We start from the raw sequence: 84,002 nt of genomic DNA, 5'->3' as shown, positions 1-84,002 counted from the left end.
ACCGACGTTATTTAACGAAACGCTCAGGTCGCGCAAGGCTTCGGGGATTTCGCCGATACGCGCAAGGATTTGGCGGCGAATGTCCAAACTTTCCTCAAAGGCGGCGCGGGCATCTTCCTCGCGCCCCTGGCGCTGTGCCGTTTTACCGACGTTATCCAGGGACACGCTCAGGTCGCGCAAGGCTTCGGGATTTTGCCGTGCCAGTTCCAGGCAGGCTGTGGCAACATCAGCCGCTTCCTGCAAATAGCGCTTGTTATAGAGGGCGTTAAATGCGGAAAAACCAGCATAGAGCCTGTCTTTTGAGGGCGGGGGCGCGGTTTTACTTAATTTCTGCCACCAGGATATGCGCTGCTGGCGCGATAAGCGTTCCCATTCATTAAGCAGTTGTTGCTCATGTTCGGATAAGGGGAATTTTCCCTGCGGCGTGTTGTTTGGCGCTGCGGGTTCAACGAGGGTTTGCAACCAGTTTTCCGTATCCAGGCAAAAGCTGCGTATTGCCCATAAGTCTGGAGCCAGCATCTTAATTTCCGCACGCTCGCTGGCAGGTAGAATTAATATCAGCGGACGCTGCTGGCATTGGCGCAGGGGTTCGCGCTGCTCGTTCAAGTGCGCCAGAAACTTGTGCCGCGCTTCACGCCAGTCTGTTTCTTCAGCACTGTCCAAACGGGATAAATCCAGCCAGATGGGGCTGTCTTTCAGTGCTTGTTCTCGCTGTCCTGGATGCAGCAGACGCGGAATAAAATCAGCCATGCGTCCCGGTTCTGCAACCTGCCATTCCTGCAAACGGGTGATGCGGGCGCGGTAAATTTGTGATAAACGTTCACGGAAAATCTCCAGCACTTGCGGGTGGGCGCTGAAAATAAAGCCCAGTAAAAAGCCTTCGCTCCATGCCAGATGGGTTTTTAAGCGCTGCCATTCGGCTTCACCGTGTATGTCCAGTCCCTGCATCAAATGTTACCCGGCGGCAGCATCATTCACGCCATGCCGCCGCACTTCTTCCAGCAGCAGGGGATGCACGTCGTACCAGTCCTCGCCGTTGAGATAGTTCATAATCAGGTTGTTGTCAAAAAACCGTTCCAGCACCGCCAGTTTATCAACGGATTCCAGTTCCACACCTTTGCTGTCATGCACTTTAGCCAGCCAGCGGGCATCATCAATGGCTATCGGCAGGTGCTCACGGCGCAGACGGTTTTTCACCTGTTCGACAATGGCATCGGTAACACCGTCTTCGGTGACGCTGGCAGCAATCAGGGCTTCGCGCAGAACACGGAAAAAATCGCGTAAATCACCGCCGGTGGCGCGGCTCAGTCGTTGCAGTTGATCGCGGTTGAAAAACTGACGCCAGTTCATATAGCGCCGGGTGATGATGTCTTCCAGCAGTTTCAGCCCGTCCTTATCGTCTTCACCATTTTTTTTGCGTACATGCACGTTGGGCCATGACACCACCGGCGCGCCGAATGCCTTGCCGATACCCGGCATCAGTGGCGGCAGAAAGGGAGGAATGGTGTATACCACATGCAGCAGGGGGAAACGCAGGCTGCCTGCCTGCCCGTAAAACAGTTCACGCACGCTGTCGTGAATAGCCTGGGCTTCATCGCTGATGCCGATGCCGCGAATCTGCTCCACGGAATCAACCAGCAGCACAACTTTTAAGTCCGGGTCTTGTTGTTTTTCACGCAGTTTTGTCACCAGATCCGTCACATATTCTCTGGCTTGCTGGGTGATGTTGCCATAATGACCGCGCAGGGCTTTTTGCAGGCTCTTTTTGAAGCCGGGATCGTTTTTCAGCCCCATGCCCAGGCTGACATTGTTGAGTTTGGCGCTGAATTCAAACTGGACTTCACTGTCCAGAAAATGGCTGAGGCGTTCCCAATAGCTTTCCGTGACATTATCCAGTTGGTATTTTTCCTGAATTTGCACGCTCAGCCCCGCCATCAGCGATAAGGTGAAATCACTAATTTCCACGGGTTTGGTGAACAGCATATAATTTGCCATGTCTATCAGCACCACAACGCAGCCCTGCGCTTCCAGCTTCCATTTTAAGCGCCGTAATTCCGTGCTTTTACCATTGCCGCGAAAGCCGGTGAGCAGGTTCACGCTGCTGCTATCGGCAAATAAAATATTTTGCGCCAGTGCCAGAATCGGATCTTTTTCCGGGGTACGTTGCAGGATTTTGACATAACGGCTGTCTTCGCTGGATTCATCCAGTAAGCGCAGTTCAGTGTCCAGGGCGCGGTAAAACTCCCGTGCGGGGTTGTTATCAGCCATCAGTATTGACGCTCGGTTTATTCTGGGTAAAAATCCTTATCCATCATTTGCTCAATGGCGTAAGGACATTGCTTTGGAAAATGCTGCTCAGGTAGGCCGGTTTCACTAACGGCTTTATTGAGCGCGGAAATATAGGCTTTTTTCAGGCTGTCCGCTAATGGGTGTTTCAGACTCGTAATTTTTGTTACTGTTTATTTTTGCCATGTGCGTTAAAAAGCCTGAAAAAGTTATTAGTGGTGGCTTTTGCCAGCGTTTCAAAGTCCTCGCCGCGCAAATCTGCTAAAAATTTTGCAACATGCAACACATAAGCCGGTTGATTGGGTTTGCCGCGATAGGGCGTGGGGGCCAGCCAGGGGGCATCGGTTTCAACCAGGATGCGATCTTGTGGCACTTGTTTGGCAACGGCTTGCAGGGCTTTCGCATTTTTGAAAGTGACAATGCCGGAAAATGAAATATAAAACCCCAAATCCATCGCCGCCTGCGCTGTATCCATATCTTCAACAAAACAGTGCATCACACCGCCGCAGGTTTGTGCGTTTTCTTCTTGTAAAATCCGTATCACATCCGCTGGCGCTTCACGACAATGAATAATCAATGGTTTGTTGCAGGCTTTGGCAGCGCGGATATGCACCCGGAAGCGTTCATGCTGCCAGTCCATATCCCCCTGATTGTAATGATAATCCAAACCGGTTTCACCAATGGCAATCACCTTGTCGTGTTGCGCAGCCTCAATTAAGGCTGATTCAGTGACAGGATTGGCTTCTTCGGTATTCGGGTGTACGCCTACGGATGCAAAAACATTTTCATAAGTCGTTGCAGTGGCTAATATATCCGGGAAACTGTCCATATCCACGGACACGTTTAAGATGGCATCAATGCCTTGTTTTTCTGCAAAGCTGACCAGTTGTTCAATATTCTGATCGCTAAGATTTAAATGACAGTGGGAGTCTATTAACATGGTTTTATTTTGAGCTTAAATTTAATCGTAATTTCAGTTGCGTGGAGACAAGCATGACAGTAAGCGTAAACAGCAAACTGTCAACTGTAAACGGCTTTCCTACATGGTATAAGTGGATTTACTGGAACGGCTCATTTTCACTAACATGGTTTCAATTTTACTGCGGGTATTGCCCTTATCCATTTCACCAAAATGTACGCCGATGCCGCAAGGACGTCCACCCTGTACGCCTTTGGGGTTAATCCACACCACTTTACCGGCAACGGGCAGCTTTTCTGTTTCATCCGGCAGGGTTAATAACATAAATACCTCACTGCCTAAACGGTATTTTTTTTCAGTTTCAACAAATAAACCCCCATTTTTAAGGAAAGGCAAATAAGAGAAATATAGTTTTTCAATGCTGTCAATGTGCAGGGTGAGCATACCCCGGCCCATCATGCCGCCTTTTTTCAGTGCCATTTATTGCTCCATTTCCAAACCCAACCAATTCCGGGGCTTCAAAAAGTTTTTATATAAGGAGTGAGGATAAAATAAATACAGAAACTGGGCGCAGGATTTTTATTCATTTTCAAGGCGTGAAAACAGGCGCATAGCAAGCTATGTAACTGTTTTCGGAACGCAGAAAATGGAGAAAAAGACCAGCCAGGTTGCTGAAGTTATAAAATTCTCATTCCTAAGTCTGCTTTGCGACTGCCCGGTTGTCATTGATATTGCCAACACACCGGCAGTGACATCAAAATTTATTAATACCGTTCATTCGGGGCAGGCTCCTTCCATCACTTCCACTTCACCATCCAGTTGGCTTTCATTAAAGGCATAAATACGACATTCTACGGGATTATCACCTTCCATATCTTCAAAAAACCAGGTTTCTGCAATATAGGTGTCATCATTATCCGAATAATCCGGGCTGCGGCCTTCATCTTCCAGCACTTTCACCCTGTCACCTTCAACTTCGGCAATCATATTTTCAAAATCATCCGCTTCCGCATAATTTTCATCACCATCATCTTCCGTTTTGGCTACAGTTTCAGAGACTTCAGCATCGGTTTTTTCAACCACTTCCATTTCCACATCTTCAGCATCGTCTATATCTTCGGCAATGGTTTCTTCTGCTGCTTCGACTTCGCTGACGGCTGTGTCGGTTGTTTCTTCAGCCGAGATTTTTTCTGCGGCTGTTTCTTCTGTGAGCGTTTCTTCCATATCTGTTGTTTCAATTGCTGGAGTCTCAGTTGCTACTGTGGCAGCTTCAGCTTCGGTCTCTGTTGATACGTCTTCTACCACTTTCTCCGCTGCTGTTGGTGTTTCAGTTGACGCTTGTTCTAACATAGGCTTAGGCACTGGAATATTGGTTAAAGGGGCAAGTGCAGTTTCTGCTTCAGCCTGCCCGGATACCGCGTCTACATCAGTTTCAGTGCTGGTTTCTTCCACTGCAAGCGCCTCTTCCGTCTCTGCGACCAAGTCAGATTCACTGGCTTCAACTTCATCATCACCTGCTTCTGTAGCGGCTTCTTCCGTGCCAATCTCTTCCGTGCCAATCTCTTCTGTGCTTTCCACGCTTTCCACGCTTTCCACGCTTTCCACGCTTTCCACGCTTTCCACGCTTTCCACGCTTTCCACGCTTTCCACGCTTTCCACGCTTTCCACGCTTTCCACGCTTTCCACGCTTTCCACGTCTTCCACGTCTTCCACATCTTCCGCATCTTCCTCTGCGGCTACAGGCTCTGGCTCGGGTACAATCGCTTTCGCCTGATAGATGGCAAACGCACTTTCACATTGATCCAGCCAGTCCTGCACGGATTGTTGTTGCTTATGAAAAGCGTAAACATGGGTTTCTATCGCGGGATAAATCGATAAGGCATTACGGGTTAATAAGCGATAAGCCTGATAATCCATATGTAATTTTTCAATGCTTTCATCACTGAGTTGTTCTGCCGGTTGTTGCTCAAAATAAGGCAGGCAGCGATTTTCCAGCGCCTGATGCACCGCGTGTAAACTCTGCTTCAATAACTGCTGCTGATGTTTTTCCCGTTTCTGCTGAATTTCTAATTGCCGTTGTTGCTCTTTTTCAAGTCGCTGTCTGGCTTGGTTTAAATGCTTTTCCAGATGTTTTTCACAATAGCTCAGCATTTTACCCATACTGCTACCGGCAAAATTGCTTTCTCCGTCATAAGCTTGCTTTGAATGGCGAATACCGGCATCTAATCTCAAGGCGTAATCACGGTATAAACGGTATTTTTTATAAGCACGCTGCATGACCCGCAAAGCCACTTTATTTTCCGGCAGGGGTGAATTCATGATGTTTTCACATTGCAACAGGGCCTGCTGCAACCTGTTGTGCGCAACACTCAGGTTTTCAGCCTGGGTGTTCAAGGAACACAACAACAGCCCTGTGAAAAGAAAATAAAAATTGGTTTTCATCGCGTTATTCCTGATAGATAAAACTAAACAGCATTATGAGCAGAATCTGAATGTGCCTGACACAGTATAAAGAGGAACGCAAACAGGTAAAAGTAAAAATTACTTTTTAAGCTATTTCGGGAATACTGATTACAGAGCATTCCCGGAACAATGCCAACAATAATCAGCGTGAGATGAAAACGGCTTACAGTGGCATAAGTACTGAATGACGCTTTCATTGAACACGATCCAGATGGTTAATCTGGCTAATCCAGGCGCTTATGGTCTTATTGCCGGGTTCTGTATGATCAATGCGCACCGGGAGATAACGCAAATCCGGTGCGCACCACATGGCGCTGTGGCGTTCAGGATTATCCGGGTTTATCCGGCTGAACTTCAGAGTTTTTAAGTTTCCCAGTTTGGTTTTTAAGGTTTCTTCGCCTTCATATTTCAAAGTGAAATATTTCACTTCATTTTTTTCCGCCAGTAAAAAACGAAAGTCTGCAATTTTTCCCTGCTGTAAATTCCGAATCAGCATCAGATAGGATAATAAAGGATCTAAAGTCCCCGGTTGTAATGCTAACAACCATTGTTCCTGATTTTTCTGACTGTGTGCCTGTTGCTTGTCCCAGTCAAAATCGATGCGCTGGCTACGTTGTTTTTTTTTGCCCTGATGCGCGTAACGGTATTGTAAGGGACGCATGGCATGATTATCCTGCCATTCCCACAGGCTGCTGATATTGATCACATCACTACGAATCCAGGAAGCAACGCCTGTGAGTTCCATCTCTGTTTTTAACAAAAAACGTTTTGGCCCCACTTGTTTTAAGCTGCGTCTGGCATTTGAAATATGCAAACCCATTAAGAACACTTCATAATCTGCGGAAAACAGCGGCAGGTCAAAACCTTCCGGTAATTCATCTGTTGCCGCTACAGACAACGCATAAAAAATACCAATACAGCATAAAAAGGTATTACGTAAAAGCTTCTTTTTTATAGGTTTTGTGGGCTTGAAATACGAAAAAACCACTTTTTCTTCGCGCTGATTTTCATTTGTGCCTTGCCGCCCCCTATTTTGTACAAAATATAGTAACTGCTTAATATTAGATAAATGAAAAAATTTCATGCGCAAAACACTCGCTGGTTGTCTGGAGTTTTGTTGTCTGGAATTTTTATTCCATCAAAAATCATGCAAAAATATACCCCACATTCCCATATAAAATCATTTAAACTATTGCAATAAATCTTCCAGCTTAACAATCACCTGTTTCAAGAGATCATAAGGATAATAAAAAGATGAAATCACCGATGAGATTACCGGGTCATGCTTTCTGTTTGATTTTATTTCTATTTTCTCCACTATTACCCGCCTATAATGGTGGTAGTACCCCCGGACAAATGCCTGATCCCACACCAGGGCAAATTGGTTTTGCCAGCGGTAACATTCAGGTATCAGAAAATATTGGAGAAATCACTTTAGCAGTTAATCGCACGGCAGGTAGTTCTGGCGCGGTTGCTGCTGACTATAACACGCTTGATGTCAGCGCGCAGGCGGGTGAAGCTTATACCAGTACGCAAGGCACTTTAAGTTGGGCAGACACTGAGAGTGGCATTAAATTTATCACTGTGCCGATTATCGATAACAGCACAGTAGAAACCCAGGAACGCAGTTTTCAAGTGCTGCTGAGCAATCTCACAGGCGGTGCCAGCGGCGGTCAAAATAGCGTGACTGTGACAATTACTAATGATGATATGCGTAACCCTGATGACCTGCTTAAGGCAGCGCGCAATCCAACCCAGGTGGCGATTGCCGAGAATATTCTTGATGTTGTGTCTAACGGTGATGCCAGCCCGGAACTACTCAATACCTTTTATGACTTGATGGATAACGTCCACGACCATACCGATCAGGTATCCAATGCCCTGCAAAATATCGCCCCGGAAGAATATCTGGCGCAAGGACAACTTGCCATTGACGGCTTATCCGTGCAGCAACGCAATGTGGCTTCACGTTTAACGGCGCTGCGCCGTGGTGTCAGTTGCGTGGATATCAGCGGTTTAAGAGTGAAACAAAATAATGAAATTCTGCTGGCAAACGAATTATTCAGTCCCAAAAAATATTGTAATGACAGCACGGTAGACAACAAACGCTGGTCAATTTATGCCACCGGTGATGTGGTGGCAGGAGACAGTGATACCAGCGAACGTGAAACCGGTTTCAAATTTGATACCACAGGGCTGACCCTGGGTGGTGATTACCGGCTGTCTGATTATGCGGTTGTCGGTGCGGCACTGGGGTATCAACATATCAAAACCGATTTCCACGAACAGGCCGGACGTTTCAGCACCGATGGTTACAGCCTGTCTATTTATGGCAGCCTGTATGAAACTAACAAGTTTTTTATGGATGCCATCGCCGGTTTCGGGCGCAACAGCTTTGATAATGAACGTTATATCCGTTACCAATTAGACGGTAGCAATACCCTGGTCAACCAAATTGCCAGTTCAAGCAATGACAGCAATCAATACTGGGCCAGCATTGGCGTTGGTGGACATATTCCGCTGGCAAAAAACTTCTTGTTAACCCCCAGCATGTATCTGGATTACCTGAAAACCAGCATCAAGGACATCAGCGAATCGTTATCCGGCAGCGAGGATGGCGCAGCGCTGGGCATGAATATCGATGGTTATGACGTGGAGTCTACCCGTATGCGCCTGGGCTGGCGTTTAAGTTATCTTACCCAGATTGGACAAACCAGTTTCGTGCCTTTCTTCGGTATCCAGGGTGTTTATGATCTCAAAGGTGATCGCAGTGTATTACAGGGTTATTTCCAGCAGGATGCCGCGCAAAAACGTTTCAGCATCACCGGGGATAAACGCGATGTGATGTATGGCATCATTAATTTTGGCTTTAGCGGTGAATACAAACGCATGACGGTATTTGCCAGTTACGAGAAACTGTTTGAAAAAACCGGCTTGGAATATGATGCGATGAGCATTGGATTGCGCAGCGAGTTTTAAAAGGACAATATATGACAGACGCAACAGCACAGCTTTTAGACGGCAAGGCCATTGCCGCAGAACTACGCCAGCAAATTAAAACCCAGGTCGAGCAACGCCTGGCAGACGGCTTATCCGCGCCAGGGCTTGCCGTGATTTTAGTCGGTGAAAATGCCGCTTCTCAGGTTTATGTGCGCAATAAACGTAAATCCTGTGATGAAGTGGGTTTTGTATCCAAATCCATCGATTTACCCATAGACACCAGCCAGGACGCTTTGCTGGAACAAATTGATCGGCTCAATGCCGACCCGGAAATCCACGGTATATTGGTGCAATTGCCACTGCCGGATCATATAGATGCCGATATCGTGATCGAGCACATTCATCCAGATAAAGACGTGGATGGTTTCCATCCCTATAATATCGGCAAATTAACCCTGCGTATGCCACGCCTGCAACCCTGCACGCCCAAAGGGGTGATGACTATGCTGGCAAAAACCGGGCAGGAACTGGCGGGGCTGGATGCGGTGATTATTGGTCAATCCAATATTGTCGGGCGGCCTATGGCTTTGGAATTATTGATGGCGCGTTGCACCATCACCGTGTGCCACAGCAAAACCAAAGATCTGGAAGCCAAGGTGCGCAATGCCGATATTGTGGTGGCAGCCGTGGGCGTGCCGGAATTTGTACCGGGTGCATGGATTAAACCAGGCGCTATTGTGGTTGATGTTGGCATTAACCGTCTGGACAGCGGCAAATTAGTCGGTGATGTTGAGTTTGCCGGTGCGGCTAAAAATGCCGCCTGGATTACGCCAGTGCCGGGCGGTGTGGGGCCGATGACGGTTGCCACCTTGCTGGAAAATACCCTGCTGGCGGCGAAATTGGCGACAGATTCAGGGACATAACTGGCGCTGCGAGGGATAACACCCCTGCGCAGGGGTGTTATCCCTAAAAAACTTAGATTCAAAGGAAACAGGATGCTAAATCCACAGTATTTGACCAGCACTGATGCTGGTTTCTGGGCACAATTAAAAAAACTGCTGGCCTGGGATGCGCAAGCGGAAGATGAAATTTTAAATACCGTGCGGGATATGTTACGCGCAGTCTCAAAATCTGGCGATGCAGCGGTATTGGAATATACCAACCGCTTTGATCGGCGCGATGTGCAAGACATAGCAGAACTTGAGATTCCTCCGGCGCGTTTACAGCAGGCACTGGATAATTTGCCAGCAGAACAACGCCAGGCACTGGAATTGTCTGCTCAGCGGGTACGCGCTTATCACCAGCATCAAAAACAGGAATCCTGGCGTTATACAGAAGCTGATGGCACGGTATTGGGCCAACAAATCACGCCACTGGACAAGGTAGGTTTGTATGTACCCGGTGGTAAAGCAGCTTATCCGTCTTCAGTATTGATGAATGCGATTCCTGCCAAGGTGGCCGGGGTGGCAGAAATTATCATGGTGGTGCCAGCACCGGATAGCCATCTCAACGAACTGGTATTGGCAGCGGCAGCGATTGCCGAGGTAGACAAGGTATTTACTATTGGTGGTGCACAGGCCGTGGCAGCACTGGCCTATGGCACGGAAACAGTTCCCCAGGTGGATAAAATCGTGGGGCCGGGTAATATTTTTGTGGCAACCGCAAAAAGCATGGTGTTTGGCACAGTGGGTATCGACATGATTGCCGGCCCCTCTGAAATTCTGGTGATTTGCGATGGCAAAACCGATCCCGACTGGATTGCGATGGATTTATTTTCCCAGGCCGAACACGATGAACTGGCACAATCGATACTTATCAGCCCTGATGCTGCATTTTTGGAACAGGTTAAAACCAGCATGAACCGCTTGCTGGAGAACATGCCGCGCGCGGAGATTATCAAAACGGCGATTAATGATCGCGGCGCTTTGATTCATGTGAAAGACTGGGATGAAGCGGCTGAGGTTTGTAATCACATTGCCCCGGAACATCTGGAACTATCCATTGCCGACCCGGAAGCCTTGCTGCCAAAAATCCGTCATGCCGGTGCGATTTTCATGGGGCGTTATACGGCTGAAGCGTTGGGGGATTATTGCGCAGGCCCCAATCATGTTCTGCCCACCTCGCGCAGCGCGCGTTTTTCTTCGCCTTTAGGCGTGTATGATTTTCAAAAACGTAGCTCCTTGATTTATTGCTCGGCAGATGGCGCATCGGAACTCGGAAAAACTGCCTCGGTACTGGCGCATGGCGAAGGTCTCACGGCCCACGCGCGCAGTGCTGAATACCGCATCAAGGAATAACCATGTTAAAACCTGAACAGCTTTTCCGCGCTGAAATCCGTGATTTATCCGCCTACCATGTGCAGGATGCGGCGGATTACATTAAACTGGATGCTATGGAAAATCCTTATACCTGGGATGATGAACAAAAGCAGCTTTGGCTGGAAACTCTGGCTGAGGTCAGTGTTAATCGTTATCCTGACCCCGGCGCGGAACAGTTAAAAGCGGAATTGCGCCGCACCATGCAGGTGCCGGATAATAGTGCCATTATTTTGGGTAATGGCTCTGATGAATTAATTCAAATGCTGGCCCTGGCAATTGCCGGGGCAGGGCATAAATTGCTGACCCCGGAACCTGGTTTTGTCATGTACCGTCTGTTGGCACAAATTGCTGGCATGGAATATGTCAGTCTGCCACTGCAAAACAGCAATTTCGACTTAGATAAAGCGGCGATGCTGGCAGCCATTAAAAAACATCAACCTGCGCTGGTATTTTTGGCCTATCCCAATAATCCCACAGGCAATCTGTTTGAACGCAGCACAGTGGAAGCCATTATTCAGGCAACACCAGGGCTGGTGGTGGTTGATGAAGCCTATTGTGCTTTTGCGCAAGACAGCTTTATGGCGGATCTGGAAAAATACCCCAATCTGCTGGTGATGCGCACGGTATCCAAAATTGGGCTGGCAGGCTTGCGCGTGGGCATGTTGGCAGGTGATACACAATGGCTTAATGAGCTGGAAAAAGTGCGCCTGCCATATAATCTGAATGTGTTGTCACAAGCCAGCGCAATTTTTGCACTACAACATTATGAGCGATTGACGGAACAAACACAGAAAATCTGTAAAGATAGAGAGGCTTTGTTTCAGGCGCTGAAAGCCATGCCGCCCGTCCAGGTTTGGCCCAGTCAGGCAAATTTTATTTTATTTCGGGTACCCGATGCGCCTGCGCTATTTGCCAGTTTGAAACAGCAAGGCATTCTAATTAAAAACCTGCATGGCAGCCACTCATTGCTGGAAAACTGTCTGCGGGTGACAGTGGGTAAACCGGATGAAAATCGCCTGTTTCTGGATGCACTGCGTAAGGGTTTGGGGATTTAAGCCGGAATTTTTTTCAGCCACTGTAATGTCCAGTTATTTTCCCCCGCTGGTGACAATACTTTATCACTAATGCCTACACCGGGTACTGCTATCAGCTCATTCTGCCAATAAAGCAAGGGTAAAAAGCCACGTAACCAAGGGGGAATACCTGCCGCTTGCAGGCAGTTTTTCAGACTTTGATGTTGCTTGTGGCGCAACCAACATTCGCCGCCACGCCGAAAACGTACCTCTAGCTGGGTATTAAGCGGCAAACACAAGCCTTTATCAGTAGTGGGCGATGCACGTAACTGTCCCAACGGCAGCGCCAGAGGCATTGCATTTAACGACCATTCCAGCTTGTGCTTAGGGGGGTGTCGCGGCAGTGGCGTCAAGGCATAGAGATTATCCCGGTAGCGGCGTATCTCAGTGTTGCTCCAACATACCAGGGGCTGACGATCCGAGCCTGCCTGTAAAACATTATTTTCGATTTGCATCAGCTTGCGAGCGCTGGGCATTAGAAAGCCGCGTTGTTTTAACCACACCCGTAGCGCATTACTACGTTGCGGATGGCTTAACTTCAACAAGGCTTTAACAGACAGCGTTTGCGCCTGAGTGCCGCAGCAATGTCGTAAATCATGACTGCCTTGTTGTTGCAGTAACTCCCAACTTTCCGCCTGCTGACTTGCGGCGCGATTAAGCGTACCCACCAGACTCGGCCAGCGTTGCTGTAAACTGGGAAGTATCTCATGGCGCAGAAAATTACGATCAAAACGTCGATCCTGGTTACTGGGGTCGTCTATCCACTCCAGTTGCTGTTGCTTGGCCCAGTCTGCTAACTGTTGACGACGCACCTGTAATAAAGGGCGCAATAACCAGGCTTGCCCTAATTGCGCTTGTTGCGGCATTGCCGCAAGACCGGCAGCGCCTGCACCACGAAAAAGTTGTAATAACAGGGTTTCCGCCTGATCATCGGCATGTTGCGCCGTCACTAAAGCTTCAGCGGGTTGCAGCAATTTAGCAAAGGCCTGATAACGGGCTTCCCGTGCCAGCGCCTCCAGGCTTTCCCCGGTATCTTGAGGAATGACAACCGGCACAATCTGGCAGGGGATTTTCAGTGATAAACAGACTTGCTGGCAGTTATCCGCCCAGGCATCCGCCTGAGTTTGCAAACCGTGGTGAATATGCACGGCTGACAAAGGTGGCAAATTCTCTCGCAAAGCCGCTAACAGATGCAGCAGTACCTGAGAATCCAGACCGCCGCTGAAAGCCAGCCACAAACGGGAAACTTGTTTTTCTGCCAATAAAAATTCAAGTTGTTGCTGGACTGTTAAAAGTAGCGATTGAGACGCTTTCACGCTGCACCTTTGCGCCTCTGCGGGAGGAATAACAACTCAATCGTTCACTTGCCCAAGCTGCATAAAACGTTGATAACGTTTTTCCAAAAGCGTGTCTAATGGGGTGCTTTGCAGTGATTTTAGATGTTTTTCCAGTGCATCACCGAGGATTTGCGCCATTGCCTCCGAATTTCGGTGTGCGCCGCCCAGGGGTTCGGGAATCACTTCTTCAATCAGTCCCAGTTCTTGTAAACGGGGTGCTGTCATATTCAAAGCTTCCGCCGCTTCCGGGGCTTTATCGGCACTTTTCCATAAAATTGAAGCGCAGCCTTCGGGGGAAATCACGGAATAGGTACTGTATTGCAGCATATTGACCTGATCGCCTACGCCAATGGCTAAGGCCCCGCCAGAACCACCCTCGCCAATCACCGTGCATAATATCGGTGTCTTCAGCTTCATCATTTCAAACAGATTTTTCGCAATGGCTTCACTTTGCCCACGCTCTTCGGCATCAACGCCGGGATAAGCACCGGGAGTATCGATAAAGGCCAGTACCGGCAGGTTAAAATTCTCAGCCATGTGCATTAAACGCAGGGCTTTACGATAGCCTTCCGGGCGTGGCATACCAAAGTTACGCAGGATTTTTTCTTTGGTATCACGCCCTTTCTGATGCCCCATTACCATCACCGGGATACCGCGCAATCGTGCCAGACCACCCACTAAAGCCGCATCATCAGCAAAATGCCGATCACCGTGCAACTCTTCAAAGTCGGTAAAAATATGTTGAATATAATCCAGCGTATAAGGACGTTGCGGGTGGCGTGACAAGCGGGAAATCTGCCAGGCTGTCAGATCGGCAAAAATTGAAGCGGTAAGCTCTTCACTTTTACCTTGCAGGCGGGAAATTTCATCATTGATATTGATTTCATTGTCATCACTGACATAACGCAATTCATCAATCTTGGCTTCCAGTTCAGCGATTGGCTGTTCAAAGTCCAGAAAATTAATATCCATAAGCAAGTTCTTTAACAAATTCTTCAAAAGAGGTGAGTAAGAACGCACTAAATTCAAGTTGTTTCGTGCGCGTTCCCTAGCAATAGCGCTATAATACCACAGGCCTAAGGAACGAGAATGAAATAAAAGCTGCAACCGGGCACAGGATTTTTGTTCATTTTCAAGGCGCGTAAACAGGCACATAGCCGAGCTATGTAACTGCCTAAGTCCAAATAGGCACAACGCAGAAAATGGAGGAAAAGACCAGCCCAGTTTCTGAAGTTATAAAATTCTCATTCCTAAGTCTGTTGCTGCTTCAGAGAACATTCATTACTTATGCTGTAGCAGCTCAATCTCCGTCCATTGTTTATCATTGCGTCGATGGAAATATTGCGCACATTTTTCCAGATAAAAATAAATAGCCTGATCGTTTGGGCTTTGTTCCTGCAATTGCTGTAACTGTTGCTGCGCTTGTTTAAAATCACCATGAAAATAAGCTTCCAGTGCGGCTTCAAAATCTTCTATTTGTGCCACCTGGATATTTTTATCGACTTCTGGTAAACCATCAAGTATTTCATAAATATTGACTTTTTGTTCCTTACCTTTGACTTGTACCCGGCCCAGGAAACGGTGCATACAGAGATTATCCGGGGCCAGGGCATCCAATAATTGTTCACTGATGATAATCTGGCTGCCATATAATTTATTTAAATCCTCCAAACGCGCGGTGAGGTTGACGGCATCAGAGATCACCGTGCCATCCATACGTTGTGATTCACCGATGGTGCCTAACATCAGGCTGCCAATATGCAGGCTGATACCCACTTGAATCGGCTTGCGCTCCTGGGTTTGGCGTTTTTCATTAAAACGATTAAGCGCATTGAGTAATTCAATGGCAGCGCTTAAACCGTCATCAGGTTTTTCAGGAAATAATGCCATCATGGCATCACCGATATATTTGTCAATAAAACCATGATGATCACGAATCACCGGACTGAGATAACCCAAATATTCATTAATAAAATCAAAATTTTCCTTGGGTGTCATCTGTTCTGATAAATACGTGAAATTACGAATATCAATAAATAAGATGGTCATTTTTTTCTGGGCGTGATCCCCCAGGTACACATCGGTAATAGATTCCTTGCCTAATAGATGCAAAAATTCATGTGGTACAAAATGACTGTAGGCCTTGGTGGTTCGGGTCAGATTGATATGAGCCTGAATTCGGGCTAATAATACTTTGCGGGAAAAAGGCTTGCTTAAATAGTCATTTGCACCAGATTGAAAACCTTCAACTAAATCGTTAATCTGATTTTTAGCGGTCAGCATGATGACGGGTAAGTCGGTAGGTGGATAAGTTTGACGCAGAATACGACAAACCTCAAACCCTGACATTTTTGGCATCATAATATCGAGCAGCACAATGGAAAACAGGCCTTTATTTTTGTCAATAATGTTAAGCGCAGTCGGCCCGTCATAGGCACGGGTAATGCGGTAATTTTCCAGTGACAATTGATTTTCCAGTACCTGCAAATTGACCGGATCATCATCCACAATCAGTACCTGAATATCATTTTCATTATCTGGCGTTGTCGGCAAGTCAGGGTATAATGTGCCTGCCAGTTTCCGATCAGCGGCTTCGGTTTCTTGTTCTTGCAGTTCATTGGCAAATAGAATACTTTCCTGCCACTTTAAATGCTTGAGTGGTTCCCGCATGGTCTGCATCATTTTGGAACGCTCATACGCTTTAGGTAGCGTAAACAGAACAGTGGTACCCTGACCCACTTTAGACTGCACCTGAATGCAACCGTGGTGCAGTTCCACGAGTTTATGGGTGATCGATAAGCCTAAACCCGCGCCGCCATAGCTGCGTTGTGAGGAACTGTCAGCCTGTTCAAAAGAATTAAAAATATGCGCTAATTGTTCTTGTGGAATACCAATACCAGTATCTTCAATACTGATCTCAATCATTTCCCCCAGTTGTTTGGCGGTAATGGTGATATAACCTACCTCTGTAAATTTAATGGCATTGCCAATCAGGTTATAAAACACCTGCTGCAAACGGTTTTCATCGGCTTTAACCAATAAACCAGCGGGTAACTTATTGATCAATTGTAGCCTTTTAGCCTGTTTCAGAGTGCCTGATAAGGTCAGTACAATATCTGCCAGTACTTTGACTTCTAAAGGTTTGAGTTGCAATTCCAGATGTTCATATTTAAGTTGGGAAAAATCCAGAATATTATTAATCAAACTGGACAAGCGCCGTCCGCTCATACTGATCATTGCCAGATTTTGCCGGGTACGCTCAGGGAGATTGCCAGTTGCGCCAGCAATCATGGAGTCAGCAATACCTATAATGCCATTTAAGGGGGTGCGCAGTTCATGTGAGGTATTTGAGAGAAAATCATCTTTCAGATGATCCAGGGTTTTTAGTTCTTCATTTTGTTTTTTAATATGCACCATGGAATGATGCAGGTTTTCGTTCATGATCAATATGCTTTGTTTAAGCACAACCAGTTCATGGCGCACCGGAATTGCAGCAAGTGGATAGGATAAATTGCCCTGTGCAATAATATTCACCGCCCGGGTAATCCGTGCAATTGGCTGGGTAATCCAGGCTGATAACAACAATGCGCTGATAAAGGTGAGTGCAATCGCCAACATGGTAATCAAAATATGTATATCGGTTTTTCTTTGCAGGCTGTCATCAATCATATAGGTGTTATAGGTCAATTCCAGTACTTTGCTGTTATTCTCCTCATATCGCAGTGGGTTTTGGCGAAAATTGCGCGGTTGCACATAAAGATAACGGGTATGACGTTTATCTGCCTGATTTTTAAATTCATATAGGGTCTGAGTTTCATAAACCTGGCGCACAATCGCTTTCAGCGCGGCATTGGCTTTAAAGTCTGGTTGCCCCCAAACCTGACCATTACGACTGAAAATGCGTATATTTTCTAATGCAGGTGTAATAATGCGTAACTTATGGGTGATTTCTAATAAATCCAGGCTTCTGCTCAGTTTTTGAAAAACGTCTTGTTTAAGACTCAGTCTTAATAGATAACGTTTATCCTGGGTGGGTAATAAGGCATCATTACCTAACAGGCCATTGTGCAAGGCATTTTTAACCCCTTCATTGATATAACACCCTTCATGTAAAACCAACTGTAAATGTTGATAATAGTTAGGATGCTGCGTGAAATCCAAGCCCCATTCTTTTTTATTAGTGGTATATTCAACGCTCCCTTGTGGATTGATGATAGAGAGTTCAAATTCCTGATTTAACTGCATTTGTAATGCGGCTAAATCCAGCTTGGAAAGATTGCCGCCTGCATTTTCATAGGCCTGGTTAAATATGCTCAGTCCCTGACGGAATGTTTCATCCAGATTCTGTTCTAATACCTGATAACCCGTTTCTGCCATTTGTACCGCATTAAGGATATGGCTTTCTGTTTGTTGTTGTAATAAATGTTCTGTGCGTTCTAAATCTTCCTGGGTATCATAAAAATTAAACACGGAAATTGCGGCCAGTATTGGCAGAATCAGCAGCAGTATCGCCAGCATTACCGTATATTTCAGTGGAAAATAACGGGCCTGTTTATTTTTTTCCATGAGTTGTTAATGCCTGTTCACATTTATTTTTTTCGGCTCTTTTTATTGCTGGAGCAACGACTGAGCCAAATGACATAAGATTGTTGTCTCTGGTCATGTGCAAAGCGATGAACATCCAGCTCAAGCTCAAAAAAATGACCATCACGGTGCAGACAACGTTGCTTTTCATGATAAAAATTACCATGTGCGCCATTAATAAAGCTGAAATAATGGCGGTAAACAAAGCCATGGCTGTCTACTGGCATGATGGTTTTAAGCGCTGTATCCAATAATTCATCAGTGGAATAACCATGCAATTGTGCATAATGTTGATTGATATAGACGATATTCTGACGACTGTCAGTAATGCAAACGCCGCTTTCCACATTGCCTAAAGCCATAGATAATAAAGATAAATTTTCTTTTACTGCTAACTGTTTTTGCTTTTTATCGGTAATATCTTCACCGACTATCCATTTAGCCCACCCTGAAATCGTGATATGGCGTGAAGCATCTGACCATTTGATAGTACGGTGCTTGCCATCGCTGCACACCAGTTCCATTTCCCAGCTTTCACCAATATTGTAGTGTAGCGGATCTTCACGATAAAAGCGGTATTCAATCTGTGGATATAAATGTGCCAGGGCATTGGGGTTTTCTAAAATCTGCTCTGCGGCATAACCCGTAATATTTTCACATTGGCGATTCCACATCACAATGTCTTGTTTTTGATTAAATGCCATTAGCATAATGGGCATATTTTCAACCAATAAACGCAAGCGGGTTTCATTTTCCTGCAATTGATATATTGCCTGATCCCGCTGTGTGACATCTTCACCTATACCCCATACGGCATAACCTGGAAATTTGATTTCACTGTTTACCGCCCAGGCAATTAATTTGACACTGCCATCTTTACAATGGGTTTTCCACTCTCCCCGGCGGTAGCCTGGATCGGTATCCAGGACTTTTTTTACCGCAGTTTTCATATTTTCCCGGTAACTGGCATCCGGGTATAACCAGTGCAAGGCTTGTGGGTTATTGAGCATTTCAATGGCGGCATAACCGGTCACGCGCTCACATTCTTTATTCCACAATACAATATTGCCTTTTTCATCCAGTGCATCAACCATAATGGGGAGTTTATCCACCGCTTTGCTCAGGCGTTGTTCATTTTCTTTCAGTTGTCTTTGTGCCTGCTTTTGTTCGGTTAAATCTTCGCCTATACCCCATACAGCAAAACCAGGAATTCGAATCGCGCTATTAACGGCCCAGGAAATCGTTTTGTAACTGCCATCTTTACAATGGGTTAACCACTGCCCCTGATAATAACCCGGTTCACTTTCCATAACGCGATGCAGTGCGCCTTTCATTTTATCGCGCAAATCAGGGTTAGGATACAACAGCCTTAGTGCATCCGGGTTATCCAGGATTTCATCTGCCGTATACCCCGTTACCCGCTCACACTCAAGGTTCCACAATACAAAAACACCGTTTTCATCCAGCGCATCGACCATAATCGGTAAATTACTTAATACCAGTTGCATCCGACTTTCATTTTCCTGGGCCAGACGCAGTGTTTGTTTGTAAATCGTGACATCACGAAACAACATCAAAATGATATTAGCGCCTTGATGTTGCAGATAGGATACTTCAATCTCAGCTTCAAATAACCCCTGATAATGATGTTGCATGACCCAGTTTCTGGGGAAACTTTGCTGGTCTTTAACCAGTTCATACCAGGCTTGACGCACTTGCCCGTATAAATAATCAGGAAACAAGCTTAATAATTGTCGACCCAATAAATCGCTCTCTTTGGTATAACCAAATATATCCAGAAATACAGGATTTAAGCAGATAATTTTTCCCTGAGCATTTAATAAAATGATACCGGCACTGATCTGGTTAAACATCATTTCCATCAAATCCGGCATTTGCCAGAGTTGTTTACCAGGGGTAGTGCAGGGTTCAATGTCACAGGGTTTCACTGCTGTGCTTATTGCCAGATTGCTACAATCTTGTTCAACCGTTTCAGGGATGCCGGTCACATACACGCATTGCTCGGCTTCAAGCCAATGAAGCTGCCAGAAAACCGGGTGTATGTCTGTATTTTTATCCTGCAAACAGGCGCGCAGCGTTTGCAACTGCTGTTCTGGCAATTGTTGCCATATTTGCCTGAAAACCGGCTCATCTTCCGGGAGCAGAAGTGCTGACAGCGATGAACCAGAAAAATTCAAAGTCTCTGAATGTAATAAACTGGCCCAGGTCTCGTTATACTGCAAAAATCTTCCCTGCAAATCCAAAGTCGCAAACAAGGCAGCGCTATGTTGGAAGAAATCTGCATTCATTATTGATTGACCACCTTATTGTGTCCAGTTGCTTGCACCTGATACAAAGCACTATCAAGCCATTTCATAATATCATCCATTGATAAGGAGTGAGGATAAAATAAATACAGAAACTGGGTGCAGGATTTTTATTTATTTTCAAGGCGTGAAAACAGGCGTATAGCAAGCTATGTAACTGTTTTCGGAACGCAGAAAATGGAGAAAAAGACCAGCCAGGTTGCTGAAGTTATAAAATTCTCGCTCCTAAGGAGCGAGTAAGCCTGTGTTTGAATAATACGAGCTAAATACTTTGCTAGCAGTGAATCAGGCTTGATAATTTTTTCAATAGATTCTGCATTTTTTATGCATTCGCATCTCATGCAGTAAATAAAACAATACCGGATTTTGCAAGAATACGATACAATCCGTGCAGATTTTTTCATTATTTTTCATTCATTGCACAAACTAAGGAGAATGCGATGCTGATTTCCATGCGTCAATTACTTGATTATGCAGCTGAAAACGGGTTTGGTATGCCCGCATTTAATGTTAACAATATGGAGCAGGTTCACGCTATCATGCAGGCGGCTGATGCAACTGACAGCCCGGTTATCATGCAGGGTTCCGCTGGTGCGCGTTCCTATGCTGGCGAGCCTTTCCTGCGTCATTTGATTTCTGCTGCCATTGAAATGTATCCACACATTCCAGTGGTAATGCACCAGGATCATGGGAGTGAACCAGCGGTTTGTCTGCGTTCTATCCAAAGTGGTTTCAGTTCGGTAATGATGGACGGTTCTTTGATGGCCGACATGAAAACCCCGTCCAGCTTTGAATACAATGTTGAAGTTACCAAAAATGTTGTCGATATGGCACATGCTGGTGGCGTTTCCGTAGAAGGCGAACTGGGCTGCCTGGGTTCTCTGGAAACCGGTGAAATGGGCGAAGAAGATGGTCATGGCGCAGAGGGTAAACTCGATACTGATCAACTGCTGACCGACCCTGAAGAAGCTGCAAAATTTGTTGAACTGACTGGCGTAGATGCTTTAGCGATTGCGATTGGCACCAGCCACGGTGCTTACAAATTCACCCGTCCACCGACAGGTGATATCCTGGCGATCAACCGCATTAAAGAAATCCATGATCGGATTCCTAACACCCATCTGGTGATGCACGGTTCTTCTTCTGTACCACAGGAATGGTTAAAAATCATCAATGACTTTGGTGGTGACATGGCACAAACCTATGGCGTACCGGTTGAAGAAATTCAAGAAGGCATTAAACACGGCGTGGCTAAGGTCAATATCGATACTGACCTGCGTATGGCCTCTACCGGTTCCGTGCGTCGTCACTTGCAGGATAACCCTTCCAACTTTGACCCTCGTAAATTCCTCAAAGAATCTACCAAAGGCATGATGGAAATCTGTAAAGCCCGTTATGAAGCCTTTGGCTGTGCAGGTCACGCATCAAAAATCAAAGTTGTTTCATTAGAAAAAATGATTGATTTTTACAAATAATAAGGAGTAGAAACGTAGCACTGCTACGCCTTCTACAGAAATGAAAAGAAAACACTGCTTTTAGCAGTGTTTTCTTTTTTAAAAGGAAGCAAAATGAAACTGGCAATTTTTGACTTGGATAACACCCTGCTTGGCGGTGACAGCGATGAAAGCTGGGGTGATTTTATGGTGGAACTGGGCCTGCGTGACGCGGAAACTTATGGACAGAAAAACCAGGCTTTTTATCAGGATTACCTCAACGGCACGCTGGATATTTTTGCCTTTCAGCGTTTTATGCTGGAAGTGGTGACAGAACATCCGCTGGAACAGATGCTAGAATGGCGCAGCCAGTTTTTGGAACAAAAAATCAAACCGATTTTATTACCTAAAGCCTTTGATTTAATTAAATCACATCGTCAACAAGGCCATGAATTATTAATTATCACCGCAACTAATCGTTTTATTACCGGCCCCATTGCCGAGCTTCTTGGCATTGAAGACATGCTTGCCACCGAGCCAGAAATGCTTGATGGGCAATATACCGGCGATCTGACCGGCACCCCTTGTTTTGCTGAAGGTAAAATCACGCGCTTAAAAGCCTGGCTGGAGGAACGCGGCGCTTCGCTGGAACAGGAAAATCTGGAAACCTGGTTTTACAGCGACTCCCGCAATGACACCCCCTTGCTGGAACAAGTCACCCACCCATTTGCCGTAGACCCCGATCCGACCTTAAAACAAACCGCGCAGGCGCGTGGCTGGGAGATTATTAGCTTGCGCTAAGGCGGAGCAGCATCGCTTCACCCGCCATTAACAGCACTTTCCCAAGACGCAACCCCATCGGGGTTGTTTGGTATGAATGTTATTTTCCCTGGGAGCGCCGACTTCCAGTCGGCACGGGCGACTGAAAGCCACCCGCCCCAGGGCTGGCAGAATGCCAGCGTTCCCAGGGGACACACAAAAGACTCGGAATCAGTGATTATTCGCCTTCCTCAATCTGCACCAGTGTTTCATCCGGGCTGACAGCATCGCCTTTTTGCACATAAACCGCCTTGACCACACCCGCGATAGGAGACTGAATTTCAGTTTCCATTTTCATCGCTTCAGTGACCAAAATCGGTTGCCCCATCTCAATCTCATCGCCCTCTTTAACCAATACCTCAACGATATTTCCCGGCATACTGGTGGTGACATCGCCTTCCGCTACCGGTCTTGGTCGCCTGCCAGCAATCGCGTCTTTGACCGCGCCTTTGGCACCACCATCGAGCACTACCTCGTCCAGTGTTTGGATCAATACATCAGCAGGCACACCATCGACAGTGAAATAGAAATGGCGCTCACTCTCATGTTTGTGACCAGCCCCCGTCACCTTGACGTGATAGGATTCACCATGCAAGTTGATATTGAATTCGGTAGGTGCCCTGTTACTACTACTGGCATCGGTATTTGTTGCAGTCTTGGGTGGTTCCAGGGCTTCCGGTACCAAGGTACCAGCGGCACGTTCTTCCAGGAATTTCCGTCCAACTTCCGGGAACATGGCAAAGGAAAGCACGTCTTCTTCAGATTTTGCTAATGGGCCAATTTCATCATGCAGACGCACTAACTCAGGTTTAAGTAAGTCTGCGGGACGGCATTCAATCAATTCTTCGCTACCAATGGCTTGTTGTTGCAGATCGAAGTTCACTGCGGCTGGCGCTTGACCATAACCACCCTGTAAGTAACGCTTCACTTCGTTGGTAATGGTTTGATAACGCTTGTCAGTCAGCACATTAAGCACCGCCTGGGTACCCACAATCTGTGAGCTTGGCGTGACCAGTGGCGGATAACCCAGATCCTTGCGCACGGCAGGAATCTCGGCTAACACCTCGTTCATGCGATTCAGCGCGCTCTGTTCGCGCAACTGATTCGCCAGATTGGAAATCATGCCACCCGGTACCTGGTTAACCTGTACCCGGGTATCCACACCTGTGTAATCACTCTCGAACTGGTGGTATTTTTTGCGTACGGAAAAGAAATAGAGGCCGATTGCCTGGATAGCTTCAAGATCCAGATCCGTATCGTATTCCGTGTTGCGCAGGGCCGCGACCATACTTTCCGTAGGTGTATGAGAAGTGCCGCCTGCCCATGAGGAAATCGCGGTATCGATATGGTTACAGCCATTCTCTATCGCTTTAAGCTGGCACATTTCCGACTGCCCGGCTGTGGAATGACAATGCAGATGCAGCGGCAGATCCACGGCATCCTTGAGCGCCTTGACCAATTCACCAGTGGCATAAGGGGTCAACAACCCGGCCATATCCTTAATACAGATAGATGCGCAGCCCATGGCTTGCAGTTCCCGCCCCATAGCGACAAATCCGGCGATATCATGAACCGGACTCACGGTGTAGCAGATAGTACCCTGAGCGTGTTTCTCTGCATCCCCGGTTGCTTCAATAGCGGTGCGCAGATTGCGCAGATCGTTGAGCGCATCGAAAATACGGAATACGTCCATGCCATTGCCAGCAGCTTTATGTACAAAGGCACGTACCACATCATCTGAGTAGTGACGGTATCCCAGCAGGTTCTGACCGCGCAGTAACATTTGCAGGCGGGTCTTAGGCAGGGCTGCACGCAGTTTGCGCAGGCGCTCCCAGGGATCTTCCTTGAGAAAACGCAGACAGGCATCAAAAGTGGCCCCACCCCAACATTCCAGCGACCAATAGCCGATATCGTCGAGCTTGTCGCAAATGGGCAGCATGTCCTCAGTACGCATGCGGGTTGCAATCAGCGATTGATGCGCATCGCGCAGAATGACATCAGTAATATGTACTTTATTGTTCATTGATAAGCTCCAGGTTAAAGACCTGTATGTGCGACTGTTGCCGCTGCCAGTACCAGCGCCAGGTCTTCACGGCTGAGTTTTTGAGAGTATTCGATAAGTTCAGGGTGCGCTTCGACGAAACCGGTATTAAAGTTTCCAGCACGAAACTGGGGATGATGCAGAATTTGCAGATAGTAGGGAATCGTGGTTTTGATACCATGCAATCCCATATCACGCAAGGCGCGCTCACCACGATTGACGGCATCTTCCCAGTCCAGCGCCCAAACGATGACCTTAGCCAGCATTGAATCGTAATGCGGGGGAACCTTATAACCGGTATAGATGGCGGTATCAGTGCGCACACCGGGGCCACCCGGCGCATAGTAACGGGAAATGCGCCCGAAAGTGGGGAGAAAACCATTTTTTGGATCTTCAGCATTGACCCGGAACTGAATGGCAAAGCCACGACGCACAATTTCATGCTGTTGGAAGCGTAGCTTCAAGCCAGCCGCCACGCGAATCTGTTCTTCGACAATATCGACAAAGGTAATGGTTTCGGTAATCGTATGCTCAACCTGTACCCGCGTGTTCATTTCCATGAAATAAAAACGCCCGTCAGCATCCAGCAAAAACTCAACGGTACCCGCATTGGTATAACCCACGGCCTTGGAGGCCAGCACCGCCAAACCACCAATATATTGACGTTGCGCCTCATCCAGTTGTGGTGAGGGTGCGATCTCAATCAACTTCTGGTTACGCCGCTGAATCGAGCAATCACGTTCATACAAGTGTATGGCGTTGCCGTGGTGATCCGCCAATACCTGCACCTCAATATGGCGCGGGTTGACGATACACTTTTCCATGAAAATATCAGCGCGGCCAAAGGCCTTGGTGGCCTCGGAAATGACCCGATCAAAATTCCGGCGTAATTCCTCGACCGTATCACAGCGACGAATGCCGCGTCCACCACCGCCGGAAGTGGCTTTTAACATGATAGGATAGCCAAATGTATCAGCCAGTTTCACTGCCTGTTCTACGCTTTCCAGATTACCATCAGAACCCGGTATCACCGGCAAGCCTGCTGCTTTCATGGCATCACGCGCTTCGGTCTTATCACCCATGCGTTGAATTACTTCAGCCGTTGGGCCGATGAAAGTGATACCACGGCGCGCGCAGGCAGCAGCCAGTTCCGGATTTTCCGAGAGAAAGCCATAACCTGGGTGAAGTGCATCACAGCCTGTTGCAACGGCTAGATTGACAATGCGATGCACATTCAAATAGCCCGTCAGCGGATCACTACCGAGGTTATAGGCTTCATCGGCCTTTTTGACGTGCAGCGAAAAGCTATCGGCTTCCGCATAGATGGCTACCGAACGTATACCCATCTCAGCACAGGCGCGAATGATGCGAACCGCAATCTCACCCCGGTTGGCGATCAGTATCTTACGAATCATGATCAAATACCTTTAATGTTTTTTTAAGGAGACAGACATATTTTAACATTGTTGTTTCCCTCTTTTGTGAGCTTCTGTTGATATTTAGGATAAAATGAGTTTTTAGTGCGTAATGTACTGACAAGACGCAAAATCTAAGTACACATTACATCCTGCCAGGACTGCGCCACACCTTGCCGCAGCGTCTGAAAACTATCATCCGACACCTTCGCCTTTTGATTTTGCAGTGCCAGACGATGGGTTTCCGCGCGGTAACAACGATACGCCTCCGCCAGGGTTTGGCATTGTGCCTGTGACCAGATTTCCAGATTCTGGAAATATTCCAGCAGCGGCAACATACCGGTGGTTTCCAGCAATTGCGGATATTCCCAGGCATGTGCTAATACACCATATTGCAGCATAAATTCAATATCTACAATGCCGCCAACGCCTTGTTTGAGATCAAAGTTGTCGGTATCGCTGCTGTCGAGGTTATCGCGCATTTTCCGGCGCATGTCGCAAATGTCGGTTTTTAATTTTTCAACATCACGCTGCTGGCTTAAAATCTGTTTGCGAATTTTCTCAAAACCTGCAATGCAATCGGCATCGCCGCCAACGGCACGGGCGCGGATTAAAGCCTGATGCTCCCAGGTCCAGGCGTTGTTTTGCTGATAGTCGGAAAAAGCATTCAGGCTGCTGACCAGTAAACCGGAATTACCGCCGGGGCGCAGACGGGGGTCGATTTCATATAAAATACCGCCGCCGGTGCGGGTGCTGAGTACATGGGTCAAGCGCCCGACCAGGCGCGAAAAATATACGGCATTGTCAATGCTTTTAGTGCCATCGGTATATTGCCCCTTGCCCTGGCTGTCATGCAAAAACACCAAATCCAAATCCGAGCTATAACTCAATTCAATGCCGCCGGATTTGCCATAGGCGATAATACAAAAACCCGCCTGACGGCGCTGCTCCTGATTATCTGTGCAATAGGGCAGGCCGTGTTTTTCCTGGAGGATATAACTGACCAGTTCCAGACTATGGCGCAGGATGCTGTCGGCAATGGCAGACAAATAATCACTGGCGCGTTCCGTATTACACACGCCACTGAGTTCGGCTGCACCCACCCGTAATACCTGGGCGCGTTTGAATTCGCGCAGACTGTCCATTTGCAGTTCCAGGTCTTCTTCCGGGATATGCGCCAGACGCGCACGCAATGCCTGATCAACCAGTGCAGAATCACCCAAATCATAGAGTTTTTGCCCATCAAGCAATTCATCCAGCAATAGTGGGTAACGGATGATTTGCGCGGCTATCCATTCACTCTGGCTGCACAGTTGTATCAGATGGTGCAAAGCCTGGGGATGTTCCAATAGCAGCGCCAGATAAACGCTGCGGCGGGTGATGGCTTCCACCAGACGCAAACTGTGTTGCAGGGTGGTTTTTGAATTTGTAGTCTGGGAAACCTCGGTCAGTAACAAGGGCATGAGTTGCTGCAAACGCCGTTGCGCCTGCGCGCTTTGCTGGCGCATGACTTTGGTGGCGGCTAAATCACATAACTGGCGCAATGCCTCATGCGGATCGCTAAAACCACTTTGTTGCAGCAGTTGCAGCGCAAGGCCATCATCCCGCTCTTCCGCCTGCAATACCTGACTCCATAATACGTGCAGATTTTCCAGCCGGACTGCCGCTGCATTTTCAGCCTCCGTAGCGGTTGATGATACTTCTGCACTTTCTTCTTCCGGCGCGATTAAGGTCTTAAAATGCCCGGCAACATGCTGGCGGTGTTGATCCAGCACTACCATAAATGCATCCCAATCAGCAAAACCCAACATCCAGACCAGACGCTGTTGATCAGTTTCATTTTCTGGTAATTGCTGGGTTTGCGCATCTTCCATTAACTGGATGCGGTGCTCAACCCGGCGCAGGAAAATATAGGCGACTTGTAATTGTTCAACGGTGCTTGCTGGCAGGTAATCATAGGCTTGTAAATGCGCCAGCGTGGTCAATAAATGGCGGGTTTGCAGACCCGGTTCACGACCACCGCGTAATAACTGAAAAACCTGGACAATAAACTCAATTTCGCGGATGCCACCATGCCCCAGTTTGATATTTTGCTGCTTGCTTAAACGCCGCACTTCACGGTCAATCTGGGTTTTCAGATCACGCAATGACTCAAACGCGGTAAAATCCAGATAACGCCGATAAATAAAGGGTGTCAGCATTTTTTGTAACTGATTTTTATCCGTCTCACTACCGGTAACAAAACGGGCTTTAACCAGCGCGTAACGCTCCCATTCACGGGCATGAATCTGATAATAATCTTCCATTGCCGAAAAACTGACCGCCATCGGGCCACTGCCGCCAAACGGACGCAAACGCATATCAACGCGAAACACAAAGCCGTATGCAGTCTGGGTATTGAGCAATTGAATCAGCTTTTGCCCCAGCTTGATAAAATATTCCTGGTTACTCAGGCAGCGCTGTCCGTTTTCCTTGCTGCCGTCGGTTTCACCGTTTTCCGGGAACACATAAATCAGGTCAATATCGGATGAGAAATTTAATTCCCGACCACCGAGTTTGCCCATGCCAATCACCAGCAGTGATTGCAAATCACCTTGCTTGTTGCGTGGTTTGCCAAAACGTTTACTCAGCGTATGAGAAAGGCGTTCCACCGTGTCTTGAATCACCACGTCCGCCAGGTTGGAAATATCTTTCAGATTATCATGTATGTCAGCCAGGCCAACAATATCACGCCAGGCAATGCGCACCATTTCCCGTTGCCGAAACTGACGCAGATTTTCCATCCAGGCGCTTTCTTCCAAGGGTGTTTCGTAAGCCCCCAGCATATCTTGTAATTTTTTGCGCATGATGCCCGCACCATTGCTTAGCACATCGGCTGCATTTGACCCATCGTCATAGGCTGTCAATAAATCACCAGAGTCCATAAAATCTTGTAATAAACCGGGATATAAACGGCATTGTCTTACAATAAACGGGCTGCAAGTCCAGACTTTTTCTAACTCCGGCAGGTTTTCCGGTGCTTGCTCAAATAAATCTTCAGGCAGGTTTTGTTGTGTGATAATTTCCTGACATTGATGTTGCGCTTGCTGCCAAGCCATTGTCAGTGAGGCAGGGCAAAGTGTGTTATTAGAACTTGGCATACATGATAATCCATTATAGGTATTTTTATAAAACTGGCACGCTATCTGCATTGAGTGATGCAGCCACCGCAAAGCCAATTCCTACCTGGCTTTAAGTGGCAAGGTACTTCGGGTGGTTGGGCGCTCCCGAAGTACCGTTTTTCTTCCCTTCGCTGATGTCTCAGCTTTTTTCCAGTCTTGCAGAAAAAATAATTCACTTCATACAAATTGGCTTCACGCACAATAATATACACGATCTCAGTAAATCCAGTGAATGTTGAAAAATATGGCCTTGCTTTTGCGTAGATAGTGATATCTTTGTCATTAAACGTAAAGAGTATCCGCTCATGAAACAATATCCATTGCTATTATTGATTTTATTATTGTGGAATACCCCGATTTTTGCTGCCAATTTGATGGTCACCCCAACAAAAGTGGACATCAATCCCAAACATAAAAGTGTCGCCTTAAAGATTATGAATCGGCAGAATAAAGCCGTTAAACTACAGGTTTTTATCAAGGCATGGTCGCAGGATGAAAATGGGAAAACCTTATTGGGGAAAAGTTCAGGCTTGATTATTTATCCCAAACTACTGACGATTGAAGCGCAAGGTGAGCGCCCGGTGCGCGTGGCTTACCAAGGAACCTGGCCGAACACGGAACAAGCCTTTCGCCTGTTTATAGATGAACTGCCACCGAAAAACACCAAGCAGGGCATAGGCGTGGTCATGCCGGTGCATCTGAGTATTCCAGTGTTTTTAAAAAACAACAGCGCTTCTGGCAAACCCAGTTTAAATATTTTCAAGTTGGAAAAAACGCCCAGATATTTGAAAATAGGCATTCACAATACGGGAAAACAACACTTTCGCATCAATCAGCTACAGGCGCAATTATTTGATAAACGTGGTAAGGCCTTAGACACGCTTAGCAAAGCTGGTTGGTATGTATTACCGGATGGACACGTATTTTTCAGTCTGCCCTGGAAACAAAAAATCTGTAAAAAAGCCCGACGCGCCAAAGTAGCACTGACTATCCAGAATCAAACAACAACCCATGCATTGTCTTTATCGGGTAAAGATTGTCAATAGGCTGTTTTTATCAAAAAATATACTGTTTTATTTTCCATCCATATCATAACGGGGGAAATTCGTTTAAGCGATTGTGCCACAGCCCCCATACAAATCTCACTGGACGTGGGACAATATGCCGATAGGCATTTCAACACCCGCGCCATGTCAGCCAGCGTTTAACGGTGGGTATGGGAATGCATAAAATCTATGCGCGGATACCTGCCGAACAATTGCTACAAGCCGGCATTTATCAGGACAATGTGTGGGTTGTTATTGAGCAGTAAAAATCAGGAAAATGACATCAATAATCAATTTCGCTCACGGCCTTAATTGATTATTGATGTTATTGTTTATTTCCAGCTAACAATATCTTCGTTTTCACCTTCACCGCCTTCCTGGCCATCAGGCCCCATAGAATATAAATCATACGGGTTATTATGGCGTCCAGGTTTACGATATTGGTAGTCATTACCCCAGGGATCTTGAGGCAAGGATTGTTTTTTCAGATAAGGCCCGTTCCAGCGTTTATTGCTGCCTGGGTTTTTAATCAAAGCATCGAGGTTTGCAGGGTATTTCCCTACATCCAGCCGGTAACTGTCCAGTGCGGTTTCCAGCGCACTGATCTGGCCTTTTGCGCCATCACGTTGCGCGCCACCAAAACTATCAATAATATTAGGTACTGCCAGACCCGCCAGCATTGCTATAATGGCCATGACAATCAGTAACTCCATTAAGGTGAAGCCGCTTTGTCTGTGTTTGTGTTGCCTTTTATATTTTATTTGAATTTTTTGTAAAGAATAAGGATGCATTTTGTAACCTCTTGTTTTGTAAATTATGCGTTCATATATTCTGAAGACAGGGTTTAGTTTCAGCTATTTGTATAATAATCCCTAATCAAGAAAACCCAGTGATTTTATGACTGAACGGTCATGTTTTCATGCTGCTTTCAAGTCATAAAATAATTTTATATTAAAATAAAAAATACACAATTTTGTAATATGTGCTAAAATCTTGTTACATATTGTTACAATGTTTTGTTACAATATGTAATATATCTTTGTCAAAGTGCAATGCGCCAATATCCAGGCAAATATGCAAATATTTTAAAAATTAAGAGGGAATCTACTCATGTTATTTAATCGCTCCTCCAGTGCAAAAATAGGTGTTTACGTTGATGTTGCCAATATTAACCGCAATGGTGGTTATGGTATGCATTATGATGTATTACGTGAATTTGCCTGCCGTGATTCTGCTGAAGCTTTACGCTTGAATGCTTATGTTAGTTTTGATCCTGAACGCTCGCGGGAAGATTTAAATTATCGTAAAGGTATTAACGGTTATTTTTCTGTATTACGCGAATATGGCTTCAAAGTTATTCAAAAAAATGTCAAATGGTATGAAGATGAGAAAGGCAATCGCTATGGTAAAGCGAATGCCGATCTTGATATGGCAGTGGACGCATTATTACAGTCCCAAAATTTAGATCGCGTGGTTTTAGTTACCGGCGATGGTGATTTTGTACAAGTTGTTCGTGCGCTGCAAAATTATGGCTGTCGCGTGGAAGTCATTGCTTTTGACCATGTTTCCAGTGAACTCAAACGTGAAGCCGATATGTTTGTTTCCGGTTATCTGATTCCAAATCTATTGCCTGTGCGTAAAAGTGATAACAGCCCAACCTGGGGTGAAATTGGCTCAGTGGTGCGCGGTTATTGTTACCATTATGATGAAGATAAAGGTTTTGGTTTCATGCGTTACATGGATCATATCAGTCCCGGCCTTTGGATTACTGATTCACGTAACTCAGACTCACCTTATAGTTCTGTATTTTTTCACGGCTCTAATCTGCCCAGTACGATTAATCCTTCCATACTGCCCAGCCGTGATATGTTATTTGAATTTCGCCTGGAAAAATCCCGCACCAATAAAGATCCGGTTGCCATGAACATTCGTCAGGCCAGTCCCCGTATTGAGCAGGTTTATCCAAATCAGCCTGCAATTACCCAGGAAACGGATAATCAACAAGAGGGTTATCAACCATCATCTTTTGAACCATCGAATGGTAATAAAGACATTTCTGCGATTGCTTAACCCTTGAGGTTCGACCTAAGTGCTAAAAGGCACTTAGGTTGAGTTTCCAGGATTTAAACGGGATTATTAATTTCAATAAACTGGTGTTCCAGTTCAAACTTTTCCGCTAAATGCGCACCCAGCGCCTGCACGCCGTAACGCTCAGTAGCATGATGACCCGCTGCAATATAATCCACGCCATATTCCCTTGCCAGATGCAGGGTTTGTTCTGATACTTCGCCACTGATATACACATCAACGCCAGTTTGCGCAACCGTTTCCATAAAGCCTTGCGCGCCACCGCTGCACCAGGCCAGTTTCTGAAACCCTTGTTTACCGCCGGAAAGGTGTAATGGCGCGCGTTGCAGTAAGGTTTCTAATTGCTGGGTAAAATATGCAGGCTTAATTGCCGACTCCGCAGCCCCCAGACAAACTAAAGGTTCTGCTTCCAGTACCCCGGTTGTTTCAATATTAAATGTTTTTTGTAACAACTTACCCAGGCAGGCATTATTACCATATTCAGGATGTGCATCTAAAGGTAAATGATAGGCCAACAAATTAATATCATGACCTAATAAGGCCGCAATTCTGCGTTTTTTCAGGCCAGTGATGGGATAGGCTTCATTTTTCCAGAAATAGCCATGATGCACCAGCAAGGCATCTGCATCCAGCGCAATCGCCTGCTCAATTAAAGCCTGACATGCAGTCACGCCGCTGACCAGTTTTTTGATCTGAGTCTTGCCCTCCACCTGCAAACCATTTGGGCAATAATCTCGAAAATTGTCAATCTCCAGCAAATTATTAATATAAAACAGCAGTTGTTCCCGTTCTATCACTGGTACTCTCCTTAAAAAATACGCCGCATTAATAATAATGCCAACATAAAAAATAACAGCGTCGGTAATAATGCGCTAAACAGGGGGTTGATGCCATAGAGCAATGCACTGTGCCCCATCACCTGATTAAGTGCATAAAATACAATCCCCAATAACGTGCCGACTAAAATGCGTTGACCCACTGCAACACTGCGCAGCGAGCCAAACACAAATGGCAAAGCCAGAAAAATGCTGACGATGGTGGTCAAAGGATAAATCATGCGATACCAGAAACTGAGTTCATAGGGTGCGGCATGTAAGTTATTCTGTTGCAGATAATCAATATAACGATACAACTCAGGCGTTGAGAGGTGGGAAGGTTCCATCGTTAATACATTAATTAAATTGGGGGTGGGGAACTCAGAGCGTTCCTGCCAGGTCAGGCGTTCTCCCGTTATCTGATTGCCATTAATGTGGGTTTGCGCAATATCTTCCAACACCCATTGTTTGTCATAATAAAAAGCACTACTGGCAGTGGTTAATTGTTGCAGGCGCTGCTCCTTATCAAAAGCATAAAACGTCACTTCTTCCAGTTGCCCCCCCACATCAGGCCGACGAATATGGATGAAGTTGTTTCCATCTCGCGCCCATAAGCCGTGACGGGTGTTCAGTGCCGATTGCCCGGATTGTGCCAGGGCGCGCATGTTTTTGGCTTTTTGCTCGGCATAAGGCGCGATACTTTCTCCCAATAAAATGACCAATACCATCAATGCCAGACCGACTTTGATTAAGCTCCAGCCAATGCGCATAATTGATACTCCTGAGGCGCGCATCACGGTTAATTCGCTGTTATTGGATAACAAACCCAGTCCTAACAGGCTGCCCAGTAAAGCGGCAATCGGGAAAAATTCATAAGTGCGGCGGGGGGTCATCATGAACACATAATTTAGCGCGTGATAAGTGCTGTAATTGCCCTTACCAATTTCATCAAGTTCTTCAATAAAGGTGAAAAATAAAAACAAACCGACCAATACCAATAACACCAGCAAGGTGGTACTGAGTACGGTTTTAGCGATATAGCGATCAAGACGTTTTAAGAACATGGTTAATAAGCTTGTATGCCTTGCGTTTCACAATGTTGTCGTAAATATTGCAAAGCAGCACCATCGGGCAGACATAAATCCGGTGCTACATCATATAAGGGGTAAATGACAAAATTGCGTTGTGTGAGTTCCGGATGTGGCACTTGTAAATGTGGCATATCGATAGTCGTTTCACCATATAACAGTATATCCAGATCCAGTGTGCGCGCAGACCAGCGCAGGCCATTACGTTGCCGCCCTTGTTGTTGTTCAATAGCCTGCAAACACAGTAATAAATCTTCTGCACTCAATGTGGTTGCTAAAACCACCACCGCATTAAGATAATCCGGCTGTGCTTGCTGATTATCCACAGCCAGTAGCGCCGTGCTGCAATAAAACGGTGAGCAGGTGATAAACTTACAATGTTTTAATTGCTGCAAGTGCTTAATGGCTGTATTCAGTTGTTGCACGGGGTCGTTCAGGTTACTGCCAAGGCCGATATAAGTGGTAATCATTTGTTAGCTATCCCCAATCTTTTTGTGTATAAGGTTTTTTAATAAGGATTTTTAATCCATGCCAGCCAACCCGCCTGCTGCAATTGCTGGTGTTGTTGATTAAAACGAAACATTAAAACCTTATGTTGGGGGTTCTGCCGCGATAAATGCAGATAAAGTGGTGACTCATCAGCGTTTTGCTGTGGCATCAACAGCGGACGGGAAACATAAAATATATTTTCAGTTTCAGTACTGGTCACGGGATAATAACCTTCAGTATTTTTTGTATCTTCTGTTAGCACAACCCAATAACCCAATTGTGTAAAAATACGCACGACAATTTCTTGAAATAAATCGGGATTATGACTAAATACATTGGGGTTTAACGGTTCTGTAAGCTTGTTTTTTTTCAGCTTAATCCGTTTTTGTGAAGCGTTGCCATCAATTTTAATCGCTATAAATAAAGGCGCTGAAACCTGCTGCTCAAGGTGCGCGCTAAAACGCAACTCTATAGGCATTTGCTGCTTTTCATCAGGCACCTGCCCATAAAGATAAGCATGTTTTGCCTCAAACTTTAACCAAGTGGGCAAATTATCCACTTCAATCATGGCTGAATATAATAAGTTATGTCTTGGTAGCGGTAGATAATAAATAAACGACTGACCGGGTTGTAATAATAAACTTTCTTTATCCGTTTCCCAATAGGCGACAGGTACGTGCTTATGCGTATTAGCATCTACGCCTAACAGCTTAATGCTTAAGGCTTCAATTTGTTGCGTTTCTGCCTGTTGCGCCTGTCCACTTTTTAATTGTGCTTGTAAAACGGGCAGTTCTACATGTTTTGGATTGATTTTCTGTAAGCCCTGTAAATAGGTTTCTGCACGTTGCCACTGGGTGTGACGCAGTGCGGCTTCAGTCCAGGTCAGATAACGCAACGCCAGAGAGTGAAGGCGTTCCAACGCTTTGCTGTCTTGTGGAAATTGCTGCAAAATCGTCTGGTAACATGGCAAGGCCGCACCCTGCCCCTTATCATCTAATAAGCGCATTGCCTGTTCATGCTGCAAGCAGGTTTGTAATTGTTGCTGGTATTTTTGTTGTTTTTCTTGCTGACGTTTTTTTGCTTCCGCATCGCGTAGTTGTTGCAGCAGACGCTCTGTTTCCTGCGCGGCTAACTGTTTTTTATTTCGTTTACCGGCAAAGTAAAAATCCTTACGCAAATAACTGACCTCAGAAGGAACCTGGCGCTTGTTGGTTTCCAAAATCACGCCATCGCGCACCCGGTTAAACATCTGTCCCACGGTTAAATTTGCAGTGCCTAACCAGCTTAACAAATGGCGGGTATAGGGGCTGTTGCGTTGCTTACCATCTTCAGCCACGCTACCGGGCGTGGTGGCATAGGCAATTAAGGTGCCGGGTGGCGCTGCCATTTTTGCCAGACCTTTGACCGGATTTTTTGCGCTGGTGACAAAAGGGTTGTCACGACAGGCATCAATAATCAGGATATTCGTGGTATTTTCCGCCAGACTCATTTCGTCAAGAATGCGCGCCATGGATAAGCTTTGCTGATCCAGTTGCTCGGCTGTAGGCATCGCTGTTTTAGCCGCTAACAAATAATTTTGCCCATGAAATTGCAGCGCATGGCCTGAATAATAAAATACCCCGGCACTTTGCTGTTGCAGCTTTTCACCAAACTGGCGCACAGCTTTTAACATGTCATGGCGATTACTGTCAGTTTTTAAGATGACATCAAAGCCCAGCATTTGCAGTTTGGCTGCAATATCCTCGGCGTCATTACGCGCATTATTTAAGGCCGCATAAGGATAATCGGCATTACCAATGACCAGCGCCACTTTGCCCAGCACCTCTGGCGAGGTGCTGGGCATGTCTGCCTGTGCGGATAAAATACCACACAGCAGCCAGCAACAAAAACCAAAAATATGTTGGATATTCATCTGAAATGCTTACTGATAAGCACAACGCGATCATTGGCTTTTAACAGTTGCTCGGTACTGAGGCTGTGCGCAATGCTACGGCGAAATACCGCCGCCTGTTGGATACCACCCTGCATTGCCAATGATAACCAGACATAGGCTTCAATCAAGTCTTTAGGAATGCCGCCGCGACCATCAGCGTATAAAATCCCCAGCTTCAGTTGCGCCCTGGCATCGCCTTGTTTAGCCAGGGCTGCGCACACTTTTAAAGCATTGGCATAATCGCCCTGCTCATAATATTGCTGGCAATCTTTTTGTTGCGCCACAGATTGTGTTTGAGGCTTGGCAGGCACCTTAGCCAAAGCACTGCTGGCAACCTGATGGGCAAAATCCGTGACCTGTTGTGGACAGGAGTATTGATAATGCTTTTGCAGACGTGCCAGCATTTGCAGGGTTTTTTCACGTTTTTGATAACGCTGCGCAATTACTTGACAGCGCACCTCCCGCGTCTCGATTAAAGTCTGCACCGCTTGATGATATTGGGGATCATGGCGGTACTGATAAATATAATCGGTCAGCGGATCGATATAAGCCTGGGCCAGCAAAGCAGTCACTTGCGCTTCAATCTGTGTCTGAGTTTTGTGGGGACTTGCAGCAGCAGCGCCCGTGCTGTCTTTGAGATTCTCCTCAACACAGCCAGACAACCACATGACTAAAGCCAATAACAGGATTTTTGGGTTCATACCTGTTTTCCCTTACAAAGAGGAAAATACCTGCTCAGCCGCTGCCAGCGTTGCCGCGATATCCTCATCACTGTGCGCGCTGGAGACAAAACCCGCTTCATAGGCGGAAGGCGCAAGATACACACCAGCATTCAACATACCGTGAAAGAAACGATTGAATTGTTCCTGGTTACAGGCCGTTGCCTGGGCAAAATTATCCACTTGTCCGGCATCGGTAAAAAACAGGCCGAACATTGCACCGACAGTATTCGCCGTCATGTTGATACCCGCTGCTTTTGCGCGTTCCAGCATACCATTAACCAGAGTTTCGGTTTTTTGCGTTAGCGTTTCATAGAAACCGGGTTTGGCAACCAGTTCCAGAGTTTTCAGCCCTGCCGCCATCGCCACGGGATTACCCGATAAGGTACCCGCCTGATATACCGGCCCCAGTGGTGCCAGTTGATTCATCACTTCAGCACTGCCGCCGAAAGCGCCCACGGGCATACCACCGCCAACGATCTTACCCAGGGTGGTGATATCCGGGGTAACGCCATAGTGTCCCTGAGCGCCACCCAGCCCAACCCGAAATCCGGTCATGACTTCATCAAAAATCAACAATGCACCGCTGTCATCACAAACTTTACGCAGCCCTTCCAGAAAACCCGGTAATGGCGGAATGCAGTTCATGTTACCGGCAACCGGCTCGACAATAATACAGGCGATTTCCGCTCCCATTTCAGCAAAAAGTTGTTCCACCTGCGCCAGGTCATTATAGGCCAGGGTTAAGGTGCAGGCTGCCAATGCTGCGGGTACGCCCGGAGAATTTGGCACGCCCAGGGTTAATGCGCCGGAACCGGCTTTTACCAGCAGTGAATCGCCATGCCCATGATAACAGCCTTCAAATTTCAGGATTTTATCGCGCCCGGTTGCGCCTCGTGCCAGACGAATTGCGCTCATGGTTGCTTCCGTGCCACTGCTGACCATACGCACTTGTTTCATGGAAGGCACGTATTCACACAGCTTTTCTGCCATTACGGTTTCAATCTGAGTGGGCGCGCCAAAACTTAAACCTTGCGCTGCTGCTGCCTGCACGGCTCTGACAATTTCCGGGTTGGCATGACCTGCAATCATCGGCCCCCAGGAACCCACATAATCAATATAACTGTTCCCATCCACATCATATAAACGGCTGCCTTGCGCGTGTTCAATAAATACCGGATCACCGCCAACCGCGCGAAATGCGCGCACTGGCGAATTGACGCCACCAGGAATAACTTTTTGGGCCGCAACAAATTGATCATGGGATTGGGTCATGGGATTTCCTCATCTTTAAAAATATGGAGTAAACGCTGTTATGTAATATTCCCTATAGTATAACAATCTCCCTGCTTTTCGATAAACACAATCCGATGCTATATTTTAATCCTTTGCCATTATGCGGTGTATTCTGCTTTTTTAGCCCGCAACTCAAACAACATGGATAAAATCACCGGCACCAAAAATAAGGTGAAAAATGTGGCGATTAATAAACCGCCAACCACCACAGCACCCAGGCCACGATACAACTCACTACCCGCCCCCGGCATCAACACCAAAGGCAACATACCACCGACAGAGGTTAGAGTGCTCATCAAAATCGGGCGCACGCGCGATTCCACTGACTTGATAATGGCTTGTTGGGGCGTCATTTGCTCAACCTTATCCCCGACATCGGATTTACCTGCCAGAAAATTTAAGGTTTGATGCACGATTAAAATGGCATTATTGACCACCACACCCGCTAAAATAACAAAACCAAGTATGGTCAGCACATCCATGTTTTGCACGGGTAAATAACGCTCTGCTACGCTGATTTGATGCACCCAGGATAAACCGATAAAACCGCCCAGGGTTGCCAGTGGCACTGTCACCATGATGACCAGCGGATAAAACCAGTTCTGGAATAACACCACCATCACCAGATACACCACCAGCATGGCTAAAAACAATGAGCTGGAAATTGTGCCAATCAGGCTGCCATCGCCCATTAAGGCTTGTTTAATGTCGCTTAATTTACCGGCGCTACCCGCCAACTGTACCTCAATCAAGGGCGAAATTGCCGCCTGCTCACGCAGTTCCGCCACTATGCTTTGAATGGCCTGTATCGCATCTTCCATTGCCATGCCATCGGGGGCGGTAAATTGTAAGGTAACAGCGCGTTGACGGTTTACGTGTTTAATTTGATCAGCATCTTGCAGGCGTTCCACCTGGGCAACATTTTCCAAATCCACCACTTTGCCCGTAGGCGTAGCCAAAGGCACTTGTAATAAGGCATCAATTGGATTATCAGCCAAGGCTGGCTGGCTGATAACTTTAATATCCTTTAACTCGCCACCAATTTCAAAACCACGGGGCAGGATATAACCATCACCATTGGCAGCCACAGCAATACCCACGTCACTGCGGCTAAGGCCCATATGTTGCAGGCGTTCATCATCAGGAGTGATGCGTAATTCCGGCGATGGCAATAAAAAATTAGCCGGTTCCGGCACCACTGCATAAAAACCAAACTGCTCAAACAGCTTAAATAACAAAGCCTCAGCACCTTTGCTGACCAGAGATAAGTCATCACCAACCAAGTCAATATTAATCGCCGAGCCGGTGGTGCCACCACTTAAAAACAGTGGGAACTGGAAAGCAAAACCCAGTACATCGGGTGTATTTGCACCAGAGGCGGCACTGTTCAGCAAATCAATAGCATCCACAGCAGTGCGCGCATCATGAGGTAAAGCGCCGTGAAACATACGCCCACCCATTGCCACCAGGAAATAATGATCTAAAGCAGGCGCAGGCTGCTGTTGTCCATTAATGCTTATCATCGGGCGACGATCACTGGGGTCGGGCGCGTCAGTGCCGCGAATTCTGGGTTCTGCACCAAATTTATCACCGGTATATTCCCAGGTTGGGCGAATGGTGGTTTCCATCCTTTTTCCAATTATGCGCATTTGTTCCAGATTGTAACCGGGCGGGGGGATCATAACGCCAAATACCGCATTACGGTTGCCTTTAGGTAAATAATCCAGCGGCGGTATCAGCCATGAGATACCAATAAAGGTAATTATGGCAAAACTCAGCGTCAGCAGTAAACGCCGCAGCCAGTTACGGGTGAAAAACTGTACAATACCGGCAACCCATTGCGCAATACCTGCTTTTGGTTTGTTTTGCTGCAAGCGCGCCCGGGTTTGTTTGGGCAGATGTAAGAAACCTGCGGCAGTGGCGGGAATGACTAAAATTGAGACCAAAAAGCTAATGCCCACTGAGGCCATAATTGCCAGCGCAATATCACGGAATAATTGTCCAGCGGAATCCTCAATAAACAGAATGGGTAAAAAGACCATTAAAGTGGTCAGGGTCGAAGCCAGCACCGCGCCCGCCACTTCATGCGTACCTTCAATCGCAGCACGCACGGTGGTTTTACCCATTTCCAAATGGCGAAACACATTTTCGATGACCACAATGGCATTATCGATCACCATGCCCACCGCAAATGCCATCCCTGCCAGAGAAATAATATTGATCGAACGCCCCAAAGCAACCAATACCACCAAAGCAGCAATGACTGAGATTGGAATGGCAATGGCAATCACGCCGATGGTACGCAAGGAACGTAAAAACAGCAGCAAGGTTAAAGTTGCCAGCAAGCCACCAATCAGGATGTTGTTTTGCACTAAATCAATGGCCTGATCCACATAGGTGGAAGAATCCCACACTTGTACCAGTTCCAATGTACCATCAACCCCCATACGCTGGGCTTCCTGCTCAAGCAAACCTGCGGGGGCGTTTAATGTCGCCAGTTCCGCTTTGATCAAGTGCATGGTTTCCAACAGGTTTGCGCCATATTGCAACTGGAAATTAAAAAATGGCATTAAAATACCGCGTGCCAGCACCCAGTCCTGCAACTCCTTATAAGTTTCTTTAATGCTTGCCAGATCCCCCAGATAAACCGGCCCGGCCTGATTACGCTGTACCACCAGACGTTTTACCGCATCAATATCGGAAAAGCGTCCCACGGCACGGACACGAATATCATTTTTACCATCATTTAAGCGTCCACCAGAAAAATTCTGATTATTTAAGCGAATAGCGTCCATTAATGCCGTGTAGGTGATACCGTGCTGCGCCAGTGCCACGGGATCAATACGAATTTGCAGCTCTTTTTCCCGCGCACCCACAATGCCGACTTTCGACACGCCTTTAATCCGCTCCAAACGCGGACGCAGGCGGCGCTCCATAAAATCATATAAAGTCGATGCGTCAAAATTGGGGTCAGTTGCCGCCAGACCCACCCAGGCAATGTGATCAATGGAATCAGGATCAACGCCTTCAACCACGGGCTGAGAAACCCCTTCGGGATAGGCGATCACCTCATCCAGTTTTTGCAGCACCTGTTGCATCGCCAGATGAATATCAGTGCCATTTTCAAATTCCAGGCGCAACTGGCCCTGACCGGCCTGACTGATGCTGGTTAACGCCAGCAAGCCCGTCACATCACCTAAAACCCGCTCCTGCTCGGTGATAATGTCGGACTCAATTTCTTTGGGTGAGGCATTTTCCCAAAAAGTACTCACTGAAATCACCACCGAATCAACAGATGGCGTCATCTGAATCGGTACCTGGGTAAAAGCCAGCACGCCCGCCATCATTGCCATCAATACAACGACAACCACTGTAATAGGTTGCCTGACGGCAGCATCAACAAGTTTCATAAAGCTTCCTGTTGTGTTTTTAATTCAGCCAAGCTCACGGACTTATCATCAGTTGCTATTTTCGTTACCAGCACAGCGCCCGGATTCAGGCGTTCATTACCCTCATTCACAACCCGGTCATTTTCGGCTAAATCCATCGCTTTAATTGCTGCGCGGCCATCCTGGTAAAACAGGACTTCCACCGCCACTGCACTGGCTGTATCACCTTCTTCAGCTTTACTCACCTTAAATACCGTATATTTGCCATTACGCTGCACCAGGGCATTTTTACTGACCGTCAACACAGCCTGTTGTCCAGCTAATGGCAACCAGGCCAATACCGACATACCTGGCATCCAATGCTGCTCAGTGTTATCAAAATGTGCAACCAGGGTAAATGTTCGCGCATGGGGATCAACCTTGCCCAAGATTACCTGACTGCCTGCCTCCAGGTGCGTGCCATTAATTTGTAAATTAATTTTCTGCTGCGGGTTTGTGTTTAACTGATGAACAAAACGCTCCGGCACATCCAGCCAGGCTTCCAATTGTGCATCTGCCACCAAAGTAATGACATTCTGCCCCTGCTTAAACCACTCTCCCGGTTCTGCCAGACGCTCAGTGATTAAACCCGCAAATGGCGCATACAGGGTCAAATCCGCTAAACGCACTTGTAATAACTGTAACTGTGCATTACGCGCAGCGATGACGGCTTTGGCTTCTTGCAAGGCCGCCTGCGCGACATTAAACTGGGTTTTGGATAAACGCAAGGCACGTTGTGAAATGGCTTTTTTATTGGCTGAATATTGGTTGGCCTCCATTTCCACCTTGGCATTTGCCAATTCTGCCTGACGCTGCCGCACGGCGGCTTTGGCCTGACTTAACTCGGCTTTTAACTGCGCCAGTTCTGAGCGCAGTCGCCGCTCATCAAGTTGCACCAGCATATCCCCCGCTTTGACGCGTGTGCCTTCATTAACCAACACTTTTGCCACATATCCCGATTCTCTGACCGCTAAGCTGGCTTCCGATAGCGCGCGCAAGTTACCTGTGACACGCTTGTGCTGTTGCAATTGCTGCAATTTGACAGTTTCTATTCTGACCACTTGTTCAGCTTGTGTTGTTGTTATGAATAAAAAATTAAATAAAAAACCAGCAGTAATACCAATTTTATATTTTTGATGACACATGTTGACTTCCTTGAAACAGATTTGTTTTATTATAATAAAATTCGACACTTTTCGAATTTTGTACTGAGAAATGCAAATAAATTTTTTAAAGGTAATGACAAAAAACTGTGGTGTTCAACTTAGATGGTGTTCAACTTAGATGGTGTTTATTAAATTCAGGATAAGGAGCCAAAAAATAAATCGAGCTTTTGTATCGCCTCAGCATCCACCCAAATTAAAACCCGTTGCCCATCACGCCGCACATGCAACAAACCAACATTGCTTAACTCTTTGACATGATGCGAAATTGTTGAAGGTGCCAAACCAAATTCAGTGGCCAGACTGCGCTGACAGGAAAGCATGGTATCCACATCAATATCACAAGTCATGCCTGGCGGGTGTTTTTCTAAAGAACGCAAAAAAATACGCAGGCGTACCGGATTTGATAAGGCCTTAAACATCTTTGCGTACTGCTCCAGTACGGGCAGATCATTTTCCAGAGTTTTGATATTCGACATGTTTCGAATATAAGGATTGTGGCTTATTTTGTCAAACTATCTTATTCAATTATTTTAAGGTTAATTTGCCGGGAGCGCTGTCTTCCAGACGGCAAACCGCGCAACGCGCAGTAGCATAGCCGCTCTCATGATTGAGTTTCCAGAGCCGGCTTCAGTATTTAGAACAGTGGCTGCAATGAGCTGAAGGAGATTGAATGCTCCTTGCAGCCACTGTTTTCTACGCTTAAAAGTTTATTTAACTTTTAACTGGCTTTGGGTACACGAATATCCTCAACCAGATGCTGAATATGCTCTGGTGGTGCGCTGGTGACTTTAGATACCACAAACGCAACCAGGAAGTTCAGTAACATACCGATAAAACCAATGCCTTCTGGTGAGATACCAAATAACCAGTTTTCTGGAATATTGGCTGCCATTGGCGTAATAAACACGCCTTTGAAGTACAGGATATAGCCTATGGTAAAGACCAGACCCACCAACATACCGGAAATAGCCCCTTCACGGTTCATTCTCTTATTGAAAATGCCCATCAGGATAACTGGGAACAGGGAGGAGGCGGCGAGGCCAAAGGCAAACGCCACCACTTGCGCCACGAAGGCGGGTGGATTAGCCCCCAGATACCCTGCAATCAGAATTGCAAACGCGGCGGAAATACGTCCCACCATGAGTTCATTGCGCTCACTGATATTCGGACGGAGCATACCCTTCACAATATCATGTGAAATACTGGCAGAAATCACCAGTAACAGCCCGGCTGCCGTGGATAAGGCTGCGGCAATACCCCCTGCGGCAATCAATGCAATCACCCACATCGGCAAATTCGCAATTTCTGGATTCGCCAATACCATGATGTCACGATCTACGTGTAACTCATTGGCAAATGGTGCACCATTAACTGCTTCTCCTTTGCTTGGGTTGGTGACAACGCGCTCACCGTGCGTGCCACGGGTTTCACCTTCAAACTTAGGTTTACCTTCCATAGGCTTGCCTGCGGCATATTGTACTTTACCGTCACCATTATGGTCATACCAGGCAATCAAACCTGAATTTTCCCAGGTTTGGAACCAGCTTGGCATTGAAGTATAAGCAGTACCTTGACCGTCGGCACCATTCACGGTATCAATCAGGTTCAAACGCGCCAGTGCGCCAACCGCAGGTGCGGTGGTATACAGCAAGGTGATGAATAATAATGCCCAGCCTGCGGATTTACGCGCATCGCGTACCTTAGGCACGGTGAAAAAGCGTACAATCACATGCGGCAGACCCGCAGTACCCACCATCAAAGCGACAGTGATAGCAAACATGTCAATAGTCGACTTGGTGCCTTGGGTGTAGGCCGTAAAACCTAAGTCCGTCACCACCTTATCAAGTTTATCCAGCAAATAACCGGAGCCATCCACAACCTCACTGCCCAATGCAATTTGAGGCAGGGCAACGCCAGTCACTTCAATAGCGATAAACACCGCAGGTACGGTATAAGCAAAAATCAGTACACAATATTGCGCGACCTGAGTATAGGTAATCCCTTTCATGCCACCTAGTACCGCGTAGAAAAAGACCACGCCCATACCAATTAACAAACCAGTGATAATATCCACTTCCAGGAAACGGGAGAATACAATCCCAACACCACGCATTTGCCCTGCGACATAAGTGAAAGAAATAAAAATCAGACAGACAACGGCAACCAGACGCGCAGTTTGCGAATAATAACGCTCACCAATAAACTCTGGTACAGTGAATTTGCCAAATTTACGCAGATAAGGTGCTAATAATAAAGCCAGCAGTACATAACCACCGGTCCAGCCCATTAAATAAACCGAGCCGCCATAACCTAAAAAGGCAATTAAACCTGCCATGGAAATAAATGAAGCTGCCGACATCCAGTCAGCAGCCGTTGCCATACCATTGGCAACCGGATGTACACCACCACCTGCGACATAAAAGTCATTGGTGCTACGGGCTTTTGCCCAAATCGCGATACCGATATACAGTAAAAAGCTGGCACCAACGACGATATAAGTTAGGGTTTTTAAATCCATGTTTTATTCCTCAATCTTCATGCACGTTATATTGGCGATCCAACTGATTCATACGCCAGGAATAGAAAAAAATCAGCAGTAGAAAAACATAAATCGAACCTTGCTGGGCAAACCAGAAACCCAGCATGAAACCACCGATTTTAATTTGATTAAGTTGTTCTACCAGCAGGATGCCAAAACCATAAGACACCACAAACCAGATACTTAAACACCAGGCGAGCAGGCGCAAATTTGCGCGCCAGTAAGCCTGTTTTGTATCATCAGACATAGGAATAAGCTCCTTTGATTGTTAGTATTTAACTTGAGCAGTTATGCACGAATAAACTTGAATATTTTTACAAGCTCATGCATCCAAACTCAGTATGCTTCCGTTTCAAGCCTGCACAGTGTACTGAGTTTGCAACAAAAATGTAATAATCCATAAAAAAAATCTGTGAGTTTATTAACCCACAGATTTTTTATGCTTTACAATCAAGATATTATAAAAAAAGTTTATACAATTAAAGTATTAAATAATGTTACACAAAAGCATCATTTTTGACTAAAATCAAGAAAACTTCAGGTTCAAATCAAAAACAGTCCAATTGTGTAACATTAAGGAATGAGGATGAAATAAGAACCGAAACCAGGCGCAGGATTTTTGTTCATTTTCAAGGCATGAAAACAGGCGCATAGCAAGCTATGTAACTGCCTAAGTCCAAACAGGCATAACGCAGAAAATGGAGAAAAAGGCCAGCTTGGTTTCGGGAATTATAAAATCCTCGTTCCTAAATACTAATGCAAACCGGCAATATAACCGGAAACGGCTTTAATTTCTTTGGCGCTCATGCGTTTTGCCACGTCTTGCATCATTTGGCCATTGGCATTGCCACTGTGTTCGCCTTGTGCAATTGCTGCAATACGTGTTTCCAGATATTTGGCATATTGACCACCTAAACGTGGATAAGAAGGTGCAATACCACTACCGCTCGGGCCATGACAAGCCATGCAGGCAGGCAGATTTTTATCCGCGTTACCACCACGATACAAGGCCTCACCCTGTTTGGCAGCCGCTTCATCCGCGCTGCCCTGGCTCATGGTTTGCTGACTGTAATAAGCCGCCAGATTAATCATGTCCTGCTCAGTCAAGCCTGCGGCTTGTGGTGCCATCAGCGGATTTTTCCGGGCACCCGCTTTAAAGGCTTTCAGCTGATTGACAATGTACGTGCTTTGCTGACCTGCTACTTTAGGAAAGGCATCGGCAAGGCTGTTGCCATCCACGCCATGACAGGCAACGCATACTGTAGTTGCTTTTTGCTTACCCGCTTCCACATCCGCTGCTTTGGTTGCGGAATCGCCAGCGCCATGTCCTTCTGCGTAAGCGGCACTTGTTAAACCGGCAGTTAAAGCCATGCATAATGCTAAAGTGAATCTTTTCATTCCAATCTCTTCCTGTCGAATAAAACCCCTGATTCTACCGTAAAAACAGGGGTATTTACAATATTCTGTTGATAACGAATTGTGAAAGGTGCTGTTAAAAGCCTCTCAGCCTTTAACACACACCACTTGTTTCAAAGTATGTACAATTTCAACTAAATCGCGCTGATTATCCATCACCTGCTCGATATCTTTATAAGCACCGGGAATTTCATCAATCACACCGGTATCTTTACGGCATTCCACGCCTTGCGTCTGCTGGCTTAAATCATCCTGATTAAACTGGCGCTTTGCCGCAGAACGACTCATTACCCGGCCTGCGCCGTGAGAGCAGGAGCAAAATGATTCAGGATTGCCCAGGCCGCGCACGATATAAGATTTCGCACCCATACTGCCGGGAATAATGCCCAACTCGCCCTGCTGCGCGCTGATAGCGCCTTTACGGGTCAAATATACCTGCGCGCCAAAGTGTTCTTCAACGGATACATAATTATGATGGCAGTTAATCGCTTCTTTGGTGATTGCAAAATGGGGAAACTGGGTTTGCAATGCCTGTAACAACAGACGCATCATTTCCCGGCGATTTTCCATTGCATAAGCCTGTCCCCAATGCACCGCTTCCACGTAATCATTAAAATATTGCGCACCTTCTTGCAGATAAGCCAGGTCTTTATTGGGTAAATGGATATGGTGGCGCTCCATTTCTTTTTTTGCCAGATTGATGAAATAACGCCCAATCACATTACCAATGCCGCGACTGCCGGAATGCAGCATCAGCCACACGTCCTGATTTTCATCCAGACACACTTCAATAAAATGATTGCCGCCACCCAAGGTACCCAGTTGAAGCGCCCAGGTTTCATGGGAGCGTTTTTGCATTTTACTCAAGCCGGGGTGCTTATCAAAAATCTGGAACAAATCACGCTCCAGCGGTGTTAAGGTTGATTTTTTAGCTGTGGGGCGTGAGTGGTGTTCAAATCCAACGGGAATCGCCGCTTCAATCGCCAGACGCACTTTTTTCAGATTATCCGGTAAATCTTCAGCACGCAGCGACAAGCGCAGCGCATTCATGCCACAACCAATATCGACCCCCACCGCTGCGGGAATAATTGCGCCTTTGATGGGAATTACAGACCCCACCGTTGCGCCAATCCCGGCATGAACATCCGGCATTGCCGCCACATGTTGATGAATAAAAGGCAGTTGTGCCACTTGCTGTAACTGATCCAGGGCGCTGGAATCGACATTGTTAGTGTAGATTTTAACCGGCACTCTGGCTTTTTTCATGGTCATTTGTACAGGCATGATGTTTCTTCTTAACGTACATAACCCCAGGCTTGCAAACGACCGTAAGCATGTTGCGCCTGATCACCTTGCTTCACAGATTTTAAATAGCGGTTATACACTTCTGCTGCCGCTTGTTTTTGCTGCATCCCCTCCAGACTCACGCCTTGTAAAAACAAGGTGCTGGGATTACCGGGCAACAGTTGCTCATAACGCTTAAACGCCTGATAAGCATCAGCGCTTTTCCCCATCGCCAGTTGGCTGATACCATTGAGATGATGACCCTGGGCCTCCGTGGGATAAATATGTTGCGCTTTTTGCGCATAATGACGCGCAGTTTTGGGCTTATCCAAGGCAAGCTGGCATTTAGACATTAAAACCAAGGCAGCATAATCACGCGGTGCTTTGCGCAGCGCCCTGGCAAAAGAATTTTTGGCATCATGGAATTTTTCCTGTTTTAACTGTGCCTCACCATCTTGCAGTTTATCAACCACCGGCTTCATGGCACGCAACTTGGCAATATTATCCATATACCGCTCACGGTTATCCGGCAAGACCAATAAGCTGCCATACTGACTGGCGGCACGCTGTTTTGCAGTATCGTAACGATCCTGACTCATTGGGTGACTGGAAAACATGGCTTCCAGGGCATTGGGTTTGGCCTGGGATTTATTCACCAGCACTTCCATCAAACCCGTCATGCCATTAGGATTTTGTCTGGCGCGGCTCATGTATTCCATGCCCAGAGAATCTGCCTGACGTTCATTATCACGGCTGTATTTTGCCAGCAATGCGCCGGAGGCAAAACCCCCAATACCTTGCACCAGGGCTGCGTATTCATTGTATTTACTGTATTGTGTCGCCAATGACGCACCCGCCACCACGGCACTTGCCAGCAAACCTTTGGTTTGGCGCTCCGCCGCATGACGCGCATTAACATGACCGATTTCATGCCCCAGTAAGGCTGCCAGTTCCGCTTCATTATCCATTTCCAGCAAAATACCACGGGTGGTGGCAATGCTGCCTGCCGGGAAAGTATAGGCATTCACATAAGTGGCATTGACTGCGCGGAAAGAGTAAGGCATGTGTGGGCGGTGGGAACTTTGGGTCATGCTGTTGCCCACTGTGGTGATATAGGTATTGAGCGCATTATCCTGTACCGCACCGTAATCTGCGGAAAACTGATGCGGTGCCTGCTCTTGATCAACCTGAATTTCTTCAGCTTCTGACATCAGCATTAATTGGCTGTCACCAGTGACCGGGTTTTTCGCGCAGCCCGTCATGGAACCCGCAGCCGCAACGGTACTCAGCCAGATGAAATCACGCCGGGTCAGTTTACGTTGAAAAGCCCGGTCTTCTAAAGAATATGCCATGATTTTTACTCCTGATTAAGAATAAGCTTATTGTCGCACAAAAGAATAATCAGCCAATAATTTTTCAGTGGCAAGACCGTCCAGGTTTTCAAAACCCGGAAGGTCAAAATGCCACATGATTGTTATGCCAGTTGATCGCTCGCCACCCGGTAACGGGGATCTTCTATCACATTTACTTCCACTAAATTTCCCGCCTTACGCAATAATTGCTGACATTCCACGCTTAAATGCCGCAAGTGCAGGCGTTTACCGGCATTAAGATAACGCTCCGCCAGGGTATCAATGGCTTCAATTGCACTGTGATCCATGACCCTGGAATGCTGAAATTCAACCACCACGTCATCAGGATCATTTTTGGGATCAAATAAATCCTGAAAATTATTCACTGAAGCAAAAAACAAGGGGCCGTGTAATTCATAGACCTTGCCACCTAACTTGCCTTCATAACTTTTGACATTGATGTGCTTGGCATGCTGCCAGGCAAAAACCAGCGCGGAAACAATCACTCCGACAACCACTGCAACGGCTAAATCCGTGGCAACCGTAACGGCAGATACCAGCACCAGAACAAAGGCATCAGAGAGCGGAATTTTTTTAATAATGTGCAGACTCGACCATTCAAAAGTACCGATAACCACCATAAACATCACGCCGGTCAATGCCGCCAATGGAATCATTTCAATCAAGCTGGAAGCAAACAGAATAAATGCCAGTAAAAACAGCGCGGCAGAAATTCCCGACAAACGTCCCCGACCACCGGAGTTAATATTAATCATGCTCTGACCAATCATCGCGCAGCCGCCCATGCCGCCAAAAAAGCCGGTAACGGTATTGGCAGCGCCCTGGGCGACACATTCTTTATTACCCCGACCCCGGGTTTCGGTCAGTTCATCAATCAGGCTCAAGGTCAGCAAGGATTCAATCAGACCGATGGCTGCCAGAATAATGGCATAAGGAAGAATAATGCGCAGGGTTTCCCAGGTGAAAGGGACGCTGGGAATACTAAATTCAGGCAAACCACCGGCAATCGAAGCTAAATCGCCTACGCTGCGGCTTTCCAGATTCAGACCAATCACCAGCAAAGTGACGGTTATAATCGCTGCCAGAGATGCGGGTATGGCTTTGGTGAGCTTGGGCAGAAAATTAATAATTGCCATAGTTAAAACGACCAGACCCAGCATAATGTAAAGTTTTTCACCTTGCAGCCAGTGACTTTCGCCCATTGCATCAGTGACTTGAAAGGATTGAAGCTGTGCCAGAAAAATGACAATCGCCAGCCCGTTAACAAAACCCAACATCACGGGATGGGGCACCATGCGGATAAATTTACCCAGGCGTAGTAAGCCAATCAGAATTTGAATCAGCCCCATTAAAACCACTGTGGCAAATAAATATTGCACGCCATGTTCAGCAACCAGAGCCACCATAACCACAGCTAAAGCCCCTGTCGCACCTGAAATCATACCAGGGCGACCACCAATGACGGCGGTAATCAGACCTACTATAAAGGCAGCATAAAGCCCCACTAAAGGATCAACACCGGCAACAAAAGCAAAAGCGACAGCTTCAGGCACTAAGGCTAAAGCAACAGTAAGACCGGAAAGCAGATCATTTTTGGGACAGCCGTGATCTGAGCAGTTAAAATTAAAAAACACAAAAAACCTCAAGCAAGTGGTGGCAAAATAGCCCCACATATTATCATATTACGAACTTCTAATAAATAACCTGAGTTTGGTATAAATTTTTTTTATCCACTAGGAGGTTGTCCGAGAACAGAGGCCGTAGCGAGGGAAAGCTGGTTTGAGGCAGATTTTTTCATTATTTGAGGCGAATATTGGGTATATTTAACGAAAATAAGGGAGAAATCTGACCAAATCCAGCTTTTCCGCAGTAGGTCTTGTGTTCTCGGACAGCCTCCTAGGCGTTTGTCAGATATTTTTAGCGGCAAACAACAGCACCCACAACAAGCCAATTAAAATCGGCTGATGCAGCATATAAATCAATAAACCATGTTTTCCGGCAAAAACCAGAGGGCGCGTGAAATGTGGTAGCGTTTGTTGTTGCAACCAGTCGCGCTTTTCACAAATATGTCCGGCAAATAAGCCCAGCACCACAACACCCAGCCAGGGCAGCAACGGGACATAATCTTCCGTTGGCGGCTTGTAAGTCATCAAGCCCAGCCATTGTAAACTGCTCTGATTAAAAAACGGATGCTGTAGCCAGATACCCAGTGCAATTAAAGCCAAACCCAGCGGTAGAAACAACCCGTAGTGTTTTTTCAGGAAATAATTCAGGATGGCTGCAATGATGCTGGCGGTGGTGATAAGATGTAAAATGCCAAAAAAAATCAGGCGCTCGGCAAACATTAAAAAGCTGCCCACCGAAACCAGCAGGGCGCACAGCGCCAACCAGCCCAGCCGATGCAAAAAGGCTTTTAATTGCAATCCCCGACGCATTGCCAGTACCAGACTGAAACCGACCAGCAGTAAAAAACTGCTGACGATTAAAGCACGAAAATTTACCCAGAAGAGTTCCTGCTGTAAATCTATCCACAGCACGCGAAACATAACCAAATCATAAAAAAAATGATAAATAATCATCATGCTGATGGCAAGGCCGCGTAATAGGTCAATCAGGGGGTAGCGTGGTAAGGAGCTAAGCGGAGCGGTATTACGCAAACGCGCCGTTTTTTGTTTTTTAACGCGTTTGGGTTTCATGCTTTAAAATCTCATGTGAACTTGGCGCTGGAACGCCAAGGCAAGCATTCCCACGTTGGAACATAGGAACGAGAAATTGGATGCCTTAGCTTATTGATCCTGCACCCAAGCTACCACGCTTTTTAACGCTCCATCCAAAGCTTGCGGTTGATTACCACCAGCCTGCGCCATGTCAGGACGACCGCCACCCTTGCCGCCAACTTGCTGGGCGACAAAGTTCACCAAAGCACCGGCTTTAATTTTGCCGGTTTCGGCTTTGGTGACACCCGCGACCAGAGTGATTTTGTCACCTTTCACCGTTGCCAGCACGATTGCCGCGCTGCCCAGTTTATTTTTGAGTTGATCCAGCAGATCGCGCAGGGTTTTGACATCGGCATTTTTGATATGTGCTGCCAACACTTTAACCCCATTGACCTCAACGGCATCTCCGGCAAGATCGCTGCCCTGGTTGCTGTTGAGTTGATCCTGTAATTGTTTAAGCGTTTTTTCGTTGCTTTTAAGCTGTTCCAGTAATTGCTGTACCCGGCTTTCCAGTGCGTCAGGCGTGGTTTTCAGCAATTGCGCCAGGGTGTTGACCTGATTTTGGGTTTGCTCAACCCATGCTTGCGTACCCAGGCCGGTAATGGCTTCAATACGGCGCACGCCTGCTGCAACCCCGGATTCGCTGCTAATCTTAAACAGGCCAATATCACCGATACGATTGACATGAATACCGCCGCAAAGCTCCACGGAAAACGCACCCATAGATAAAACCCGCACATCATCGGCGTATTTTTCACCAAACAAGGCCATTGCACCGCTGTCTTTAGCCGCCTCCAATGACATAAGCTGGGTTTTGACTTCGATGTTTTTGAGAATTTCCTGATTCACCCGCTGTTCAATTTGTTGTAATTGTTCCGGGTGTATGGCTTCAAAATGGGAGAAATCAAAACGCAGGCGCTGCGGATCAACCAGAGAGCCTTTTTGCTGTACGTGATCACCTAAAATTTCCCGCAGTGCGGCGTGCAGCAGGTGGGTGGCGGAGTGGTTCCTGGCAGTGGCATCACGCTTGCTGCCATCCACTTGCGCGCTTAAGCTGTCGCCAACTTTTATATCACCACCCTGCACTTGGCCTAAGTGAATGAAAGCATCCCCCGATTTTTGGGTATCCAAAACCTTAAACTGCGTATCACCCTGGCTTAACAAGCCTGTATCACCAACCTGACCACCGGATTCCGCATAAAACGGGGTGCTATCCAGAACAATTTGTCCTTGTTGCCCATTATGCAGGCAATCAACGGCTTGTTGTTCATGAAATAAGGCGGCAATCGTAACTGTTTCGCTTAATGCGTCATAGCCGGTAAATTTGGTTTTTTGTTCCAGGGTAATGCCGGTTTGATCCCAGTTGCCTTCAAACTGACTGGCTGCGCGCGCGCGTTGGCGTTGTGCTTCCATTGCTGATTCAAAACCTGGCATATCCAGGCTGAGACTACGTTCACGGGCAATATCCGCGGTTAAATCAACCGGGAAGCCATAAGTATCATAAAGTTTGAAAACCACGCTACCGGGAATTTCCTGGGCAGATAATTCGCCTATGGCCTGCTCCAGAATTTTCATGCCGTGATCCAGGGTTTCGGCAAAACGCTCTTCTTCCTGTTTTAAGACGCGGGCAACCAAATCCTTGGCTTTGTGCAATTCAGGATAGGCTTCCCCCATTTCTGCGTCCAGCACAGCGACCAGACGATAGAAAAAGCGATCATTTAAGCCCAGTTTATGACCGTGGCGCAAAGCACGGCGAATAATACGCCGCAACACATAACCACGGCCTTCGTTAGCCGGTACGATACCGTCCACCACTAAAAATGCACTGGAACGGATATGGTCGGCAATGACTTTAATCGAGGCGTGATTATGATCGTCCATCTCTGCCATGTTGGCAATGGCTTTGAGCAGGTTCTGAAACAGGTCGATTTCATAATTACTGTGTACGCCCTGCATCACTGCTGCCAGACGCTCCAAACCCATGCCGGTATCCACTGAAGGTTTGGGCAGGGGGTTCAGCGTGCCGCTGTTGTCGCGGTCATATTGCATGAACACCAGATTCCAGATTTCAATATAACGATCACCGTCTTCTTCCGGCGTTCCAGGTGGGCCACCGGCAACTTCGGGGCCGTGATCATAAAAAATCTCGGTGCAGGGGCCACAAGGGCCGGTATCGCCCATAGACCAGAAATTATCTTTTTCACCACAACGGGTTAAACGTGCCGGATCAACGCCAATTTCATCAATCCAGATAGCGGCTGCTTCGTCATCATCACGAAACACCGTAACCCAGAGTTTGTCAGTGGGCAGCTTCAGGGTTTCAGTCAAAAATTCCCAGGCAAAAGCAATGGCTTCGCGTTTGAAATAATCGCCAAAACTGAAATTACCCAGCATTTCAAAGAAGGTGTGATGGCGTGCTGTATAACCCACATTTTCCAGATCGTTGTGCTTGCCACCCGCCCGCACGCAGCGTTGGCAGGACGTGGCGCGTTGATAATTGCGCTTTTCCTGCCCCAGAAAGGTTTCCTTGAACTGCACCATACCGGCATTGGTAAACAATAAGGTGGGATCATTGGCCGGAATCAGCGAAGAACTGCTAACGATCTGGTGTTGTTTGGAGGCAAAATAATCCAGAAAAGCTTGGCGTAATTGCTGGGTTGTTGTGGGTACTGTTGTTTGAGATGTCATAAAATGATCCGTTTACATCGTTACCTGTTGAGTATGTTTTTATGGTATGGTTTGCCCATGAGTCCATAACTCATATTCACTAATATCTATTTTATCATTCCAAAATATTGCATAACCACCGCGTTCTACCTGTACAGTTTTAAATAAGACAATATTCCTTAATGGAGAAAACATTTTCTTTTTAAGCAATGGCGTAATATCGTACTTTTTTTGTTGTTTATTGTTAAACTCAATTACTAAAGTGTGATCATCAATTGCAGTTGCTGATTCAATCCTTGGGTAACTCACCATTATTTACTCCAGAGGTGAAAGCTTATGAAACTCTTGAGTTTCCCACATACGCTTTAATTCACTATTATTCATTTTTGCCCATTCAAGCACCAGTTTTCTAGCCCTCTTTGGTAAATCACCTTCTATCATTTCCAGGGTATCAATATTAAATAAACCGACATGTTCACCATAGACGGCATGAAAATGTGGCGGCGGATGATCACCAAAAAATAATTTTATGATAATTCCATAGAATCTTGTAATCTCAGGCATGTATTAATCCTATGTTGCCATTATGAGTCATGGGGTATATCTTTTAATTTGAGTGGTACAACAGGCAGGTATCCAGTCACTGTTCACGAAGGCTGGATTCTGGGGTGGTGAAAATCTCTCAAATTATTTCCAGATTGTTCAGTCACTTTTTGTTCCACACGCCCCAAAGGGGCATTTTAATATAGCCTGGGGCATCGCCCCAGGGTAGAGAATAGTACGATTGTGCCCTGAAAGGGCATATTAAAATGATTGCAATGTCTTTAAATTGCCCTTTCAGGGCGTAAACGCTGAAAATACACAGCCCAGGGGCGCTGCCCCAGGCTATATTAACGCACCCCCGTTGGGGCTTAATTCGGAATAAAAACAAACTAATTTCATCTTCTAAAGATAGCAAAATAATGATAATTTTCACCATCTCAGCTGGATTCCCATCTACACGGGAATGACAAAAACTGTGGTTTTCAACTTAGACGGGATTTATCTCATTTTCTGAGATAAATCTACTTAAAAAACCTAAACAGGTTTTTTAAGTTGCCCAGACAAAAAGCTGACAATCTCATCTCTGGCAATATGCTGGTTGTCTTTATCGGTTCTACTTTTATATTCCACCATGCCATCATCCAGCCCACGCTCGCCTAACACCACGCGATGCGGAATACCAATTAATTCCATATCGGCAAACATCACGCCGGGGCGCTCTTTACGATCATCCAGCAATACATCCATGCCTGCCGCCGTCAGTTCATCATACAACTGCGCAACGGCTTCCGCCAGACGCGCGGATTTGTGCATATTCATAGGTAATATCGCCACCTGGAAAGGCGCAATCGCGGCAGGCCAGCAAATACCCTTGTCATCGTGATTCTGTTCAATCGCGGCAGCGGCAATGCGGGAAACGCCAATGCCGTAGCAACCCATGATCATGGTGACGGACTTGCCCTGTTCATCCAGCACATTAGCATTCATTGCCGCGCTGTATTTATCACCTAGCTGGAAAATATGCCCGACTTCAATACCGCGTGCAATATCTAAAGTGCCTTGCCCGTCAGGACTGGGATCACCTGCCATGACATCGCGTATGTCTGCCAGTTCCGGCTCGGGTAAATCGCGTCCCCAGTTCACACCAGTCAGGTGTTGCCCATTTTGATTAGCACCACAGACAAAATCGACAACCTGGGCAGCGCTGCGATCAACGATGGTGGGTATGGATAAGCCCACAGGCCCCAGCGAACCGACATTACAACCAATTTGTTGTTCGATTTCTTCATCGCTGGCAAACGTCAGCGGACTGCTGATAGCGGATAATTTTTCTGCTTTAATGGCATTCAGGTTATGATCGCCGCGTAACACCAGGGCTACCAGACTATCTTCTTCACCCTTAACGATTAGCGTTTTCAGGCATTGCTGTGCAGCTATGTTCAAGAACTGGCTGACTTCTTCAATGCTGTGCTGCTGCGGGGTTTCTACTGCGGCTTTTTCAACGCCACTGGCTTCAGGCCGCTGGTCTGGCACTGCCAGGGCTTCCGCCATTTCGATGTTGGCGGCGTAATCACTTTGATCGCTGTAAGCAATGGCATCTTCGCCGGATTCTGCCAGCACATGAAATTCATGGGAGCTACTGCCGCCGATATTACCGCTATCCGCTAATACCGGGCGAAATTTCAGGCCCAGCCGTGAGAAAATCTGATTATAAGTCTGGAACATCACTTGATAGGTTTGCTCTAGTGATTCCCAGTTTATATGAAAAGAATAAGCGTCTTTCATTAAAAATTCACGCGCGCGCATGACGCCAAAGCGGGGACGGATTTCATCGCGGAACTTGGTCTGAATCTGGTAAAAATTCATTGGCAGTTGTTTGTAACTGCGCAGTTCCCGGCGCGCGAGGTCGGTAATCACTTCTTCATGGGTGGGGCCTAAGCAAAACTCACGTTGGTGGCGATCCTTAAAGCGTAATAACTCCGGCCCATATTGCGCCCAGCGCCCGGAATCCTCCCATAAATCCGCAGGCTGCACTACCGGCATTAATAATTCCTGCGCACCGGCCTGGTTCATTTCTTCACGAATAATATTTTCGATCTTGCGCAACACCCGCAAGCCCAACGGCAACCAGGTATACAAACCACCGGCTTCGAGCTTGCGGATTAGCCCCGCACGTAGCATCAACTGGTGACTTATCACTTCGGCATCTGCCGGGACTTCTTTTAAGGTAGCAAGCAGTAACTGCGATGTGCGCATAAACAAACCTTCTTGATTCAGCGTGGTAAAAATTGGAGATTATAGCACTGATATTATGCCATCTGCTCAGCTTTTAGAGCAGTATTTTGTGTCCTCTTCTTCGGGCAGCAGGGTGATGACTGTTAGCGCAATATAACAAGCTGTTGGTAAAACTATTGCGCTCAACCTCAATCAATTTATGTGCAGCAATCCAGACGTACCGTGATTTTTTAAGATCATTTTTTTGATTGCAATAGTTCGATTTCAAATAGTGTCGGCCATAATTTTCCCGTTACCAACAAACGTTGCTGGCTGCTATCGTAAGCAATGCCATTTAATACATCCGCTTGTTGCACCTGCTCAGCAGGTAATAAGCCCGTTAAATCTATCCAGGCCAATACTCGCCCTGTGGTAGGTGAAATCCGGGCAATACGATTGCTCATCCAGATATTGGCATAAATTTCCCCGGCAACATATTCCAGTTCATTCAAGCGATATACCGGGCCATTGTCATCATGTACGCTGATTTCGCGCCGCAAACTAAAATCAGCCGGATCCATAAAACGCAGCACCGCGCTGCCGTCACTGTAAATTAAGGAATAATCATCATTCGTCAGGCCCCAGCCCTGCGTGGGATAATAAAAATCAGCAATTGGCTTGAAATCTTCCAGAGCATAAACAAAACCAATACCGGAGGTCCAGGTGAGTTGATATAAGTTGTCCTGGTATAAAGTTAAACCCTCAGCAAACAAGGTACTTGCCAACTGATGTTCGCGCACCGGCAAGGTACTCTCCAAACCTAATTCCCGTAGCGCCGAATGACCGCGTAAACCGATACTTTCATATAAGTGACCACTGTGAAAAAATAAACCTTGGGTAAAAGCCTCTGAGTCATGGGGGTAGGTATTAACCACTTGATAGGTATACGCGACATCAATGTCGCGAGGTGGGGCAAGCTGTGCGGACACCAGCGCAAAACGAATTTCATTATGTTCTGGTAACAAGCGCAATTCAGCTTGATAATCTGTGTTATTAACTGCTACCACGGGTAAATATAAACGTGCTGCGGAGAGCAGATAGACTGGCGTGCGCTCACACCAGCTAACATCGGTTAGTTTTTCCAGTGTTTCCAGCCGAAATGTTTGAGATTCTGGCGCGTAACGAAAACCGGCCTGGTAAGGCTGATCGGCAATATTAATTAGGGGAATGGATAAATTGCCGCTGTCTGAATAATGGCTGATACAGCGAGATACTTCCTGATTTTGCGCCAGCGTGTGCAGGCTGTAAAAGAATATAAAAAAGCAGGGAAATATAAAGCGGATGATGACGTACATTTTAGATAAAGACCTTCCAGAATAAAAAGTGCAATAGGATGGATAAGTGATTATGCGGGTTTTATTTATGCCGGCCTTACAGGTTCAGGTTTATTTTCCATGCACAAGGTTAAAACCTTCGCCTTTCAGGCGAACAGATTTATCTCTAATGTTTAACGGTAAAACTTAAAATATGGGTTTTAGCGCTAACACCCCAAAGGGGTATTTTAATATAGCCTGGGGCAGCGCCCCACTGCCATTAACTTAAGACTTTTGGTTAAAAATTATTGCTTTATTCTCATTGGGTGAGCAAGTATATCCCTGAAAGGGATAAGCATACCAGCCTGGGGCAGCGCCCCAGGTAGGTTGTTTTGTTGAATTAGAGTCCTGAAAGGGCGATACATCAGAGGGCGCGTCATTTATGTATCGCCCTTTCAGGGCTCTGGTATCATCACATTACACACCCAGGGCGTTGCCCTGGGCTAGTATGTTTTGCCCCTTTGGGGCTTGAATATTTTCTTAAGTTAATGGTAGTGGGGCAGCGCCCCAGGGTAGAGAATGACACGGATACAATTCCAGGGGTGTTACCCCTGGCTATATTAATGCGCCCCATTGGGGCTAAACAACAGGGCTTGTCCGCCCTGTATCTCGGCTTTCAGCCGCCAAACGCTCTAACCCACCCGTCTTTTAGCGGGTGGTTGTTTAGTTTTCAGCTTCCACAAGCAAGCATTCACCGGGCGCTGCAAAAAATACAGGTCGGTGATATGCTGTACTCTGATAAATCAGGGTAAGGAGTGAGAATTTTATAACTTCAGCAACTTGGCTGGTCTTTTTCTCCATTTTCTGCGTTATGAAAACAGTTACATAGCTTGCTATGCGCCTGTTTTCACGCCTTGAAAATGAATAAAAATCCTGTGCCCAGTTCCTGCACTTATTTCATCCTCACGCCTAAACATTATATTTTATGTGATTAAAATAATGTAGCACTGGTGCGATTATCACAAAATGGATAACAGGATTGGGTAAAATATTGCTCACATATCCAGCAGATACGGGTACTGGCTGTTTATTCCTGCGCTGGAATTGGTTTATCGCGATATTATGGAAAATAAAACAATGACAAAACCATTTAGCCCCATTGATTTACATGCGCATTCCACCGCTTCCGATGGTAGTTTAAGCCCATTGGAATTGGTGCAGCGCGCAGCAAAGCGTGGACTGCATACCCTGGCGCTGACCGATCACGATACCACAGCAGGCATTGCCGAGGCACAGGCAGGCGCATTACAGCAAAATACACCTTTACAACTGATCGCCGGGGTGGAAATCTCCGTTACCTGGAATAATCAAACCCTGCATATTGTTGGCTTGAATATTGATCCTGAACATACTGAATTACAGGCGGGTTTACAGCAGATTCGTGCAGAACGTGAGCTGCGTGCGCATAAAATGGCGGAAAAGCTGGAAAAAACCGGGCTTAAAGACGTTTATCAAAGTGTGAAGGCCTTTGCTGGTGGGGGTCTTATCAGCCGCACCCACTTTGCACATTATCTGGTGGAACAAGGACGCGCCAGCCATGTGCGTAAAGTGTTTCAGCGTTATCTGGTAGCAGGTAAACCGGGTTATGTCGGCGCACAATGGGCAACGCTTGAAGAAACGCTGCATTGGATTAAGCAGGCGGGTGGTATCGCGGTTATCGCCCATCCTGCACGTTATAAAATAACCCGTACCCGCTTAAAAAAATTATTGGATGCGTTTAAGGCTTTGGGCGGACAGGGCTTGGAAGTGGTATCCGGTAGCCACAGCCTTGATGATAATTTTCAAATGGCGCAACTTGCCCAGTATTATGATTTGCTGGCTTCAATGGGTTCTGATTACCACGGAGCCGCGCATTTCTGGTTGGAATTGGGGGTATTACCTGCATTACCCGCCGGTTGTCGCGGGGTGTGGGAAGCCTGGTCGTAGGGCAGATAAGCGCAGCGCCATCTGCCACAACCTGTCAACACCCGAACAAGGTGGAAAGATGAAAACAAGTATTGTGTCAGCATTGAGCAATGTTGCTGCTAAAGTAAAGAATTCCCTCAATGGTGGATGGCACGGCAAAACCTATGCTGGTGATGCACTCAAGCAACGCCGGATGATGCTGACGCTTATCCGCCCTACGCTGTGGAGCAGTCTCATCAGCTTGTGCCTTCCAGCTTACCTGCAAGCTGAAGAAATCACTTATCTGGAAAAAACACCCCAGAAACGGTTATACCAGCGCCAGATTGCCAGTCACAGCATTGAAGTGGGTGCAAATGCTTATGAGGCAACACTGGGTTTGTATATGAACCTCAGCGACAAACCCATTCCGGTGGTTGAGGGCAAAAGCGAAATCGGTTTTTATCGCGATCTGTTGTTCAGTTCCTTAAATCCCCGCCATTTAATTATCAGCGGTAGCGTTTATCCAGTACCTTTGCTGGGTGTTGCCCTGCGTAAAAATCATAATATTTATGATGCCTTTGATTTTGGACGTTTTAACCTGATTCAGTCAGTGACGGCTGGTTATGAAGCCCCTTTTGCCTTGTCAGCATTTGTTGGCAATGTGGTCGATTACAGCCCGGATAAAGCCAGCCATAGCATTAACCGGGGGTTTATGGGGTATCAGTTCAGCGCCGGTAAACAGCATATTAAACGCAATGAGCTGATTGATGATACCTGGTATCAATTTGAATGGCATATTAAAGGCGGCGTGAAAGCCAGTGATGAATTGCTGGCCTGGAATTTAAGACCGGGGGTGCAATGGCATTCCAATCCTGATATTGCCGATGTGGGTTATCTTGCACTGCGCCGTAATCGCATTGATTTTAATGCGCCAATTTTATCCTGGTTATTGAATGCCGGTTTTGAATTCAAGTATCAATTTGAGCAAAAAACATTTAAACCTGTCAGTTATGAATTGAAATTAGATAAAAAATTCCCCCTGAAAAAATTTGGTATCGCCTTATCACTGGGCTTTGGCATTATTCATACCACGGATCGCAAATATCAGGGTAGTCTGACAGATACCGAAGGTGACACAATTCTTGCCATACGTCCTTTTATAGAGTTTTAATGATAATGTGTTGACTATCATTATTGTATTAGCTTGTACCCAATCATGACCAGGAGGCTGTCGGACTCCTAGCGAGGTTTTATAGCATCCTCGCTCCTTAAACAGAGGGATAAAATAATGAAAATGTATTATAAATATTTGTTTTACAACGCCTTTCTAATTAGTGCGCTGTGTTTTACAGCAGTCGTGAACGCTGCCCCCGTTGCGCAGCATCCCGCCTTAGACCCGCCAACGATTGAAGTACCTCCACAGCCCTACGAGGCTCCGGTTTACCTGCCACAGCGCCGCGCAGCAACAACCGAGTGGACTTATCACCGCAGCGCAGATGGCGCACATCCTGATGGCAATGAGCAAGCCATGTTGTGGCTGAAAAATATCGCGCGCCAGAATCCCGCCGCAGAAGGCATCTGGCTGGCAACCTCCACGGAATCTGATATTGCTTCATCCCGCAATTATTTTAGTGTTAATACCAGCCTGCTGCAAAGTGAGTTTGCCAGTTATCAGGCCGAGCCGCCCGCAGCGTTTGATGTGCGTTTATACCAGGCTGCCTATAACCATTCCCTGGATTTAATTGCCCGCGATGCGCAGGATCATAACCAGCAGTTTGATCGCATCAGTGCGCAAGGCTTTGTATTTGCCAATGCTGGCGGTAGTGTATTTTCTTATGCGAATAACGCCTTACATGCCCATGCTGGATTTAATATCGACTGGGGTGGTAATGACGGTAGCGGAATGCAAACCGGGCGTGGACATCGGGTTAATCTGATGTCAATTAATAAAGATTTTAGCAATGTCGGTATTGCTATGGTACCGGAAAATAATTCCAGCACCAGCGTGGGGCCGCTGGTGGTGACAGAAAACTATGCTCATGCTGCACCCTGGACTGCGGAACCGGGACACCATAACCGCTTTCTGGTAGGCACGGTGTGGGAGGATAAAAATACTAACAGCCGTTATGATGCCGGAGAAGGATATGCCAATGTCCGGGTAGAACCAAATCAAGGTGAGTATTTTGCCATTACCAGTGCCGGCGGTGGTTATGCCATTCCTATCACTGCGGCGGGTACTTATCAGGTAACATTTTCCGGCGGCGTATTAACGGCTCCCGTGAGCCAAAGCATACCAGTGGCGGATAAGAGTGTATTGTTGGATTACCAATTAACGGGCAGCACCAATGCCAACCAAAAACCCTCCGCTTTATTTGATTATAATGTGCAGTCTTTGACTGTGACGCTGGATGCCAGTGCTTCATTTGATGCTGATGGCGTGATTACCCAATATCAATGGTCTACCAATAATGGCTTATCCGCCAGTGGCAAACAAACCAGCCTGACGTTCAGCGCGAATGGGGATTATATCATTACCCTGACAGTGACGGACGATAAAGGTGAAGTGGTCAGTGTCTCAAAAACAGTCAGTCTGGCAGTGGGTGTGCAAAAACCGGGTCTGAGCAGCCCGCTCAATCATGCCACCAAGCAAAGTCAGCAAATCAATTTCTCCTGGCAGAATAATAACAATGCAGTGGCTGCCGTATATTTCACCCTGGCAGAAACTGACGCTGATCAGAGCGCACAAAGTATCCCAATTCGCGCTTGCGAGCATGTGGCCTTAGCCAGTAATACTCAGACTTATGCCTCAAGCAGTTGTGTAGACAGCTTAAAACCCGGTCAATGGTATCGTTGGTTTATCAGCCTGACCTTAACTGATAGCAGCCAGTTGGAGAGCGAAACCTTTTATTTTCAGACTGCACTGCCTACCAGTGGTGATGATGCTTATGAAACCAATAACACGCCGGATACCGCTTATGATTTATCCAGTCATGCCAAAACCCTGTTAAGCACTATTCAGGGCTACGGTATTCAAGCCGATGAAGACTGGTATAAGTTCTTTGTGCCGGCAGGTACGGAAAAAATCACTGTGGACTTAAGTTTTACCCATGCCGATGGTGATATTGACATACTATTGTTTGATGAATCGGGCAATTTCATGAGTATTTCTGAAGGTTATAATGATTCTGAGTCGATTGAGTATACGGTTGCCCGCACAGATATTTATTATTATGTGATGGTATATTTTAACAATGCCGGTAATACTTACGACCTACGTTGGGATGCGATTATTTCCGGTACAGCCATGAATCCCAGCATTACTGATATTTCAGCCACGCCTATCGGGGTGGACAGCGTTTCAATCAAAGCCAGCGTCACCGCCAACGGACAGGAAACTACGGTATTTCTTGATTATGGCTTGAATACCACTTATGAAAATCGGGTAAATTTGGGTAGTATTGGCAGCAGCAGCCAAGCCACTTTAGTTAAAGCCGCTTTGAGTGACTTAAATTGTGGCACCTTATATCATTTTCGGGTAGCCGCAAGCACGAATAATACCACTGTTAATTCAGACGATCAGACCTTTGCCACAGGTACTTGCACGGGCACTTCAACGCCGACCAGCAATATTGTGATCAGTGATGTGAGCAGCAGCCAGATAGACAGCGACAACGCCAAGGTGCAGGCTAAGATTACGCCGGATACGCAGGCAGCGGTGATTGCCGTAGAATATGGCACCAGCACGCAATACGGGCAACGCCTGGAAATGGGTAGCATTAGTGAAGAACGTCTGCTACAAAGCACTTTGCAAGACCTGCAATGTAACACCACCTATCATTACCGTTTCACAGCACAAGACAGTGTGGGGCTGGCGGCTTCTGATGACGCGAGTCTGACCACCAGTGCCTGCCCCGTCAGCGCCAACCCGCCAAGGCTGACCAATATCAGCACCCGTGCTTTTGTCGCACCGGGACAGGACAGCGCCATTGCCGGTTTTATTATCAAAGGCACAGGCAGTAAAACCGTATTGCTGCGCGCAGCAGGGCAAAGTCTGCGGCCTGTGGTGGATACCATGCTTGATCCCAAATTTAATATTCATGATATGGTATTAGCCAGTGGTCAGACGCAGATTGCTGAAAATGATGATTGGCAATCTGCTAGCCGTGCCAATGAGATTCCAGCGGCGATGCAACCAGGACACCGCTTTGACAGCGCCTTGCTGCTGGACTTGGCAGCCAGCAGCTCAGGCCATGCTTACACAGCGGTAATGAGTCCTTTGGATGTCAGTGGCGTGGGCCTTATCAGTCTGGATGCCATCGCCTCGGATACGACAGCGACCGCTGCGCTGGTTAATATCAGCACCCGCGCTTATGTCGGACTGGGACAGGACAGTGAAATTGCCGGTTTTATTATCCAGGGTGAAGGCAAAATGAAAATCCTGATCAAAGCCTTGGGGCGCAGCATGAACGCGCTGGGGGTTAATACCCAACTTGACCCGATTATCACTCTGCACGACATGAACCTGCCCGCAGGCAGCACGCAGATTTACAGCAATGACAACTGGGCCAGTGATGTCAATGCCGGTGCGATTCCCGCAGTGTATCAACCTACGGATAGCACAGAGTCAGCAATTTTAATTGAGCTGGATGCCAGTATGGCGGGTAATGCCTATACCGCCGTGGTCACGGCAACCGATGGCAAACCGGGCGTGGGTCTGATTTCAGTGGATGTGATGGAATAAGGCAACCATTCATGTTTTGATGGAAGTGCAGACCTGACAGGTTTTAAAAACCTGTCAGGTCTTTGGTATGAAGCCCGACAATAGAATATTGCTGATGTACTAGTACCGTAACTGGTAAAAACAAATAATAACTTCAGGACTGGCAGTCCTTAAAGGACTGCCAGTCCTACACAAAGTTATTATGTGAAATTAGTGTTCGCTGTACTAGATTAAAAACTCCTGGATGACGCTGAGGTTTTGTTTCGTTATACTCGAAGTTTGATATTTTTCATCGTATTCATTTTTTTACTGGAACTCTCTCCAATGGCACAAGTAAAACCCACCCAAAAACCTTATATTGTTATTTGTGAACCGGATTTAGCAAAACTGGAAAACCGGGTCAGTAGTATGATTCTCAAAGGCTACAAGCCGCAAGGCTCCATGTCGATTCAGCTTGAGCATAATGAAGAATATTATTACCAGCCCATGCTGCTGGTTAGAAAAGTGACAGCTTAAGCGTAAACGCTTAAGCTGTCACGGGCACTCTGACATGAAACAGCGCAGAAAACCGGGTTATGTTCGGGCTTCTTTATTAGATCGTTTACTTGACGATAAACCCGAGCAAAAAACTGAAACCCGTTTGCGACAGGCTTATTTGCGCGAAGATTTATTAGCCGGGTTAGAGCGTGATCTGACCTGGCTGCTGAATACGCGCTGTCCCTTTGCCTTGGCAGAACTGGAAAACCGGGAACGTAGCGTGATTGATTATGGCGTGCCTGACTTTGGTGCTTTATATACCGAAAGTCATGAAGATCAACAGTCTCTGGCACGTTTTCTGGAAGATACGATTCGTATTTATGAGCCACGTTTGCAAAATGCGCGGGTTTTCCTGGACTATCCTGAGGGCGGTGATCATAAAACCCTGCTGGGGCAGTTGGAAGCGGAATTAATCATTAATGGTCATACCGAGCCACTGTCTTTTCCCTTATCGATTAAACCACACCAGCAATCACCCGTCACCTTATCACTTGCCACTTAAAGGCCAGATACCATGTCCACCCATGCCTATCTCAAAATCATACCCAAAACAGGAGGGCCTTTTGAAGGCAATTGTAAAGCCAAAGGACATGAAAAAAAAATTGAAATCAGCAATTGGGAAACCAGCGTATTACAAAGCATGGAAGCAGAAAAACAGGGGGAAGGCAGTAAAAAGAAATTGCCAAAATCCACCCCCGGCGTGATGAAGTTTGAAAAGTTTTATGATATGGCTTCTGATGATCTGATGAAAGCCTGTTGGACGGGGGCGGCGCTGAAAACCTGTACGTTTGAAGTATTCCGTTCAGCTTATGCTGGCAGCCAAAGCAATCTTGCGCCGCCTAATGACTGGTTTTTACAAGTGGTTTTGGAAGGAGCTTATATTTCTTCTTATGAAATCAAAGGTGATGAAGAAGAAATCCCTACGGAAACTATCGATATTACCTACGAAGGTATTCAGTTCAAATATAAGGCCATTGATAAAAAAACCGGGGAATTATCCAGTAAGCCCTTATCAATGACTTTTAGTTGGGCAACTGCAAAAGGTGGCTAAGACATGTCTGGTGCAAGTAACGGTTTTTTACGTATCAAAGGACAAAGTGGAAAATTCACTGGTGGCAGTTCAGCCTTCGGTCATGAAGGTACCATAGAGGTTTTTCGCTGGCATCAGGCTTTTACTTATGGCAAACAAAGCTTTGATGAGGAGGTTTCCCGTTTTCAACTGCAAAATGAACTGGATCAGGGTATTGAGCTAAAAGAAATCAGTCGCTTACGCCGCAACATGCCCGATTTTAAAACCTTAAACCGCTATGCCAAAGGCGGCGATCTGGCGGAATCACGTGATGAACACTTTATTCGTTTAAGGACAGAACTGGAAAAATGGCGCAAGAATTTTGAGAGTGAACTGGGCAATCTGGATCAAGGCTGGAAAACCAGTAATAAAACCCTGGATACCAGCATGGTTAAGTTTAAAAACTTTCTTGAATCCTACAGTCAGCGCTTTTCAGGTTCCAAACATTCGGAAATGATTTTTGAAAAATATACAGATAAAGCATCCTATAAGCTGTTAACAGCCTGTTGCACCGCAGAAAAACTCACTGAATGTCATTTCACCTTATATCGCTCTGCCGATATTCCGGCTGCCGGCAGTAAAATTAACCTGGCAAAAAGTGCCAAGGAATTTGTCGAAATCACCTTGGAAGATGCCATCATCACACGTTTTGAGATTAAACACAGTGGCGAGGATTTGCCTAAAGAAATCGTTGCAATTAATTATGACAAAGCTAAATTCAAATTTGTTGAAGGCGATCCCAGTACCGGACAGCGTGGGCGTAATAAAGTAATTTCCTGGGATTGGACTACCGGAAAAGCAGTGCCTCAAGGCTGACATCATGCCCATTTATTTAAAAATGCTGGATAAAGGTGGCAGTCCAATTACTGGTGATTGCCAGGTAAAGAATCATGAACAGGAAATAGAGGTGATATCCTGGGGTTTTTCACTGGAATATAGCAAAGTGAATGTCAAATCTGATATTAAAGACGCTTTAAAAGCATCAGAGCATTTAACCCAGAAACTTTCCAAACTGAAATCAAACAGCGTTAATACATTAAAAGATGAATTTCAGCAATTGGAGCGCTTGAAAACAAAATTTTATCAGCATGGTGGTGGTGATTCCCGGAAATTTATGCACCAACTGGCCAACTGGCAAACCAACATACAAAAAAACTTTAAGAATATTAGTAAGGAGATGAAACAAAAACAACAGGCGCTAGAGCAGGAACGGCGAGAATTAATCCAATCTGCAAATATTGCTTTAAGCCTGGAAAATGATGAAGACGATGAACTTAACCTTGAGGGTATGCCTGAAAATTTTGTCCATGCTTACCAACATTTGAATAAAAATATAGAACGTATTGATAACTTTGAAATTGATGAAAATGATTTTGAAATTGATTATAAAGATGAGCTGGAAGAGCTTTCCCAACACGAACCCCTGGAATTAGATAAACGGATAGACAGTAGCTCATCTAAATTATTGGCAGTCTGTTGTGAAGGTCAGCCATTAACCTCCTGCACCTTTAAGATGTACCGTCCCATGCTGGTGGGTGCCAGTGATGAGCAACCCTTAACCGATGCACAAAACCTTTACTTAACGGTGATATTAAAAGATGCCAATATTGTCAATTATCATATTGAAGGAGCCGATGAAGATATGCCGATAGAACGCCTGGAAATCAGCTATGATGTTGCTGAGTTTATTTTTGCCGAAGGCGATGTTGTCAGTGGTAAGCGCGGTAAAGTTAAACCTGCAAGAAAATTTGATTGGAAAGCGGGTAAGGTTACTTGATGATACTGAATTATTAATGCTGAGTTTTGAAACATGGAAAAAACGATTTTAATCACTGGCTGTTCCAGTGGTATTGGTTATTATGTCGCCAAACAACTGCAACAACGGGGTTATCGGGTGTTTGCCACAGCTCGCAAAATAGCCGATGTCGAAAAACTCAAAACCGAAGGTCTGGAAAGCCTGCAACTGGATTTAGCGGATTCAGCTTCAATACAAGCCGCAGTGAAAGCCATGCTGAAACTGACTGATGGAAAGCTTGATGCCTTATTTAATAACGGGGCTTACGGACAACCCGGCGCGGTCGAAGATCTCAGTCGCGCAGTGTTGCGGGAGCAGTTTGAAACCAATTTATTTGGCTGGATGGAGCTGACCAATGCTGTGATTCCTATTATGCGCAAGCAAGGCCAGGGGCGCATTATTCACAACAGCTCCATTTTAGGTTTTATGTCCATGCCTTATCGTGGTGCTTATAATGCCAGTAAGCACGCGCTGGAAGGTTTGGCAGATACCCAGCGCCTGGAACTGCATGGCAGTGGTATTTTTATTTCGCTGATTCAACCCGGCCCCATACGCAGTCGTTTTAGGGAAAATGGGCGTATGATGTTTTTGCATAACATTGCCTGGGAGCAAAGTTTTTATCGTGAAAAATATCAAAGCGTGTTGGCACGTCTGGAAAAAGAAGGTAATGCTTCAAAATTTACCCAGTCGCCAGATGCAGTCTATCAACGTGTGATTCATGCACTGGAAAATCCACGTCCACAAATACGCTATTACGTCACCTTTCCAACTTATTTATTTGCTACCTTACGCCGTATTCTGCCTTATCGTTGGATGGATTGGGTGATACGTCATATCCCCTGACAGAAAAGGAAGGGAAAGAAAATGCTGAATCAAACGGTCTCTAAAGACATGGACAGCAAACAAAAACGCTTTGAAAAACTAACCCGCGCACTGCACAGCGATATTTATCGTTATGCCTATTGGTTATGTGGTCACGCCCAAATTGCCGAAGACCTGACGCAGGAAACCTTTTTACGTGCCTGGCGCAAGCTGGACTCCCTGAGAAATGAAAAAGCGGCAAAAGCCTGGTTAATCACCATTGTACGCCGCGAAAATGCAAGGCGTTTTGAAAAATACACCCCGGATTTTGTTGATATTGAACTGCATGGTGGCGATGCGGCAGTCGACAGTATACAAGAGCGCGAGCATTATGGCTTGCAACGTGCGATTGCCCGACTCGAAGTCGAATACCGGGAACCTTTGGTATTACAGGTTGTTGGTGGTTTCAGTGGTGAGGAAATCGCCCAGATTTTAGAAATGAACCCCAATACCGTTGCCACGCGCTTATTTCGTGCGCGCGCACAACTGAAAGCCTTGTACCAGGATGAACAATCAACATCCTCTTCCCCACAACATAAAGGACAGGAACATGGATGATCTGGAATTTCGCCGCCGTTGTTACAGTAATCCACAAGATTCAAAGCCCGATTTCCTGGAAAAAATGGCAGAGGATGAAAATGCCCGCTTTTTTGCCCATGAATTACGCATATTTGACAGTCAATTAGCGCAGGCGCTTGCTACCCCCGTGCCTGAAGATCTGGCAGATAAAATTTTATTACAACAAAGCCTGCACCAACACCAGCGTTTTCGCAGTGTATCCAAACCCATGCTGGCAATGGCTGCGGCTTTGGTTTTAGGCATTGCGATCAGCGCGCAACTCTGGTTTTTTAATGACACAAACGGACTGGCAAAAGAAATGCTGGCACATGTCTATAATGAACCTCAATTTCTGCAAGTGGCACATAATCCGCCTGCAGAAACGCCGCAAGATAAATTAAACAGCATACTTGCCAGCTTCGGGGCGCAATGCAAAGGTGAGATTGGTACCATCTTGCACGTCAGTTATTGTGATATTGTGGGAGAGCGGGGTATGCACCTGGTATTACAAGGCTCAAAAGGTGTTGTCACCGTGCTCTACGCCCCAACCAGCATTGCTGAAAAGCCACAACGCATAGCCGATCACCGTTTGCATGGTGAATTAATCCCGGTACAGCCGCAACAGGGTAATCTGGCAATTATTGGCGAGCAGGGTGAAGCTCTGGAACCCTTTAAACAACGCTTAATGCAACAAGTGCAGTGGCGGATTTAAGTCTTCATAAAACTTGGATCAGGAACCAAGGATTAGCAATCCTTTAAGGAGTGCGACGACTGTTCTGCCTAACGATTATGTTCACTAGTACAGCAAATACTAAATATGAATAATAAAAATTTAGCCAAGAGCCTTGTCTTAATGGTTAATTATTATTATCGGTACTTATCAATTGCTGTACTAGCACGCTAAAGCGATGCAATTAGAGCAATAGTAAAAACTTACTGCTTTGCTGGATCCGCGTGTAGTATTTTGTTAGGTGCTTCCTGGCAATAGATATTCTTTATCTTCTACAAAGCGTTGTATCTCACGAAGTAAAACATCAGTGGCAGCCGTTACAGCTTTAATATATTTATCAATATTTTCCAAATCAAGTAGAAAAGCATTTTCCCCATGAGCTATGCTATTTCTGATATTCACAAGTCTGTCTATATCGCTTGTATACTCTATAAAGTTTTCATAATTGAACCCGAACATTTTACATAGTTCCTCGAGCACATTTGATCTAAGATTTGATTTTGTATCTATTTTTTTTGCAAACTTTAAACTTTCTTTATAAAGACTAGAAAACTTATCGGTAAATTCAATACGCTGTACAAATGATTGCTTTCCACTTAAAGTCTTGTACGAATCCCCAAGCCCTATTACCACTAAATTCGTTCGAATATTTTTTGGATTTAACTCTAAGCTATTTAAGTAACTAATAAGTATTCTTAATGAGCTTACAACAAAACCTTCCCAGTGTGCATATATCATTGGAATACACATACGGAACCATAAGTTTTTATCAACATTAGCTGCATTTAATTTAAACTTTGCAAATTCACCATCACGCCAGCTATTAGAAGCAGAAATTTCTTCGATTACATCATGCACGAGAAAACACCTCGAGTGCTCGATCCATTCGCTTCCGAATTCGCATATTAGAAAATGTGCTTGTACCTATTCCATTATACTCTTTATCAGAAACCAGAGCATCAATTCGAGAAAATATTTTTTTTTCATTACCGACTATTGTTGGGTAAGTCTTAGTTAAAGCAAATGCTATTGAATCGAATATATGTAGTGCAAAATTTCCTTTTGGCCTAAATATCGAGTTTCCATACTTGTCGTTAAGTAAGTGAGTTATTTCTAAGAAATATGACTTTTCTTCAATTAGATCAAATGGATACTCTCCACTTGAAACAGACTTCATAAATTCTGTTAAAAATTGAGGAACTGTAGTTTTAAACTCTCCTTCAAAATGTTTGAAAGCAAAAAATCTTAGGGCTAATTCCTCTAGGAACATTTGTTCTTTTTTGGTGGTACTAGGACTTATTAGTGCTTGAAATTCTTCATTTTTGGCTATCTCACGTAATACCATATTTAAATCGACATCATAGGATCCAAAAATAGCATTCCTAATCTCTTGATCTGATAGTGGGCTTGCACCAGTATTCAGGCGATTAAATAATTCATATCTTATATCTTCTATACTATCCCACCTAACTATTTCTATCCGACATACCGAACGTTTAATTGTAGTTTTTAGCTTTAGGGGAATAGTTACAACAGTGAGGCCTTCCAGTTCTTTAATTAACTCACCAGGCGTTAAAGTGGTATGATTTTTTTCGGGAAGAGACTCAAGTAGCCCAAAAAAAGCAAAAATAGTTGAGATACGTTGTAATCCATCAACAACTTCCCATTTTCCATGGTCATCTTCCGCAACAAATATAGGGGGGATGGGAATTCCAAGTAAAACTGACTCGATAAACCGTGTCTGCTGAAAATCAGTCCATCTAAAAACTCGCTGATATTCAGGAGTAATAAATAACTCCTTGTCCTCAAACATGTTCATTAGCTCGCCAAAAGACATATCAAGTCGATCAGTTTTTAGTGAATTTCTTTTAATAGTAACTATTTCTTCAATATTTTTCATATTTAACCAATTAGTTCCTGTTATAAGTTGTTGAACCTAATACTGGGAGTCAGCTTATTCGGAAAGCAAGCGTTTATGCGCGTGCACGCCCATCAAGATACCAAAACCACTGAGTATGCTGACGATGGAGGTGCCGCCATAACTAATCAAAGGCAAAGGCAGGCCAACTACAGGCAGCAAGCCGGAAACCATGCCGATATTCACAAAAATATACACAAAAAATGTGAGCGTGATGCTGCCCGCCACCAGTTTGCCAAAAATGCCTTGTGCCTGGGTGGCGATGTATAAACCACGGGTAATAATAAACACATACACCATCAGCAAGGCTATCACACCCATTAAACCAAACTCTTCACTCAACACGGCAAAAATAAAATCTGTTGAGCGTTCCGGTAAAAATTCCAGATGGGATTGGGTGCCGTTTAACCAGCCTTTACCATATAAACCCCCGGAACCAATAGCGATTTTTGACTGAATAATGTGATAACCGGAACCCAGGGGATCACTTTCCGGATTAAGCAGGGTTTGAATACGTCGCCACTGATAAGGATGAAATACATATTCCCGCAACGGGGTTAGCGTCACTGCCGCAACCGCGCCACCACCAGCCAGTAATGCGCCAAATACCAGCGCCCAGGGAATACCCGCCAGTAGCAACACGAATATACCGGAAGCAGCAATTAATAAAGAAGTGCCTAAATCAGGCTGCTTGGCGATTAATAAGGTTGGGATGAGAATTAATATCAGCGCAAAGCCCAGACGTTTATAGTTTGGCGGCAAGGGTTTGTCCGCAAAATACCAGGCAATGGTTAATGGTACGATCACTTTCATGATTTCAGAGGGCTGAAAGCGCATAAACCCCAAATCCAGCCAACGCTGAGCACCCTTGCCCACCGTTCCCACCAGCAATACCGCCACCAGCATTGCCATGCCTATGACATAAAAAATCGGTGTCCAGCGCATCAGTTGCTGACTGCGTACCTGAGCCAGCAGCAGCATGACAAAAAAACCAATACCCAGACGAATGGATTGCTTTATCAGAATCGCCATCGATTCCCCACTGGCAGAATATAATACCGCCAGACTGATACCGGACAAGGTGAATAAACCCAGTAGCAACGGGATATCAAGATTAAGCGTGGGAGAAACCTTCCAACTGACGCGCATAGAGTTACAGTATAGTTTTTAATCTAAAAATTTATAATTGCGTTGCCAGCAGATAATTCACATCCACATTATCACTGAGACTATAGGCATTATTAAACGGGTTGTACTCCATACCGGTAATATCCAATAGCTCAAGCTCAGTACCGCGAACCCACTCAGCCAACTCTGAAGGACGAATAAACTTGGCATAATCATGCGTGCCTTTTGGCAGCATTCGCAGCAGATATTCCGCGCCGATAATCGCTAAGGTATAGGCTTTGGGATTACGGTTAATGGTTGAGAAAAAAACAAAACCACCGGGTTTAACCAGTTTTGCGCAGGCGCTAATAACCGATGCCGGATCAGGGACATGCTCCAGCATTTCCAGACAACTGACAATATCATATTGTTGTGGATGCAGCTCGGCCCAATCTTCTGCATTATTATGCTGGTAATCAACACTTAAGCCTGATTCATATAAGTGCAGTTTTGCCACTTCCAGCGGTTGCTCGCTCATGTCGATACCAGTGACGATTGCGCCGCGTTCAGCCATGCCTTCCGATAAAATGCCACCACCACAACCTACATCCAGCACGGTTTTATCCATGAATTCCCCGGCAAAAGAGGCGATGTAATCCAGCCGCAAGGGGTTTATTTCATGTAAGGGTTTGAACTCGCCATGAGGATCCCACCAGCGGTTGGCCAGTGCGCCAAATTTTTTTAATTCACCGGGATCGGCATTGACTGTTGCTTCCATGGTACAGACTCCTAACAATAAGCAAATTCAATAGTTGCTTATTGTATCACTTGATTATGCTTAAAATCTGATGTTACGCAGTTGCTATTTTTTGCACCAAATGGGGCTTGCCAAGGGTAAATGAAAATCAGTACATCAGCAACATTCTATTGTCGGGATTCATACCAAAGACCTGACAGGTTTTTAAAACCTGTCAGGTCTGTACTTCCGTCAAAACAAGGCTACTGATGTACTAGCGTGAAGCAAAAAAAGCTTTTGCGTAACACCCGTTACAATGATGCTTAGGCTGCAACCACCGGTATAACCTTCTCCGCAACGCTTTGATATTCAGCGATTTCATGGAAGTTCAGATAACGGTAAATATTATCGGCTACACCGCTGATTTTATCCGCATATACCTGATATTCCTCAACATTGGGAATTTTACCCAGCAAAGCGGCAACTGCGGCAAGTTCCGCAGAAGACAGATACACATTGGCATCCTTGCCCAAACGGTTAGGGAAATTACGGGTGCTGGTAGACATTACCGTAGCATTGTCCGCAACCCGCGCCTGGTTACCCATACATAAGGAGCATCCCGGCATTTCCGTGCGTGCGCCTGCCGTGCCAAAGATGGAATACACACCTTCCTCGGTAAGTTGACGCTCATCCATGCGGGTCGGTGGTGCAATCCACAAGCGTGTCGGCACGCTACCCTGGCCTTCCAGCACTTTTGCCGCCGCGCGGTAATGCCCGATATTGGTCATGCAGGAACCAATAAAGACTTCATCAATCGTGGTGCCAGCCACTTCTGACAACAGTTTGACATCATCGGGATCATTCGGACAGGCTACAATCGGTTCTTTGACTTCATCCAGATTGATTTCAATGATAGCAGCGTACTCGGCATTGGTATCCGGTTTCAGCAGTTGTGGATTTTCCAGCCATTGCTGCATAGCCTCAATGCGCCGCTCTAAAGTGCGGGCATCGTTATAACCGTTGGCAATCATCCATTTCATCAAAGTCACATTGGAATGGAGATATTCAGTCACTGGCGCTTTATCAAGATTAACGGTACAGCCATTGGCAGAGCGTTCCGCTGAGGAATCTGCTAATTCAAACGCCTGTTCAACCTTTAAATCCGGCAGACCTTCAATTTCCAGCACCCGACCAGAGAAAATATTTTTCTTGCCTTGTTTCTCAACCGTGAGCAAGCCTTGTTGAATGGCCGTGTAAGGAATGGCATTAACCAAGTCGCGCAAGGTAATGCCGGGCTGCATCTTGCCAGAGAAGCGCACCAAAACGGATTCTGGCATATCCAGCGGCATCACCCCTAACGCGGCGGCAAAAGCCACCAGACCGGAGCCTGCGGGAAAAGAAATGCCCATAGGAAAACGAGTATGGGAATCACCACCGGTACCGACGCTATCGGGCAGAATCATACGATTCAGCCAGGAGTGAATCACCCCATCACCAGGGCGCAAAGCTACGCCGCCACGGGTCTGGAAAAAGTCCGGCAGACTGTGTTGCAGTTTAATATCAATCGGTTTGGGATAAGCGGCGGTATGACAAAAACTCTGCATCACTAAATCGGCAGAAAAACCCAGACAGGCCAGTTCTTTGAGCTCATCACGGGTCATCGCGCCAGTAGTATCCTGCGAACCCACAGTGGTCATTTTCGGCTCACAATACGAACCAGGCAGCACGCCATCCACGCCACAAGCGCGTCCCACCATTTTTTGCGCCAGGGTAAAACCTTTATCACCCGTACTGACCGTCACTGGACGCAAGAATAAATCTGTCGCAGGCAAACCTAAAGCCTCACGCGCTTTTTCCGTCAGGCCACGACCGATAATCAGAGCAATACGGCCTCCAGCGCGCACTTCATCGGATAGGGTGGTGGGTTTAAGTTCAAAGGTGCTGATGACTTCACCACTGTCATTGGTGATTTCGCCTTTAAAGGGATAGATGTGAATCACATCCCCGGTATTGAGTTTGCTGACATCGCATTCGATAGGTAAGGCACCGGAATCTTCTGCGGTATTAAAGAAAATTGGTGCAATTTTATTGCCTAATACCACGCCACCCTGGCGTTTATTGGGTACAAAAGGAATATCAGAACCCATGTGCCAGAGTACGGAGTTAATCGCAGATTTACGCGAAGAACCAGTGCCAACCACATCACCGACATAAGCCAGCGGATGACCTTTTTTATTGAGTTCGGCAATGGTTTCCAGTGGCTTGTCCATGCGACTAACCAGCATGGCTTTGGCGTGCAGTGGAATATCCGGGCGGCTCCAGGCTTCAGAAGCCGGGGATAAATCATCCGTATTGGTTTCTCCCGGTACTTTATATACGGTGACGGTGATTTTTTCCGCCAGACTTGGTTTACTGGTAAACCATTCACCTTCGGCCCAGGATTGCATAATCTGCTGAGCAAATTCATTGGTTTTGGCTTTTTCTGCAACATCATGATAGGCATCAAACATCAATAAGGTATGTGATAGCGCTTTCACTGCGGCAGGTGCCAGTTCAGTTTTATCCAGCAGTGCAATTAAAGGCTGAATATTATAACCACCCAGCATGGTGCCTAATAACTCCGTGGCTTTAACGGCATCAATTAATGGCGTCTGGGTTTTAGCATTTGCGACATCTGCCAGAAAACCGGCTTTGACATAAGCCGCTTCATCCACACCTGGCGGTATCCGATGAATCAATAATTCCAGTAAGGTGTTTTCTTCTCCGGCAGGTGGTTTTTTTAATAATTCTATTAAATCAGTCACCTGTTGAGCATTTAATGCTAAAGGGGGGAGGTCTTGTGCGCTACGTTCTTGTTGATGTTCACGATAGGCTTCCAGCATAGAGGATTCTCCTGTCAGTAAGGCAATTTTCCTTGCCTGAAATTATTTTAGAAAATTAGCATTGACTAATATAGTAAAGTAGAGGATAATACACATCATTGATTCATGAGGCAATTAATTGATTTTCTCATACAATCACAGACTCCTCCATCCTCCTTTGGTGGTTTGGCGCGACGCCCGTCGCGCCTTTTTTTTGCCTGCAACAAAGTAAATTTTTTTTCATAAAAAATGATATATCTCTACTTGCCGATACAAAAACTTGAAAAAATCTGCCCCAGCAAGTCATCCGCTGTCACTTCGCCGGTAATTGAACCTAAAACCTGTTGCGCCTGACGTAGTTCTTCCGCGATCAGTTCCGCTTGTTGATATTGGGCTTGCAAAGCACTTTCTGCCAGAGATAGTCGGGCGGCTTGCAAAGCATCCAGATGACGGCGGCGCGCCATAAATAAACTGCCTTCAAAACCGGTTTGTATGCCTGCCTGCTGTTTAAGCCAGTCTTTTAATAAGTCCAGGCCGTGTTCCTGTTTAACCGATAAACGCAGTTGATGGGCATCAATAAACCCGGTGACTTGCTGACTGAGATCCGCTTTATTGCGCAATGTCAGATAAGGCACGGCAGCAGGCATTTCCGCAGGGGGTAAGACAGGCTCTTGCTCCCGATCATCCACCAGCAGCAAAACCGCATCTGCCGTTTGCAGGGCTTCGCGAGCGCGGCGTATGCCTTCCTGCTCTACCGGATCTGCGGTTTCACGCAAGCCCGCAGTGTCGGTGATATGCAGTGGCACGCCATCAAGTTCGATGCTGTCGCGCACAATATCGCGCGTGGTACCGGCAATATCGGTGACGATGGCGGTTTCGCGCCGTGCCAGGGCGTTGAGCAGACTGGATTTACCGACATTGGGTTTGCCGATAATCACGATATGCAGACCCTCACGCAATAAATAGCCTTGCTGCGCCTGGGATAACAAAGTATCCAGTTGGGTTTGCAAGGTGTTTATTTTCCCGGCAACCTGACCATCAGCCAATAAATCAATTTCTTCATCGGGAAAGTCAATGCCCGCTTCAATATAGGTGCGCAGCCAGGTAAGGTCGGCAACCAGTTGGTGTATACGCTCCGAGAATTGACCTTGCAGCGAGCGCAATGCACAACGACTGGCCTGCTCGGTGCTGCTGTCTATCAGATCGGCAATGGCTTCAGCCTGTACCAGATCAATTTTGCCATTGAGAAAAGCGCGTTCTGAGAATTCGCCGGGATTTGCCAGCCGCGCCCCCAGTTTTAGTACTTCGCGCAGCAGACGATCCATTAGGATAGTGCCGCCATGCCCTTGCAATTCCAGCACATCTTCGCCGGTAAAGGAATGCGGGCCGGGAAAATACAAGGCAATACCTTGATCCAATAATTCGCCCTGAGGGCTTTTAAAATCCTGGAATACGGCGCTGCGGGGAAGGGGAAGCTTGCCTAATAAGGCTTGAGCAACATCACGGCATTGGCTGCCGGAAACACGAATAATGCCAATACCACCACGCCCAGGCGGGGTTGCCAGGGCGGCGATGGTATCGGTTTGCACTAAGCTTGAAGACATTCGTGGTGAATGTTATGCCGATTATTCCGCTTTATCCTGCTTCGATTTTGCGGGTAATATACCACTGCTGGGAAATCGAAATCAGGTTATTCACCGTCCAGTACAACACCAGACCAGCGGGGAAGAAGGCAAAAAAGATAGTAAAGACGATGGGCAATGCCATCATGATTTTTTGCTGCATGGGATCAAGTGGTGCCGGATTCAAACGGTGCTGAACCAACATACTGGCTCCCATCAACAGTGGCAGAATGAAATAGGGATCAGGAATAGAAAGATCGGTCAGCCATAGGATAAAAGGGGCCTGGCGTAATTCAACACTTTCCAGCAGCATCCAATATAAGGCGATAAACACCGGAATCTGCACCAGCACTGGCAGACAGCCACCCAATGGATTGATTTTTTCCTTTTTATACATGTCCATCATGGCTTGATTAAGTGCGCCACGATCATCCCCATAACGCTCTTTCAGTTGCGCCAGACGCGGTTGCAATGTACGCATTTTCGCCATAGAACGATAACTGGTGGCAGATAAATGGAAAAAAGCCAGTTTAATCAAAATGGTGATACCAATAATCGACCACCCCCAGTTACCCAGGAATTCATAGAGTTTTTTCAGCAGCCAGAATAAAGGTTGGGCGATAAACCATAAGAAACCATAATCCACGGTTAACTCAAGTCCCGGTGAAAGTGCCAGTAATTTATCCTGAACTTTCGGGCCTGCATAAAACTGTAAATCAAAAGATTCGCTGGCACCTGCCGCCACTTCCTGACTAGGGCCAAACATACCCAGCATATAACGAGTTCCGGTCGGCAAGTATTGACTGTAATATTGCCAGGTTTGCTCAGCAGGTGGCACCAGACTGGCAACAAAATAATGTTGCAGCATGGCAATCCAGCCATTGCGCCAGCCTTCTTGCACGTTTGGCAGGATATTGGTACTGACATCCAGATAAGAGATATGCGTCCCCCCTTCTTGAATGTCACCAAAATCGATTTTCTGGTAATTGCTTTCCGGGGTGGAAATCGCGCCGCCTAAATAGGTATAAATAAAGCTGGATTGACCGGCTTCACCAATTTGCGTGCGCTGCAACTGCCCATAAGGCCGCGCAGGCCAGGGTTTATCGGAATGGTTGGTGACTTTGTGCTGCAACTGAACCAGATACTGACCGCGCTGAAAATGATAAATTTTCTGGAGTTGTACGCCACCATCTGCGGCTTCCCAGGTCAGAACAACATCCAGTGTATCGCTGCCGGGAGCCAGTTCATAGCTGTTTTGTGTTGTTGTATAAGGTGTTTTGCTTTGATGATTCGGGCTATTGGGATCGCCGGGTTGTCCCAGGAAACCGGTTTGCAGCACAAACACATTAGGCAGTTGATCATTCATTAATTGCACGGGCTGATCCGGCAAACTACTGCTGACGGGATAGCTCAATAAATCCGCAACCCGGATATCACCACCTTGCAAATCAATTTCTACATGCAGGGTATCGGTGTTCACCTGTACCCGACCTGCGCTGTTAAATAATTGGTTGCCAGCCGACATGGGCAAATTCTGTTGTGGGCTTGTCGCAACGCTGGGGGGTGCGCCTTCCATAGTATTTGGCGTACCATCTGGTGCAGACGGCAACTGGGAGGCTGTGGCAGGGATGCTGCCTGGTGTTGATGTGGTACTGACAACAGGGCGCGATTGCGGCCCATAATCCTGTTGCCACGCCTGGTAAAGCAGCAGACCGATAAAAGCCAGCGTCATGATCAGAATCAGTCGGATATTATCCATGTACTTGCCTTACTTTAATGATTGAGATTGGAGTGATTTAGATTTGAGAATGCGTTGCCAATGTTTTTGCAGCGAGCGTGATAAAACTGGGTTGCTTGCTTCTGCCGCCCCACTGCGTGCCAGGACAACTAAATCCAGGCCGGCTAATTGTTGCTTATGAAAACGAAAGCTATGGCGGGTCAGGCGTTTGAGACGATTGCGCTGTACCGCCAGTTTAACCCGTTTCTTCATAAAAACCATACCCAAACGCGCGGCTGGTTTATGATTACAAATTGCGAGAACAGTCAGATAACGGTCACTGGATTTCCAGGGGTGTGTTTCAAAAACCGGCTTGAAATCAGCGCTATTTAATAAGCGGTGACGGCGCTGGAATCCAGTATCCAAAGTCGCTTGCGCCTGCTGAGCAGAACGCTGTTGCTTAAGCACTCAGCTTAGCACGGCCTTTAGCGCGACGATTTCTTAAAATTTGACGACCACCACGGGTTTGCATACGTGCACGAAAACCATGACGACGTTTACGTACTAACTGACTGGGTTGGAATGTTCTTTTCATGAGCCTTTACCTTATTCAAGTCGGGAAAAATAAAACCGGCAATTATATTTCAAAACTCAGCAACATACCAGTACGTGATTTGTATTTTTAATAAAAAAATTTTTTTTATTTATTTTTTCATGCCGGGTTTGTTTCGCTATCTACTTGAAATGACTCTGAAACAAGCATTGTTCAATGACTTAGGTGTTTTATTGAAAACAAAGTAAAATCATAACCTTATTAGTCAAGCCCCAGTATTTTTCAGTATTTTTTCACGACTGGATTATCTGATGATAGCTGGTTAAAATTACTTTCCCCAGCGATCACTGAATGGATGCAAAGCCTGATAGCCGCAGGTAATGCCTGTTCCTGTTTTCGCCTTATTTTTCCTCCATTATAAAAATACTGGTTTCAGCGTATAGTGCTTGAAGCCCTGGTATAGCGTTGTCTACAAGACACCGGAGAGCAGTTGTGACAGAACCACTTTGGCAGCGTTGTCTGCAACATTTGGAGCGTGAAATAGCACCACAGGAGTTCAATACCTGGATCCGCCCGTTACACATGCAGGAAATCAGCAAGCAGCATATTGTGCTGCTGGCACCAAACCGTTTTGTGTTAGACAGGGTGCAACAGCATTTTTCAGCGCGTTTAATCGAATTACTGACCCAATTAAATCACAATCAAAAACTGCAATTACAACTGCAAGTGGGTACGCGCAGAAAATCTGCCCAGGCACAACCAAGCACTGCTGGAGATCGAGCCGGTCAAAAACGCAACAATATCGTTTCATTTGGTGACAAACTAGCGCAGAACCGGGAACCGCCAACAAACCGTGCCAAACCACAGCGGGTATGGCAGCAAAGTCCATTAAATCAGAAGTTTACCTTCCAGGATTTCGTGGCAGGCAATGCCAACCGATTGGCTTACGCCGCAGCTCAGCAGGCCGCAGAAACCTGTGATTTTAATCCACTGTTTATTTACGGTGGGGCAGGTCTTGGCAAAACCCATTTAATGCAGGCTGTTGGTCATCAGTTACGCCAAACTCGACCACAGGCAAATATTGTATATCTACCCACAGAACGTTTTGTCTCGGATATGGTTAAAGCCATACAAAACAGAGTTATTGAAGATTTTAAGGCATATTATCGTTCGGTGGATGTCTTGTTGATCGATGACATTCAATTTCTGGCAGGCAAGGTGCGTTCGCAAGAAGAGTTTTTTCATACCTTTAACACCCTGATTGAAGGTCATCAGCAGGTTATTATGACTTGTGATCGCGCGCCACGCGCCTTAGATGGTCTGGAAGATCGACTGAAATCAAGATTAGGCAGTGGTTTGACAGTCACTGTTGATGTGCCTGCGCGTGATACGCTGGTGTCGATATTACAGCGCAAAGCCGCAGTTTCAAATGTCAAACTCTCTGATGAGGTCGCGGAGTTTATTGCCAATCATATCAATTCCAATATTCGTGAACTGGAAGGTGCTTTACATCGCTTGTTAGCCAGTGCGCGTTTCATGCACCGGGAAATCAGTCTGGACTTTTCCAGAGAAGCCTTACACGACTTATTAGCGCCCCAAATTCAACCACAATATAATATTACCGAGATTCAGCAGCAGGTGGCAGATTATTTTAAATTATCGCTAGAGGATCTGCTGTCCAAACGCCGACAACGTGTGATCGTACGTCCGCGTCAAATGGCTATCAGTTTATGCAAAGATCTGACCGAGCAGAGTTTAACCGAAATTGGTCATGCTTTTAATCGTGATCGTTCCACAGTGACGCACAGTTATAAAACCATCCATAAACTGGTGGGCGCAGATCAAAGTGTACAGCAGGATTATCAGCGATTACGGACACAATTATCCGGTTGAATAATAAGGAGTGAGAATTTTATAACTTCAGCAACTTGGCTGGTCTTTTCCTCCATTTTCTGCGTTGTGAAAACAGTTACATAGCTTGCTATGCGCCTGTTTTCACGCCTTGAAAATGAATAAAAACCCTG

At 46.3% G+C, this 84,002-nt stretch carries 64 protein-coding genes and 1 pseudogene; 20 read left to right on the top strand and 45 right to left on the bottom strand.

The window, feature by feature from the left end:
* The 7 genes from QUF61_RS07770 to QUF61_RS07745 form a co-directional block, all read right to left on the bottom strand.
* On the bottom strand, nucleotides 1–948 hold a 948-nt coding region (locus tag QUF61_RS07770; RefSeq protein ID WP_289681242.1), incomplete at its 3' end, for a tetratricopeptide repeat protein.
* Between the two features lie 6 nt (nucleotides 949–954).
* Nucleotides 955–2,268 (bottom strand): hypothetical protein, encoded by a 1,314-nt coding sequence (locus QUF61_RS07765; protein ID WP_289681241.1) that lies wholly within the window; start codon nucleotides 2,266–2,268, stop codon nucleotides 955–957.
* A gap of 17 nt (nucleotides 2,269–2,285) precedes the next feature.
* Nucleotides 2,286–2,438: a DUF29 family protein gene (locus QUF61_RS18190; RefSeq protein ID WP_407080051.1), complete on the bottom strand. Its 153-nt coding sequence runs from the start codon at nucleotides 2,436–2,438 to the stop codon at nucleotides 2,286–2,288.
* Between the two features lie 14 nt (nucleotides 2,439–2,452).
* On the bottom strand, nucleotides 2,453–3,226 hold the full coding sequence (locus tag QUF61_RS07760) for a TatD family hydrolase (RefSeq protein WP_289681240.1): 774 nt from the start codon (nucleotides 3,224–3,226) through the stop codon (nucleotides 2,453–2,455).
* A 99-nt stretch (nucleotides 3,227–3,325) separates the two neighbouring features.
* On the bottom strand, nucleotides 3,326–3,685 hold the full coding sequence (locus QUF61_RS07755) for a PilZ domain-containing protein (protein WP_103920616.1): 360 nt from the start codon (nucleotides 3,683–3,685) through the stop codon (nucleotides 3,326–3,328).
* Nucleotides 3,686–3,979: 294 nt separating this feature from the next.
* Nucleotides 3,980–5,647, bottom strand: coding sequence for a hypothetical protein (locus QUF61_RS07750; RefSeq protein ID WP_289681239.1), 1,668 nt, complete (start codon nucleotides 5,645–5,647; stop codon nucleotides 3,980–3,982).
* Nucleotides 5,648–5,861: 214 nt separating this feature from the next.
* The gene (locus QUF61_RS07745; protein ID WP_289681238.1) at nucleotides 5,862–6,752 is read right to left on the bottom strand and encodes a DUF3108 domain-containing protein; all 891 of its coding nucleotides are present in this window, start codon (nucleotides 6,750–6,752) and stop codon (nucleotides 5,862–5,864) included.
* A gap of 170 nt (nucleotides 6,753–6,922) precedes the next feature.
* On the opposite strand from QUF61_RS07745, the gene QUF61_RS07740 reads away from it, so the two are divergent.
* From QUF61_RS07740 to hisC, 4 genes are all read left to right on the top strand, one after another.
* Nucleotides 6,923–8,647 (top strand): autotransporter family protein, encoded by a 1,725-nt coding sequence (locus QUF61_RS07740; protein ID WP_103920620.1) that lies wholly within the window; start codon nucleotides 6,923–6,925, stop codon nucleotides 8,645–8,647.
* An 11-nt stretch (nucleotides 8,648–8,658) separates the two neighbouring features.
* Nucleotides 8,659–9,531, top strand: a complete 873-nt coding sequence (gene folD / locus QUF61_RS07735) for a bifunctional methylenetetrahydrofolate dehydrogenase/methenyltetrahydrofolate cyclohydrolase FolD (RefSeq protein ID WP_289681237.1) — start codon at nucleotides 8,659–8,661, stop codon at nucleotides 9,529–9,531.
* 72 nt (nucleotides 9,532–9,603) lie between these two features.
* Nucleotides 9,604–10,905, top strand: coding sequence for a histidinol dehydrogenase (gene hisD, locus QUF61_RS07730; RefSeq protein WP_289681236.1), 1,302 nt, complete (start codon nucleotides 9,604–9,606; stop codon nucleotides 10,903–10,905).
* 2 nt (nucleotides 10,906–10,907) lie between these two features.
* Nucleotides 10,908–11,981: a histidinol-phosphate transaminase gene (hisC, locus tag QUF61_RS07725; RefSeq protein WP_103920623.1), complete on the top strand. Its 1,074-nt coding sequence runs from the start codon at nucleotides 10,908–10,910 to the stop codon at nucleotides 11,979–11,981.
* On the opposite strand, the gene tilS is transcribed toward hisC, so the two are convergent.
* The 4 genes from tilS to QUF61_RS07705 all read right to left on the bottom strand — a co-directional run bounded on the left by tilS (nucleotide 11,978) and on the right by QUF61_RS07705 (nucleotide 20,229).
* On the bottom strand, nucleotides 11,978–13,315 hold the full coding sequence (tilS, locus tag QUF61_RS07720; protein WP_289681235.1) for a tRNA lysidine(34) synthetase TilS: 1,338 nt from the start codon (nucleotides 13,313–13,315) through the stop codon (nucleotides 11,978–11,980). The two genes, hisC and tilS, sit on opposite strands and share 4 nt — an antisense overlap.
* A 36-nt stretch (nucleotides 13,316–13,351) precedes the next feature.
* Nucleotides 13,352–14,308, bottom strand: coding sequence for an acetyl-CoA carboxylase carboxyl transferase subunit alpha (gene accA / locus QUF61_RS07715; protein WP_289681234.1), 957 nt, complete (start codon nucleotides 14,306–14,308; stop codon nucleotides 13,352–13,354).
* Nucleotides 14,309–14,617: 309 nt separating this feature from the next.
* Nucleotides 14,618–17,902, bottom strand: a complete 3,285-nt coding sequence (locus QUF61_RS07710) for an ATP-binding protein (protein ID WP_289681233.1) — start codon at nucleotides 17,900–17,902, stop codon at nucleotides 14,618–14,620.
* A gap of 23 nt (nucleotides 17,903–17,925) precedes the next feature.
* Nucleotides 17,926–20,229: a PAS domain-containing protein gene (locus QUF61_RS07705; RefSeq protein ID WP_289681232.1), complete on the bottom strand. Its 2,304-nt coding sequence runs from the start codon at nucleotides 20,227–20,229 to the stop codon at nucleotides 17,926–17,928.
* 458 nt (nucleotides 20,230–20,687) lie between these two features.
* Between QUF61_RS07705 and fba the strand changes: the two genes are divergently transcribed.
* On the top strand, nucleotides 20,688–21,722 hold the full coding sequence (fba, locus tag QUF61_RS07700) for a class II fructose-bisphosphate aldolase (RefSeq protein WP_103920628.1): 1,035 nt from the start codon (nucleotides 20,688–20,690) through the stop codon (nucleotides 21,720–21,722).
* Between the two features lie 93 nt (nucleotides 21,723–21,815).
* Complete coding sequence (locus tag QUF61_RS07695) at nucleotides 21,816–22,481, top strand: histidinol-phosphatase (RefSeq protein WP_289681231.1); 666 nt, start codon at nucleotides 21,816–21,818, stop codon at nucleotides 22,479–22,481.
* Nucleotides 22,482–22,677: 196 nt separating this feature from the next.
* On the opposite strand, the gene oadA is transcribed toward QUF61_RS07695, so the two are convergent.
* From oadA to glnE, 3 genes are all read right to left on the bottom strand, one after another.
* The gene (oadA, locus tag QUF61_RS07690; RefSeq protein WP_289681230.1) at nucleotides 22,678–24,522 is read right to left on the bottom strand and encodes a sodium-extruding oxaloacetate decarboxylase subunit alpha; all 1,845 of its coding nucleotides are present in this window, start codon (nucleotides 24,520–24,522) and stop codon (nucleotides 22,678–22,680) included.
* A 14-nt stretch (nucleotides 24,523–24,536) separates the two neighbouring features.
* Nucleotides 24,537–25,955, bottom strand: coding sequence for an acetyl-CoA carboxylase biotin carboxylase subunit (locus QUF61_RS07685; protein WP_103920631.1), 1,419 nt, complete (start codon nucleotides 25,953–25,955; stop codon nucleotides 24,537–24,539).
* Between the two features lie 134 nt (nucleotides 25,956–26,089).
* Nucleotides 26,090–29,095 carry a bifunctional [glutamate--ammonia ligase]-adenylyl-L-tyrosine phosphorylase/[glutamate--ammonia-ligase] adenylyltransferase gene (gene glnE, locus QUF61_RS07680; protein WP_289681229.1) on the bottom strand — a complete coding sequence of 1,002 codons (3,006 nt, stop codon included), beginning with the start codon at nucleotides 29,093–29,095 and terminating at the stop codon, nucleotides 26,090–26,092.
* Nucleotides 29,096–29,421: 326 nt separating this feature from the next.
* On the opposite strand from glnE, the gene QUF61_RS07675 reads away from it, so the two are divergent.
* Entirely contained in the window at nucleotides 29,422–30,162 is a 741-nt protein-coding gene (locus QUF61_RS07675; protein ID WP_289681228.1) for a fimbrial biogenesis chaperone, read from the top strand.
* A gap of 332 nt (nucleotides 30,163–30,494) precedes the next feature.
* Here QUF61_RS07675 and gspG read toward each other — a convergent pair whose 3' ends face one another.
* A complete protein-coding gene (gspG, locus tag QUF61_RS07670; protein ID WP_103920635.1) occupies nucleotides 30,495–30,953 on the bottom strand; it encodes a type II secretion system major pseudopilin GspG in 459 nt (152 codons plus the stop codon).
* A gap of 319 nt (nucleotides 30,954–31,272) precedes the next feature.
* On the opposite strand from gspG, the gene QUF61_RS07665 reads away from it, so the two are divergent.
* Nucleotides 31,273–32,232 carry a LabA-like NYN domain-containing protein gene (locus QUF61_RS07665; RefSeq protein WP_103920636.1) on the top strand — a complete coding sequence of 320 codons (960 nt, stop codon included), beginning with the start codon at nucleotides 31,273–31,275 and terminating at the stop codon, nucleotides 32,230–32,232.
* 53 nt (nucleotides 32,233–32,285) lie between these two features.
* Here QUF61_RS07665 and QUF61_RS07660 read toward each other — a convergent pair whose 3' ends face one another.
* The 21 genes from QUF61_RS07660 to QUF61_RS07560 all read right to left on the bottom strand — a co-directional run bounded on the left by QUF61_RS07660 (nucleotide 32,286) and on the right by QUF61_RS07560 (nucleotide 59,292).
* Nucleotides 32,286–33,047 (bottom strand): Nif3-like dinuclear metal center hexameric protein, encoded by a 762-nt coding sequence (locus QUF61_RS07660; protein WP_286019401.1) that lies wholly within the window; start codon nucleotides 33,045–33,047, stop codon nucleotides 32,286–32,288.
* An 11-nt stretch (nucleotides 33,048–33,058) separates the two neighbouring features.
* Nucleotides 33,059–34,129 carry an LPS export ABC transporter permease LptG gene (gene lptG, locus QUF61_RS07655; protein ID WP_289681227.1) on the bottom strand — a complete coding sequence of 357 codons (1,071 nt, stop codon included), beginning with the start codon at nucleotides 34,127–34,129 and terminating at the stop codon, nucleotides 33,059–33,061.
* Between the two features lie 2 nt (nucleotides 34,130–34,131).
* On the bottom strand, nucleotides 34,132–34,623 hold the full coding sequence (gene folK / locus QUF61_RS07650) for a 2-amino-4-hydroxy-6-hydroxymethyldihydropteridine diphosphokinase (protein WP_289681226.1): 492 nt from the start codon (nucleotides 34,621–34,623) through the stop codon (nucleotides 34,132–34,134).
* Between the two features lie 38 nt (nucleotides 34,624–34,661).
* Complete coding sequence (locus tag QUF61_RS07645; protein ID WP_289681225.1) at nucleotides 34,662–36,554, bottom strand: caspase family protein; 1,893 nt, start codon at nucleotides 36,552–36,554, stop codon at nucleotides 34,662–34,664.
* Nucleotides 36,551–37,276 (bottom strand): SEL1-like repeat protein, encoded by a 726-nt coding sequence (locus QUF61_RS07640; RefSeq protein WP_289681224.1) that lies wholly within the window; start codon nucleotides 37,274–37,276, stop codon nucleotides 36,551–36,553. Before QUF61_RS07640 ends, QUF61_RS07645 begins: the two co-directional genes overlap by 4 nt.
* 12 nt (nucleotides 37,277–37,288) lie before the next feature.
* Nucleotides 37,289–38,569, bottom strand: a complete 1,281-nt coding sequence (gene hemL, locus QUF61_RS07635) for a glutamate-1-semialdehyde 2,1-aminomutase (protein WP_289681223.1) — start codon at nucleotides 38,567–38,569, stop codon at nucleotides 37,289–37,291.
* A 119-nt stretch (nucleotides 38,570–38,688) separates the two neighbouring features.
* Complete coding sequence (locus tag QUF61_RS07630) at nucleotides 38,689–42,000, bottom strand: efflux RND transporter permease subunit (protein WP_289681222.1); 3,312 nt, start codon at nucleotides 41,998–42,000, stop codon at nucleotides 38,689–38,691.
* Entirely contained in the window at nucleotides 41,997–43,163 is a 1,167-nt protein-coding gene (locus QUF61_RS07625; RefSeq protein WP_289681221.1) for an efflux RND transporter periplasmic adaptor subunit, read from the bottom strand. The genes QUF61_RS07630 and QUF61_RS07625 overlap by 4 nt, the downstream gene beginning before the upstream one ends.
* A 155-nt stretch (nucleotides 43,164–43,318) precedes the next feature.
* The gene (locus tag QUF61_RS07620) at nucleotides 43,319–43,660 is read right to left on the bottom strand and encodes an ArsR/SmtB family transcription factor (protein WP_103920644.1); all 342 of its coding nucleotides are present in this window, start codon (nucleotides 43,658–43,660) and stop codon (nucleotides 43,319–43,321) included.
* Nucleotides 43,661–43,902: 242 nt separating this feature from the next.
* Nucleotides 43,903–45,702 (bottom strand): sodium:solute symporter family protein, encoded by a 1,800-nt coding sequence (locus QUF61_RS07615; protein ID WP_103920645.1) that lies wholly within the window; start codon nucleotides 45,700–45,702, stop codon nucleotides 43,903–43,905.
* 10 nt (nucleotides 45,703–45,712) lie between these two features.
* Complete coding sequence (locus tag QUF61_RS07610) at nucleotides 45,713–45,970, bottom strand: DUF4212 domain-containing protein (protein ID WP_286019402.1); 258 nt, start codon at nucleotides 45,968–45,970, stop codon at nucleotides 45,713–45,715.
* 506 nt (nucleotides 45,971–46,476) lie between these two features.
* The gene (locus QUF61_RS07605; protein WP_103920647.1) at nucleotides 46,477–47,121 is read right to left on the bottom strand and encodes a c-type cytochrome; all 645 of its coding nucleotides are present in this window, start codon (nucleotides 47,119–47,121) and stop codon (nucleotides 46,477–46,479) included.
* Between the two features lie 105 nt (nucleotides 47,122–47,226).
* Entirely contained in the window at nucleotides 47,227–48,423 is a 1,197-nt protein-coding gene (locus tag QUF61_RS07600; protein WP_289681220.1) for an RtcB family protein, read from the bottom strand.
* 11 nt (nucleotides 48,424–48,434) lie between these two features.
* Nucleotides 48,435–49,775, bottom strand: coding sequence for a M48 family metalloprotease (locus QUF61_RS07595; protein ID WP_289681219.1), 1,341 nt, complete (start codon nucleotides 49,773–49,775; stop codon nucleotides 48,435–48,437).
* Nucleotides 49,776–49,897: 122 nt separating this feature from the next.
* Nucleotides 49,898–51,430, bottom strand: coding sequence for a SulP family inorganic anion transporter (locus tag QUF61_RS07590; protein WP_286019403.1), 1,533 nt, complete (start codon nucleotides 51,428–51,430; stop codon nucleotides 49,898–49,900).
* A gap of 273 nt (nucleotides 51,431–51,703) precedes the next feature.
* Nucleotides 51,704–52,492 carry a heparan-alpha-glucosaminide N-acetyltransferase gene (locus QUF61_RS07585; RefSeq protein WP_103920651.1) on the bottom strand — a complete coding sequence of 263 codons (789 nt, stop codon included), beginning with the start codon at nucleotides 52,490–52,492 and terminating at the stop codon, nucleotides 51,704–51,706.
* 90 nt (nucleotides 52,493–52,582) lie between these two features.
* On the bottom strand, nucleotides 52,583–55,201 hold the full coding sequence (alaS, locus tag QUF61_RS07580; protein ID WP_289681218.1) for an alanine--tRNA ligase: 2,619 nt from the start codon (nucleotides 55,199–55,201) through the stop codon (nucleotides 52,583–52,585).
* 39 nt (nucleotides 55,202–55,240) lie between these two features.
* Nucleotides 55,241–55,492, bottom strand: a complete 252-nt coding sequence (locus QUF61_RS07575) for a DUF2442 domain-containing protein (protein WP_289681217.1) — start codon at nucleotides 55,490–55,492, stop codon at nucleotides 55,241–55,243.
* Between the two features lie 3 nt (nucleotides 55,493–55,495).
* Nucleotides 55,496–55,744, bottom strand: a complete 249-nt coding sequence (locus QUF61_RS07570; protein ID WP_103920653.1) for a DUF4160 domain-containing protein — start codon at nucleotides 55,742–55,744, stop codon at nucleotides 55,496–55,498.
* Between the two features lie 513 nt (nucleotides 55,745–56,257).
* Nucleotides 56,258–57,979 (bottom strand): proline--tRNA ligase, encoded by a 1,722-nt coding sequence (locus QUF61_RS07565; RefSeq protein ID WP_289681216.1) that lies wholly within the window; start codon nucleotides 57,977–57,979, stop codon nucleotides 56,258–56,260.
* Between the two features lie 215 nt (nucleotides 57,980–58,194).
* A complete protein-coding gene (locus QUF61_RS07560) occupies nucleotides 58,195–59,292 on the bottom strand; it encodes a glutaminyl-peptide cyclotransferase (RefSeq protein WP_289681215.1) in 1,098 nt (365 codons plus the stop codon).
* Between the two features lie 1,095 nt (nucleotides 59,293–60,387).
* Between QUF61_RS07560 and QUF61_RS07555 the strand changes: the two genes are divergently transcribed.
* The 11 genes and pseudogenes from QUF61_RS07555 to QUF61_RS07505 all read left to right on the top strand — a co-directional run bounded on the left by QUF61_RS07555 (nucleotide 60,388) and on the right by QUF61_RS07505 (nucleotide 71,446).
* A complete protein-coding gene (locus tag QUF61_RS07555; RefSeq protein ID WP_103920658.1) occupies nucleotides 60,388–61,236 on the top strand; it encodes a PHP domain-containing protein in 849 nt (282 codons plus the stop codon).
* A gap of 58 nt (nucleotides 61,237–61,294) precedes the next feature.
* Nucleotides 61,295–62,365 carry a hypothetical protein gene (locus tag QUF61_RS07550; protein WP_103920659.1) on the top strand — a complete coding sequence of 357 codons (1,071 nt, stop codon included), beginning with the start codon at nucleotides 61,295–61,297 and terminating at the stop codon, nucleotides 62,363–62,365.
* Between the two features lie 186 nt (nucleotides 62,366–62,551).
* The gene (locus QUF61_RS07545; RefSeq protein WP_289681214.1) at nucleotides 62,552–65,935 is read left to right on the top strand and encodes a PKD domain-containing protein; all 3,384 of its coding nucleotides are present in this window, start codon (nucleotides 62,552–62,554) and stop codon (nucleotides 65,933–65,935) included.
* A gap of 303 nt (nucleotides 65,936–66,238) precedes the next feature.
* Complete coding sequence (locus tag QUF61_RS07540) at nucleotides 66,239–66,430, top strand: DUF1737 domain-containing protein (protein WP_103920667.1); 192 nt, start codon at nucleotides 66,239–66,241, stop codon at nucleotides 66,428–66,430.
* 34 nt (nucleotides 66,431–66,464) lie between these two features.
* Complete coding sequence (tssE, locus tag QUF61_RS07535; protein ID WP_103920668.1) at nucleotides 66,465–66,953, top strand: type VI secretion system baseplate subunit TssE; 489 nt, start codon at nucleotides 66,465–66,467, stop codon at nucleotides 66,951–66,953.
* Nucleotides 66,954–66,965: 12 nt separating this feature from the next.
* A complete protein-coding gene (locus QUF61_RS07530; protein WP_103920669.1) occupies nucleotides 66,966–67,502 on the top strand; it encodes an Hcp family type VI secretion system effector in 537 nt (178 codons plus the stop codon).
* Nucleotides 67,503–67,505: 3 nt separating this feature from the next.
* Nucleotides 67,506–68,336, top strand: a complete 831-nt coding sequence (locus QUF61_RS07525) for a type VI secretion system tube protein Hcp (RefSeq protein ID WP_103920670.1) — start codon at nucleotides 67,506–67,508, stop codon at nucleotides 68,334–68,336.
* A gap of 4 nt (nucleotides 68,337–68,340) precedes the next feature.
* Nucleotides 68,341–69,297, top strand: a complete 957-nt coding sequence (locus QUF61_RS07520; RefSeq protein WP_103920671.1) for a type VI secretion system tube protein Hcp — start codon at nucleotides 68,341–68,343, stop codon at nucleotides 69,295–69,297.
* Between the two features lie 33 nt (nucleotides 69,298–69,330).
* Nucleotides 69,331–70,158 (top strand): SDR family oxidoreductase, encoded by an 828-nt coding sequence (locus QUF61_RS07515; RefSeq protein ID WP_289681213.1) that lies wholly within the window; start codon nucleotides 69,331–69,333, stop codon nucleotides 70,156–70,158.
* Between the two features lie 18 nt (nucleotides 70,159–70,176).
* A pseudogene (locus QUF61_RS07510) lies at nucleotides 70,177–70,734 on the top strand (sigma-70 family RNA polymerase sigma factor); the annotation flags it as partial.
* Nucleotides 70,727–71,446, top strand: coding sequence for a DUF3379 family protein (locus QUF61_RS07505; RefSeq protein WP_289681212.1), 720 nt, complete (start codon nucleotides 70,727–70,729; stop codon nucleotides 71,444–71,446). The pseudogene QUF61_RS07510 and the gene QUF61_RS07505, both read left to right, overlap by 8 nt.
* A 255-nt stretch (nucleotides 71,447–71,701) precedes the next feature.
* Here the strand turns inward: QUF61_RS07505 and QUF61_RS07500 are convergent, their stop codons facing one another.
* The 9 genes from QUF61_RS07500 to rpmH form a co-directional block, all read right to left on the bottom strand.
* Nucleotides 71,702–72,322 (bottom strand): MAE_28990/MAE_18760 family HEPN-like nuclease, encoded by a 621-nt coding sequence (locus QUF61_RS07500; RefSeq protein ID WP_103918311.1) that lies wholly within the window; start codon nucleotides 72,320–72,322, stop codon nucleotides 71,702–71,704.
* A complete protein-coding gene (locus QUF61_RS07495) occupies nucleotides 72,315–73,364 on the bottom strand; it encodes a DUF262 domain-containing protein (RefSeq protein WP_103918310.1) in 1,050 nt (349 codons plus the stop codon). The genes QUF61_RS07500 and QUF61_RS07495 overlap by 8 nt, the downstream gene beginning before the upstream one ends.
* Nucleotides 73,365–73,418: 54 nt before the next feature.
* The gene (gene rodA / locus QUF61_RS07490) at nucleotides 73,419–74,531 is read right to left on the bottom strand and encodes a rod shape-determining protein RodA (protein WP_103920675.1); all 1,113 of its coding nucleotides are present in this window, start codon (nucleotides 74,529–74,531) and stop codon (nucleotides 73,419–73,421) included.
* A gap of 31 nt (nucleotides 74,532–74,562) precedes the next feature.
* Nucleotides 74,563–75,267: a bifunctional 2-polyprenyl-6-hydroxyphenol methylase/3-demethylubiquinol 3-O-methyltransferase UbiG gene (gene ubiG, locus QUF61_RS07485; RefSeq protein WP_103920676.1), complete on the bottom strand. Its 705-nt coding sequence runs from the start codon at nucleotides 75,265–75,267 to the stop codon at nucleotides 74,563–74,565.
* Between the two features lie 281 nt (nucleotides 75,268–75,548).
* The gene (acnB, locus tag QUF61_RS07480) at nucleotides 75,549–78,107 is read right to left on the bottom strand and encodes a bifunctional aconitate hydratase 2/2-methylisocitrate dehydratase (protein ID WP_289681211.1); all 2,559 of its coding nucleotides are present in this window, start codon (nucleotides 78,105–78,107) and stop codon (nucleotides 75,549–75,551) included.
* 239 nt (nucleotides 78,108–78,346) lie between these two features.
* Nucleotides 78,347–79,690: a tRNA uridine-5-carboxymethylaminomethyl(34) synthesis GTPase MnmE gene (gene mnmE / locus QUF61_RS07475; protein WP_103920678.1), complete on the bottom strand. Its 1,344-nt coding sequence runs from the start codon at nucleotides 79,688–79,690 to the stop codon at nucleotides 78,347–78,349.
* A 31-nt stretch (nucleotides 79,691–79,721) separates the two neighbouring features.
* The gene (gene yidC / locus QUF61_RS07470) at nucleotides 79,722–81,467 is read right to left on the bottom strand and encodes a membrane protein insertase YidC (RefSeq protein ID WP_103920679.1); all 1,746 of its coding nucleotides are present in this window, start codon (nucleotides 81,465–81,467) and stop codon (nucleotides 79,722–79,724) included.
* A gap of 9 nt (nucleotides 81,468–81,476) precedes the next feature.
* Complete coding sequence (rnpA, locus tag QUF61_RS07465) at nucleotides 81,477–81,893, bottom strand: ribonuclease P protein component (protein WP_103920680.1); 417 nt, start codon at nucleotides 81,891–81,893, stop codon at nucleotides 81,477–81,479.
* Nucleotides 81,886–82,020 (bottom strand): 50S ribosomal protein L34, encoded by a 135-nt coding sequence (gene rpmH / locus QUF61_RS07460; RefSeq protein WP_103920681.1) that lies wholly within the window; start codon nucleotides 82,018–82,020, stop codon nucleotides 81,886–81,888. Before rpmH ends, rnpA begins: the two co-directional genes overlap by 8 nt.
* 450 nt (nucleotides 82,021–82,470) lie before the next feature.
* On the opposite strand from rpmH, the gene dnaA reads away from it, so the two are divergent.
* On the top strand, nucleotides 82,471–83,871 hold the full coding sequence (gene dnaA, locus QUF61_RS07455; protein ID WP_103920682.1) for a chromosomal replication initiator protein DnaA: 1,401 nt from the start codon (nucleotides 82,471–82,473) through the stop codon (nucleotides 83,869–83,871).
* Nucleotides 83,872–84,002 lie beyond the last annotated feature (131 nt).

The organism is Candidatus Venteria ishoeyi, from assembly GCF_030378065.1.
GTDB lineage: Bacteria > Pseudomonadota > Gammaproteobacteria > Beggiatoales > Beggiatoaceae > Venteria > Venteria ishoeyi.
Note: the sequence above shows the minus strand (reverse complement) of the source record. Positions and strands in the feature narration are given on the sequence as shown.

Bases quoted from the DNA above. Each gene is read 5' to 3' on its own strand.
- QUF61_RS07585 (WP_103920651.1), bottom strand. From the start codon at position 52,492: ATGAAACCCAAACGCGTTAAAAAACAAAAAACGGCGCGTTTGCGTAAT.
- QUF61_RS07630 (WP_289681222.1), bottom strand. From the start codon at position 42,000: ATGAAACTTGTTGATGCTGCCGTCAGGCAACCTATTACAGTGGTTGTC.
- QUF61_RS07495 (WP_103918310.1), bottom strand. From the start codon at position 73,364: ATGAAAAATATTGAAGAAATAGTTACTATTAAAAGAAATTCACTAAAA.
- acnB (WP_289681211.1), bottom strand. From the start codon at position 78,107: ATGCTGGAAGCCTATCGTGAACATCAACAAGAACGTAGCGCACAAGAC.
- lptG (WP_289681227.1), bottom strand. From the start codon at position 34,129: ATGTTCTTAAAACGTCTTGATCGCTATATCGCTAAAACCGTACTCAGT.
- rpmH (WP_103920681.1), bottom strand. From the start codon at position 82,020: ATGAAAAGAACATTCCAACCCAGTCAGTTAGTACGTAAACGTCGTCAT.
- QUF61_RS07595 (WP_289681219.1), bottom strand. From the start codon at position 49,775: ATGGCATATTCTTTAGAAGACCGGGCTTTTCAACGTAAACTGACCCGG.
- ubiG (WP_103920676.1), bottom strand. From the start codon at position 75,267: ATGGAAGCAACAGTCAATGCCGATCCCGGTGAATTAAAAAAATTTGGC.
- folD (WP_289681237.1), top strand. From the start codon at position 8,659: ATGACAGACGCAACAGCACAGCTTTTAGACGGCAAGGCCATTGCCGCA.
- QUF61_RS07705 (WP_289681232.1), bottom strand. From the start codon at position 20,229: ATGAATGCAGATTTCTTCCAACATAGCGCTGCCTTGTTTGCGACTTTG.
- QUF61_RS07710 (WP_289681233.1), bottom strand. From the start codon at position 17,902: ATGGAAAAAAATAAACAGGCCCGTTATTTTCCACTGAAATATACGGTA.
- QUF61_RS07615 (WP_103920645.1), bottom strand. From the start codon at position 45,702: ATGGATTTAAAAACCCTAACTTATATCGTCGTTGGTGCCAGCTTTTTA.
- QUF61_RS07750 (WP_289681239.1), bottom strand. From the start codon at position 5,647: ATGAAAACCAATTTTTATTTTCTTTTCACAGGGCTGTTGTTGTGTTCC.
- QUF61_RS07565 (WP_289681216.1), bottom strand. From the start codon at position 57,979: ATGCGCACATCGCAGTTACTGCTTGCTACCTTAAAAGAAGTCCCGGCA.
- QUF61_RS07675 (WP_289681228.1), top strand. From the start codon at position 29,422: ATGAAACAATATCCATTGCTATTATTGATTTTATTATTGTGGAATACC.
- hisC (WP_103920623.1), top strand. From the start codon at position 10,908: ATGTTAAAACCTGAACAGCTTTTCCGCGCTGAAATCCGTGATTTATCC.
- alaS (WP_289681218.1), bottom strand. From the start codon at position 55,201: ATGACATCTCAAACAACAGTACCCACAACAACCCAGCAATTACGCCAA.
- tssE (WP_103920668.1), top strand. From the start codon at position 66,465: ATGAAACAGCGCAGAAAACCGGGTTATGTTCGGGCTTCTTTATTAGAT.
- QUF61_RS07665 (WP_103920636.1), top strand. From the start codon at position 31,273: ATGTTATTTAATCGCTCCTCCAGTGCAAAAATAGGTGTTTACGTTGAT.
- QUF61_RS07570 (WP_103920653.1), bottom strand. From the start codon at position 55,744: ATGCCTGAGATTACAAGATTCTATGGAATTATCATAAAATTATTTTTT.
- rodA (WP_103920675.1), bottom strand. From the start codon at position 74,531: ATGCGCGTCAGTTGGAAGGTTTCTCCCACGCTTAATCTTGATATCCCG.
- QUF61_RS07560 (WP_289681215.1), bottom strand. From the start codon at position 59,292: ATGTACGTCATCATCCGCTTTATATTTCCCTGCTTTTTTATATTCTTT.
- QUF61_RS07620 (WP_103920644.1), bottom strand. From the start codon at position 43,660: ATGTCGAATATCAAAACTCTGGAAAATGATCTGCCCGTACTGGAGCAG.
- QUF61_RS07555 (WP_103920658.1), top strand. From the start codon at position 60,388: ATGACAAAACCATTTAGCCCCATTGATTTACATGCGCATTCCACCGCT.
- QUF61_RS07520 (WP_103920671.1), top strand. From the start codon at position 68,341: ATGCCCATTTATTTAAAAATGCTGGATAAAGGTGGCAGTCCAATTACT.
- mnmE (WP_103920678.1), bottom strand. From the start codon at position 79,690: ATGTCTTCAAGCTTAGTGCAAACCGATACCATCGCCGCCCTGGCAACC.
- QUF61_RS07550 (WP_103920659.1), top strand. From the start codon at position 61,295: ATGAAAACAAGTATTGTGTCAGCATTGAGCAATGTTGCTGCTAAAGTA.
- gspG (WP_103920635.1), bottom strand. From the start codon at position 30,953: ATGCATCCTTATTCTTTACAAAAAATTCAAATAAAATATAAAAGGCAA.
- QUF61_RS07640 (WP_289681224.1), bottom strand. From the start codon at position 37,276: ATGAACCCAAAAATCCTGTTATTGGCTTTAGTCATGTGGTTGTCTGGC.
- QUF61_RS07610 (WP_286019402.1), bottom strand. From the start codon at position 45,970: ATGTCTGATGATACAAAACAGGCTTACTGGCGCGCAAATTTGCGCCTG.
- QUF61_RS07540 (WP_103920667.1), top strand. From the start codon at position 66,239: ATGGCACAAGTAAAACCCACCCAAAAACCTTATATTGTTATTTGTGAA.
- QUF61_RS07515 (WP_289681213.1), top strand. From the start codon at position 69,331: ATGGAAAAAACGATTTTAATCACTGGCTGTTCCAGTGGTATTGGTTAT.
- QUF61_RS07760 (WP_289681240.1), bottom strand. From the start codon at position 3,226: ATGTTAATAGACTCCCACTGTCATTTAAATCTTAGCGATCAGAATATT.
- accA (WP_289681234.1), bottom strand. From the start codon at position 14,308: ATGGATATTAATTTTCTGGACTTTGAACAGCCAATCGCTGAACTGGAA.
- QUF61_RS07530 (WP_103920669.1), top strand. From the start codon at position 66,966: ATGTCCACCCATGCCTATCTCAAAATCATACCCAAAACAGGAGGGCCT.
- folK (WP_289681226.1), bottom strand. From the start codon at position 34,623: ATGATTACCACTTATATCGGCCTTGGCAGTAACCTGAACGACCCCGTG.
- QUF61_RS07745 (WP_289681238.1), bottom strand. From the start codon at position 6,752: ATGAAATTTTTTCATTTATCTAATATTAAGCAGTTACTATATTTTGTA.
- QUF61_RS07755 (WP_103920616.1), bottom strand. From the start codon at position 3,685: ATGGCACTGAAAAAAGGCGGCATGATGGGCCGGGGTATGCTCACCCTG.
- hisD (WP_289681236.1), top strand. From the start codon at position 9,604: ATGCTAAATCCACAGTATTTGACCAGCACTGATGCTGGTTTCTGGGCA.
- hemL (WP_289681223.1), bottom strand. From the start codon at position 38,569: ATGACCCAATCCCATGATCAATTTGTTGCGGCCCAAAAAGTTATTCCT.
- fba (WP_103920628.1), top strand. From the start codon at position 20,688: ATGCTGATTTCCATGCGTCAATTACTTGATTATGCAGCTGAAAACGGG.
- QUF61_RS07525 (WP_103920670.1), top strand. From the start codon at position 67,506: ATGTCTGGTGCAAGTAACGGTTTTTTACGTATCAAAGGACAAAGTGGA.
- QUF61_RS07505 (WP_289681212.1), top strand. From the start codon at position 70,727: ATGGATGATCTGGAATTTCGCCGCCGTTGTTACAGTAATCCACAAGAT.
- yidC (WP_103920679.1), bottom strand. From the start codon at position 81,467: ATGGATAATATCCGACTGATTCTGATCATGACGCTGGCTTTTATCGGT.
- oadA (WP_289681230.1), bottom strand. From the start codon at position 24,522: ATGAACAATAAAGTACATATTACTGATGTCATTCTGCGCGATGCGCAT.
- QUF61_RS07625 (WP_289681221.1), bottom strand. From the start codon at position 43,163: ATGTGTCATCAAAAATATAAAATTGGTATTACTGCTGGTTTTTTATTT.
- QUF61_RS07605 (WP_103920647.1), bottom strand. From the start codon at position 47,121: ATGAAAAGATTCACTTTAGCATTATGCATGGCTTTAACTGCCGGTTTA.
- QUF61_RS07685 (WP_103920631.1), bottom strand. From the start codon at position 25,955: ATGATTCGTAAGATACTGATCGCCAACCGGGGTGAGATTGCGGTTCGC.
- QUF61_RS07740 (WP_103920620.1), top strand. From the start codon at position 6,923: ATGAAATCACCGATGAGATTACCGGGTCATGCTTTCTGTTTGATTTTA.
- QUF61_RS07600 (WP_289681220.1), bottom strand. From the start codon at position 48,423: ATGCCTGTACAAATGACCATGAAAAAAGCCAGAGTGCCGGTTAAAATC.
- QUF61_RS07765 (WP_289681241.1), bottom strand. From the start codon at position 2,268: ATGGCTGATAACAACCCCGCACGGGAGTTTTACCGCGCCCTGGACACT.
- glnE (WP_289681229.1), bottom strand. From the start codon at position 29,095: ATGCCAAGTTCTAATAACACACTTTGCCCTGCCTCACTGACAATGGCT.
- QUF61_RS07575 (WP_289681217.1), bottom strand. From the start codon at position 55,492: ATGGTGAGTTACCCAAGGATTGAATCAGCAACTGCAATTGATGATCAC.
- QUF61_RS07695 (WP_289681231.1), top strand. From the start codon at position 21,816: ATGAAACTGGCAATTTTTGACTTGGATAACACCCTGCTTGGCGGTGAC.
- QUF61_RS07645 (WP_289681225.1), bottom strand. From the start codon at position 36,554: ATGAATATCCAACATATTTTTGGTTTTTGTTGCTGGCTGCTGTGTGGT.